This is a genomic window from Streptomyces sp. NPDC026246, assembly GCF_055567995.1.
On sequence record NZ_JBVHPJ010000002.1, the window covers coordinates 1 to 113241 of the forward strand.

Consider the following 113241-nt stretch of genomic DNA (forward strand, 5'->3'; position numbering starts at 1 on the left):
CCTGGTTGAACTGCTCGTTCGACATGATCTGCAGACCAGGCCGGGCGAGCTCGGCGCGCATGAACAGCGCCATCACGCCACCGATGACGAAGAACACGAAGGACGTGGCCAGGTACAGCGTGCCGATCGTCTTGTGGTCCGTCGTCGTCAGCCACTTGACCACGACACTGCCGCGGTTCTGGCGCCGGACCGGCTGCTCGTCCTCGTAGTGGGACCCAGCTGCCGCGGCACCCTTGGGGTCATTCAGGATGCTCACAGTACGTTCGACTCCCGGTTCTTCTCGTGGCCCGCCTGCTCGATGCCGGACGGGACGTAACCGGTCTGCCCCTTCTTCACGAGGTCCTTGAGGTGCTGCTCGTAGCGCTCGGGGGAGACGACCTTCACGTTGAACAGCATCCGCGAGTGGTCGACGCCGCAGAGCTCGGCGCACTTGCCCAGGAAGGTGCCCTCCTTGTTGGGGGTCACCTCGAAGGCGTTGGTGTGGCCCGGGATGACGTCCTGCTTCATGAGGAACGGCACCACCCAGAAGGAGTGGATGACGTCACGGGAAGTCAGGATGAAGCGGACCCTCTTGCCCTCGGGGAGCCAGAGCGTCGGACCCGGGTTGTTCGTCTGCGGGTTCCGGGTGCCCGGGGTGCCGCAGTCGTAGGTGCCGCCGGCGTTGGCCGGGAAGTCCTTCTTGAACCGGTCCGGGATCGCGTCCAGGTCCGCGGAGGTCTTCGCGTCACCGGACGTACCGGCGACGGGCTCGATGTAGTTGAAGCACCAGCTCCACTGGAAGCCGACCACGTTGACCGTGACGTCCGGCTTCTTCTTGAGGCTGAGGAGCTCGGACTCGTCGCGGGCGGTGAAGTAGAACAGCACCGAGACGATGATGAGCGGGACCACGGTGTACAGCGCCTCGATGGGCATGTTGTACCGGGTCTGCGGAGGTACCTCGACCTTGGTGCGGCTGCGCCGGTGGAAGAAAGCACTCCACAGGATCAGACCCCACACCAGCACGCCGACGGCGAGCGCAGCCGCCCAGGACCCCTGCCACAGGGAGAGGATCCGCGGAGCCTCTTCCGTGGTCGGGGTGGGCATACCAAGGCGGGGGAAGTCTTCCCAGTTGTACGAGCAACCGGTGGCTGTCGCCAAGACCAGGCCCGCGGTCAGTGCCTGCAGCAGCTTCCGCCGCATCGGGCGCCGCGGCGAGCGGTCGGAGCCGTTGGGACTCACGTAGCGCCTTCCCGAGAGTCTCGCCCGCGCGGTTCGGCTGCGGCCTGGCCTTCTCGCTGGTCGGTCGCCGCCCTGCGTCGGGCAGGGGTTTGGATGTTTATGCGGACCAAACCCTAGCCGACGCCCTCCGGGGGTTCTCGGGGAGGGGTGCCTACTCACTCGGGTGGTTCGCTGATTTGGCGGCTGCGGGTCGTTTGTGGCTGTTCGCGCAGTTCCCCGCGCCCCCCGGGGGACGTCCGCGTGCCGGGCGTTCTAGCGTTGGCGTGTGGGTTACTTCGACGCTGCCTCCGCCGCTCCGCTTCATCCCGTCGCCCGTCAGGCCCTGCTGGCCTCCCTCGACGAAGGATGGGCGGATCCCGCGCGGTTGTACAAGGAGGGGCGGCGGGCGCGGCTGCTGCTCGACGCGGCGCGGGAGGCCGCCGCCGAGGCGGTGGGGTGCCGCCCGGACGAGCTGGTGTTCACCTCGTCCGGAACGCGTGCCGTGCACACGGGGATCGCGGGCGCCTCGGCCGGACGGCGACGGGTCGGACGCCACCTGATCGTGTCAGCGGTCGAACACTCCTCGGTACTCCATTCGGCCGAGCGGCACGAGGCGGAGGGCGGTTCGGTCAGCCGGGTGACGGTGGACCGGCACGGGGCGGTGGACCCCGAGGCCTACGCCGAGGCGCTGCGCCCCGACACGGCCCTGGCGTGCCTGCAGTCGGCCAACCACGAGGTGGGCACCGAACAGCCGGTCGCCGAGGTGGCCCGCCTGTGCCGGGAGGCCGGGGTGCCGTTGCTGGTGGACGCGGCCCAGTCGCTCGGCTGGGGGCCGGTGGACGGGGACTGGTCGCTGCTGACGGGCAGCGCGCACAAGTGGGGCGGGCCGTCCGGGGTCGGGCTGCTGGTGGTGCGCAAGGGGGTGCGCTTCGCGGCGCAAGGGCCGTCGGACGAGCGGGAGTCGGGGCGCGCGCCCGGTTTCGAGAACGTCCCGGCGATCGTGGCGGCGGCCGCGTCGCTGCGCGCCGTGCGGGCCGAGGCCGTCGAGGAGGCGCGGCGGCTGCGGGAGCTGACGGACCGGATCCGGGCCCGGGTGCCGCGGCTGGTGCCCGATGTCGAGGTGGTCGGCGACCCGGTGCGCCGCCTGCCCGGGGTCGTCACCTTCTCCTGCCTCTACGTCGACGGGGAGGCCCTGCTGCACGAACTGGACCGCGCCGATTTCTCCGTCTCGTCCGGATCGTCCTGCACGAGCAGCACGCTGACGCCCAGCCACGTCCTGCGCGCCATGGGTGTGCTGAGTGAGGGGAACGTGCGGGTCTCGCTGCCGATGGGGACGGCCGAGGAGGATGTGGAGAGGTTCCTGGAGGTGCTTCCCCGGGCGGTGGCGGCGGTCCGCGAGAAGCTGGGCGCGCCGGCCGCCACGGCGGTGGCCCGCGAGGAGGACGTCCTCGTCGTGGACTCCCTGGGCAAGCGGTGCCCGATTCCCGTCATCGAGCTGGCCAGGGTCATCGGGGACGTGCCGGTGGGCGGCCTGGTCCGGGTCCTGTCGGACGACGAGGCGGCCCGGCTGGACATCCCGGCGTGGTGCGAGATGCGGAACCAGGAGTACGTGGGCGAGGAGCCGGCGGACCAAGGAACGGCCTACTTGATCCGCCGGGCGAGCTGAGAGGCCCAGGGGTGCGGGGAACTGCGCGAAGCACGCGCCCGCACCCGTAGCCGCAGCCGCAGCCGCAGCCGACGATCAGCCCAGGTGCCCCCGGACCTCTTCGGCGGCCTCGTCCCCGTACGCCTTGGTGAACCGCTCCATGAAGTGCCCGCGCCGCAGCTGGTACTCCTGCGTCCCGACCGTCTCGATGACGAGGGTCGCCAGCATGCAGCCGACCTGCGCGGCCCGCTCCAGGGAGACGTCCCAGGCCAGGCCGGAGAGGAACCCGGCACGGAAGGCGTCGCCGACGCCGGTCGGATCGGCCTTGCGCTCCTCGTCCGGGGTGCCGACCTCGATGGGGTCCTCGCCGGCCCGCTCGATGCGCACGCCCCGCGCGCCGAGGGTGGTCACCCGGTGGCCGACCCGGGACAGGATCTCGGCGTCGGTCCAGCCGGTCTTGGTCTCGATGAGGCCCTTCTCGTACTCGTTGGAGAAGAGGTAGGTCGCCCCGTCCAGCAGGATGCGGATCTCCTCGCCGTCCATGCGGGCGATCTGCTGGGAGAAGTCCGCGGCGAACGGGATGTCCCGCGAGCGGCACTCCTCGGTGTGGCGGAGCATCGCCTCCGGGTCGTCGGCGCCGATGGAGACCAGGTCGAGACCGCCGACCCGGTCGGCGACCGTCTTGAGCTCGATGAGGCGGGCCTCGCTCATGGCGCCGGTGTAGAAGGAGCCGATCTGGTTGTGGTCGGCGTCGGTGGTGCACACGAAGCGGGCGGTGTGCAGCGTGTCGGAGATGCGGACGGAGTCGGTGTCGACGCCGTGCCGCTCCAGCCAGGCCCGGTACTCGTCGAAGTCCGCGCCCGCGGCGCCGACCAGGATCGGCCGGGTGCCGAGCTGTCCCATGCCGAAGGCGATGTTCGCGGCGACGCCGCCGCGGCGGACGTCCAGCTTGTCGACCAGGAACGACAGCGAGACCGTGTGCAGCTGGTCCGCTACGAGCTGGTCGGCGAAGCGGCCGGGGAAGGTCATGAGGTGGTCGGTGGCGATGGAGCCGGTGACTGCGATGCGCACGGCGTGGATTCTCCTGGGGGAGGCGGACCTTGACGTCTCACGCTATCGGGTGGGAGTGGCCGCTCTGAAGGCAACGAAACTACCCGATAGTAGATCTTTCTCCGTGCACCGGGGCGTGCATACGGTGCCGTTATGACGAACCTCAAGTTCCACACCACCGCTCCGGTCGACATGGAAGGCGATCTGGCCTCGCTGCCGGGTGAGGGGGCGCGGATGGCGCCGCACTGGGCGGCTCCCGAGCGGGTCGCCTCCCGGCCGGTCTCCCCGGCCCTGATCCACGGGGTGAAGGTGCCCGTCGCGTCGGCGCGGCTGCTCGACGCGATGTCGGACTACGGCGACTGAACGGCGCACGCACGGGAACCGCGAGCTCCCCCGCTGCGTCCCATCGCTGTCCCCCGTGAAGGGGAGACGGGATACGACCCACCAGCGGCCCTGATCCGGCCGGGCAGGGTCCCCTGGGACAGCTGTGCAGCCGAAGGAGCGATGCGGTGAACACCGAGCGACCCGACAACGACGACGCCGCGAGGGACCTGGGCGCCACCGCGGACGCCCACACGGCCGGCGAGCCGGGTCCCGAAGCCGACCCTTCGGCGGCGGCCGGGGCACCGGAAGGGGCGTCGGACGGTGCCGGGGGTTCTTCCGGGGATGCCGAGCAGGCCGAGACGGCCGCGGGAAGCGACACCGGGGACGCCGAGCCGCACCCGGAGCAGGCCCGGGACGCAGGGCCCGCCGAGGACACTGAGCCGCACGAGCAGGCCCGGGACACAGGGCCCGCCGAGGACGCCGAGCCGCACCCGGAGCAGGTCCGGGACGCAGGGCCCGCCGGGGACGCCGGAGTGAGCACCGGCCCCGCCGCCCGGGAGGCCCAAGCGGCCGAGGACCGGGAGCTTCACCCGCTGCCCGATCACGAGGATCGGGTCCCGCACGGCGGTGGCCGGCCCCGTACGCCCGTGCTCGTCGCGTCCGTCGCCGCGGCCGTCCTGCTGATCGGCGGGGGCGGCGCCTGGCTCGCCTCGAACGCGTCCGGCGGTACGGACGGCAAGGCCGCTCCCGGCGCGCCCGGCGGCGACGGCACTCCCCCGCCGCTGGCCCTCGACGGGTACTCGGAGTCCGCGCCGGGCGACGGCAACGGCATCGCGCCCGGCGAGCCCAACCCCTACGGCGCGACGTACCGCGTCGACGGCACGCTCCCGGCCGGCCCCCGCGAGGCCCCGGTGTACCGGGCCCGCGGTGAGGTCTCGAAGGACGACGTGGCCCGGCTGGCGAAGGCGCTCGGGGTCGAGGGCACGCCGGTCGCGCAGGGCGAGGCCTGGAAGGTCGGGGGCCAGGACGGTTCGGGACCGGCGCTTCAGGTGAACCGGCAGGCCCCGGGGGCCTGGACGTTCAGCCGCTACGCACCGGGCACCGACAACTGCAAGGGCGTCGACACCTGCAAGGGCTCGCAGGCGGCCGGCGGCGATCCCGTCGGCGAGGCGGAGGCGCGGCAGGCCGCCGCGCCGGTGCTGAAGGCGGTGGGTCAGGACCGCGCGAAACTCGACGCGAGCCAGGTCATGGGCGCCCAGCGGGTCGTGAACGCCGAGCCCCGGGTCGGCGGTCTGCCCACCCACGGCTGGACGACCGGGATCACCGTGGGCCCGGACGGCGAGGTCGTCGGCGGCAGCGGTCGGCTGCGGGCGCCGGTGAAGGGCGACACGTACCCCGTGGTCGGCGCCGAGAGGGCGCTGGAGCTGATGGAGGGGCAGCCGAAGGACGACCACCGGAAGGGCGTCGGCGGCTGCACCGGCCCCGTTCCACTGGAGGACCGCCCGGAGGAGCCCTGCGGCACACCGGCGAGCGGTGGGCCCGCGAAGGACACCGTGACGGTCGAGGACGCGGTGTTCGGGCTGGCCGCGCACCACGTGGACGGGCGTGAGGCGCTGGTGCCGTCCTGGCTGTTCGAGGTACGGGCACCGGGCGCGCAGGACCCGTTCACGGTGACGTACCCGGCGGTCGACCCGAAGTACCTGGCCTCTCCCTCGCCGGGCGAGCCGCAGGAGCGGCCGACCTCCGCGCCGGGGCCGCGCGAGGTGAAGGTGGACGGCTACCGGGCCGAGGGCGCGGAGCTGACGGTGTCGTTCACGGGCGGCGTGTGCGCCGACTACGACGTGACGGCGGCCGAGAAGGGCGACGAGGTGACGGTCACGGTGACCTCGACCCCGTGGCCGGACAAGGTGTGCGTCATGATCGCCAAGCAGTTCCAGAAGACTGTGCAGCTGGACGAGCCGCTCGGCGACCGCGGGGTCGTGGACGCGGACGGCAAGGCGGTCCCGCTGGCCAAGGAGGGTGCGCGGCTGCCCGCTCCGCCCACGCGGTAGTCCCGGGAAGCACGAAGGCGGCGACCCCGTCGGAGGGGGTCGCCGCCTTCGTCGCGTCCACGTGCCGCCGGAGCGGCCGGCCGGCTCAGCTGAAGGAGTCGCCGCAGGCGCAGGAACCCGTCGCGTTCGGGTTGTCGATCGTGAAGCCCTGCTTTTCGATGGTGTCCACGAAGTCGATCGTGGCACCACCCAGGTACGGGGCGCTCATGCGGTCGGTGACGACCTTCACACCGCCGAAGTCCTTCTCCACGTCGCCGTCCAGGGAACGCTCGTCGAAGAAGAGCTGGTAGCGCAGGCCGGAGCAGCCGCCGGGCTGGACGGCGACGCGCAGGGCGAGGTCGTCGCGGCCTTCCTGGTCGAGCAGCGCCTTGACCTTGGACGCGGCGGCGTCGGTCAGGATGATGCCGTCGGTGACGGTGCTGGTCTCGTCCGATACGGACATCTACATCTCTCCCGGGTTGTTCGGAGACTGCTTGCCGACGGTTGCAACCGGCGGGGCCTCGGATTCATTCCGGACCGGACGCTCGATCTCGGCTGCTTGCCATGCTCGCACACCCGCCCGGGAGCGGAAAACGGCTCTTTCCGGGCCTTGCGGGGAACAGACGGCCGCGGGCCGGGATTCACGTCACACAGACGCTATGGCCATCGTCAAAGTGACGTGAAGCGGTTATGATAGATAGCGTCAAATCGACGAAAAGTCGCAGAAACAGAAAGGGTGCGTGCCGTGACCACCGCCCAGACCCAGGACCTCGACGTACAGCCGACGCCCCTCGCCCTGCTGCTCCTCGGCCGCGAGGCCGATCCGCGGAGCGAGCGCGGCGTGGAGTGTCCCGGTGACCTGCCCTCGCCGTCCGACCCGGACCTGGTGGAGCGCGCCCGCAAGGCGAAGGAGAAGCTCGGGGACAAGGTCTTCGTGCTCGGCCACCACTACCAGCGCGACGAGGTCATCCAGTTCGCCGACGTGACGGGTGACTCCTTCAAGCTGGCCCGGGACGCGGCCGCCCGTCCGGAGGCCGAGTACATCGTCTTCTGCGGTGTGCACTTCATGGCGGAGTCCGCGGACATCCTCACCTTGGACGACCAGAAGGTCGTGCTGCCCGACCTCGCCGCCGGCTGCTCCATGGCCGACATGGCGACGGCCGAGCAGGTCGCCGAGTGCTGGGACGTGCTGACCGAGGCCGGCATAGCCGAGCAGGTCGTGCCCGTCTCGTACATGAACTCCTCCGCCGACATCAAGGCCTTCACCGGCAAGCACGGCGGCACGATCTGCACCTCGTCCAACGCCAAGCGGGCCCTGGACTGGGCCTTCGAGCAGGGGGAGAAGGTCCTCTTCCTGCCGGACCAGCACCTCGGCCGCAACACCGCCGTGCGGGACATGGGCATGTCCCTGGAGGACTGCGTCGTCTACAACCCGCACAAGCCGAACGGCGGCCTGACCGCCGACGAGCTGCGCGGCGCGAAGATGATCCTGTGGCGCGGCCACTGCTCGGTGCACGGCCGCTTCAGCCTGGACTCGGTGAACGACGTGCGCGAGCGCATCCCGGGCGTGAACGTCCTGGTGCACCCCGAGTGCAGGCACGAGGTCGTGGCCGCGGCCGACTACGTCGGTTCGACCGAGTACATCATCAAGGCCCTGGAGGCCGCGCCGGCCGGCTCCAAGTGGGCCATCGGCACGGAGCTGAACCTGGTCCGCCGCCTGGCGAACCGTTTCGCTCCGGAGGGCAAGGAGATCGTCTTCCTCGACAAGACGGTCTGCTTCTGCTCGACCATGAACCGCATCGACCTCCCCCACCTGGTCTGGGCCCTGGAGTCCCTGGCCGAGGGCAACCTCGTCAACCGCATCGAGGTGGACAAGGAGACGGAGGCGTTCGCGAAGCTGGCCCTGGAGCGGATGCTGGCGCTGCCGTAGCGAGCCCCGAGCGACGCGAAGGCCCACCCGGGTCGGTCCCCGGGTGGGCCTTCGTCGTGCCGCGGGCGGTCAGACCTGGGCCGGCTCCGGCTCAGGGGCGCTCTCCCCGGGCCCCGTGAGGCCCTTCTTCGCCGCGCGCTTCTTCGCCCGGCGCTCCTTGCGCAGCTCGACCATCGCGTACAGCGTCGGCACCAGCAGCAGCGTGAGCAGGGTCGACGTCACCAGGCCGCCGATCACCACCACGGCCAGCGGCTGGGCGATGAACCCGCCCTCGCCCGTGATGCCGAGAGCCATGGGCAGCAGCGCGAAGATCGTCGCCAGTGCCGTCATGAGGATCGGGCGCAGCCGGTGCCGGCCGCCCTCGATCACGGCCTCGACGACGCCGTGGCCCTGCTTGCGGTACTGGTTGATCAGGTCGATCAGGACGATCGCGTTGGTGACCACGATGCCGATCAGCATCAGCATGCCGATCATCGCCGGGACGCCCATCGGGGTGCCGGTGGCGATCAGCAGGCCGATCGCGCCGGTGGCGGCGAACGGGATGGAGACCAGCAGGATCAGCGGCTGGATCAGCGACCGGAAGGTGCCGACCAGCAGCATGAAGACGATCGCGATGGCCGCGAGCATCGCCAGGCCCAGGTTGGCGAACGCCTCGTCCTGGTCCTCGGAGACACCGCCGATGGAGGCGGTGGCGCCGTCCGGGAGCTTCAGCCCGCCGATCTTCGACTGGAGTGCGGCGCTGACCGCGCCGGTGTTGTCGCCGGTGGGCTTGGCGGTGATGGTGGCGGCGCGCTGGCCGTCGATGCGGGTCATCGAGACCGGCCCGTCGACCACCTTCACCGTCGCGATGTCACCGAGCTTCACCGAGGCCCCCAAACGCAGGTCCTCGAGCTGCTCCAGGGTCCGCGCGGGCTTCGCCGAGCGGATGACGACGTCGCGCTCGGTGTCGTCCAGCACGGCCTTGGCGGTGGGGGTACCGCGCACCGCCTGGGCGACCACGGCCCCGAGGCTCTGGTCGTCGAAACCGGCCGCGGCCGCCTTGGCGTTGGCCTTCACGGAGATGCGCGGGACGCTCTGCGACAGGTCGCTGGTGACGTCCCTGACGTCCTCGAGCGAGGCGACCGCCTTGCGGACCTCCTCGGACGCCGTGCGCAGGACCCCGGCGTCGGCGGCCTTCACGACCACGCTGAGGTCCTGGGCGCCGAAGCCGTCCCCGGCGGAGACGGTGGTGGTGCCGATGCCCTTCAGCCCGGCCAGGCCCTTCTCGATGTCCTGCTGGACGTCCTCGGCGGACGCGGAGTCCTCCAGGCTCACCTGGTAGGACGCCTGGTTGGAGTCCGTGCCGCCGCCGAAGGCGGCCATGAAGCCGGACGAGCCGATCGTGACCTGGTAGTCCTTCACGCCGTCGGTGTCCGCGAGCAGCCGCTCGACCTTCCTGGCCTGGGCGTCGGTGGCGGTCAGGCTGGCGCCGGGCTTCAGCTCCTGCTTGACGGTGAGGACCTCGACCTCGCCCTGGTCGAAGAAGTTGGTCTTCAGCAGCGGCGCCATGCCGAAGGTGCCGACCAGGACGACGACCGCGATGGCCACGCTGGTGAGGCGGCGGCGGGTGGCGAAGCGCAGGACCGGCACGTAGAAGCGCTGCAGGCGGCTCCGGGCCTCCTTCTCCTCGGCCAGCCGGCGCGCCTCGGCGGCGTCCTCGGGCGTGCCCTTGGGCGGACGCAGGAACCAGTACGACAGGACCGGCACGACCGTCAGCGAGACGAGGAGGGACGCCAGGAGGGCGGCCGTCACGGTGAGGCTGAACGAGCCGAACAGCTCGCCCACCATGCCGCCGACCAGGCCGATCGGCAGGAACACCGCGACCGTGGTGAGCGTCGAGGACGTCACCGCGCCGGCGACCTCGCGGACGGCGTTGAGGATGGCCGAATGGCGCTCCTCGCCGTAGCCGAGGTGCCGCTTGATGTTCTCCAGGACCACGATCGAGTCGTCGACGACCCGGCCGATGGCGATGGTCAGCGCGCCCAGGGTGAGGACGTTGAGCGACAGGTCCCGCGTCCACAGCACGATCAGCGCGAGGACCACGGACAGCGGGATGGACACCGCCGTCACGAGGGTGGAGCGGACCGAGGCGAGGAAGACGAGGATCACCAGGACCGCGAAGAGCAGACCGAGCGCGCCCTCGGTGGTCAGGCCCTCGATGGACTTCGACACGGCCGGGCCCTGGTCGCTGACGACCGTGAGGGTCGCGCCGGAGCCGAGGTCCTCGCGCAGGCCGGGCAGCTTGTCCTGGACGGCGTCGGAGATGGCGACCGCGCTGCCGTCGCGGTCCATGGTCACGGCGACGGCGAGGCTGGGCTTGCCGTCGGTGCGCGTGAGGGAGTCGGCCGGGGCCTCCTGCTGCTTCACCGTGGCCACGTCGCCGAGGCGCACCGGCTTGCCCTTGCCGGGCTCGCCCTTGACCATCAGGTCGCTGATCTGCCCGACGGAGGTGAAGCCGCCGCCGACCTGGACGGTGCGGTTGGCGCCGCCCTCGTCGAAGGAGCCGGCCGGGACGGTCGCGCCGCCCGCCCGGAGGGCCTCGCCGAGGGACTGCGCGGTCAGGCCGGCCTTCGCCAGCTTCGCGTCGTCGGGCGTGACGGTGACCTGGACGTCCCGCACGCCGTCGACGGTGACCTGACCGACGCCGTCGATGCTCTTCAGGTCCGGCACGACCGTCCTGTCGAGCTGGTCGGCCAGGGCCTGCTGGTCGCGGCCGGAGGTGACGGCCAGGACGACGGTCGGGATGTCGTCCGTGGAGCCGGCGACGACCTGCGGGTCGACGTCGTCCGGGAGCTGGACGCGGGCCCGGTTGACGGCCTGCTGGACGTCGGCGACCAGTTGCTCGGTGTCGTTGCCGTAGTCGAAGGACGCCATGATCACGGCGTTGCCCTCGCTGGCGGTGGAGGTGACGCCGCTGATGCCGTCGACGGCTTCGAGGTTGTCCTCGATGGGTTCGACGACCTGCTTCTCGACCACGTCCGGGGACGCGCCCTGGTAGGGCGCCAGGACGGACACCATGGGCAGTTCGATGGTGGGCAGCAGCTGCTGCTTGAGCTGGGGTATCGCGATCGCCCCGAAGACGAGCGCGATGATCGACATCAGCCCGATCAAGGCCCGTTGCGCGAGGCTGAACCTGGACAGCCAGGACATGGGTGAGGGTCTCTCTTCTGTTAACGGCAGAAGCGGCAGCGGACGCGCAGAGGAGCGCCCGTCCCTACACCCTGAGCCATGGGACAACGCTGTCCCGTAGGCCCCAGGTCCATTTCCTTATGCGGCGCATACTCCGCCCGCAGTACGCCCGGGTGGTGCTCACTCCACCCTCGGACGGACCAGACCGGACTCGTAGGCGATGACCACGAGCTGGGCCCGGTCGCGGGCGCCGAGCTTGGCCATGGCCCGGTTGACGTGCGTCTTCACCGTCAGCGGACTCACCTCCAGCCGCTCGGCGATCTCGTCGTTGGAGTGGCCGCCGGCCACCTGCACCAGCACCTCGCGCTCACGGACGGTGAGGGAGTCCAGGCGCTCGCCGCGGGCCGGGTCGCGATCGCCGTCGGCCGGGTCCTCCTGGGCGAGGAAGCGGGAGATCAGCCCGGTGGTGGCCGCCGGGGAGAGCAGGGCCTGGCCGCCGGCGGCGATCCGGATGGCGTTCAGCAGTTCCTCGGGCTCGGCGCCCTTGCCGAGGAAACCGGACGCCCCGGCGCGCAGCGACTGCACCACGTAGTCGTCGACCTCGAACGTCGTCAGGATGACCACCCGGACGTCCGCGAGCTCGGGGTCGGCGCTGATCATGCGCGTCGCCGCGAGACCGTCGGTGCCCGGCATCCGGATGTCCATGAGGACGACGTCGGCGTGGTGCTCCCTGGCCAGCCGCACCGCCTCCGCACCGTCGGACGCCTCCCCGACGACCTCCATGTCGGGCTCGGAGTCGACGAGCACGCGGAAGGCGCTGCGCAGCAGCGCCTGGTCGTCGGCGAGCAGGACACGGATGGTCATGCGGGGTCCTCCCCGTCGGATGTGCGGTTCTTGACGGGCAGGATCGCATGCACGCGGAAACCGCCTCCGTAGCGGGGACCGGTCGTGAGGGTGCCGCGCAGGGCGGTGACGCGCTCGCGCATGCCGAGCAGCCCGTGGCCGCCTCCGCTGCCGGGGGTCTCGTTGTCGCCGCTGCCGTCGTCGAGGACGGTGATCTCGACGTTCGGTCCGACGCGGACCACGCTGACCTCGGCCTTGGCCTGCGCCCCGGCGTGCTTCTGCACGTTGGTCAGGGCCTCCTGGATGATCCGGTAGGCGGCGAGGTCGACGGCCGCGGGCAGGGCGGTGCCCTGGTCGGCGCGGGCGACCTCGATGTGCAGGCCCGCGTTGCGGAAGGTGCCGGCGAGTTCGTCGAGGCGGTCGAGGCCCGGGGCGGGCTCGGTGGGGGCCTCCGGATCGCCGGACTGGCGGAGCAGGCCGACGGTGGCGCGCAGCTCGTTGAGCGCGGAGCGGCTGGCCTCACGGACGTGGGAGAGGGCCTCCTTGGCCTGGTCGGGGCGCTTGTCCATGACGTGGGCGGCGACCCCGGCCTGGACGTTGACCAGCGCGATGTGGTGGGCGACGACGTCGTGCAGGTCGCGGGCGATGCGCAGGCGCTCCTCGGCGACCCGGCGGCGGGCCTCCTCCTCCCGGGTGCGTTCGGCACGCTCGGCGCGTTCCCGGATGGCCTGGACGAAGGCGCGGCGGCTGCGGACGGCGTCGCCCGCGGTGGCGCCGATACCGGTCCAGGCGAAGATCGCCAGGTTCTCCTGGGCGTACCAAGGCAGGCTGCCGGCCGCCATGGCGGTGCCGGTGAGCACGGTCATGGTGAGCAGGCCGACGCGCCAGGTGGTGGGCCGGTCCGTGGTGGAGGCGACGGTGTACAGGGCGATGACGGCGGACATCGCCACCGGTGCGCGAGGGTCGGCCGTGACGGACTCGACGACGGACGCCGCGCCGGTGACGGCGAGGACCCGCAGCGGGGCGCGGCGGCGGAAGACCAGGGCCGCGGCGGCCAGGGCCATCAGCACCAGGCTGAGGGTGTCCGGGGTGCGCAGGACGCCCCAGCTGACGTTGTCCCGGTGCCGGGGCTCCACGAAGGATCCGGCGACCATGCAGACCAGGACGGCGGCGGCCAGGGCCGCGTCCACGGCCAGGGGGTGTGCCTTGGCCCGGCATCTGGCCCGCGCGAGTGTGCTCACGAGCGTTCACGGTATCCGGCTCGGGGTCCGTGCCCCCAGCCCTCCGCCGGCCGGAGCCGCCCGGAGCCCGGCCGCCGGGCGGACGGGCGGCCGGCGTCGGATGCAGCGCTCAGCCCGGGATCAGGCCGTCGTCGCTGAGGAGCTCCCGGACGTCCTCCAGCGTCGCGTCCGGGGAGGGCAGGATCAGCTCGGACGGCTCCAGGGAGTCGTCCGGCAGCGGTTCGCCGAGCTCGCGGACCCTGGCGAGCAGGGCCTGGAGGGTACGGCGGAAGCCCGGGCCGTCGCCCTTCTCCATCTCCGCGAGCAGTTCGTCGTCCAGCTTGTTCAGCTCGGCGAGGTGGCCGTCGGCCAGACTCACCTGGCCCTCCCCCATGATCCGTACGATCATGTCGCCTCCTAGGCGTGGACCCCTGCCCCTTGTCTGCTTGCCTACTGCTTGTCGAAGCGCGGGGTGTCCTGCGGCTGCTGCTGGGACTGCTGCCCGCTCGTGCCGCCCTCGATGGCCTGCTGCCCGGCGCTCGGGCCTCCGGCCAGCTCGGCCTTCATGCGCTGCAGTTCCAGCTCCACATCCGTACCACCGGAGAGCCGGTCCAGCTCGGCCTGGATGTCGTCCTTGTGCATGCCGGAGGGGTCGTCGAGGGCACCGGAGGCGAGCAGTTCGTCGATCGCGCCGGCACGGGCCTGGAGCTGGGCCGTCTTGTCCTCGGCGCGCTGGATGGCCAGGCCCACGTCGCCCATCTCCTCGGAGATGCCGGAGAACGCCTCGCCGATGCGGGTCTGCGCCTGGGCCGCCGTGTACGTGGCCTTGATCGTCTCCTTCTTCGTGCGGAAGGCGTCGACCTTGGCCTGGAGCCGCTGGGCCGCGAGGGTGAGCTTCTCCTCCTCGCCCTGGAGCGTGGCGTGCTGGGTCTCCAGATCGGTCACCTGCTGCTGGAGCGCGGCACGGCGGGAGAGCGCCTCGCGGGCGAGGTCCTCGCGGCCCAGCGCCAGGGCCTTGCGCCCCTGGTCCTCCAGCTTCCCCGACTGCGACTGCAGCTGGTTCAGTTGCAGTTCCAGGCGCTTGCGGCTGGTCGCCACGTCGGCGACACCGCGCCGCACCTTCTGGAGCAGCTCCAGCTGCTTCTGGTACGAGTAATCGAGGGTCTCGCGCGGGTCCTCGGCCCGGTCAAGGGCCTTGTTCGCCTTCGCGCGGAAGATCATCCCCATACGCTTCATGACACCGCTCATGGGCTTCGCGCGCCCCCTTCTGACCGACTCCGGCTGAGCTCCTGCGACAGAACCCACAGTACGGGCCCTGCATCCATTACCGCACTGTTCGGGGACGGATGCGCTCATCCCCAAGGACGACTGCGCGCGCTCCCGGTCCGGCGTAGGGAGTAGGTGGTACCCGGGGTCACCGGAGGGGGACCTCCGGGGGAACGACCGGGTGCGTGCGCAACGTCCCGTCTGTCCCCTTACAGACGACTGGTGTTGCCGGATCGTTCCCCGCCGGACTGGGGTCCATGCCCGTCAAGCCCTTACCCTTGGGTTTTGTGTTCCGTAGCCGTGCCAAGGAAGAGAAGGCCCAGGCCGCCGACAAGGCGCCGGTGAACTTCTCCAAGCAGCCCCGCGACCCGCAGGCCCCCAAGGGCCGCCCCACGCCGAAGCGCAGCCAGGCCCAGAGCCAGCGCCGCAGCGTGGCCAACACGTCGATGACGCGCAAGGACGCCGCCAAGCGCCAGCGCGAGGAGCGCCGCTCCGCCCTCGAGCGCCAGCGCCAGGCACTGGCGAGCGGCGACGAGCGGTACCTGCCCGCGCGTGACAAGGGACCGGTCCGCCGGTTCGCGCGCGACTTCATCGACTCGCGGTTCAACATCGCGGAGTTCTTCCTGCCGATGGCGGTGGTCATCCTCGTGCTGAGCATGGTGCGGGTGGCGTCGCTGCAGAACGTCGCGCTGCTGCTGTGGCTCGTGGTGATCGTGCTGATCGTGCTCGACTCGTTCGTCTCGGCCTTCCGCCTGAAGAAGCAGCTGAACGAGCGCTTCGCGGGTGAGAACAAGCGCGGCGCTGTCGCCTACGCCCTGATGCGCTCCCTCCAGATGCGTCGGCTCCGGCTGCCGAAGCCGCAGGTCAAGCGCGGAGAGCGGCCCTGACCACGACGCCGTTCTCCGGGGGTGCGGCGGACGCCTGGCTGGACAGGCTGGGCGGGCTGCGCGATGTCGTCCGGCAGGAGCTGGTGGCCCGCCAGCTGGACGAGCAGATAGTGGCCCGGTTCCCGGTCGGGCAGCGCCTGCGGGTGCTGGACGTCGGGATGGGCCAGGGCACGCAGGCGCTGCGGCTGGCACGGGCCGGGCACGAGGTGACGGGCCTGGAGCAGGACACGACGATGATCGCCGTGGCGCGGGAGTCCCTCGCCGGGGAACCGGAGGGCATCCGGGAGCGGATGCGGATCATCGAGGGCGACGGCCGGGACACCGGCGTGCACTTCCTGCCGGGCAGCTTCGACGTGGTGCTCTGCCACGGCGTCCTGATGTACGTGGAGGAGCCCGACCCGCTGCTGGCGGGGCTGGCCCGGGTGCTCGCGCCCGGCGGGCTGCTGTCCCTGCTGGTGCGCAACGGCGACGCCCTGGCCCTGCGTCCGGGACTGTCCGGTGACTGGGCGGGCGCGCTGGCCGCGTTCGACACGGTGGCCTACCGCAACCGCCTGGGGCTGGACGTGCGGGCGGACCGCCTGAAGGACCTGACGGCGACGCTCGCCGGGATCGGGGCGCCGCTGCACGCCTGGTATGGCGTGCGCGTGTTCACGGACACGGCCGCGGACGGCGCCGAGGTCCCCGCCGACGCGGAGACGCTGCTCGCGGTGGAGGAGAAGGCCGGGCGGACGGATCCGTACCGCGGGGTGGCGGCGCTGCTGCACCTGTGCGGCGTGCGGGGCTGATCCCGCCGTCCGGCACACGAGCGGAGGGGCGGGGACCGCGGGCCCCCGCCCCCGGGCTCACGCCTCGGCCGCGTGCAGGCTCATCGGCCCGTAGATCTCCGTGGCGTCCTCGAACAGCCGCACCTGGTCGGCGCCGCCCTCCTGGAGTTCCTTCCAGTGCTCCCCGATCCAGGACTCGGCGTCCCCCTGGGTGGTGAAGTCCTCCGGCGCCACCGCGGGCTGGACCTCCGTCCCGTCGGTCTTCTCGAACCGCCACGTCCATGCCGCCATGTACGCCTCCCATGCGTGTGAGCACATTGCACAGCGAGAAGCCGGAACAGGGTCCGGCTCCTGACCAGAGCCTAAGCGCTTCGCCGGGCGGGGCGGCACAGGCGGCCGGGTGCGCGCGTGACCCCTCGAGGGTGTCTCCGTCACGCGAGTCCCGCACGCGCGGGTGAGAATCGGGGCGTGGAACTGACTCTCCTCGGCACCGGCGCCCCCGCGGGACTCCCCCGCCCCGACTGTCCCTGCGCGGCCTGTGCGGTCGCCCTCGGTCCCGACGCGCGGGCGGCGACCGCGCTGCTGGTGGACGGGGTGCTGCTGCTCGACCTGACGCCCGGGGCGGCCTTCGCGGCGGCCCGGGCGGGTCGTTCCCTGGCCGGGGTCCGGCAGGCGCTGCTGTCCCATCCGCACGACGGGCCCGCGGTGGAGGTGCCGGCGGGGCTGCCGCAGCCCGGGCGGGTGCCGGACGGGCAGGAGTTGACGCTGCTGACGGGGCATCGGGTGCGGGCGACGGCACTCGACGCGCCCGGCACGGGCTACGCGGTGACGGGGCCGGAGGGGCAGCGGCTGCTGTACCTGCCGCCGGGCGGGGCGCCGGCCGGGATCGAGGGCCCGGCCGAGCCGTACGACATGGTCCTGGCGGACGTGGTGGGGCGGCCCGACGCGCTGGCGAAGCTGCGGGCGGTGGGCGCGGTGGGGCCGACGACCGACGTGGTCGCCGTCCACCTGGACCACGACGTGCCGCCCGGACCGGAGCTGGGGCGGCGGCTCGCCGCGGCCGGGGCCCGGGCCGTGCCGGACGGGACGACGCTGACGGTGGGCGTGTACGAGGACGTGCCGGACGTGCCGCGGCGGACGCTGGTGCTGGGCGGGGCGCGCTCGGGCAAGTCGGTGGAGGCCGAACGGCGCCTCGAGGCCTTCCCCGACGTGCTGTACGTGGCGACGGGCGGGTCGCGCAACGGGGACACCGAGTGGTCCTCGCGGGTGGCCGCGCACCGGGACCGGCGGCCCGGGTCGTGGCAGACGGTGGAGACCTGCGACCTGGTGCCGCTGCTGGCCGGGGAGGGGCCGCCGCTGCTGATCGACTGTCTGTCGCTGTGGCTGACCGACGCGATGGACTCCGTCGGGGCGTGGGACGACGCGGTGTGGGCGGAGCAGGGCGAGAAGGCGCTGCGGGAGCGGGTGCGGGAGCTGACGGAGGCGGTGCGGGCCACGCGGCGGACCGTGGTGGCCGTGTCGAACGAGGTGGGCTCGGGAATCGTGCCGGCGACCGCGTCGGGGCGCCGGTACCGGGACGAACTCGGGCGCCTGAACGCGCAGTTCGCCGACGAGTGCGAGCACGTGCTGCTGGTGGTGGCGGGGCAGGCGGTGGCCCTGCGGGGCTGACGCCGCGCGGGCCGGGGCCAGTCCTTCGGGCCGGGGCCGGTCGCGCTGGCCGGGGCCTGTCGCGCGGGTCCGGCCGGCCGGCCGTGCGGCGGCTCGGTTCCCGTCGCCCGGCCCGGGCGGGACCCGGTGCGTCCGGCTGCCGAGGCGGAGGAGCGCGCCGACCCGGAGTCTCGGCACGCTGCGACCGCGCCGCGCAGGGGCGTGCGGGGCTCCGCGACGCCGTACGGATCCGGACGACGGGTTTCAGGGGGTCTTGCGGGCGATCACCCGGTAGGTGTTGGCGAAGCGGGTGCGCCGGGCCACCGGGGCGATCAGATGGTCCGCGGCCGCCGCCAGCGCCACCAGGGGGACGCCCGCCCGCAGCAGGGCCGTGCGGGTGTGCCGGTGGAGCGGGGGCGGGGGGACGGCCCGCCAGGGGGTGTCCGGGGCCGGGAGGCCGTGGGAGATGGCCAGGGCCAGGGCGCCGGAGAGGTCGTGCGGGATGTGGACCGGGCGGTGGTCGAGCGTCAGGACCTCGCAGCCGGCCGACTCGAGTTCGGCGCGGAGGTTGCGCGGGGGCAGCAGGTGCAGGTGGCGGGGCTGGTCGTAGGGGAGCCACCAGCGGCCCAGGAGGGCGGCGAAGACGCTGCGGGGGCTGAGGGTCTCGACGATCAGGTGCCCGCCCGGGCGCAGCACGGTGAGCGCGGCCCGCAGTTCCGCCCGGGGGTCGGGCGTGCCCTCCAGGTGGTGGAGCATGCTGACCACGTCGTAGCGGCCGCGCAGCTCGCCGGCGATGCGGGGGTCCGTCAGCCGGCCGACGTGGGCCTCCTCGACGCGGTCGGCGGAGCGGGCGCGCACCACCCGGGGCGTGGGGTCCAGGCCGTCGAAGGCGGTGTAGGGGAAGTACCGCCGGGCCGTCGCCGGGAAGCGGGCGTGGCCGGTGCCGACGTCCAGCCAGCTCTCCGGCTCCCCGGTGCGCAGCATCGCCCGGGCGGCCGAGCGGTGCCGGCGGGGGCTGGCCCGCAGGGCGAGGAGGCCGTCGCTCGCCGGGTCCCGGGGCGCCCCGCGCACACTGCGGTGGTACAGGGCCAGGCCCTCGGCCGTGAGGCGGGGGTTCTGGAAGGTGTGGCCGCACTCGCGGCACTCGTCGACGGTGAAGACGCCCGGCTTGTACTCCCGTACGTCACCGGTCCGCAGCCGGTTGCGCAGTCGCGCGGAGCCGCACCAGGGGCAGTCCTCCCGGCGCGGTTCGTGGACCGGGGCGCTGGTGCGGGGGGCGGGGGGCGCGGAGGGGGCGGGACGGGCGGGCATGGGCGGCTCCCGGGCACGACGGCGTACGGCAGGACGGCGGGGATGCCCCGGGGATGAACATGTAGGACAATCCGCGCGAAAGGGAACGTATGGGATGCCGGTGCCGGGTGCAACGATGACGTCCCGGCGGAGTCGTGACGTGGCGCCCTGCCGTTCGACCACGGCCGGTACTGTTCGGCGAATGAGCTCGCTTAATCTCGACGACTTCTCCGATCTGATCGAGCGTCCGGACGGCGGGATCCGCCGTGACGCCGAGGCGCGCCGGGAGCGACAGGTCGTGCCGCCCGGGTCGCTGGGCCGGCTGGACGACCTGGGTGAGTGGCTGGCCGCGGCGCAGTCGGCGGTGCCGGTGCGGCCGGTGGAACGGCCGCGGGTGGTGCTCTTCGCCGGCGATCACGGCGTCGCCGCCCTGGGCGTCTCGGCCCGCCCGGCGGGCGGCGCGGCGGAGTCGGTGCGCGAGGTGCTGGAGGGCGGGCGGCCGGTGTCGGTCCTCGCCCGCCGCCTGGGCGTGCCCGTACGGATCGTCGACATGGCCCTGGACTGCGACCCGGAGACCCTGCCCGAGGACGTCGTACGCCATCGGGTGCGGCGCGGCAGCGGGCGGATCGACATCGAGGACGCGCTGAGCCTCGACGAGGCCGAGGCAGCCTTCCGGGCCGGGATGGCGGTGGCCGACGAGGAGGCCGACTCGGGCACGGACCTGGTGGTGCTCGGCGACGTGAGCGTCGGCGGGACCACGGCGGCGGGCGTGCTGGTCGCCGCGCTGTGCGGGGTCGACGCGTCGGTGGTCACCGGGCGCGGCGGGCAGGCCGTCGACGACCTGGCGTGGATGCGCAAGTGCGCGGCCATCCGGGACGCGCTGCGCCGGGCCCGGCCGGTGCTCGGGGACCAGATGCAGCTGCTGGCGACGGTGGGCGGCGCCGACCTCGCGGCCATGACGGGCTTCCTGTTGCAGTGCGCGGTGCGCAAGCTGCCCGTGGTGCTCGACGGCGTGGTGACGGCCGCGTGCGCGCTGGTCGGGCAGCGGATCGCGTTCCGGGCGCCGGACTGGTGGCTGGCCGCGCACGACAGCGGTGAGCCCGGGCAGGCCAAGGCGCTGGACCGGATGGCGCTGGAGCCGCTGCTCGGCCACGGCGTGACCGTCGGGGAGGGCACCGGCGGGCTGCTGGCCCTGCCGCTGGTGCAGGCGGCGGCCGCGCTGGCCGCGGAACTGCCCGAGCGGCCGAAGGAGTCCGAGGCGGCCGACGCGTCGCCCGCCCCGGAGGTTCCCGCCGAGTCGTAGGCACGCCGGAGATCCAGGTCACGCACGCCCGGCTCAACGTCGTCCCGTTCCGGTCGGTCTTGGAACACGGTGTCGGTTTGACTGATTCACGGACAACCGCACCCGCACCCGGACCACCGCACCGACGAGGACGGCCCGATGAGCACGCTCGCCCGCTGGGCCCGCGCCGAATGGGGGCCGTTGGCCGCCGCGGTGCGCGGGCCGCTGGCGCGGCGGCGGTGGCGGGCCGTGCCGCTGGCGGTCACGTCCGTGTGCCTCACGGCGGCGCTGCACTTCGCGGACGGCCGGGAGTGGGGCCACCGGTTCGTGCAGAACGCCGGGGGCGTGCGGGCCGAGGACCCGTTGTGGCTGGCGCTGCTGCGCACGCCGCTGTCCCTGTTCGTGCCCGCGCTGGACCTGCCGGTCTGGGGTGCGCTCGTGCAGCTGCTGCTGGTGTTCGGGATCGCGGAGCTGTGCCTGGGCCGCCGGCGGACCCTGGCGATCGCCTACGTCGCCACGCTCGCCGGCACCCTCTACGCCCGGCTGGGCATCTGGCTGGGACCGGACTCGCCGCTCGGCCTGCCCGCCTCGGACGCGCGGGTGGTGGACACCGGGCCGTCGGCGGCCGTGGTGGGCCTGGCCGTCTTCGTCGGCTGGCGCCTGCGCGCCTTCGTCACCGCCGGGCTGGTGATCGCGGCGATGGTGGCCGAGGTCGCGCTGAAGGCGAACCTAGCGGGCAAGGAGCACCTCGCCGCGATCGCGGCCGTACTGGTGCTGTGCGCGGCCGGCGAGGTGCGTCAGCGGCGTTCGAGGGCGCGGGCGGGCTCGGGGTCCGGGGCGCCGCCGATCCAGTCCTGAAAGGCGCGCCGGGGGCCCACCCAGCGACGGTCGTGGTGATAGGCGCGCAGGCCGGACTTGGCCCGGGCACGGGGGCGGTTGCGGTAGAACCGCTTGGCCCACGGGGAGGCCGGGCGGGCCAGCCGTACGGCGCCGACCAGCGCCACGAGCGGGACGATCACGCCCAGGACGGCCATGCGGACCTTGCCCTTGAACAGGGCGATGAGGGCGAAGCCGAAGTTCACCAGGACGTTGGCGAGGACGGCGGCGCGGTTCTGCTGCTGGTCCTCGGTGAGGTCGTCCACCCCGAGGGGCGAGAAGCCGATCAGGAGCAGCCCGACGAGGGCGGCGGTGAGCACCACCATCTCCACGCTCTTGCGTCCGTCCGGGGTCCAGTAGACGTCGGCCAGGTGCAGCACGAGGGCGAACTCGTCCAGCACGAGGCCCGCGCCGATGCCGAACAGCACCGCCGCCAGGCACGAGCCGAAGCCGTGCTGCCCGCCCGCGACCGCGCCGAAGCCGCCGACGAGCGTCAGGATGACCCCGGGGACCACGTGGTGGACGTGGACGCCTCCGCTGCTGATGTTGCCGAAGGGGCCCTTGCCGGCCCGGATCAGTCGGGTGATGCCCCGGGTGATCACGAAGGTCAGTACGAAGGCGACGAGGGCGAGGAGCAGCGGAAGCTTGCCGGGTTCGATGATGTTCCGCGACAGCCATCCCATATGTGAACTTTATCCTCGCCTGCCGTCACCGCTCTCCTGACCGGCCGGTAGCCTGCGCCGGTGCCCAGAACCTCGCCCCTCGACGGCCTCCGTTTCGCCTTCGGCACCCTGACGGTGTTCCCGGTCCGGGTGACCCGGTGGGATCGCGAGGCGGCCCGCGGCGGCATGCTGTGCGCCCCGCTCGCCGGCCTGGCCGTGGGCGCGGCCGCGGCCGGCCTCGGACTGCTGCTGCTGGTCCTGGGCGCGGGCACGCCGCTCGCCGCGGTGGCGACGGTCGCCGTGCCGGCGGCCCTCACCCGGGGCCTGCACCTCGACGGGCTCGCGGACACCGCGGACGGGCTGGGCAGCGGCAAGCCCGCGGAGGGCGCCCTGCGGATCATGAAGCAGTCGGACATCGGGCCGTTCGGCGTGATCACCCTGGTCCTGGTCCTGCTCGGCCAGGCCGCCGCGCTCGCCCAGTCCTACGAGGACTCCTGGACCCGGGGCGCCTGCGCCGCGGTCCTGTCGGCGACGGTGGCCCGGCTTGCGCTGACGCTGGCGGCCCGGTCCGGTGTCCCCGCGGCCCGGCCGGAGGGGCTCGGGGCGGCGGTGGCGGGCGTGGTGCCGGTGCGGGCGGCCGCGGCCGCCGGACTCCTGGTGGCGCTGGCGGCGGCAGCGGCGGGCGGCGCCTGCGGACCGTACGGGGCGCTGCGGGCCGTCCTCGCGGTGGTCCTGGCCCTGGTCGCCGCCGAGGCACTCCTGCGGCACTGCATCCGCCGTCTCGGCGGGATCACCGGGGACGTCTTCGGCGGGCTGGCGGAGACGGCCGCGACCACGGCGCTGGTCGTTGTCTCACTGGGCTGAAACGATCTCCCCGCCGTCCTCCTGCCGTCACCACGGTCGTGGACCTCTCCGTGTCGCTCCCCCGGGCGCCGGTCGCTCGCGGACCGGCTCGCGGGCACCTCGGTGACCGGCACCGGCTTCAGCACGCCCGGCGCCACACCCCCAGTTCGTACTTCTTGAGCAGCGAACTCAGCCGCATGCGGCGGGAGTCGGGGCAGAAGCGGCCGGTGGGCAGCTCGTACTCGACGTGGAAGACGGCCTTGTCCGCGTCGACGAACGGCTTCAGCGCCGCGCACTCCCCGTACTGGGCGCACTGCTCGTTGACCGCGAAGTCGAAGTCCCCGACGAGCTCCGGGATCTGGTCCAGGTCGTTCTTCAGCCCGACGGCCAGACCGCGCTCGTGGGCCAGGCGGGCGATCAGGCGGTTGTAGCGGAGCTGGTCCGCGGCGGTGAGGGGGAAGCCGGTGTCGTTCCGGTAGCCGTCCATGTTGTCCGGTTCCACCGCGTCGAAGCCCTTGTCCCGGCACATGTCGATCCGGGCGGCCATCAGCGGCCGCAGGACGTCGGTGCGGCGGATGTCGAGCCAGCGCTCGCCCTTCCAGCCGTTGCCGCGGCCCAGCACGGACGCCGGGAACTTCTTCGCGTCCGGCCGGAACTCCTCCCAGGCGCCGGTGGAGAGGTAGCAGATGACCTTGCGGCCGTCGTCGTGCAGCCGGGCGACCGTGTCCGCGGAGTGGTCGTAGCCGTCGATGTCGTAGACCGGCACGTCGACGGAGGTGTCCAGGCGTCCGCTGAGCTGCCACTGCCAGTCGGTGCCGGGGCGGGGCTGCCAGCGCGGGCCGGACCCGTCGTCCGGGGGCCCCGAACAGCCCGCGAGCAGCAGGGCGAGCAGGACCAGGAGCAGGGACGGGCGTCTCACGAGGCGTTCTCCGCAGGGGGGTTCGGGGCGGGGCGGGGGTGTCCCCGACGATCATCCCCCGCCCCGCCGGGCCCGGTTCACCGGTGCGGGGAACCGGGCATGGCCGCCGGGCCACGGGCAGGTGAACGCACGCGGGGCATGAGCCGGGCGGGCCACGCGCGTAGTCTCGTCGTCGAGTGTTCGCCGTACCGGGGAAGGCCCCGTGACCACCGGCCCCAGGGGCCGGACTAGGGTCGGCTCGGGCCCGGTCGACCCACACCGTTCGACCACCGCAACTTCACATCGGAAGCGAGATTTCACCACCGTGACTGCTCTCACTCTCAGCACCGCCGCGGCGCCCGGTCTGCGGGCCGACGCCATCGTGATCGGTGTGGCCAAGGGTGCCAAGGGACCGGTCGTCGCGCCGGGCGCCGAGGCCGTGGACAAGGCGTACGACGGCAGGCTCGCCGGCGTCCTGGAGACTCTCGGCGCCTCCGGTGCCGAGGGCGAGTCGACGAAGCTGCCGGCGCCGTCCGGCTTCAAGGCCCCGCTCGTGCTGGCGGTGGGCCTGGGCGCGGTGCCCGAGAAGGACGCCGACTACGCCGCCGAGGCCCTGCGCAAGGCCGCCGGCGTCGCCGCCCGCGCCCTGGCCGGTCTCAAGAAGGCCGCCTTCGCCCTGCCCCTGACCGACGCCGCCGACGTGGCCGCGATCGGCGAGGGCGCGCTGCTCGGCGCGTACTCCTTCGACGCGTACAAGGAGAACGGCAAGGACGCCCGGTCCGGGAACGGCAAGGCGCCCCTCGCCGAGGCCACGCTGCTCGGCGGCAAGCCCCGCGACAAGGCCCACAAGGCGGCCGTCGAGCGGGCCGTCGCCGTGGCCGAGGAGCTGAACCGCGCCCGCGACCTCATCAACACCCCGCCGAACGACCTCAACCCCGAGGCGTTCGCCGCGATCGCCCAGGCCGCGGCCAAGGAACACGGCATCAAGGTGCAGGTGCTCGACGAGAAGGCCCTCGTCAAGGGCGGCTACGGCGGCATCCTCGGCGTCGGGGCGGGCTCCGCGTCCGGTCCGCGCCTGGTGAAGCTGTCCTACACCTCCTCCAAGGCCAAGAAGCACCTCGCTCTCGTCGGCAAGGGGATCACCTACGACTCGGGCGGCATCTCGCTGAAGCCGGCCGGCCACAACGAGACGATGAAGTGCGACATGAGCGGCGCCGCCGCGGTGTTCGCCGCGGTCGTCGCCGCCGCGCGCCTCGGCCTGGAGGTCAACGTCACCGGCTGGCTGGCGCTCGCCGAGAACATGCCCTCCGGGTCCGCGACCCGTCCGGGTGACGTGCTGCGCATGTACAGCGGCAAGACCGTCGAGGTCCTCAACACGGACGCGGAGGGCCGCCTGGTGCTGGCCGACGCGCTGTGGGCCGCGTCGCAGGAGAAGCCGGACGCGATCATCGACGTGGCGACCCTGACCGGGGCGATGGTGCTGGCGCTGGGCAACCGGACGTTCGGGATCATGGGCAACGACGACGCCTTCCGCACGGCGGTGCTGGAGGCCGCCGAGGAGGTCGGGGAGCCGGCGTGGCCGATGCCGCTGCCGGAGCACCTGCGCAAGGGCATGGACTCGCCGACGGCCGACATCGCGAACATGGGTGAGCGGATGGGCGGCGGCCTGGTCGCCGGTCTGTTCCTGCGCGAGTTCGTGGGCGAGGGCATCACCTGGGCGCACCTGGACATCGCCGGGCCGGCCTTCAACGAGGGCGGGCCGTTCGGTTACACGCCGAAGGGTGGCACGGGGACGGCCGTGCGGACGCTGGTGCGGCTGGCGGAGCTGACGGCTGCCGGCGACCTTGGCTGAGTTCGCCTCTTAGCTCGGTCTCGCCCGTCGTGCGGCGAGTGCGGGGGCGTGGGGGCTGTTCGCGCAGTTCCCCGCGCCCCTTGGGCGCTGCCCTCCGGCATCTCGTGGGGTGGCTCAATTGAACGTGGGGTGTCTCACACCGCAGCCCGGCGTCTCCTTGTGTGCCGACAAGTGCGAAGATGGGGCTCGGCAGGACAGGGCCCCACCGAAGGGCCGAAGAACGAGCGGCCGGACACCAGCCGCCTGCCGGTCACTGACGACCGGCTCACGGCGCACATGCATGGAGGACGTGACGTGGCGAACGACGCCAGCACCGTTTTCGACCTAGTGATCCTCGGCGGTGGCAGCGGTGGTTACGCCGCGGCCCTGCGCGGGGCGCAGCTGGGCCTGGACGTCGCCCTGATCGAGAAGGACAAGGTCGGCGGCACCTGCCTGCACCGGGGATGCATCCCCACCAAGGCCCTGCTGCACGCGGGCGAGATCGCCGACCAGGCCCGCGAGAGCGAGCAGTTCGGTGTCAAGGCCACCCTCGAGGGCATCGACATCGCCGGTGTCCACAAGTACAAGGACGGCGTGGTCGCGGGCCTGTACAAGGGCCTGCAGGGTCTGGTCGCCTCCCGCAAGGTGACCTACATCGAGGGTGAGGGCCGGCTGTCCTCCCCCACCTCCGTCGACGTCGACGGCCGCCGCGTGGAGGGCCGCCACGTCCTGCTCGCGACCGGCTCCGTGCCGAAGTCGCTGCCGGGCCTGGAGATCGACGGCAACCGGATCATCTCCTCCGACCACGCCCTCGTCCTGGACCGCGTGCCGAAGTCCGCGATCATCCTGGGCGGCGGCGTCATCGGCGTCGAGTTTGCCTCCGCGTGGAAGTCCTTCGGCACCGAGGTCACGATCGTCGAGGGCCTGAAGCACCTCGTCCCGGTCGAGGACGAGAACTCCTCCAAGCTGCTGGAGCGCGCCTTCCGCAAGCGCGGCATCAAGTTCAACCTGGGCACGTTCTTCCAGAGCGCCGAGTACACCCAGGACGGTGTCAAGGTCACCCTGGCCGACGGCAAGCAGTTCGAGGCCGAGATCCTGCTGGTGGCCATCGGCCGCGGCCCGGTCTCCCAGGGCCTGGGCTACGAGGAGCAGGGCGTCGCGATGGACCGCGGCTACGTCCTGGTCGACGAGTACATGCGCACGAACGTGCCGACCATCTCCGCCGTCGGTGACCTGGTCCCGACCCTCCAGCTCGCGCACGTCGGCTTCGCGGAGGGCATCCTGGTGGCGGAGCGTCTGGCCGGTCTGAAGACCGTCCCGATCGACTACGACGGTGTCCCGCGGGTGACGTACTGCCACCCCGAGGTCGCCTCCGTCGGCATCACCGAGGCCAAGGCCAAGGAGATCTACGGTGCGGACAAGGTCGTCGCTCTGAAGTACAACCTCGCGGGCAACGGCAGGAGCAAGATCCTGAACACCGCGGGCGAGATCAAGCTCGTCCAGGTCAAGGACGGTGCCGTCGTCGGCGTCCACATGGTCGGCGACCGCATGGGCGAGCAGGTCGGCGAAGCCCAGCTGATCTACAACTGGGAGGCGCTGCCCGCCGAGGTCGCGCAGCTCATCCACGCCCACCCGACGCAGAACGAGGCGCTCGGCGAGGCCCACCTGGCCCTGGCCGGCAAGCCCCTCCACGCGCACGACTGACCCTCGGTCGACGAACGCGACGACACAGACTTCCGCACTTTCCGTAAGGAGCAACCGAAACCATGGCGGTTTCCGTAACCCTTCCGGCGCTCGGCGAGAGCGTCACCGAGGGCACCGTCACCCGCTGGCTGAAGGCCGAGGGTGAGCGCGTCGAGGCCGACGAGCCCCTGCTCGAGGTCTCCACCGACAAGGTCGACACCGAGATCCCCTCCCCCGCCTCCGGCGTGCTGTCCTCCATCAAGGTCGCCGAGGACGAGACCGTCGAGGTCGGCGCCGAGCTGGCGCTCATCGACGACGGTTCCGGCGCCCCCGCCGCCCAGGAGGCCCCGGCCGCCGAGCAGGCCCCGCAGGCCGAGCAGGTCGCCGAGCCCGCCCCGGAGCCGGCCGCGGCCGCCCCCTCCACCGAGCAGTCCGCCCCGGCGCCCGCCCCGACCGCCGACGCCGCCGCCGGCGGCGGCGGCTCCGCCGAGGGCACGGACGTCGTCCTGCCCGCGCTCGGCGAGTCCGTCACCGAGGGCACCGTCACCCGCTGGCTGAAGTCGGTCGGCGACACGGTCGAGGCCGACGAGCCGCTGCTGGAGGTGTCGACGGACAAGGTCGACACCGAGATCCCCGCCCCGACCTCCGGCACGCTGCTGGAGATCGTGGTGGGCGAGGACGAGACCGCCGAGGTGGGCGCCAAGCTCGCCGTCATCGGCGAGGCGGGTGCCGCTCCGGCCGCCGCCCCCGCGCAGGAGGCCCCGGCCGCCCCGGCGCAGCCCGAGCCCGCCCCGGCGCAGCCCGCTCCGGCCCAGCCCGAGCCCGCCCAGGCCCCGGCTCCGCAGCAGGCCGCCCCGGCCCAGCAGGCCCCGGCTCCGCAGGCCCCCTCGGCCCCGGCCCCGCAGCAGCAGACCACCCCGGCCCCTGACCCGGTCCCGTCCGCTCCGGCGCCGGCTCCGGCCCAGGCCCCGGCTCCGGCCGCCGCCAAGCCGGCCGACGACGGCGCCTACGTCACCCCGCTGGTGCGCAAGCTCGCCGCCGAGCAGGGCGTCGACCTGTCCACCGTCAAGGGCACCGGCGTCGGCGGGCGTATCCGCAAGCAGGACGTCGTCGCCGCCGCCGAGGCCGCCAAGAGCGCCGCCGCCACCCCGGCCCCCGCCGCTGCCGCCCCGTCGGCCGCGAAGAAGGCCCCGGTGCTGGAGGCCTCCCCGCTGCGCGGCCAGACCGTCAAGATGCCGCGCATCCGCAAGGTCATCGGCGACAACATGGTCAAGGCCCTGCACGAGCAGGCGCAGCTGTCCTCGGTCGTCGAGGTCGACGTCACCCGCCTGATGAAGCTGCGCGCCCGTGCCAAGGACGCGTTCGCGGCCCGTGAGGGCGTCAAGCTCTCCCCGATGCCGTTCTTCGTCAAGGCCGCCGCCCAGGCGCTGAAGGCGCACGCGCCGGTCAACGCCCGGATCAACGAGGCCGAGGGGACCATCACCTACTTCGACACCGAGCACATCGGTATCGCGGTGGACTCCGAGAAGGGCCTGATGACCCCGGTCATCAAGAACGCCGGCGACCTCAACCTCGCCGGTATCGCCAAGGCCACGGCCGACCTGGCGGGCAAGGTCCGCGCCAGCAAGATCACCCCGGACGAGCTGTCCGGTGCGACCTTCACCATCTCCAACACCGGGTCGCGCGGCGCGCTCTTCGACACGATCATCGTGCCGCCGGGCCAGGTCGCGATCCTCGGCATCGGCGCCACGGTCAAGCGCCCCGCCGTGATCGACACCGAGGACGGCCCCGTCATCGGCGTCCGGGACATGACGTACCTGACCCTGTCCTACGACCACCGTCTGGTGGACGGCGCCGACGCCGCCCGCTACCTGACGGCGGTCAAGGCCATCCTGGAGGCCGGCGAGTTCGAGGTCGAGCTCGGTCTCTGACCTTCGGTTCCACGGTTGCGCGGTGCCCCGCTCGGATCTCCCGGGCGGGGCATCGTCGTACCCGAGGGGCGCGGGGCCGTGACATGTGCGGCTCCGCCGCGTGGGCGCGGCGAGCCACCGGCGACCGGCAGCCGCCCACGCGCGCAGCAGCCGGGATCCCGGGCGCCGCACGCACCGTGTGCAACATGTCTCACCTGCGTGCAAGCACGCTCGTCGGCCCCACCCGCGGAGCGAACCGGCCGTATTGTCTAAGCGTCGATCCCGACCGAGGAGCCCTCATGACCGCGCCCGTCATCCACTCGCTGCGCGAACAGATCCGCGAGCACATCCTGGAAGGGATCATCAGCGGACGCTGGCAGCCGGGCGAGCGGATCGTCGAGCGCCGGATCGCCACCGAGCTGGAGGTCAGCCAGACCCCGGTCCGCGAGGCCCTGCGCGAGCTGGAGTCGCTGCGCCTGATCGAGTCGGCTCCCAACAAGGGCGTCCGGGTGCGGAACCTGACCGCCGCCGACCTGGAGGAGAGCTATCCGGTCCGGGCCGGTCTGGAGGCCATCGCGGCGGAGCTGGCCGCCGAGGGCCTCGCGGAGGACTGCTCGGCGCTGGAGCCCCACGTCAGCGCCCTGCACGAGGCCGACCGCGTCTCCGACGGCACCGCCCAGGTCCGCCACACCGTCGCCTTCCACCGCGAACTGGTCCGCGCCGCCGGGAACTCGGTCCTGCTGCACACCTGGGAGGGCCTGGGCATCGAGGTGTTCACGGCCCTGTCGATCCGCTGGCTGGGCACGCGGCAGCAGTCGTACGCCGAGGAGCACGAGGAGCTGGTCGCCGCATTCAAGCGCCGCGACCCCCGGATCGCCGAGCTGGTGAAGGCCCACGTCCTGGGCTGCGCGCCCCGGGCGTGACACCCGAGCGCGGGTCCGCTCAATCGCCTCCGACCTGCGAAAACCGTGCGAAAGGCAGTCACCGCGTGCCACCGCCGGAGGCACCGCGTGCCTACTTTCTCGTGATCAAGAGGTTTTGCCCCTCAACCCTTTGATCGATCATCGATCAGGGAGTTACAGTCGCCGACGGGCTTCCACCGAAGCCTCCGCCCTGTCCTGCCAAAGACCAAGGGCACCCCCGATCCCCTTACGTGAGGGAACCCCCTTCGACTGAGGAAGGCGGCGACATGACCGACCCCAACGCCATCCAGCCGAGCGAGCTCGACCAGCTCCCCGACCGGGACCCGGAGGAGACCGCCGAGTGGCAGGCCTCCCTGGACGCGGTCACCCAGGCTGCCGGGCCGCACCGTGCCGCATACCTGATGCGCCGCACGCTGGAGCGCGCCGAGGGCGCCGGCATCGCGCTGCCGAAGCTCCTCGAGACCGACTACGTCAACTCCATCCCCACCTCCGCCGAGCCGGCCGTGCCCGGTGACGAGGCGATGGAGCAGCGGATCACCGCGTGGAACCGCTGGAACGCGGCCGCGATGGTCACCCGCGGCAGCAAGTACGGCGTCGGCGGCCACATCGCCACCTTCGCCTCCGCCGCCTGGCTCTACGAGACCGGCTTCAACCACTTCTTCAAGGGCAAGGAGGCCGACGGCTCCGGCGACCAGCTCTACATCCAGGGCCACGCCTCCCCCGGCATCTACGCCCGCGCGTTCCTCGACGGCCGGCTGAACGAGGAGCAGCTCGACAACTTCCGCCGGGAGGCGGGCGGCAACGGCCTGCCCTCCTACCCGCACCCGCGCCGTCTGCCGTGGCTGTGGGAGTTCCCGACGGTCTCCATGGGCCTCGGCCCGCTGTCGGCGATCTACCAGGCGCGCTTCAACCGCTACCTGGCCAACCGCGGCATCAAGGACACCTCCGCCTCGCACGTCTGGGCGTTCCTCGGCGACGGCGAGATGGACGAGCCCGAGTCGACGGCGGCCCTCGCGCTGGCGGCCCGTGAGGAGCTCGACAACCTCACGTTCGTCATCAACTGCAACCTGCAGCGCCTGGACGGCCCGGTCCGCGCCAACTTCAAGATCGTGCAGGAGCTGGAGGCCCAGTTCCGCGGCGCCGGCTGGAACGTCGTCAAGACGCTGTGGGGCACCGCCTGGGACGAGCTGTTCCAGCTCGACACCACCGGCGCGCTGGTACGCCGCCTGCGCCAGGTACCGGACGCGCAGATCCAGACGTACCAGACGCGCGACGCGGCCTACATCCGCCAAAACTTCTTCGGCGCCGACCCGGCGCTCGTGGAGATGGCGAAGCTGCTGAGCGACGACAAGATCCTCGAGTGCTTCCACCTCTCGCGCGGCGGTCACGAGTCCCGCAAGGTGTTCGCCGCGTACAAGGCGGCCGTCGAGCACAAGGGCGCGCCGACCGTGATCCTGGCCCAGACGGTCAAGGGCCACACCCTGGGCGAGGGCTTCGCGTCGAAGAACGCCAACCACCAGATGAAGAAGCTCTCGGTGGACGAGTTCAAGAACATGCGCGACCTGCTGGAGCTGCCGATCTCCGACAGCGCGTTCGTCGACGGCGTGGTCCCCTACGGCCACCCCGGCGCCGACTCTCCCGAGGTGCGCTACCTCCAGGAGCGGCGTGCCGCCCTGGGCGGTCCGGCCCCGGCCCGGCGCGTCCACCCGGTCGCCCCGCTGCCCGCCCCCGCGGAGAAGGCGTTCGCGTCCTTCGACAAGGGCTCCGGCTCGCAGAACGTGGCCACCACCATGGCGTTCGTCCGTCTCGTCAAGGACCTGGTCCGTGACAAGGAGACCGGCAAGCGCTGGGTGCCGATCGTCCCGGACGAGGCGCGCACCTTCGGTATGGAGAGCCTCTTCCCGTCCCTCGGCATCTACTCGCCCAAGGGCCAGACGTACGAGCCGGTCGACCGCGACCAGCTGATGTACTACAAGGAGGCCAAGAACGGCCAGATCCTCAACGAGGGGATCACCGAGGCCGGTTCGATGGCCGACTTCATCGCCGCTTCGACGTCGTACGCGACGCACGGCGAGACGATGATCCCGTTCTACATCTTCTACTCGATGTTCGGCTGGCAGCGCACGGCCGACCAGATGTGGCAGCTCGGCGACCAGCTCGGCCGCGGCTTCCTGGTCGGCGCCACGGCCGGCCGCACCACGCTCACCGGCGAGGGCCTGCAGCACGCCGACGGCCACTCCCCCGTCATCGCCGCGACCAACCCGGCGGCGCTGACGTACGACCCGGCGTTCGCCTACGAGGTCGCGGCCATCGTCAAGGAGGGTCTGCGCCGGATGTACGGCGAGGCCGCGCCGGGCGAGGACCAGGACGTCTTCTACTACCTGACCGTCTACAACGAGCCGCTGCCGCAGCCGGCGAAGCCGTCCGTCGCCGGGATCGACGAGGGCATCGTCAAGGGCCTGTACCGCTTCAACACGGCGGAGTCGGCGGGCGTGACCGTCCCGGCGAACGCCCCTCGGATCCAGCTGCTCGGCTCCGGTACGGCGATCCACTGGGCGCTCAAGGCGCAGCAGCTGCTGGCCGAGGAGTGGGGCGTGGCGGCCGACGTGTGGTCGGCGACGTCGTGGAGCGAGCTGCGCCGGGACGCCCTGGAGGCGGACGAGGCGCTGCTGCGCGGCGAGGAGCGGGTGCCGTTCGTGCGGCGGGCGCTCCAGGGCGCCGAGGGCCCGGTGCTGGCGGTCTCCGACTACATGCGCCAGGTCCCGGACCAGATCGCGCAGTGGGTCGAGCAGGACTGGTCCTCGCTGGGCGCCGACGGCTTCGGCCTGTCGGACACCCGTGACGCGGCCCGCCGCCACTTCGGTGTCGACGCCGAGTCGATCGTGGTCGCGGCCCTGGCCCAGCTCGCCCGGCGCGGCGAGGTCAAGGCGGCGTCCGTGAAGGAAGCGCGCGAGAAGTACGGTCTGTAGGTTCTGCGGCCCTCATCGGTCCCGGTCGTTCGTCGGCCGCGGGCCGGTGGGGGCCTGTCGCGCTGTTCCCCCACGCCCCGGGGAAGGGGCGTGCCGGAGCGGGCCCCCACGCACACCCGCACCCGAACACGCACCATGATGGCCCTATGCGTGCTGCCCGGCTGATCAAGATGGTGCTGCTGCTCCAGTCCCGGCCCTCCATGACGGCCGCCGAGCTCGCCCGGGAGCTGGAGGTGTCGGAGCGGACGGTGACCCGCGACGCGCAGGCGCTGTCGGAGGCGGGCGTGCCGGTCTACGCGGACCGGGGCCGGGCCGGTGGCTACCGGCTGGTCGGCGGGTACCGGACGCGGCTGACCGGGCTGCACCGCGGCGAGGCGGAGGCGCTGTTCCTGTCCGGGGTGCCCGGGGCCCTGCGGGAGATGGGTCTGGAGGACGCGGCCTCGGCGGCCCGGCTGAAGGTGTCGGCGGCGCTGCTGCCGTCCCTCCGGGACGCCTCCCGGACGGCCGCGCAGCGCTTCCACCTGGACGCGCCGAACTGGTTCCGGGAGCCCGAGACGCCCGCGCTGCTGCCGGCGGTCGCGGACGCGGTGTGGGACGACCGGCGGATCGGCGCCCGCTACCGGCGCGGCGAGGACGAGGTCGTCCGGGAGCTGGAGCCCTACGGGCTCGTGCTGAAGGCGGGCGTCTGGTACCTGTGCGCCCGGGTGGCCGGGGGCGCGTCCTTCCGGGTGTACCGGATCGACCGGTTCACGGCGGTGGAACCGGGCGAGGAGCGCTTCGAGCGGGTGCCGGAGTTCGACCTGCCCGCGTTCTGGGAGGAGCGGGCCGAGCAGTTCGCGCGGTCCATCCTGCGGGCGCGGGTGGTGGTGCGGCTGTCGCCGGCCGGCGTCCGCGCCCTGCCGTACGCCCTCGACCCGTTCACCGCCCGGGAGGCTCTGGCCGGGGCGGGCGCCCCGGACGGCGAGGGCTGGGTGCGGGTGGACCTCCCGGTGGAGTCCGAGGAGGTGGCGCACAGCCAGCTCGCGGCGCTGGGCCCCGAGGTGGAGGTGCTGGAACCGGCGGGCCTGCGCGAGCGGTTCGCCGCGGACGCCGCACGGCTGGCGCGCCTGTACCGACGGACGGACGGCGCATAACGATCCCGTCCACTCCGGGTGCGCCCCTGTGCCCCAGGGCCGATGCTTGACCCGTGATGGACGAGACGGAGTTCTGGGAGCTGGTGGACGACGCCCGTGAGGCCGCCGAGGGCGACCCGGAGGAGCAGGCGGATCTGCTCGTGGAACGGCTCGCCCGGCTGGACCCGGACTCGGTGCTGGACTTCGCCCGTCACTTCGAGTCCCGTTACAACCGCGCCTACCGCTGGGACCTGTGGGGCGCGGCCTGGGTGCTGCTGGACGGCGCCAGCGACGACGCCTTCGACTTCTTCCGCTGCTGGCTGATCGGCCAGGGCCGGGAGGTCTTCGAGGGGGCGCTGCACGACCCGGACGCGCTCGCCGGGCTGCTGGACGACTTCGACGAGGAGATCGACGGCGACGGCGAGGATCTCGGCTACGCGGCGGACGAGGCGTACGAGCAGCTCACCGGGGTGGTCGCCCCCGATCTGGAGATCGCGCCGCCGCCCCCGGAGCCGCAGGGCACGCCGCTGGACTTCGAGAACGAGCGGCTGCTGGCCGAGCGCTACCCCCGGCTGTGGGAGCGGTTCAGGGACTGACCGGAGCCCGCTCCGTGTGCGGCGGGCCGGGGGCTCAGGACGCCGCGCGGCGGCTGTGGCCCTCCCCCGTGGCGGCCGGTCTGCCCTGCATCCGGGCCGCCATGTCGCGGATCTGCGGCAACCGGGCGTGCAGGGCGGCGCCGGGGCAGCTGGTCATGTAGCCGTCGTTGTGGCCGGCCAGGGCGGGCAGGGTGGCGGTGGTGCCGGCCGCGTACCGGCTCAGGCCGTTGCTGGAGACCAGGCGGACGTGCGCGCGCGGGTCGGTGCCGCTCAGGCCGAGTTTCCAGGCGGCCAGCGCGGCGATGGACCGGATCATCGGCTGCGGGACGGGCATGCCCTCGGTGAAGGTGCCGAGGGCGGCGACGCCGGAGGTGCGGTGGTTGAAGCCCTGGGTGTGGGCGCCGGTGACGGCGCGTTCGACACCCCCGGCCCGGCCCTCGTAGATGGTGCCGCAGCGGTCGACGACGAAGTTGTAGCCGATGTCGTCCCAGTCGCGGGTGCCCCGCTGGCCGGAGTACACGTCGCGGATGATGCGGGGCGCGTCGGCGCAGTCGTAGCCGTTGGGCGAGTCGGTGTGGTGCACGAAGACGGCCGCGACCCGGTCGTCGTAGCGGGGGCGGGGCTGGGCGCGGGCGGCCCCGCCCAGCCACTGCGAGCGCGGCACGATGGGCGGGCGGGGAGCGGCGTAAGGGGTGGTGGCGGGCCGGTGCGCGGCCGCGCCGCCGGCCTCGGCGGCCGTCTCGACGCCGTGCGCGCACAGCACCAGGGCCACGACGGCGGCGGTGCCCGGCAGGCAGCCGAGCAGCACCCGGGCCGCGCGCGGCAGGCCCGCCCGGCCGGGCGTCCCGGCGGCGCGGTGCCTGCGCGTCCCTGGCCGACCTCCGAAGGCACGCATGGTCCCACTGTCGGCCTGTTCCGCTCCGTCCGCGATGTGTGATGTGCCACCCGGTGGAACCATCGTCACGGTCCGCGCCGTTTTTCCGGGTGCACGCGTGCGGGGCGGGTCTCCTCCGCCGCGCGGGGTGCGACTGATCAACGGGGCGTTCCCGCACGTACTAGGGGTTCCCAGAGAGAGGCGGCGTTGCGTGGACCTGCTCGACATCCTGCTGTTGCTGGTCGTCCTGGCCTACGCGGCGTCCGGGTACCGCCGTGGCCTGGTGGCCGGCTGCGTGTCCCTGGCGGGTTTCGTCGGCGGCGCGGTCGTCGGCGTGTGGATCCTGCCGTGGGTGATGGACCTGGTCGAGCCGGGGACGACCCGGGCGACGCTCACCGCGGTGCTCACGGTGCTGCTGCCGGCGGTCCTGGTGCACGAGCTGGCGGGCCGGCTGGCGCTGCGGCTGCGGCGGGAGCTGGACCGCGGGCCGCTCAGGGTGGCGGACGGGGTGGGCGGGGCCGTGGCCAACGCGGTCGCGGTGCTGATCGTGGCGTGGGTGGCCGCGAGCGTCCTGGGTGCCTCGTCCTCGCCCACGGTCACCTCGGCGATCCGCGACTCGCGGCTGCTGGGTGCCGTGCAGCGGACGATGCCGGACACGACCCCGGCCTGGTTCTCGGAGGCCACGTCCGCGCTGACCCAGGCAGGCTTCCCGCAGGTCTTCAACCCGTTCGAGAGCGAGTCGGCGGCGGAGGTCGCCGAGCCCACCGGCGACAACGTGACGCGGGCCGCCACGCGCGCAGCCCAGCGCAGCACGGTGAAGGTGGAGGGCGTCGCGGGCACCCAGGGGCGCGAGGGCAGCGGGTTCGTGTACGCACCGCGGCACGTGATGACCAACGCCCATGTGGTGGCGGGCATCGACGAGCCGACCGTGCAGATCGGCGGCGTCGGGCGGACGTACGGGGCGCGGGTGGTGCTGTTCGACCCGGAGAAGGACGTGGCCGTGCTGTACGTGCCGGAGCTGCGGGCGCCGGTCCTGCGTTTCGACGACGACGCCGGGCGCGGGGACGCGGCGGTGGTGGCGGGCTATCCGCAGGACGGCGACCTGGACCTGCAGGCGGCCACGGTCGCGAACCGGGTCCGGGCGACCGGCCAGGACATCTACAACGAAGGGACGGCCGTCCGCGAGATCTACTCGATCCGCTCCACGGTCCGCCCGGGCAACTCCGGCGGCCCGCTGCTCACCACGGACGGCCGGGTGTTCGGCGTGGTCTTCGCCCGCTCCACCTCGGACGCCGAGACGGGGTACGTGCTGACGGCCGACGAGGTCGCCCCGGAGGCCGGGCGCGCGGCGCGGGCGACGGCGCCGGTGGACACCGGCGAGCCCACCGGGTCGTGAGCGCGCCGGGTGCGGCTCAGAGGAAGCGCCCCATGAGGACGTCGTCGACGTACCGCCCGTCGAGGAGGAACTCCTCGGGCAGGACGCCCTCCATCACGAACCCCTCGGACTCGTAGAGCCTGCGCGCGGGGGTGTTGTGGCCGAGGACGCGCAGGGTCAGGCGCCGGGCGCCGCGCCGGCGGGCCTCCGCGACGGCGGCCCGGACCAGGGCCCGGCCGGCCCCCCGGCCGCGTGCCTCCTGGGCGACGGCGAGGCCCTGGATCTGGAGCACGTGCCGGTTCGCGGCGACGGGGGTCGGGAGACCGAGGTGCACGTAACCGGCCGGGCGGCCGTCGTCCTCGGCGACGAGACAGTCCCGCGGCGGGTGCCGGTCGCTGAAGAACGGCGGGTAAGGCGGGCGCGGCTCGGGCGTCACGGCGTGCAGGGGCGACCAGGCGCGCCGGTCCAGCAGGGCCAGTTCCGCCTCGTCCTCGGGCACGGCGACGCGGACGCGCACGTCGGGATGGTCGGGCATGGGCGTCACCCTAGGCCGCGGGGCCCGTGGTCCGACAGTGGATATCCGGGGTCCGGGGGCAGGATGGGGGGATGGAACGCTCACGTATCGCAGTGGCCGGCGCGTCCGGTCTCATCGGCGGCGCCCTGGTGCGGTCACTGGCCTCGGACGGGCACGAGGTGGTGCGCCTGGTGCGCCGGGAGCCCCGGGGCACGGACGAGGTCCGCTGGGACCCGGAGGGCGGGCACGTGGAGGCGGCTGGGCTGGCCGGGTGCGCCGCGGTGGTCAATCTGGCGGGTGCCGGGGTCGGCGACCGGCGCTGGACGGACGCCTACAAGCAGCGGATCCGCGACAGCCGGGTGAACGGCACGGCCGCGCTGGCGCGGGCGGTGGCCTCGCTGGACGACGCGGAACGGCCGCGGGTCTTCGTGAACGGCAGCGCCATCGGCTACTACGGCGAGACCGGGGACCGTGCCGTCGACGAGAGCGCCCCGGCGGGCTCCGGCTTCCTGCCCGAGGTGTGCGTGGAGTGGGAGGAGGCCGCGGCGCCCGCCCGCCAGGCAGGTGTCCGCACCGCGTTCACCCGGACCGGGCTGGTCGTCTCCCGTGAGGGCGGGGCGTGGGGGCGGCTCTTCCCGCTGTTCCGGGCCGGGCTGGGCGGGCGCATGGGCGACGGCCGGCAGTACTGGTCGTTCGTCGCGCTGCACGACGAGGTCGCCGCGATCCGCCACCTCCTCGACACCGACGGCCTGTCGGGTCCGTTCAACATCACCGCCCCGAACCCCCTGACGAACAGTGAGATCACCGCGGCGATGGGGCGGGTGCTGCGCCGGCCCACGGTGTTCGCCGTGCCCGCGCCCGTTCTGCGGTCCGTGCTGGGCGAGATGGCTGGCGACGTCCTCGGCAGCGCCCGCGTCCTGCCGACGCGGCTGCTGGAGTCGGGCTTCCGGTTCGCCTTCCCGGACATCGAGGGAGCGATCCGCGCGGCACTGTAGGCCCCGGGAGTGCCGGCCCGTGTCCACATGGCATCGCTATGCGACCGCCGTGCGACCGTGCCCTGTCCATGCGCGACTCCCCCTGACCGATCGCAGTCCTACGCTCGACCGGAACTCGCGTATCCCTGGGGCCTGTTGAGGGCATGACGTCTCCAGCGCCCGCGCAACCTCGAGGAGGGGCACGTGCTTGAGCCCGCGTACCAGGCGGACGTGGTCGTCGTGGGGGCCGGGGTCGCCGGCCTCTCGGCCGCGCATCGGCTGACCAGCGCAGGAGTGACGACCATGGTCCTGGAGGCCGCCCATCACGTCGGCGGCCGGATGGCGACGGAGAAGGTCGACGGCTTCCGGCTCGACCGGGTCGGCCAGTTGCTGTCCACGGCGTATCCCGAACTACACCGGACCCCGGGGCTGGGCGGGCTGGTGCTGCGCCCCTTCGCACCGGGCGTCCTGCTGCACGGCGACGGACGCCACCACCGCGCGGGCGTCCAGCCCGGCGTGCGGGGCGCACGGGGCGCACTGCACGCGGTCCGTGCGCTGGCGAGTGCGCCCCGGCCGCCGGCCGCTCCCCGCGTACCGCGCAGGCCGGTGGCCGTGCCCGGCCGGCAGGTCTCCGTGCCCCGCAGCCGGTCCGGCGCCCCGCTCGGCACGGCCGTCGACCAGGCCCGGCTGGGCGCGGCCCTGACCCGGCTGGCCGGCACCCCCGCCGAACGGCTGCTGGCCCGACCGGAGTTGCCCGCGGGCCAGGCCCTCGCCGCACGGGGGCTGCCCGCGCGGACCATCGACGGCTTCCTGCGGCCGCTGCTCGCGGCCCTGCTGTGCGACCCGGACCTGACGACGTCGAGCCGGTGCGCCGACCTCGCGCTGCGGGCCTTCGCGAGCGGCCGGCTGTGCGTGCCGGAGGGCGGGTCGGAGGCCCTGCCGGAGCTGCTGGCGCGGACCCTGCCGGAGGGGTCGGTGCACACCGGCGTGCGCGTCACCTCCGTCTCCACCACCTCGGTGACCACCGCGGAGCACGGGGTGATCCGCTGCCGTGCCGTGCTGGTGGCGACGGACGCCCGGGCGGCGGCCGTGCTCCTGCCCGGGCTGCGGGTACCGGACTTCCACCCGGTGACGGTGGTGCACCACACCACCGACGAGCCGCCGGGGACGGGCGCGTCCCTGCTGCTGGACGCCGACCTCGGCGGTCCGGTGGCCCACACGGCGGTACTCAGCCACGTCGATCCGTCCCGGGCCCCCGTCGGCCGGGCCCTGGTGTCGTCGACGGTGCTGGGCCGGCCGCCGGGCGACGTCGACACGGCCGTGCGGAGGCACCTGGCACGGCTGTACGGGACGTCGACGGCGCGGTGGGAGACGCTGGCGGTGCACCACACGACCGAGGCGGTGCCCGCCATGCGGCCGCCGCACGATCTGCGGCGGCCGGTGCGCTTGCTCGCGGGCCTGTACGTGTGCGGGGACCACCGGGACACCAGCACCGTCCAGGGTGCTCTGCACTCCGGGCACCGGGCGTCGGCGGCGATCCTGGCGGACCTGGGGGCGGGGCGGTCGATGCATGCCGCCGATCCGCTGCCGACCGTGCCGCGCGCCGCCTGAGTGATGCCTCGGGTGCGGGTGCGTGGGGGCCGATCGCGCAGTCCCCACGCACCCCTGAGGCAGCTCAGCCGAGGGCCGCCACCTTGTCGCGGTAGGTCCGCACCGGCGCCGCGTCCTTGTACGGCTCCAGCCGCCGCTCGAAGTCCCGCACGTACTCCACCGCCCGCACCGAGCGCATCTCGGCGGCCTGGCCCGCGGCCTCCGCGGCCAGCTGGCAGGCCTGGTCGAGCTCGCCCAGCCCCAGGCGGGCGGTGGCGAGGACGACACGGCAGAACAGCCGGCTGCGGGCGTAGGACGGGGCCCGCAACTGCAGCGAGCGTTCCGCGTGCTGGGCGGCGGCGCGGAACTGCTGCAGGTCGCGGTGGCAGTGGCCGAACTCGTCGGCCAGCTGGGCCTCGTCGAAGAACCTCGCCCACTGCGGCACGTCGTCTCCGGGGCGGGCCGTCTCCAGGGCCCGCTCGGCGCGGACCAGGGCCGCGGTGCAGGCCCGGACCTCACCGAGCACCCCGTGCCCGCGCGCCTCGGACGCGTGCAGCAGGGCCTGCAGGACGGGCGGCCCGGAGGTGCCCACGCCCTGCTGGGCCACCCGGGCGAGCTGCACGGCCTCCCGCCCGTGCCCCAGGTAGACGGCCTGGCGGCTCATGGTGACCAGCACATAGGCCCCGAACGCCCGGTCCCCGGCGGCCTGCGCCAGCCGGAGTGCCTGCACGAAGTAGCGCTGGGCCAGTCCGTGCGCGGCGATGTCGTACGAGGTCCAGCCGGCGAGCCGGGTCAGGTCGGCGGCGGCGGCGAACAGCCGGCGTCCGGTCTGCTCGCCGTAGGTGCCGCGCAGCATGGGCTCGCACTCGTGCTCCAGGTAGCGCACGAGGGCCTGGCGGGCGTGGCCGCCGCCGTAGGCGTCGTCGAGGGTGCGGAACAGCTCGCCGACCGAGCGCAGGGCGGCGATGTCCCCGGCGGTGACCTTCTGGCCGGGGCCGCGCTCGGCCCCGCCGCGCTGGCGGGGCAGGGACGGCACGCCCTGCTCGGCCGGGAGCCTCAGGGCGGGGCGGCCCTGTGCGGGGATGCGGGCGGGGTGGGGCTCGCCCCGGGCGACCTTCTCGTCGGCGCGGCCGATCAGCCAGTCCCGGCTGGGCACGACGAGCCCGGCCGGGGTGAAGGCGATCTTGCGCAGCTCGGCGTGGCTGCCGGAGTCCTTGCGCCACAGCCCGCTGACGATGTCGACGGCCTCCTCCGGGGTGGCGGCGAACTCCAGCCCCGCGTAGACCGGCGCGCAGGCGTCCAGCCCCAGGTCCTGGGCGGTGAGGCGGCGGCCCAGGCGCCGGGTGAACACCTCGGCGATCAGGGCGGGCGTGGTCCCCCGGGGCTGCTGGCCGCGCAGCCACCGGGTGACGGAGGTCTTGTCGTATCTCAGGTCGAGACCGTGTTCCAGCCCGAGCTGGTCCACGCGACGGGCGAGTCCCGCGTTGGAGAACCCCGCTTCTGCGATGAGCGCGGCGAGCTGTCGGTTGGGGGTGCGCTGCGCGGGTCGTTCCGTCATCTGCGGTGCGGTCTCCTGCCTTCCGGCCTTCGTGATGTGCGCGGATTGCCTGTGAGCTGGCCTTACGCCTTGCTGGACGGCGCGAATGTAGCGGAGAGTAAGCACCCCATCACACATTTTCCCGGACATTCATCCGATCGTGTGAGGATTGACCCCGGGACTGACGTGTCCGGGCCGGACGTACAGTGGCTTGGGCGCGTTACGTGCCTGACACACCCGTCCGAGGGAGGCGCTTGCCGTGAGTGAGTTGCGGTTCGTCCGCATGGGGTTCGGTGACGAGGCCGTCGAGTACCAGGAGGCCTGGGACGAACAGCGCCGGGTGCACGCGGCGCGCTTCACCGACGAGGTCCCCGACACCGTACTGCTCCTGGAGCACCCGCCGGTCTACACGGCCGGGCGGCGCACGGCGGACAACGAGCGCCCCCTCGACGGCACGCCGGTCATCGACGTGGACCGCGGCGGCAAGATCACCTGGCACGGCCCCGGACAGCTGGTCGGCTACCCGATCCAGAAGCTCCCGCGCCCGGTGGACGTGGTGGCCCACGTCCGGCGCCTGGAGGAGGCCCTGATCCGCACCTGCGCCGACTTCGGGCTGGAGACGACCCGGGTCGAGGGCCGCAGCGGCGTGTGGGTCCTGGGCGACCCGGTCGAGCAGCGGCCCGCGCTCGGAGGCCTGTCGCTGGACTTCGACCCGCGGCTGCAGGACGAGGAGTTCGACCCGCGGCTGAACGGACCGGAGTACGCCCCCTCCAACGCGGGCCAGCGCCGCGAGGACCGCAAGATCGCCGCGATCGGCATCCGCGTCGCCAAGGGCGTCACGATGCACGGCTTCGCACTGAACGTGAACCCCGACAACAAGTGGTTCGACCGGATCATCCCCTGCGGCATCCGCGACGCGGGCGTGGCCTCCCTAGCCGCCGAGCTGGGCCGCGACGTGACGATCGAGGAGGTCCTGCCCGTGGTGGAGCGCCACCTGAGGGACGTCCTGGAGAACGCCGACCTCAAGCCCCGGGAGATCGAGCGGACACCGGCGGCATAAACGCCCGCGGGGAGGGGCTGACACCACACACAGGCATTCAAATCCACGGGCGTACCCTTGAGGACGCCGAAGAATCAACGCTAGGGAGCCGGTCGTGTCCGCAGTCGCACCCGACGGACGCAAGATGCTGCGCCTGGAGGTCCGCAACAGCCAGACCCCCATCGAGCGCAAGCCCGAGTGGATCAAGACCCGGGCGAAAATGGGCCCCGAGTACACCAAGATGCAGAACCTCGTGAAGAGCGAGGGCCTGCACACGGTCTGCCAGGAAGCCGGCTGCCCGAACATCTACGAGTGCTGGGAGGACCGCGAGGCGACCTTCCTCATCGGCGGCGACCAGTGCACCCGGCGCTGCGACTTCTGCCAGATCGACACCGGCAAGCCTGAGGCGCTGGACCGCGACGAGCCCCGCCGCGTGGGTGAGTCCGTGGTCACGATGGACCTGAACTACGCCACGATCACCGGCGTCGCCCGCGACGACCTGGAGGACGGCGGCGCCTGGCTGTACGCCGAGACGGTCCGCCAGATCCACCGGCAGACGGCCGGCCGCGAAGGCGGCCACACCAAGGTCGAGCTGCTGGCCCCCGACTTCAACGCGATCCCCGAGCAGCTCGAGGAGGTCTTCTCCTCCCGCCCCGAGGTCTTCGCGCACAACGTCGAGACCGTCCCGCGGATCTTCAAGCGCATCCGCCCCGGCTTCCGCTACGAGCGCTCGCTGAAGGTGATCACCGAGGCCCGCGACTACGGCCTGGTCACCAAGTCGAACCTGATCCTCGGCATGGGCGAGACCCGCGAGGAGGTCAGCGACGCGCTGAAGCAGCTGCACGAGGCGGGCTGCGAGCTGGTCACCATCACGCAGTACCTGCGCCCCTCCGTGCGCCATCACCCCGTGGAGCGCTGGGTCAAGCCGCACGAGTTCGTGGAGCTGCAGCAGGAGGCCGAGCAGATCGGCTTCTCCGGCGTGATGTCCGGTCCGCTGGTGCGCTCCTCGTACCGCGCCGGGCGGCTGTACCGGATGGCGATGGAGCAGCGGGACGCGCGCGTCGCGGCCCAGGCCGTCTGACGGAGCGTCACCACCTCTTCCCGGTACGGGACGAGACAATCGTGTGAATTCGCGCACGTGATACTACCGACCGGTAGTGACCGGTTCGACGCGGTCCTGACCGTCCTCGCAGATGAGGGCGTACGTCAGGACCGCGTCGGCGTTCCACTGCTCCCCTGCCGGGCTTCACGGGTGTTTGACCGGCCGGTCACGCCCTGGTAACACCAATCAGTGACGCTGAACTCACAGCACGTACACCCGTTTCGAGGGGGGACCTCACCCATGCAGGCCGCGCCCGTCCGCGCCACCGCGATCCCGTCGTTCACGACCGCCCTGCGCGCGGTCGAGGCGCTGCTGATGAGCAGCGGCCAGCGCACCGCCCGGCGCAACGCCTGGACCTCCGTGCTGGAGGACCGCCGTCGCGCCAAGGACCGGGTCGAGGCGCAGCGCGTGCTGGAGCAGTCCCTCTCGCGCTCCCTGTCCGCCCGCCCCTGAGGCCCGGACCGCGCTGCGCGGGCCCCGGGCGGCACTGCCGTCGTCGGCGCTCGTGCGGACACGTAGACTTCGGGGCATGGCGAGGAAGGAACCTGCAGCGGACGCTGCGAATCCCGGGCGACTGAAGCAGATCGCCCTGACCTACAAGATGACCCGCAAGGCCGACAAGAAGATCGGTCTTGTACTCGCGGCTGTCGGAATCGTCACCTTCGGTGTCTTCCTCGCGATCGGTTTCTTGATCGGTCACCCCATCTATCTCGGCATCCTGGGCCTCCTGCTCGCCTTCCTCGCGACGGCGATCGTGTTCGGGCGCCGGGCCGAGCGGGCCGCCTTCGGGCAGATGGAGGGCCAGCCCGGCGCCGCGGCGGCGGTGCTCGACAACATCGGCCGGGGGTGGACGACGACCCCCGCGGTGGCGATGAACCGCAACCAGGACGTGGTGCACCGCGCGGTCGGCAAGGCCGGCATCGTGCTGGTGGCCGAGGGCAACCCGAACCGGGTGAAGACCCTGCTCGCCGCCGAGAAGCGCAAGATGAACCGCATCGTCGCGGACGTTCCGGTGCACGACCTGGTGGTGGGCACCGGCGAGGGCCAGGTCGAGCTGAAGAAGCTGCGCACGACCATGCTCAAGCTCCCGCGCGTGCTGACCGGCCCGCAGGTCACGGCCACCAACGACCGGCTGCGCGCCCTGGGTGACCTGATGAGCAACATGCCGCTGCCGAAGGGCCCGATGCCCAAGGGCATGCGCCTGCCGAAGGGCGGGCCGAAGGCCCGCTGACCCGCACCCGTACGACGAAGGGGCGCCCGGACCACTCCGGGCGCCCCTTCGTCGTACGGATCCGTCGCACGCGGCGGGCGATCGAGCGGCGGATGCTCGATGTGCGTCAGATGCGGACCTCCACCGTGCCGGCCAGCCGGTCGTGCAGGCCGCGGCCGTCGCGGTCCCAGATCAGGGCGGGGATCGCCAGGAACAGCAGGACCGTGCGCACGACGGCCCGCCAGGGGCTGACCCGGCCGGTGTCCAGGGCGAGCACCCGGATGCCGAAGAGGCGCTTGCCCGGCGTGAAGCCGACCGTGCCGACCGTCAGCACCATCAGCGCGAACATGATCAGCGGCGCCCAGACCTGGGCCGCCTCGTTGTAGCTGTCGGCGATCAGGCCGTACGCGATCAGCAGGCTCAGCCCCCAGTCGACGGCCAGGGCGCCGATCCGCCGGCCCGGGCGGGCGATCGAGCCGGAGCCCTCCTCGGGCAGACCGAGCTGCTCGCCCCGGTATCCGAAGTCGACACCGGCCTCTTCCGCGGCCGCGCGGGGCCCGGAGAGCCACGATCCGATTGCTTGCCTGTTGTCCACCCGTCCACGGTACTGCGCCCCCATATGACCGGGGCACGGCGGGGTGCGTCGGGGCTACGGTGGAGGGTGAGCCGGTTAACTTGTGCGAAACAAACGGGTCACGCCCGAGAAATCACCCGTCCCTAGGGTCGAGGACAGCGTGTGCCACCCGCACTGGCCGCACGAACGAACTACCACCCCGGCGGGACGGTCGGGAGTAGGAGGAGCTGGATGTTCCAGAACGCCGACGAGGCCAAGAAGTTCATCGCGGACGAGGACGTCAAGTTCGTCGACGTCCGCTTCTGCGACCTCCCGGGCGTGATGCAGCACTTCACGGTGCCTGCGGAGGCGTTCGACGCCGACGAGGAGCTGGCCTTCGACGGCTCCTCGATCCGGGGTTTCCAGGCCATTCACGAGTCCGACATGGCCCTGCGCGCGGACCTGTCGACCGCCCGGGTCGACCCGTTCCGCCGTGACAAGACGCTGAACATCAACTTCTTCATCCACGACCCGATCACGGGCGAGCAGTACTCCCGCGACCCGCGCAACGTGGCCAAGAAGGCCGAGGCCTACCTCGCCTCCACCGGCATCGCCGACACGGCGTACTTCGGTCCCGAGGCGGAGTTCTACGTCTTCGACTCCGTCCGCTTCGCCACCAGCGCGAACGAGTCCTTCTACCACATCGACTCCGAGGCCGGCGCCTGGAACACCGGTGCGCTGGAGGACAACCGCGGTTACAAGGTCCGCTACAAGGGCGGCTACTTCCCGGTCCCGCCGGTCGACCACTTCGCCGACCTGCGCGCCGAGATCTCCCTGGAGCTGGAGCGGTCCGGCCTGAAGGTCGAGCGCCAGCACCACGAGGTGGGCACCGCCGGCCAGGCCGAGATCAACTACAAGTTCAACACGCTGCTCGCCGCCGCCGACGACCTCCAGCTCTTCAAGTACATCGTGAAGAACGTGGCGTGGAAGAACGGCAAGACGGCCACCTTCATGCCGAAGCCGATCTTCGGTGACAACGGCTCGGGCATGCACGTCCACCAGTCGCTGTGGACCGGCGGCCAGCCGCTGTTCTACGACGAGGCCGGTTACGCGGGCCTGTCGGACACCGCCCGCTACTACATCGGCGGCATCCTCAAGCACGCCCCGTCGCTGCTGGCCTTCACCAACCCGACGGTGAACTCCTACCACCGCCTGGTGCCGGGCTTCGAGGCGCCGGTGAACCTGGTGTACTCGCAGCGCAACCGCTCCGCGGCCATGCGCATCCCGATCACCGGCTCCAACCCGAAGGCCAAGCGCGTGGAGTTCCGCGCCCCGGACGCCTCCGGCAACCCGTACCTGGCCTTCTCGGCGCTGCTGCTCGCGGGCCTGGACGGCATCAAGAACAAGATCGAGCCGGCCGAGCCGATCGACAAGGACCTGTACGAGCTGGCTCCCGAGGAGCACGCGAACGTCGCCCAGGTCCCGACCTCCCTCGGCGCGGTCCTGGACCGCCTGGAGGCCGACCACGAGTTCCTGCTCCAGGGTGACGTGTTCACCCCGGACCTGATCGAGACGTGGATCGACTTCAAGCGCGCCAACGAGATCGCGCCGCTGCAGCTGCGTCCGCACCCGCACGAGTTCGAGCTGTACTTCGACGTGTGATCGACGCTCCCGTCGCCCGTACGGTGCCCCCGTCTCCCGCAGTGGAGGCGGGGGCACCGTCGTCCGCGCCCGGTCCGCGCTTCCCAGGCGGGCGCGCGAGAGGGACCATTCGATGAGGACGGTTGTTCGAGAAGGGATGCGGGGATGCCGGGACGGGACGACGAGGAGCGCGAGTTCGACATCGGGTGGGCCGACGGCGCCGAGCACAAGGAGCCGTCCGCGCGGGCCCGCATGCTCGCCGCCCGCTGGAAGCACGACCCGCCCGGGCCGGTGCCGTTCCGTCCCGAACCCCGGCACGTGGGCCGCGCGCGCCGCCGGTCCCCGTGGGTGTCGACGGCCGTGGTGCTCGGCTGCCTGGCCGCGGTGATCGTCCTGCTCGGGTACCTGGACTTCCGTCCCCCGTTCTAGCCGGCCGTCCTGTTAACGTCCGGCCGTGAACGACAGCGTGTACACGGGCAACGCCGGCGAGGACGCCGCGCTGGACCGGGGATGGATCCTCGGGCACTTCAAGGCCGCCGGGGACCCTCGGCACAGCGAGGACGTCGAGATCAAGTGGGGGGTCCACCCCCCGGGCGACGAGCGGGCCGAGTGGGTGCGCGGCGAGCAGCGCACGGCACTGCTGGTCCTGATCAGCGGGCGTTTCCGCGTCGAACTGCCGGGGCGCAGCGTGCTGCTGCGGCGGCAGGGTGACTACGTGGTGTGGGGGCGGGGCGTCGACCATTCCTGGCGCGCGGAGGAGGAGTCGGTGGTGCTGACCGTGCGGTGGCCGTCGGTCCCCGGGTACGCGGTGGGGTCCGCCGGCTGACGGCCGTCCCCGGGCCGTGCCGACGGCCATGCGCGAGGGCGGTGGCGGGGCCATGCCCGGGGCCGGCGGTGGGGCGTGCGGCTTCGGTGGGTGGTGCCTTTGCCCGGAGTGGGGGTGCTCGCGACCCGCTCATGGGGAAGTGCGGCGCACACTGGCTGTGGAACGAGTGCCTGACTGCGCGAGGTGAGGCGGATGCACAGCCGTGTGCGGGCCGACCGGCGGCTGACCACCCGGATGGGGGTCACGCTGTTCCTGCTGGGACTGCTGTACGTGGGGTTCGTCGCCGCGCTGGTCGTGCTGCTGAAGTCGTGGGTGCTGGTCGTCGTGGTCGCGGCGGCGCTGCTCGGCGCGCAGTACTGGTTCTCGGACCGGATCGCGCTGTACGCCATGCGGGGCCGGGTCGTGGAGCGTGCGGAGTACCCGGAGCTGCACGCGGTGGTGGACCGGCTGTGCGCCCTGGCCGACCTGCCGAAGCCCGTGGTCGCCGTGTCCGGGATGGACATGCCCAACGCCTTCGCGACCGGGCGGAGCCCCGATCACGCCGTGGTGTGTGTGACGACCGGGCTGCTGCGGCGGCTTGAGCCGGCCGAGCTGGAGGGCGTGCTCGCGCACGAGCTGTCGCACGTGGCGCACAAGGACGTCGCGGTGATCACCGTCGCCTCGTTCCTGGGGGTGCTCGCGGGACTGATCGTGCGGTTCGCCTTCTACTCGCAACTGTTCGGCGGGGCCCGGCGGGACCAGAACACGGCGGCGGTGTTCGCCGCGGTGATGGGCGTGGCCGCGGCCGTGTACGCGATCAGCTTCCTGCTGATCCGGGCGCTGTCCCGCTACCGCGAGCTGGCCGCGGACCGGGCGGCCGCGCAGCTCACCGGGCGGCCCTCGGCGCTGGCCTCCGCGCTCACCAAGGTCTCCGGCGAGCTGGCCCGCATCCCGGCGAAGGACCTGCGCACGGCCCAGGCGTTCAACGCCTTCTGGTTCTCGCCCGCGCCGGGCCGCGAGCCGCGGATCGCCCGGCTGTTCTCGACCCACCCGAGCCTGGAGCAGCGCATCGACCAGCTGGGCCGGATCTCCGCCGAGCTGGGTGAGGCGACCGCGCCCGGGGGAGTGTGAGCGGCACATGGGCCTGCTGGACATCCTGCTCGGCCGGACCAGGCCGGTCGTCCCGGATCTCGACCGGCTCTTCGCACTGCCGTCCGCGGCCGTGGCCCTGGAAGCGGCCGTCGGCTTCACGCCCACGGGACAGGGCGCGGTCTGCTTCTCCACGGTGGAGGGCGCCGTCTTCGAACAGACCCACCGGGAGGTGCAGGCGCTGCTGGACGCCGACATCGACCGTGACGGCCCGCCGGTGGAGCTGCGCCGGGACGGCTACGGCTACTCCTGGCTGGTGTCCCGCCGCTCCCCCGGTCAGTTGCCGGCTCTGGTGAACGACCTGCACGCCGTCAGCAGCCAGATGGAGGTCAACGGGTTCGGCCCGCAACTGCTGTGCGCGCTGGCCGGCTTCGAGGACCGCTCCGGACGGCGTCTTGCCCTGGTGTACCTCTACAAACGGGGCACGTTCTACCCGTTCGCGCCCCTGCCGGGCGGGGTGGAGCGGCGGGACAACGCCCTGGAACTCCAGGTGCGTTCCGCACTCCGCGACGAACTGCCCGTCGAGCAGGACCTGGGCCGCTGGTTCCCCGTGTGGGGGGCGCCGGGTCTGTGAACCGCCCCGCGAGCAGCGGTCCGCGTGAGTGAATGACCGCATGAGTGAGCCGACCCCCTTCACGCACACGGCCGACGGCGAGCGGCTCGCCGGGCTGAGCCGCGGTGCGGACCGGCCCGGTGGGGCGACCGTCGTGCTGCTGCACGGCGCGGGAAACGGCAGCGCGGACCGGCTCGTGCCGCTGCTGGAGGAGTTCGCCGCGCACGGCTGCCGCGCTCTCGCCTTCGACTTCTCCGGCCACGGCCGCAGCACCGGCCTGCTGCGGGAGCTGAGCCTGCGCCGGCGTTTCGAGCAGGCCGTGTCCGTGATCGACGCGCACGCGCGCGTGGACGGGCCGCTGGTGCTCGTCGGGTTCAGCATGAGCGGGCAGACGGTGGCGGATCTCGCCGGGCACTACGGGGACCGGGTGGCGGCCCTGGGACTGTGCGCGCCGGCGGTGTACGCGGCCGAGGCCTGGGACGTGCCCTTCGGCTCGGGTGACGGGCGGTTCAGCGAGATCATCCGCGCGGAGGGGAGCTGGCGCGAGGCGCCCGCGCTGGAGGTGCTGCGGGCGTACGAGGGGCGGGCCGTGCTCGCGGTGCCGGGCCGGGACGAGGTCATCCCGGCGGCCGTGACGCAGGCCGTCTCGGAGGCGCTGGCCCGGCGGGCGCAGTTCACCCACCGGGAGATCCCCGGGGCACGGCACCGGCTGGGGCTGTGGTTCCGCGACCACGCCGCCGACCGGCGGGAGTTCGTCACCGCCGTGCTGGCCGGGCTCGGCGAGAGGGGCTGGACGGCCACGCGCGCGTGGGTGGCCAAGCAGCTGCCCGAGGGCCGCACGGTGACCGGCTCGGCCTTCCTGAGCGGTGGCTGGAGCGCCCAGATGCGGCGGCTCACGCTGGACGACGGCCGCGCACTCGCCCTGCGGTCGTTCGTGAAGCCGTTCTTCCGCCGGCACGCGGGCGGGCTCCTGGGCCGCGAGGCGGAGATCCTGACCCTGCTGGCAGGTGAGGAGGGCGTGCCGGCCCCCGCCCTGGTCGGTGTGGACGCGACGGGCGAGCACTGCGATCACCCGTCCCTGCTAATGACGCTTGTGCCGGGCCGGGTCCGGGTCGACGAGGACGACGTCGGCCCGAGGGTGGACCTGCTCGCGGCCCAGCTGGCCCGGATCCACCGGGTCGTCCCCGCCGAGCGGCCCCGCACGTACCAGGCGTGGACGTCCCCGGAGCGGGTGGAGGCGCCGGCGGGCGCGGTGTGGGAGCGGGCCGTGGAGGTGATCCGCCGGGAGCCGCCGCCGTACGAGGGCTGTTTCCTGCACCGGGACTTCCACCCCGGGAACGTGCTGTTCACGGGCTCCGGGGCCGGCCTGCGGATCAGTGGCGTCGTCGACTGGGTGGAGACCTCGTGGGGGCCCGCCGACCTGGACGTGGCCCACTGTGCGACGGCGCTGGCGCTGCTGTACGGGCCCGAGCACGGTCTCGCGTTCCGGGGTGCCTACGAGGAGCGGGGCGGCCGGTGTGCGGCGGACGGGTCCGCCCATCTGTACTGGCGGCTGCTCGACGCGCTGGCCTACGTCCCGGACGCGGCGAAACTGGCCGGGCCGTGGCGCGAGCTGGGCCGGACGGACCTGACGCCGCGGGTGCTGGGCGAGCGGCTGGAGGCGTATGTGGCGGGGCTGCTGGAGCGGTACGGCTGAGCGGCGGCGGGCGGTCGCGGGCGCGCTGTCAGTGGGGGGCGCGATGATGCTGCCGGGCGGCGGTGCGCCGTCCGGGGTGAGCGAATGCCGCCGGGCAGGCGGTGCGGAGCCGGGGAGGCCGGTATGGAGGCGCGGCGGTACATCGGCGGGGCGGAGCGGCGGGCCCGGCTCGCGTCGCGGCAGCGGCTGGCCGGGCAGGCCCGGGCGGCCACGCCCGAGCAGGTCGCCGATTCCCTGGTAGCGCTGCACGGCACGGACCCGGCGACGGTGTACCTGGCCGTGGGCGCGCGGCTGGCGGACCCGGCGAAGACGGTGCCGCAGACCGAGCGCGCGCTGTACGAGGACCGGACCCTGGTGCGGATGCACGGCATGCGGCACACGGTCTTCGTGTTCCCCACGGCCCTGACGGCGGTCGTGCACGCCTCGACGGGCCTGGCGGTCGCCGCGCGTGAGCGGGCCGCGCTGCTCGCGCACATGGCGGTGGCGGGGGCGCCGGACGCGGCCTGGCTGCGCGAGGTCGAGGAGTCGACGCTGGCGGCCCTCGCCCGGCGCGGCCAGGCGACGGCAGCCGAACTGGCCCGGGACGAGCCGCGCTTGCGCGAGCAGTTCGTATACGGGGCCGGGAAGAGCTACGAGGGGGTGCACCGCGTCTCGACCCGGCTGCTGAAGGTGCTGGGCGTGGAGGGCAAGGTGGTGCGGGGCCGGCCGCTCGGCTCCTGGACGTCCAGTCAGTTCCGCTGGGCCCTCGCACCCGAGCACGAGGAGCTGGACACGGCCGCGGCGCAGGCCGAACTGCTCGGGCGGTGGCTCACGGCGTGCGGTCCCGCCACCGAGGCGGACCTGAAGTGGTGGACGGGCTGGCGGGTGACGGAGGTCCGCCGCGCGCTGACGGCGATCGGGGCGGAGCCGGTGGAGCTGGACGAGGGCACGGGCTTCGTGGCGCGGGGTGACGCGGAACCGGCGCCCGGGCCCGAGGGCCCCTGGGCCGCGCTGCTGCCCGCTCTCGACCCGACCGCCATGGGATGGCAGCAGCGCGACTGGTACCTCGCGCCCGGGGTGCGGCCCCCGTTGTTCGACCGCAGCGGCAACGTCGGCCCGACGGTGTGGTGGGACGGCCGGGTGATCGGCGGCTGGGCCCAGCGCCCGGACGGCGAGATCGTGTGGCGGATCCTCGACGAGGTGGGAGTGGGCCGGGAGGCCCGCGCGGCCGTCGAGCAGGAGGCGGAGCGGCTGCACGGCTGGCTCGGGACGACCAGGGTCACCCCGCGTTTCCGCACACCTCTGGAGAAGGAGCTGGTGGGGTAGTCGGCGCCGGCGGGGCCGCGTCGCTCAGGGGCGTACGAACACCCCGGCCCGGGCCGCCGTGGCCGCCGCCTCGGCCGCCCGGACGGCCGTCGCCTCGTCCAGCCGGCCTCCGCTGATCAGCAGGTGGTAGTAGAGCGGGGCGGACACCGCGCGGATCACCTCGTGCGGGTCGGTGCCCTCGGGCACCTCGCCCCGGTCTGCGGCCTGCCGGACGCAGGGGGCCCACTCCCGGACGCGGACGTCGTAGAAACGGTGCAGTGCGGCGGCCGTCTTCGTGTCACCGGTCGCCGCGGCGATCAGCGCCTTGAACAGGGGCCCTTGCCGGGGGTCCGTCAGGGTGCGCTGCACCAGCCGGGCGTTGGCGGTGAGGTCGCCGAGCAGGGTCCCGGTCTCGGTGCGCGGGGCCGACTGCTCGGCCATGTCCGCCAGGAGGTCCGCCACCAGCCCGGTCACCGTGCCCCACCGGCGGTACACGGTCGTCTTGCCCACTCCGGCGCGGCGGGCGATGTCGGCCAGGTCCAGCCCGGTGAAGCCCTGCTCGGTGAGGGCGTCCTCCGCGGCCCGCAGCACCGATTCCCGGACCCGCGCGGTGCGTCCGCCGGGCCGCACGGTCCCCGGTTCACCCCCGTCAGCCATAACGGTACTCCTGTTCCATTAGTCGACTCCCCCTGTTACCTTAGTGACTACTAATGGAACCGCAGAACCGTTAGCACGGATCTGCAGCGAGAGGGGCCGACATGGAACACAGGAGACTGGGCGCGTCCGGGCTCATGGTCCCGGCGCTGAGCTTCGGGGCGGGCACCTTCGGCGGGAGCGGCCCGCTGTTCGGCGCGTGGGGCACGACCGACGCGCGGGAGGCGCGCCGGATGGTGGACATCTGCCTGGAGGCGGGCATCACGATGTTCGACACGGCCGACGTCTACTCCGCCGGCGCCTCCGAGGAGGTGCTCGGGGCGGCGCTCGAGGGCCGCCGGGACGAGGTGATCATCTCCACGAAGACGAGTCTGCCGATGGGTGACGGGCCCACCGACGCGGGCTCCTCGCGCTCCCGGCTGATCCGCGCCTGCGAGGACGCCCTGCGCAGGCTGCGCACCGACCGCATCGACCTGTTCCAGCTGCACGCCTTCGACGCCGGGACGCCGGTGGAGGAGGTGATGGACGCGCTCGCCTCGCTGGTGCGGGCGGGCAAGGTGCGCTACACCGGCGTCTCCAACTTCTCCGGCTGGCAGGTGATGAAGTCCCTGGCCGTCGCGGAACGGCACGGACACCCGCGCCACGTGGCCCACCAGGTGTACTACTCGCTGATCGGCCGCGACTACGAGTGGGAGCTGATGCCGCTCGCGCTCGACCAGGGTCTGGGCGCGATCGTCTGGAGCCCGCTGGGCTGGGGCCGCCTCACCGGCCGCATCCGCCGCGGCAGCCCGCTGCCGCCCGGCAGCCGGCTGCACCGCACCGCCGACTTCGGCCCGCCGGTCAGCGCGGAGCACCTCTACGACGTGGTCGACGTCCTGGACGAGATCGCCGAGGAGACGGGGAAGGCGGTCCCGCAGATCGCCCTCAACTGGCTGCTCGGCCGGCCGACGGTGTCCTCCGTCATCATCGGCGCCCGTGACGAGCGGCAGTTGCGGCAGAACCTCGGAGCCGTCGGCTGGAGCCTGACGCCCGAGCAGGTGGCACGGCTCGACGCGGTGAGCCACCGGCCGGCGCCCTACCCGTACTTCCCCTACGAGCGCCAGGAGGGTTTCGCCCGGCTGAACCCGCCGGTGATCGCGGCGCCGGACCGGGCCGCGTGAGCGCGCACCCGGACCCGTGGTCCGGGGTGTGCGGGCGTACGAGCGGTCGCCGGCCCCCTCGGCTCCAGGGGCGGGAGCGGGCGTCGGCCCTGCCGGTTCCACGTGCAGGAGCGGGCGCCGGACACCCCCGGCTCGGGGTTCCCGGCGCCCGGATCGCGGCGGTTCAGCGGGCGTAGCGCATGAGCGCGCGCACCATGTGGCACGTCGTGTCCGACGGCGGGTGCACGCCGATCAGTTCCGCCGTGTCGCGGATCGTCTCGTTGCGCGCCTGGCCCGGCATGTGGACGCCGGAGTCGAGCAGGGCGATGGCCAGCCGCATCGCCTTCAGGCGGCGGTTGTGCGCCACGTACCACTCCCGCGGCCGGCCGGGCGGCAACGGCCGCTTCTCCACGGGCGCGTACGGCAGGTCGAGCAGGACGGGACGCTTCGCGGTGGACTGGGTGGGCAGCGGCTTCGGCTTCAGAGCGGCAGCGGGCACAGGCATCCTCCTGTCGCGGTCGGGCGACCCGGGGCATTTCCACACCCCGGCGCCACCCTCGAACACTGCTTCCAGTGTACCGCCGGGCACTGACAACGGGGAGTGCGCACAGCCCGTCAAATACGCAGGTGAAAGCGGGAATTGGGGCCGTGGAACGGCAGATCCGGGAGGGGCCGCTGAGGCGTCAGAAATTCGAACAGAAGCCGGTCCGCGTACTGTGCTCCCCATGGAGATCTGGATCAACCCGGCCTGCTCGAAGTGCCGCAGTGCCGTGCAGCTGCTCGACGCCGAGGGCGCCGACTACACCGTCCGCCGCTACCTGGAGGACGTGCCGAGCGAGGACGAGATCCGCGAGGTGCTGACGCGCCTCGGACTCGAACCGTGGGACATCACCCGCACCCAGGAGGCTGCCGCCAAGGAGCTCGGCCTCAAGGACTGGCCCCGCGAGGCCGGTGCACGGGACCGGTGGATCGCGGCGCTCGCCGAGCACCCCAAGCTGATCCAGCGTCCGATCATCACCGCGGACGACGGCACGGCGGTGGTGGGCCGGACCGACGAGGCCGTGCGGGAGGCCCTGGCGCGCTGACCCCGCCCATCGGGTGTGGTGCAGGTCACTCAGCCGACTCCTGCGACCGCTGAGTAACCCCGTTCGGTATCTCGTACATAGCGGCGTACGCTCCCCTACCTCTTCAGGAGGCGCGCATGTCGCGCAGGAGAACTCTCGGCACGAAGAAGACGATCGCGCTGCTGGTCGGCGCGGCGACGGTGGCGGGAGGCGGGGCCTTCGTCATGGCGAGCACGTCGAACGCCGCGCCGACCCCCAAGTCCGCGTCGGAGTCGACGGTCTGCCTGGGCCTGGCCACCGCCCTGGGCAACAACCAGAAGTTCATCGCGGACCAGCGGGCCAACCCGGACGCCCAGTCCGAGGCGCGGATCGCCAACCGCGAGGCGGTCGTCGCGGAGATCAAGCGGAAGCAGGAGGCGTCGGGGTGCGCGGTCGGGGAGTCGGCTCAGGACTCCCAAGCCGCGCAGCCCTCGCAGCCCGCTCAGGGCGGTCAGCAGGCCGGCGGCGGTCAGCAGGCCGGGGGCGCTCAGCCCTCGCAGCCGGCCGCCTCCGCACCCGCGGCGAACCCCGGCGGCGGCGCCGCGGCCGGCCGGCAGGTGTGCAACGGCTCCACGGTCACGCTCTCCGGCGAGGGTGGTGCGCCCGCCGCGTCCAGCAACCAGTTCCCGGCCGGCACGAAGCTGAAGGTCACCAACCTGGACAACAACAAGTCCACGACGGTGGAGGTCACTTCGGTCTCCGGCAGCTGCGTCCTGCTGAACAACGCGGCCTTCGAACAGGTCCGTGAGTCCGGCAAGTTCCTGATCCGCCGGGCCGTGATCGAGAAGGTGGGGTGAGGCCGGACGACCGGATGAGTCCCTGAGGCGGCGGCCCACCCCTCGGCCGCCCCTCGTACGTGTCACCGGTCCTGCCACCCCCGGCCAGGGGTGGCAGGACCGGCGCGCGTGCGGACCCTGCGGCCCGCGCGGCCCGTGCACCGGCTCGACGGAGGGGAGCCGGTGCACGGCACCTCCGGGTCGACCGGGCCGACCCGGTAACACGGGGTTCACACCCGGGCAACGGCCGGGTAATCGCCGGTTGCCAGGCTGCCGGGCAGCACCTCGCGGCGCCTCAGTGCGGCAGCGCCGCAGCACCCGCGATACGCGCCCGGACACACCCCGAAGGAAGTGGCCCGTGACCTTCAAGGCCGAGTACATCTGGATCGACGGCACCGAACCGACGGCCAAGCTGCGTTCCAAGACCAGGATCATCCCGGGGTCGCCCGCCGGTCTGGACGCGCTGCCGGTCTGGGGCTTCGACGGGTCCTCCACCAACCAGGCCGAGGGCCACTCCTCGGACTGCGTCCTGCAGCCGGTCTTCACGTGTCCCGACCCGATCCGCGGCGGCGACGACGTGCTGGTCCTGTGCGAGGTGCTGAACATCGACCTCACCCCGCACCCCACCAACACCCGGGCGGCGCTGGCCGAGGTGGCCGAGAGGTTCGCGGCGCAGGAACCGATCTTCGGCATCGAGCAGGAGTACACGTTCTTCAAGGACGGCTACCCGCTCGGCTTCCCCAAGGGCGGCTTCCCGGCCCCGCAGGGCGGCTACTACTGCGGGGTCGGCGCCGACGAGATCTTCGGCCGCGACGTCGTCGAGGCCCACCTCGACCACTGCCTCAAGGCCGGCCTCGGCCTGTCCGGCATCAACGCCGAGGTCATGCCCGGCCAGTGGGAGTTCCAGGTCGGCCCGCTGGCGCCGCTGGAGGTCTCCGACCAGCTGTGGGTGGCCCGCTGGCTGCTCTACCGCACGGCCGAGGACTTCGACGTCGCCGCCACCCTGGACCCCAAGCCGGTCAAGGGCGACTGGAACGGCGCCGGCGCGCACACCAACTTCTCCACCAGGGCGATGCGCGAGTCCTACGACGCGATCATCACCGCCTGCGAGTCGCTCGGCGAGGGCTCCAAGCCGCTCGACCACGTCAAGAACTACGGCGCCGGCATCGACGACCGCCTGACCGGTCTGCACGAGACCGCCCCCTGGGACAAGTTCTCCTACGGTGTCTCGGACCGCGGCGCCTCGGTGCGCATCCCCTGGCAGGTCGAGAAGGACGGCAAGGGCTACATCGAGGATCGCCGCCCCAACGCCAACGTCGACCCGTACGTGGTGACGCGTCTGCTGGTGGACACGTGCTGTGCGGCGCTGGAGAAGGCCGGCCAGGTCTGACCCCGCCCGTCATCCGGCTCCCCCGGGGGCGCCCACCCGCGCGGTGGGCGCCCCCTCGGCCGTCCGGCGGGTGTCCGAGTGGTGAGAGAAGGTCCCTGCATCCCGGGGACGTCTGCTTCAATGGGCCCATGGCCAGCTACCGGAAGAACGCCGCGACGGGTCGCCACGACCTCGAGCCCTTCTGGCCGTCCCGCCAGGACCACGACTTCGACCGGGTGTGTTGCCGCGCGACGACCGCGCAGGCCTTCTGAAGCCGTCCACATCCGGCCTTCGGCCAGCGCGAACCGCGTACGTCCCTCGGCGAGCCCGACCACGAACTCGCGGCCGCCGTCTCCCCGGCGAACTCCTCGCGCGAAAGAGCTGACCTCTCATGGCGACCACTCGTTCCCTGTCCCCCGCCGCCCCCTTCACCGCCCCCGCGGGCCACGGCCCCCGGCACCGGCTGCGCGCCGTCGACCGCGACGAGGTACTGACCGTGGCGGACCTGCTGCCCCCGGGAGCCACCTGGCTGCCGGCACCGCAGCACACCCTGCCCTCCCTGCCGGGACAGCCGCCGATGGTCGGCTACCTGGTGCTCGTCCCGGCCGACCAGCAGCCGCCGTTCCCGGTGGCCGTGCCGGACCGGCCCGTCGCGGCGGAGCCCGGTCCGGCCCCGGGGCCGGACCGTGACGCGCTGATCCGCGTCGACACCGTGCAGCGCACCGCGCAGGTGGCCGGACGTCCGCTGGACCTCACCTACCTGGAGTTCGAGCTGCTGGCCCATCTCGTCGCCCACCCGGGCCGGGTGCACACCCGTGACCAGCTGGTCGGCACGGTGTGGGGCTACGGGCACGTGGGCGACGGCCGCACGGTCGACGTCCATGTCGCGCGGCTGCGCCGCAAGCTGGGCGCGGAGCACCGCGACACGATCCGCACCGTGCGGCGCGTGGGCTACAAGTACGTGCCCCCGACCGGCCGTTGACGGCCCCTCCCGCGCCGCGCCCGGCCGGGCGACCGGTCGTTCCCGCCTCTGCCGAGAGCAGATGACCGTTCCCTGCGGCCGTCCCCGCGGGCACAGTGCACGGCATGAGACTGCTGATGCTGGGTGGGACGGAGTTCGTGGGGCGGGCCGTCGTGGAGAGGGCCCTGGAGCGGGGCTGGGACGTGACCGTGTTCCACCGGGGACGGCACGACGCCCCGCCGGGGGCACGGACGCTGCTCGGCGACCGGACCGCGCCCGGAGGCCTGGCCGCCCTGGCCGGGGACCCCGGCGAGTGGGACGCCGTCGTCGACACCTGGTCGGCGGCGCCCCGCGCGGTGGCGGACGCGGCGCGGCTGCTGCGGGGCCGCGCCGGCCGGTACGTGTACGTGTCGAGCTGCTCGGTGTACGCCTGGTCCCCGCCCGCCGGGTACGGCGAGGACGCTCCCCTGGTGCCGGGCGCCTCGGCCGAGGCGGAGCAGACGGACTACGCGCGGGACAAGCGCGGCGGTGAACTGGCCGTGCTGGACGCGTTCGGCGAGGACCGGTCGGTGCTCGTGCGGTCGGGCCTGATCCTCGGCCCGTACGAGAACATCGGCCGGCTCCCCTGGTGGCTGGACAGGACCGCGCGCGGCGGCCCCGTCCTGGCCCCGGGTCCGCGGGAGCTGCCGCTGCAGTACGTGGACGTCCGCGACCTGGCCGCGTGGATCCTGCACGCGGCGCAGCGGCGGCTGAGCGGGCCGTACAACCTGGTGTCCCCGCAGGGTCACACCACCATGGGCCGCCTGCTGGAGGCCTGCGCGCGCGTCACCGGCGGGCGGGCCGAGCTGCGCTGGACCGAGCCCGGGGTGATCCTCGACGCCGGCGTCGAGCCGTGGACGCAGCTGCCGGTGTGGGTGCCGCCGGGCAGCGACCTGCACGACGCGCTGCACTGCGCGGACGTCTCCCGGGCGGTCGGGGCGGGGCTGGTGTGCCGGCCCGTGGAGGAGACGGTGGCGGACACCTGGCGGTGGCTCCGGGAGCGCGGGGGCACGGCACCTCAGCGCCCCGACCGTCCCCGCCCGGGTCTCGACCCCGAGGTGGAGGCGAAGGTGCTCGGGAGCAGGTGAGCCGACCCGCCGCCACCGGCCCGGGGGTGTAGGTAGCACCACCCCCGAGCCGGTGGCCCGGCCCCGTGACCGGGCCGCCGGGCTCGGCCAGACTGACGCCATGACCACCGACACGAAGAACGGCAACGGGCGGATCGACGGGCGGCGCATCGGGCTCGCCGCGGTGCGCGGGCTGGTGCTGGCCCTCGTCGGCCTGCCGGGGGCGGTGCTGTGCTTCACCCTGTCCCTGCTCTCGATCGCGCTCATCCCGATCGGCGTCGGGATCGTCACGACGCCCTACGTGCTGACGGGCGTCCGCACGTTCGCGAACTGGCGGCGGGTGCTCGCGGCCGAGTGGGGCGGGGTGCGGATCCCGCCGGCGTACCGGCCGCTGCCGAAGGACGCCAACCCGTGGGCGCGCACCTTCGGGATGCTGCGCGACCCGGCGACCTGGCGGGACCTGTGGTGGCTGCCGGTGGACATGACGGCGGGGTTCGTCACCGCGTTGCTCCCGGCGGTGCTGCTGCTGTACCCCCTGGAGGGGTTCGCGCTCGCCGTCGGCCTGTGGCGGGTCTTCCCCGACGGGTACTGGTACGGGTTCGTGCCGGTGACGGGGCAGGCGTCGGCCTTCGGTGCGGCGGCCCTGGCCCTGGTCCTGCTGTTCCTCGCGCACTTGTGCACACCGCGCCTGCTGGACGTGCACTTCCGGCTGACCCGGGCCGTGCTCGGCGGCAACCAGGAGGAACTGGCCGAGCGGGTGCGGGTGCTGACCGAGTCCCGGCGCGACGCGGTCGACGCCTCCGCCGCCGAGCTGCGGCGCATCGAGCGGGACCTGCACGACGGGGCCCAGGCGCGTCTGGTCGCCGTCGGCATGGACCTGGGCACCATCGAGGCCCTGCTGGACAAGGACCCGGCCCAGGCCCGGCTGCTCGTCGCGCAGGCCCGCGCCTCCTCCGTCGAGGCCCTGGCCGAACTGCGCGAGCTGGTGCGCGGCATCCACCCGCCGGTCCTCGCCGAACGCGGGCTGGGCGACGCGGTGCGGGCGCTGGCGCTGCGGCTGCCGGTGGCCACCGAGGTGAGCGTGGACCTGCCGGTGCGGGCGGAGGCACCCGTGGAGTCGGCCGCGTACTTCGCGGTGAGCGAGGTCCTCGCCAACGCGGTGAAGCACTCGGGCGCCGACCGGATCTGGATCGACCTGCACCGGGCCGACGGCATGCTGCGGGCGACCGTCACGGACAACGGCAGGGGCGGGGCGGTGGTCGGGGCCGGTTCGGGGCTGGCCGGGGTGGAACGGCGACTGGGTACATTCGACGGCGTCCTGGCCGTCAGCAGTCCCGTGGGCGGCCCCACCATGGTCACCATGGAGATGCCTTGCGCGTAGTCCTGGCCGAAGACCTGTTCCTGCTGCGCGACGGCCTGGTGCGGTTGCTGCAGGCGCACGGCTTCGAGATCGCGGCGGCCGTCGAGTCGGGGCCCGAACTGGCCGCCGCGCTGGCGGGACTCGACCCGGACGTCGCCGTGGTGGACGTACGTCTGCCGCCGACGCACACCGACGAGGGCCTGCAGTGCGCACTCGACGCCCGCCGCAGGCGACCCGGGCTGCCGGTGCTGGTGCTCTCCCAGCACGTGGAGCAGCTGTACGCCCGCGAACTGCTCGCCGACGGCGGGGGCGGGGTCGGCTATCTGCTGAAGGACCGGGTCTTCGACGCGGAGCAGTTCGTGGACGCGGTGCGGCGCGTGGCCGCCGGGGGGACGGCGATGGATCCGCAGGTCATCCAGCAGCTGCTGGCGCGGCAGTCGGGCGAGGACCGGCCGCTGGCGCGGCTGACGCCGCGGGAGCGGGAGGTGCTGGAGCTGATGGCGCAGGGCCGGTCCAACGCGGCGATCGCCGGCAGGCTGGTCGTGACCGAGCGGGCCATCGCCAAGCACACCGCGAACATCTTCGCCAAGCTGGGCCTGGAGGTCTCGGACGACGACAACCGGCGCGTGCTGGCGGTCCTCGCGTATCTCGACCACGGCCGGTGACGCCGGACCAGTCCGCTCACCCTCGGTGCGGGATCAGCAACTCCCGGTTTTACAAGGGTTGTTGAGGGCACACAGTCCTCACGAATCTCGCATCAATTCTCAGGACCCCTGAACACCTCGGGGGCGGCCTCCGTATGGAAGGGGGCCGCTTCACTCCTGTCGGGCGCCTCGATGCCCCCGAAAAAGGAAGTCAGAGGAGTTCCATGGGACGCAACACAAGAAAACGCCGTACGCCGCTGGCCACCAAGGCCATTGCCGCATCGGCGGCCCTAGCGCTCGGTGGGGGCGGGCTGATCTGGGCGAACTTCTACGCATCGGCGCACGAGTCGAACTCGGCGAACCGGACGAAGTCCGCGGGCTGGCAGATCGCCACGATCCAGTGCCCGGACGTCGGCCAGAAACTGACGTCGGTGCCCAACCGCGCCCGCCGGGGGGTGGACAAGGAGCTGGCGAACCTCGACAAGCAGATCAGCGAGGCGTACTCCCGGCTCGCCTCCACGCGCCGGGCGCAGGCCGGTGACCCGGGCTTCGTCGACAACGCCATCCTGGGCCCGCTCAGGTCGAAGCGGACCGCGGCCCTGGACCGTATCGGCATCAACATCCGGCGGGTGGGCGGCAAGGCCCCGCGCAACCTCGGCCAGCTGGCCAAGTGCCGCGGCATGGCCGCCGACGTCAACACCAACGACGGCGGGCAGAACGGCGGCGGGCAGAACAACGACGGCGCCCAGGACCAGGGCCAGAACAACGGCGGCCAGAACGACGGCGGTCAGAACAACGGCGGCCAGAACGGCGGCCAGAACAACAACGGCGGCCAGGGCGGCAACGGTCCCGCGGCCGACGACTTCATCAAGATCGAGGACGTCCAGCCGAACAGCCGCAACCTGCCCAACGGCCTGCCCGCGAACGGCGACAGCGGCTCCACCGGCACCTTCACCACGTCCTGCGGCACCAACCAGAACGAGAACCGCAACTCGGACAACGTGATCGTGGCGCCCGGTGTCTCCAACGGCGCCAAGCACCAGCACGACTACGTCGGCAACCAGAGCAACAACGCCTTCGCGAGCGACGAGGACCTGGCCAACGCCCAGACCACCTGCCAGAACCAGGGCGACAAGTCCTCGTACTTCTGGCCGGTGCTGCGCATCCAGGACGGGTCGCAGGACATCGACCAGGGTCAGCCCGGCGGTGGCCAGGACGGCAACGTCGGCAAGATCGTCGAGCCGGCCGAGGCCCAGCTGAAGTTCGTCGGCAACCGCACGAGCGACGTCGTCGCCATGCCGAAGGCGCTGCGGATCATCACCGGTGACGCCAAGTCCCTCACCAACGGCCTGGCCAACGCCAACACGGCCTGGAGCTGCACCGGCTTCGAGGACCGGCAGGTGACGGACAAGTACCCGATCTGCCCCGACGGCAGCTCCGTGGTGCGCACGTCCAACTTCCAGAGCTGCTGGGACGGCCAGAACATCGACAGCGCCAACCACCGCACCCACGTCGACTTCGTGGAAGCGGACGGCAGCTGCTCGAACGGCTTCCAGGCCATCCCCCAGCTCCAGGTCCGCCTGGTCTACGACGTCCAGGCACCGCAGATCGACAACGGCCAGGTGCAGAACGCCTTCGCGGTGGACTCCTTCCCGGAGCAGCTGCACAAGCCGATCACCGACCACAACGACTTCATCAACTTCTTCGACGAGGACCTGATGAACGAGATGGTCGAGTGCATCAACAGCGGTGAGGACTGCCAGTAGTCCCCGGCCACGCGGAAAGCCGGCGGTGGGAATTCCCACCGCCGGCTTTCGCTCGTTCCGGCCGCGTCCCGCGTCGTCAGCCGTGGTGGCCACCGCTGTTGTGGCTGCCGCCGGGGTTCATGTGCGCCGAGCCCTCCTCCATCGTGCCGCCGAGGGTGCCCTGCAGCGCCATGACCGTCTTCTCCTGGCCCACGGCGACCCACTTGCGGCCGACGAGGTAGTAGCCGCCGTAGTCCTTGGCGCTGTTCAGCCACTCGCGCTGGCCCCGGTCGGTGGCGAAGGTGGCGAGGACGTACTTCTCCTTGCCCTTCCTGCACAGGGCCTGGCGGATGGTGTCCGCGTCGGTCTGCATGTTCGGCCTGCACTTGGCCTCGGCCGCGATGTGCTCCAGGCTGCCGGTCACCGCCTCCGGGACGGCCGCCTCGTCCTCGCCGCCGGTTCCGCAGCCGGCCAGCGCCAGTATCGCCACCGCGCCGCTCAGCGCGAGCATCGGTCGGGTCACCCTCATCTGTTCCTCCGGTCCTTGTGACGGCACGGTCCTGGTCACGGCACGGTCCGGACACATGCCGCACGGAGCCCCGGCACGAGGCTCTCGCCTTCGATACGGCCGCGGAGCCCGAAGCACTCAAATCCGCCTGCCCGCGGGGGTACTCCTGTGCGAGGGTGGCCCGGTGGACCAGGACTGGGAAGATCGCGTGAGCGCCCTGTGGGACCGTTTCGACGACTACGCCGAGACGGAGGAGGACGAGGCCCGCTTCCGCGCCGACGTGGACGCCCTCGTCGCCGAACTGCCCGCGGACAGCCCGCTCGGGCCGTTCGAGCAGGCCTGCGCGTGGGACTCCACCGGCCGCTCGGACCTGGCGGTGCCGCTGTACCGGGAGGCGCTGCGGCGCGGCCTGTCCGGCGTCAGCCGCTACAAGACCCGGCGGACGAAGATCCAATTGGCCAGCTCCCTGCGCAACACCGGGCACGCCGAGGAGGGCGTCGCGCTGCTGACGCCGGAACTGGACGCGCCCCGCGACGAACTGGACGATGCGGTGCGGGCCACGCTCGCCCTGTGCCTGTCGAGTCTGGGCCGTGACCGCGAGGCGCTGTCGCTGGTGCTGGGCGCGCTCGCCCCGCACCTGCCGCGCTACCAGCGGTCGATGGCGAACTACGCCCGGCTGCTCGTGGAGCCCGCGGAGCCCCCCGGGGTGTGACGCTCCGCAGTCAGGTGACCAACCGCCGATTCGCTCGTTCTGCTGAACGTGCAGTCACAGGATGTCGCCCAGCGCCCCGCACCCTCCTCCCCCGCCGGCCCGGTCGTCGACGTCGAGCAGGCCGAGGCCGCCCTCGTCGAGCACTACCCGCGACTGGTCCGCCTGGCCTATCTGGTGCTGCCTCCGCGCCTGGGCCGCAGCAGGCGCGTCCTGACCGCGCACGCCCTCACCCAGCGTGCGCTGCCCCGCAACCGCACGGCCTCGCCGGTGATCCCGGCCCAGTCCGCGGGCGCCGCGGCCGTGAGCGGAGCCGAACGCCGGGCGGGCGGCCGGGACGGCGACCCGGGCTACGCCCTCGTCCGGCTCCAGGTGCTGCGCACGGCGCTGGAGGCAGGGCTGCCGCTGCGGTTCGGGGCGTGGCCCAAGCGTGCGCAGCTGCCCGCGCTGCTGCCGCAGGTGTGGGGCCTGAAGCTGTTCCCGCGCTCCGGCGGGGCCGACGAACTCGCCCTGGACCAGCGGCTGTCCAGCCTGTCCGGACCGGCCCGGGCGGTGTACGCGCTGCGCGGTCTGGAGCGGCTGACCGACGACGGCGTGTGCGAGGTCCTCGCGGCGGCCGGCGCCGCCGACCCCGAGGGCGCCCTGCGCGAGGCGGACGCGGTACCGGCACAGTACGGCCTGCTCGAGTCGCCCGAGTTCGACCCCTGCTCGTTGCAGGCCCGCCCCACCGATCTGATGCGCCGCCGCCAGCATCTGAAGGCCGCGCTGGCCGCCGGTGCGGCCCTGCTGGTCTGCGGGGCGCTGCTCGGGCTGCCCGGTGAGGGCTGGGGCCCCGACGGCGCCGCGGCGCCGCCGTACGCGCGCAACCCGGCCGCCCAGGCCGCCCTCGACCCGGCGAAGCTGACCCGGGTCTCCCCCGACGCGTGGCGCAGTTCGGCGCGCACCGACTTCTCCGTGTGGCCCGCGCGCGGCGACCTCACCGGCGACGAGGCCCTGCTGCGCCGCGCCCTGGCCGTGTGGGCCCGCCCGGGCGGGACGGTGCAGGTCTCGGCGACACCGGGCACCCCGTCCGGCGGCCCGGCCGGTCCCCCTCAGTTGCTGTTCGCGGGGACGGTCGACGCGGCCCGCGTGGTGATCCTCCACGACGGGCTGCGCATCGCCCGGTACGCCGAGCCGAAGGACGGCACCCAGGGCGCGGCCCTCGACTTCGCCCGGGTCGACGGCGCGGGCCGGGCCGAGTCGGGCGCGGTGGTCCTGGGCCGGGCCGACGGCAACGTCCGCTATCTGACGGCCCCCTGGGTGAAGAAGGCCGGCGAGCGGGATCTGATGAAGCCCGCCTCCGGGGCCATGGACCTGCCCCTGACCGACGGGGTGACCGCGCCGCTGGCCAGCCCGGCGCTGCGGTCGGGCCCGTGCACGTCGTGGAACGTGCTGCAGCTGGCCGACGGCACCGGCACCCGGCTGCTGACCGACCTCGGCGAGCTGGTCCCGGCGCGGCTCACCGCCGGGCGGCCGGGCTCCCCGGGTGAGGCGTCCCGGCCCGCCGCCCTGCACGGCTGGGCGCCCTTCGCCTGCTCGCTGGGCACGCTGCGGTCCGCCGGTGTGCGCGGCGTCAACGCCTGGGCGTTCAACGAGCAGCGGCTGCCCGACGGGAGCGGCTCGGCGGTGTGGGTGTGCACCCGGGCCGAGACCTGGCGCGGGGGCGGCGCCCGGGTGCTGGCCCAGTTCCACACGCCCGGCGGGGCGTACGGGGCGGTCACGGCCAAGGCCGAGAACGTCCCGGCCTGCGGGGCGCGCGACCCGCACGTGCTGGCCGGGGTGCTGTGGAAGTCCGAGGCGGGTGACTGGTACCTGCTGGCCGCCGGCAGCCGGGACACGGCGTCGATCCGGGCCGCGGGCGGGGTCGAGGGCGCGGCGCGCGGCAGTTCGCTGACCGTGCCCGCCGAACAGGGGGCGCAGGCCGAGCTCAAGGGGACGCTGAAGGACGGTCGTTCCGTCGGCGGACTGCGCTGACGAGCGGCTTCTCGCGGGCGTAGGCGGCACGTCGGCGGACATCCGCGCTCGGTCCGGCCCGTTCGAGGCCGGATTCGATCGGTAAGGTGTTCGTATGACTACCGGGGTTCGCCGCAGGATGGGAGTCGAGGAGCGGCGGCAGCAGTTGATCGGCGTCGCCCTCGAACTGTTCAGCCGCCGCTCGCCCGACGATGTCTCCATCGACGAGATAGCGTCGGCCGCGGGCATCTCGCGGCCGCTGGTCTACCACTACTTCCCCGGCAAACTCAGCCTGTACGAGGCCGCGTTGAAGCGGGCGTCGGACGATCTCGCGGGCCGGTTCGTGGAGCCGCACGAGGGTCCGCTCGGGGCCCGGCTGCTGCGCGTGATGCGCCGCTACTTCGACTTCGTGGACGAGCACGGGCCCGGTTTCTCGGCCCTGATGCGCGGTGGCCCGGCTGTCGGCTCGTCGACGACCAACGCGCTCGTCGACTCCGTGCGGCAGGCCGCGTATGTCCAGATCCTTTCGCACCTGGGCGTGACGGATCCGCCCGCACGGCTGGAACTGGTGGTGCGGTCGTGGATCTCGCTGGCCGAGTCGACGGCCCTGATCTGGCTGGACGGGCGGCGCATCCCGCGCGAGGAGCTGGAGCCGCAGCTGGTCAACGACTTCGCCGCGCTCGCCGCCGTCAGCGCCGCCTACGACGAGGAGATGACGCAGCTGCTGCGCACCGCCCTCAAGGACGAGCCGGCCGACGGCCCGTTCGCGCACCTGGTCGGCCGGCTCATCGCCCTGGCGGGCTGAGCGGGCTCAGCTCTCGTACTTGGCGTAGGACGGGTCGAGGTCGCGGACCTCGGCGGAAGCGTGCAGGGCGAGGCCCTCGGGCTGCTTCAGATGTGTCCGCAGCGCCTCCAGCGCGGCCTCGGTGAGCCGCGCCTTGGTCTCGTCGGTGCGGCCGGCGAGCAGCGCGATGTGCACGTGGACGTGGGCGTGGCCCTCGCTCTCGGGGCCGACCACGATGTCCTCGGTGCGGCGGAAGCGGGTCTTGCACGCGGGCGGTCGCGCGGCCGCGATCTCGACCGTCGCCTCGTGCAGCGCCCTGGCGAACCCGGGCCGGTCGAAAGCGTCCGCGAGGTCGGCGGAATAGTCGACGGTGATCTGCGGCATCAGCACTCCTGTTCCCGGTGGGTGTCCTCACCCTAACGGCGGGCGGGGCGGGCCGCCGGTCGCGGCCCGCCCCGCCCCCGGGGTGCGCTATCCCGCCGCCTTGGTGAAGACCGCGACCGTGCGCGCCGGCACGGTGAAGGTGCCGGACGCCCGCGCGTAGGCGGCCGACTTCACGGTGGCGTCGGCGCCCGCCGCCTGCACCGGGTGCAGTCGGTAGCCGCTCCCGGCGAGCGCGGCCACGCGCTGCTCCTGCTGTTCGGGCGTGGCGTTGAAGACGACGACGAGGTCACCGAGGCGCATGGTGATCACGCCGGGCGTCTCGTCCTTGCCGGAGAGCGGGAAGGACAGCCGGGACTGCACCCGCGCGGCCGTGGCGAGGGAGAAGTCCTTCTCGGTGCTGCGGATCCGCAGCAGGTCGCGGTAGGCGGCGGAGGCGCCCCGGATCTGCTCGCAGCCCACCCCGACCTGGGTCAGCAGCGGCTTGGCGTAGGGCCACTTGTCGGTGTTGTCGGCGGCCATGGGCAGTCCGCGGCCGAAGCCGTTGCCGTCGGCGCAGTTCCAGTGGATGGCGTTGAACCAGTCACCGCTGTCGTAGGAGTTGCGGTCCAGGGACTTGGAGCGCAGCAGGTCGGTGCCCGCCTGGGAGAGGGCCGGGCCCTGCGAGAGGGTGGCCGTCGCCATGGCGAGGACCTGCATCCTGGCCCGGTCGGACGCCGTGGTGCCCGCCGGGAGTTTGAAGGCGAGCGCGTCGAACAGGGACTCGTTGTCGTGCGCGTCGGCGTAGGCGAGGGCGTCGCCCGGGGCGTCGGCGTATCCGGCGGGGGCGCCGTTGTAGTCGACCTGGGAGCCCTTGACCTCCTTGCCGCTGGTGTCGGTGAACGTGTAGGCGCTCAGGTTTCCGGACAGACCGACCTTGACGAGGTCCTGGTAGTGCAGCAGGCGGGCCTTCTGCTCGGCCTGGGTGCCGTTGTTCTTCGAGGAGTTGGGGTCCGTGTACAGGCCGGACGCGAAGCCCTGGACGCCGGGGTCCTCGTCGAAGGGGCCGCCGCCGCGCACGGCGTCACGCGCCCGGTCGGAGAAGGTGGCGATGCCGGTGCCGGCCATGTTCTTCTGCGTGGCCTGGACGAAGCGGGCGTCGTCGGCGACCTCGCCGAAGTTCCAGCCCTCGCCGTACAGGATGATCTTCTTGCCGTCGACGCCGTCCTTCGCGAGGGTCAGCTCGTCCAGGGCCTCGCGCACGGCCAGGATGTTGGCCTTCGGGTGGTGGCCCATGAGGTCGAAGCGGAAGCCGTCGACCTTGTACTCCTTGGCCCAGGTGACGATCGAGTCGACGACCAGCTTGCCCATCATGGCGTTCTCGGTGGCCGTGTTGGCGCAGCAGGTGCTGTCGGCGACCGAGCCGTCGGCGAGGAGCCGCTGGTAGTAGCCGGGCACGATCCGGTCCAGGACGGAGGTGCCGGCCTGGCCGCTGGCGGCGGTGTGGTTGTAGACGACGTCCATGACGACCCGCAGTCCGTCGTCGTTGAGGGCCTTGACCATTCTGCGGAACTCGACCGTGCGGGCGGTGCCGTCCGGGTCGGTGGCGTAGGAGCCCTCGGGGACCGTGTAGTGGTACGGGTCGTAGCCCCAGTTGTAGGCGTCCTTCGCGGCGATCCTGCCGACGCACTCCTGCTGCTTGTCGGAGTCGGCCGGGAAGGACGCCAGGTCGCAGTCGGTCCTCGCCTGGTCGGCCTTGCGCTCGGGGATGGTGGCGATGTCGAACGCGGGCAGCAGGTGGACGTAGGAGGTGCCGGCCTTCGCCAGCTCGCGCAGGTGCTTGCTGCCGTCGCTCGCCTTGTCGGTGAAGGCGAGGTAGGTGCCGGGGTGCTTCGCCGTGCGGTCCTCGACGGAGAAGTCCCGGACGTGCAGCTCCTGGATCTGGGCGTCCCGCAGCGGCACGGCCCTGGGCTTGGTGTACGAGGACCAGCCGGCGGGCTTCAGCGCCTTGTCGTCCAGGTCGACGACCAGGCTGCGCCTGGAGTCGGTGGTGAGGGCGACGGCGTAGGGGTCGGTGACCTTGTTGGTGACGACCTTGCGGACGCTGGGCGCCCACACCTTCACGGCGTAGCGGTAGGGCTTGCCCTTCCAGGAGGCCGGGCCGGTGACGGACCAGACGCCGGTCGTGCTGTCGCGACGCATGGGGACGGCCTTGCCGTCGAGTTCCAGGGCGACGGACTGCGCGGTCGGCGCCCACACGGACAGGGTGGGGCGGCCCTTGGAGAAGGTGGGACCGAGGTCGGCCTTCGTGGCGCCCGGGTACAGGTCGTCGAGGACTCCGGCGATCTGGACGCCGGTCGCGGCGAGTACCGCGCCGTTGGCCGCGCGCTGGGTGGCGACGACCTGGCCGCGCAGGGCCTCGCGGACCCGGTCCCGGTCACGGGGGTCGACGGTCCAGGCGTCGTACTCCTTCAGGTGCGGGAACTTCGCCTTCTGGGCGTCGGTCAGCTCGCCCTTCGCCAGGCGCAGCCACGTGGCGTCGCCGGTGAGGGTGCCGTTCTCGGCCTTGACGGAGCCGTCGCGGGAGTACAGCAGCTGGGTGGAGGCGGCGGCGTCGGAGCCGTTCCAGGCGAGGGTGTTCCGGTCGATCCAGACCGCCTTGGAGGTGGTCAGGTCGAGGGCGGCGGCACTGCCCGCGGGCTGCGGGAGCAGGTACTTCTCCTGGCCGCTCACCAGCCACACCTCGGGGCCGTTCGCCTTGAGGTCGAGCGACTGGTCGGTGGGCAGGTCCTTCTCGTCGCCCTTGTGGAGGATGTAGCTGAGGCTGGTGGCACCCTCGGTGAGCGGCACCTCGAAGACTGCGCCATAGGAGTCAGTCTTCACCGGCTTCAGCGGGTTCGACCAGTCGGTGGGGTTCGCGGCGCCGGTCCAGACGTGCAGGCCCCAGCCGTCGTGGTTCCCGTCGGCCCGGTGGTAGTGCAGGACGGCCTTGTCCTTGTCGGGGGCCGGGTAGTCGGGCCGCTCGGTGGTGACGGTGTCCTTGCCCTGCTCGATCCAGATCTCACCGGTCTTGGTGACGTCGATCGTGCGGTCGGTGGAGACGTCCTTGGTGCCGTCCTTGTCGATGACGAGGAAGCCGACGTTCGAGGCACCGGGCTTGAGCTTGACCCAGGCGAAGGCGCCGTAGGCGTCCCGGCCGGTGAAGGGGTGGCTCTTCGGCCATTCGGTGGCCTCGCCCTCGGCGAGGTCGCCCCAGGCGTACAGGCCCCAGTCGGCGTAGTCGCCGTCCGCGCGCTTGTAGTGCACGATCGCGTAGTCGCGGGAGGAGGCGGTGGGCGGCTCGGGGGCGGGCGGGGTGCCGGTGGTGGAGGCGGCCCGGGCGCTCGCGGTGCGGCCGGCCGAGTCGACGACGACGGCCTTGTAGCGCAGGGCCGTGCCGGGTGCCACGTCCTTGCCGATGGTGTGGGTGACCTTGTACGGGGCGTGGTCGGCGGAGCCGAGGACCCGCCACTTGCCGTTGCCGGTCTGCGCGGCGAAGACGACCCGGTTCAGCTGCCCGCCGTCGACGTCGGCGGTGACCTCGACGGTGCCGGTGGCGCCCGCCGCGGGGGCCTTCAGGGCGAGCGTGGGCGCGGTGACGGGCTTGGCGAGCCTGGCGGCGGCCTTCAGGACGATCGCCGAGCCGGCCGGGACGGTGACGGTGAGCTTGCGGTCGCCGTCGCTCTTCGGGCGCGCGTCGGTGCCGTGGATGCCCCGGAAGGTCATGCCGGCCGAGCCCGTCGGGAAGGTCGCGGTCTTCTTCTCGCCGGCGTTGTTGAAGGCGACGACGTACTCGGTGCCGGTCTTCGCGTCCGTGCGGGAGAAGGCGTAGACGCCCGGGCCGTCGGCCGCGTACCGCTCCTGCTGGACGCCGTCGGTCAGCGCCGGGTTCGCCTTGCGAAGCTTGGCGAGGGCGCTGATCTGCCGGTAGAGGGGCGCCTTGGTGTCGTAGGCGTCCTCGGCGTGCGTGGCGTCGGTGCCGATGCGGTCGTCGTCGAGGTAGTCGGCGGTGCGCGAGGCGAACAGGGGCTGCCGGGCGTCCTTGTCGCCGCCCGGGCCGGTGAAGCCCTGCTCGTCGCCGTAGTAGACGACCGGGTTGCCGCGGCTGAGGAACATCAGCTCGTTGGCGAGCTTGTCCTTGGCGAGGATCTCGGCGTCGGTGGCCTTGGGGTTGTCCTGCTTCAGGAACGACCCGATGCGGCCCATGTCGTGGTTGCCGAGGAAGGTGACCTGCTCGTACGCGTTGGCCTTGCCGGTCGTGTACTTGTAGTCGTCACCGAAGACGCCGGCGAGCTTGCGGGCGCTGCCGCCCTGGGAGGCGTACTGGCGGGCCGCCTCCTGGAAGGGGAAGTCGAGGGTGGCGTCGAGCCGGCCCTGGGTGACGTACGGGGCGGTGACGTTCGTGTCGGCCGAGTAGACCTCGCCGAACATGAAGAAGTCGTCGCGGCCGCGTTTCGCGGCGTAGGCGTCGAGGGCGGTGGCCCACTGGGTCCAGAACTCCATGTTGACGTGCTTCACGGTGTCGATCCGGAAGCCGTCGATGTCGAAGTCGCGCACCCAGCGCTGGTAGATCTTCTCCATGCCGTCGACGACTTCGGGGCGCTCGGTCCACAGGTCGTCGAGGCCGGAGAAGTCGCCGTGCGTGGAGCTCTCACCGGCGAAGGTGGAGTCGCCCCGGTTGTGGTACATCGTCGGGTCGTTGAGCCACGACGGCACCTTGTTCTTCCTGGTGACCACGGGGGTGCGCGGGAAGGAGTCCCGGTCGACGGCGGGGAAGCGGCGCCGCCCGTCGGCGTAGTCGGCGTCGTCGAAGGGCACGCCGTCCTCGGTCAGGTACGGGAACGCGCCCTTGGAGAGGTAGTCGTAGGACTTCTCCTCGTAGTCGACGACGTCCGCGGTGTGGTTGGTGATGACGTCGAAGAAGACCTTCATGCCCTTGTCGTGGGCCTTGTCGATGAGCTTCTCGAGGTCCTCGTTGGTGCCGAAGTGCGGGTCGACCTGGGTGAAGTCGGTGATCCAGTAGCCGTGGTAGCCGGCGGAGGCGTTCTCCCCCGTGCCCTGCACGGGCTGGTTCTTGAAGATGGGGGCCATCCACAGGGCGGTGGTGCCCAGGCCCTTGATGTAGTCGAGCCTCTTGGTCAGGCCCTTGAGGTCGCCGCCCTGGTAGAAGCCCTTGTCGGTCGGGTCGTAGCCGGTCGACAGGCGTGAACCGGTCAGGCCGCCCTTGTCGTTGCGCGGGTCGCCGTTGGCGAAGCGGTCGGGCAGGACGAAGTAGAACTGCTCACGGGTGGCGTCGTGCCGGGCCGGCTGGGCGGCCAGCGCGGCATCGGACGGCGGCGCCGGCGGGGTGGCCGCCCCGGCGGCGAGCGGCTGGACGAGTGTGGCGGCCAGCGCCGCTGCGGTGACCGCGGCGACCCGTCCGGCACGGGCGGTTCGGCGCCTGGACGGCACCGGCCATCTCGGTATCACAGATGGGCTCCTAGCGATTGCGGCTCTCTCGGGTCCGACCCCGCGCGACCGTATCGCCGCCGAAACCCTTACAGCAAGAGTCCTGAAAGCATTGGAAAGAACTTTCAACCACCGGGCGTGGCCCGGCACAGCGGTCCCGGCCGACCCGAGGGGGCGGCCGGGACCGGGCGCACCGCACACGGACGTGCGCGTCTAGCAGGAGGACTTGCCGGCGTGGATCGCCAGAGCCGTGTTCGAGCCGAGGGTGGCCGTGAACTGCCCGGCCGAGTTGACCGTCACCGGCGTGCTGTTCTGCACGTTGCAGTACGTTCCCGCGGGCAGCGAGGTCTGGTAGGTCCGGGTCAGGGAGCCGGACTCGTGGTTGATGGCCACGAAACCCTTGCTGCCGCGGCCGAAGGCGATGGCGTCACCGCCGTTGTCCCACCAGTTGGTGACGGCCTGGCCGCGCGTGGCGTTGCGGAAGCCGACCATGGACTTGATCTCCGGCCAGTTGTGCTGGCACTTCCAGCCGTCCTGCCAGCAGGCGTTCACCTGACCGCCGTTGGGCGGCCCGGCGTCGGGGTCGGTGAACTCGTAACCGGAGTTGACGTCGGGGGCGCCGTAGGGCCAGGCCAGCATGAAGACGTTGGCCAGGGTGTAGTCGGCGCCGGACTTGTAGGTGAGCGTGGAGCCGTTGCGCTCGGTGTCGTGGTTGTCGACGAAGACGCCGGAGACGCCGCTGTTCACATAACCCCAGCCCTCGCCGTAGTTCTTCAGGTAGGCGAGGTTCTCGTTGGTGAAGACCCGCTTGAGGTCGTAGGCGTAGCGGAACTCCTGGACGTCGCCGTTGCCCGTGTACTCGGTGGGCTGCACGGCCTCGCCGGCGCCGTAGATGGCCTCCTGCTTCCAGTACACCGACGGGTTGCTCAGCCGGGACTTGATGTTCGCGAGGTCGGCGGCCGGCATGTGCTTGGCCGCGTCCACGCGGAAGCCGTCCACGCCGAGGGAGAGCAGGTCGTTCATGTACCCGGCGATGGTCCGGCGGACGTAGTCCTCGCCGGTGTCGAGGTCGGCGAGACCGACCAGTTCGCAGTTCTGGACGTTACCGCGGTCCTGGTAGTTGGTGATCTGCGAGGTGCAGTTGTCGAAGTCGTAGGAGGAGTACAGGCCGGGGTAGTTGTACTTCGTGTACGACGAGCCGCCGGTGCCGGTGCCGCTGCCCGCCGACATGTGGTTGATGACGGTGTCGACGACGACCTTCACCCCCGCCGCGTGGCAGGTGTTCACCATGTTCTGGAAGGCGGCCCGGTCGCCCAGCCGTCCGGCGATCCTGTAGCTGACCGGCTGGTACGAGGTCCACCACTGCGGGCCCTGTATGTGCTCGGCAGGCGGGGAGACCTGCACGTACCCGTACCCCGCGGGGCCGAGGGTGGTGGTGCACTCGCGGGCGACGGAGGCGAACTTCCACTCGAAGAGGACGGCGGTGACGTCCTTGGTGCCCGGCGGGGAGGCCTGGGCGAGAGTCGGGTTCATGACAACCGCAGCCGCGGCGAGGGCGACGGCGGCGGAGAGGTGTCTGCGTGCCATGTGGGGTTTCCTTCTCCGTTGAAGGCTCTTGCTGCAAGGTTCAGAAACCTTGCGGTGACGCAGATGGTAAAGGCCCGCCGCCCGAAAGGGCAGCGGGCCGTACGAAATTGACGGGAGAAACTAGTCGGCCTGCGCGGTGGTCCACCACACCGTGGTGTCGGCGGGCACCTTCGCCTCGTCGTCCGCGAGCACGACCTCCCCGCTCGCCACCAGCACCCGGCCGTAGGCCGGCAGCGCCACGGACTCGCCCGTGGTGTTGGCGACGCAGACGAACTCCCCGCGCCGGAAGGCGAGTACGCCCGCGGGCGCCCGCAGCCACTCCACGGCCGTGCCCGCACCCAGGTCGGGGTGCTCGCGCCGGACGGCGAGCGCGGCGCGGTACAGCTCCAGCGTCGAACCGGGCACCCCGGTCTGCGCCTCGACGCTCAACTCACCCCAGCTGTCCGGCTGCGGCAGCCAGCTGCCCCCGTCACCGAAGCCGTACGACGTCCCGGTCCGGGTCCACGGGATCGGCACCCGGCACCCGTCACGGAAGCCGTCCTGGCCGGCCCCCCGGAAGTACGCCGGGTCCTGGCGCACCTCGTCGGGCAGGTCGACGACGTCGGGCAGGCCGAGTTCCTCACCCTGGTAGACGTAGGCCGAGCCGGGCAGGGCCAGCATCAGCAGGCTCGCGGCACGGGCACGGCGCAGGCCCAGCTCCCGGTCACCGGCCAGGCGGATCTGGGTGCCGAGGCCGGGCGGGTTGGCGAAGCGGGTGGCGTGCCGGGTCACGTCGTGGTTGGACAGCACCCAGGTGGCGGGGGCGCCGACCGGGCGCATGGCCTCCAGCGTCCGGTCGATGACCTCGCGCATCTCGGCGGCGTCCCAGTGGGTGCTCAGGTACTGGAAGTTGAAGGCCTGGTGCAGCTCGTCGGGACGGACGTAGTGCGCCGTGCGCTCGATGGTCGGCGTCCACGCCTCGGCCACGAAGATGCGCTCGCCCGCGTACTCGTCGAGGACCAACCGCCACTGCCGGTAGATCTCGTGCACGCCCTCCTGGTCGAAGAACGGCATGACATCGTTGCCCAGCAGCTTCACCTGGTCGTGGGATCCCAGGTCGGGCAGCCCTTCCGCCTTCACCAGGCCATGGGCGACGTCGATACGGAAGCCGTCGACGCCCATGTCCAGCCAGAAGCGCAGGATCGAGCGGAACTCGTCGCCGACCGCCGGGTGGTCCCAGTTGAAGTCGGGCTGCTCCGGGGCGAAGAGGTGCAGGTACCACTCGCCGGGGGTGCCGTCCGGTTCGGTGATCCGGGTCCAGGCCGGGCCGCCGAAGATGGACTCCCAGTCGTTGGGCGGCAGTTCGCCGTCGGCGCCCTTGCCCGGGCGGAAGTGGTAACGCTCACGCAGCGGGGAGCCCGGCCCCTCGGCGACGGCACGCTTGAACCACTCGTGCTGGTCGGAGGAGTGGTTGGGCACGAGGTCCACGATGACGCGCAGGCCCAGGTGGTGGGCGTCACGGATCAGGGCGTCGGCGTCCAGCAGGTTGCCGAACATCGGGTCCACGGCCCGGTAGTCGGCGACGTCGTAGCCGGCGTCGGCCTGCGGCGAGGCGTAGAAGGGGCTGAGCCACACGGCGTCCACGCCGAGGTCGCGCAGGTAGGGAAGACGGGTGCGGACACCCTCCAGGTCGCCCATGCCGTCGCCGTTGCTGTCGGCGAAGCTGCGCGGGTACACCTGGTAGATCACCGCGTCCCGCCACCAGTCGCGGCGCTTGGCGACGGCCAGGGCGGACGTGGGGCTGGGGGCAGGTGCAGCTGAGTGCTGGCTCATGTCGTCCTTGAGGCGTAACGAGGGTGTGGTCATGGGACGTGAGGTGGTGCGAGGCGGCCGCGGCGCAGCGGGGTCGGATGGGCGCCGCGGCCGCCTCGGGCTGGTGGGGGCCGCCCGGTGACGGCCCGCGAAGGGGGCGTCAGCCCTTGGTGCCGCCGGCGGTGAGCCCGGTCACCAGGTTCTTCTGCACGAGGTAGAAGAACCCGGAGACGGGTATCGCGATGAGCACCGCGGTGGCGGCCATCAGGTTGCGCTGGGCGTCGTGCTCGCTGATGAAGCTCTGCAGGCCGACGGCGAAGGTGTACTTCTCGTCGTCCAGCATGAACACGGTGGCGAAGGCGACCTCGCCGAAGGCGGTGATGAAGCTGTAGAAGGCGGCCACCGCCAGGCCCGGCCGGGCGAGCGGCAGGATCAGCCGGAAGAAGGTGCCGAAGGGGGTGAGCCCGTCGACGCGGCCGGCCTCGTCGATCTCGAACGGGATGGTGTCGAAGTAGCCCTTCAGCAGCCAGGCGCAGTAGGGCACCGCGGTCGAGCAGTAGACCAGGATCAGGCCGAAGTAGGTGTCGACGAGCTGCAGGCTCGACAGGATCTGGTACATCGGCACGATCAGCACGGCGATGGGGAACATCTGCGTGCACAGCAGGACCCACATGAACTTCTTGTAGCCCGGGAAGCGCATGCGGGACACCGCGTAACCGGTCGTGGCGGCGATGACCACTCCGATGACCGTGGTTCCCAGCGACACGATCAGCGTGCTCTGGAGCCAGTGGAAGAACGCGGTCTCCTGGAGCACGAAGCTGTAGTTGTCCAGGGTCATCTTCGACCAGATGCCCCCGGGGTGCAGGTAGTCGTCCTTGTCCGGGCCGAGGGACAGGAAGACCAGCCAGGCGATCGGGAAGATCGCGATCAGGCTCGCGATGATCAGCAGGCCGTGGGAGAGGAGGCTCCCGGCCGTGCCGCGCCGGCCGCGCGGGCGCGCGGGGGCGGCGGCGGGGGCGACGGCGGGGACCGGAGCCCCGCCCGCGGACTGCTGGACGGTCGTGGTGCTCATGGGGACTCCTGCCTCAGATCGCGAGCTGCTGCTCATCGCGGTTCAGCCAGCGGCGGTAGAAGGAGGTGAAGACGATCAGGATGGCCAGCAGCAGGATGCCGTAGGCGGCCGACTGCGCGAAGTCACGTGGCTGCTGTCCGAAGCCGAGCTGGTAGGCCCAGGTGACGAGGATCTGCGCGTCCGGGGCGGTGTTGCCGAACAGCAGGAAGATGATGGCGAACTGGTTGAACGTCCAGATCACGCCGAGCAGCACCACGGTGGAGCTGACCGACCTCAGGCCCGGCAGGGTGACGTAGCGGAACTGCTGCCAGCGGCTGGCGCCGTCCATCTCGGCGGCCTCGTAGAGGGAGGAGTCGATGGACTGCAGGCCGCCGAGCAGGGAGACCATCATGAACGGCACGCCGCACCAGGTGTTGACCATGATCGCGGCGAAGCGCTGCCAGAAGGTGTCCTCCAGCCACGACGGGCCGGGCAGGTGCAGCATCTCCAGGCCGGAGTTGATGATGCCGGAGTCGGCGAGCATGAAGCGCCAGCCGAAGACGGTGACGAAGGTCGGCACGGCCCACGGCAGGATGAGGATCAGCCGGTAGAAGGTACGCCCGCGCAGCTTCTGGTTGAGCAGCAGCGCCAGGCCCAGGCCGATGGAGTAGTGCAGGGCGACGCACAGGGCCGTCCACACGATCGTCCAGATGAAGTGGGACCAGAAGCGGTCGTAGGCCGTCTCCCCCCACAGGATGTCGGCGTAGTTGTCGAAGCCGATGAACTTGTAGGTGGCCTCGATCTCGTTGACGCCGATCGTCCGGGCCGTGTTGAGGCTGGTCGCGTCGGTCAGCGTCAGATAGAAGCCGTAGGCCAGGGGGTACAGCACGAGGACGCCGAGCACGACGGCCACGGGCGCGATCATCGCGTAGGCGTACCAGTGCTTCTGGTAGCTGTGCTTGAGGCGCCGGCCCAGCCCGGACCGGGGACCGCGGTCACCGCTCCGCTTGCCGGTCGCTCGGTCGATGGCGACTGTCATGTTCGACAACCTTCTTCGCGAACTGGAGATCAGCTGGAGATCAGGGGATACGGCACACAGGCCGATGGCCGCCGGATCCTTCCCCCTCTGTCTGGAGGATCCGGCGGCCGAAGGGGCCTACTTGCTGTAGTCCGGCAGCAGCTTGGCGATGGAGGTCTCGGCGCTCTTCAGCCCCGCGTCCAGGGACTTCTTGCCACCCGCGATCGCGAGCAGCTCGTCGTCCAGCGGCGTCCACAGCGAGCTGTACTCGGGCAGCTCCGGGCGCGGCTGGGCGGCGGCGAGCACGCCCTGGTAGCCGGCGATGCCCGGGTCGGCCTTGACGTCGGCGGTGTAGGCGTCGTCGCGCGTCGGCAGCGTGTTGTTCTTGAGCGCGATGGTCTCCTGGGCCTTGGCCGAGGTCATGAACTTCACGAACTTCAGCGAGGCCTCCTGGTGGGCCTTGTCCGAGCCCGCGTACACCGAGAGGTTGTGGCCGCCGGTCGGGGCGCCGGCCTTGCCGGAGGAGCCGGCCGGGACGGTGGCGATGCCCAGGTTGGCCTTGTCCTTGAACGCCGAGCCCTTGTAGAAGTTGGTGATCTCCCACGGGCCCTGGATGATCGAGGCGACCTTGCCGCTGACGAACGCCTCCTGGATGTGGGCGTAGGCGTCGGCGGTGGTGTCGGCCTTGTGCAGGCCCTTGCCCTTGAACAGGCTCAGCCAGGTGCCGTAGGCCTTCTCGGCCGCGGGCGAGGTGACGGTGATCTTCTTGGCGTCGACGTCGACGGTGTCGGCGCCCTCGCCGTAGAGGAAGGAGTGGGCGTAGTAGGACTGGGTCGAGCCCCAGTAGCCGTCGACGCCGGTCTTGTCCTTGATCGTGGCCGCGGCCTTCTTCAGGTCGTCCCAGGTCTTGGGGGCCTCGACGCCGGCCTTCTCGAACAGGGCCTTGTTGTAGACGAGGGCGAGGGTGTCCGTGGTGAACGGGACGCCGTAGGTCTTGCCCTCGTACTGAGCCTGCTTGATCAGGTTGGACTTGAACTTGTCCTGCTCGGCGAGGGCGTCCGTGCCGTCCAGCGGCAGGAAGAAGCCCTTCTTGGCGAAGGCCGGGGTCCAGCCGACCTCGGAGCGCAGCACGTCGGGGGCACCCTTGGAACCGGCGGCGGTGTCGAACTTGTTCTGCGCCTGGTCGAAGGGGACGTTGACGTACTTGACCTTGACGTCCTTGTTGGCGGCCTCGAACTCCTTGACGAGGGCCTTGTAGGTCGGCGCCTCGTTGGTGGCGTTGGAGGTGTCCCACCAGGTGAGGGTGACGGGACCGTCGGCCTTGTCGCCGCTGTCGCTTCCGCCGCACGCCGTCGCTGCCAGGGCGAGGGACGCCACCAGCGCGGTGGCCGCTATGCCACGCCGCATGAGTTCTCCTTGAGGGTGAAGCCCGTTTCGTGCTGCCGACTGCGCCGTTGGCCGCCGGGCGTCGGTGACATTAGCCCCGCTGCAAGGCGTTGCGAAAGACCTTGCAGCAAAAAGTTGCAAGAGGTGGGGATGGTTATCCCGCCGTGACCTCTCCTCGACCGCTTCGAGGCCCCGATTTCCGGCTGTTCGGCGGGGACTCGGACAGTTGTGCAAGACTCTGCAAGCACTTGCCATCCGTTTCCGTCGGGGGAATCATCCGTTGCGGAGCGGACGCCGACCACGAGTTGAGGGACCGCGATGACCAAGCCACCCGCAGTGGGCCGCGCGACCGCGCGCACCAGGCGTCCCGTCGGTGTGCAAGCGGAGATCCGGCCGCTACAGTCCGGTGCTGTGACCACACGGCTTGCGGACATCGCGTTGCAAGCGGGGGTGAGCGAGGCGACCGTCAGCCGGGTCCTCAACGGGAAGCCGGGCGTCGCCGCCACCACCCGCCAGTCCGTGCTGGCCGCCCTCGACGTCCTCGGCTACGAGCGTCCGGTGCGGCTGCGCCAGCGCAGCGAGGGACTGGTCGGCCTGATCACCCCGGAGCTGGAGAACCCGATCTTCCCGGCCCTGGCCCAGGTCATCGGCCAGGCGCTGACACGGCAGGGCTATACGCCGGTGCTGGCCACCCAGACCCCGGGCGGCTCGACCGAGGACGAGCTGACCGAGATGCTCGTGGACCGGGGCGTCGCCGGCATCATCTACGTCTCCGGACTGCACGCCGACACCACCGCCGACATGCAGCGCTACGACCGGCTGCGCGCACAGGGCGTGCCCTACGTGCTCGTCGACGGTTTCTCGCCGAAGGTGCAGGCGCCGTTCATCTCCCCCGACGACCGCGCGGCGATGAGCCTGGCGGTGACGCACCTGGCGTCCCTGGGGCACACCCGGATCGGCCTGGCGCTCGGGCCGAAGCGGTTCGTGCCGGTGCAGCGCAAGATCGAGGGGTTCGTGCGGGCGGTGCAGGACCAGCTGGGGCTGGCCGCCGAGGTCGTCGAGAACGAACTGGTCCAGCACTCGCTGTACACGCTGGAAGGCGGACAGGCCGCCGCCGTCGCCCTGATGGAGCGGGACTGCACGGCCGTGGTGTGCGCCAGCGACATGATGGCCCTGGGGGCGATCCGGGCGGCCCGGCAACGCGGTCTGGACGTGCCGAAGGACATCTCCGTGGTCGGCTTCGACGACTCCCCGCTGATCGCCTTCACCGACCCGCCGCTGACCACGATCCGCAAGCCGGTCCCGGCGATGGGCCAGGCCGCCGTGCGCACGCTGCTGGAGGAGATCGGCGGAACGCCCGCCCCGCACAGCGAGTTCGTGTTCATGCCGGAACTGGTGGTGCGCGGCTCGACCGCGTCGGCTCCCGGGGACCGCGCCCGCTCCTGAGGCGTACGGCCCGATTTCGCCGTAGAACATGCGGCTCGGACCGGGCCGCGGGATCATCGGTGGGGAAGTCCTTTTCTGGCAGACTTTGTGCCTATGGGTGACACGACCGTGACGCAGCCGGAGGGCAGGGAAGCGGCCCTCCCGAACCCCGTTGCGGCCAAAACCCGGCCGGGCCCGCTGCACCGGCTGCGCGCCCCGCGCAGACCCCGGTTCTGGTTCGAGATCCTGCTGATCGCGGTGAGTTACTGGGTGTACTCACTCGTCCGCAACGCGGTTCCCGAACAGAAGACGCAGGCGCTGCGCAACGCCGACTGGATCTGGCAGGTGGAGCACCAGCTGGGCATCGCCGTCGAGGAGTCGGTCAACCACGCGGTCGACTCGGTAACTTGGCTCATCATCGGGATGAACTACTACTACGCCACGCTGCACTTCGTGGTCACGCTGGGTGTGCTCGTCTGGCTCTTCCGCCGCCACCCCGGCCGCTACGCGGCGACCCGCCTGGTGCTGTTCGCGACCACCGCCGTCGCCCTGGTCGGCTACTACCTGTACCCGCTGGCGCCCCCTCGGCTGATGAACGGCGGGGACTTCATCGACACGGTCATGGTCCACCAGACCTGGGGCTCCATGGCGTCCGGCGACCTGAAGGACATGTCCAACCAGTACGCGGCGATGCCGTCGATGCACATCGGCTGGTCCCTGTGGTGCGGGCTGACGATCTTCGCCCTGGCGAGTGTGCCGTGGGTGCGGGTGCTGGGCCTGCTGTACCCGGCGCTGACGCTGGTGGTCATCGTAGCCACGGCCAACCACTTCTGGCTGGACGCGGTGGGCGGCCTGCTGTGCCTGGCGTTCGGCTTCGCGGTGGCCCGCCTGTGGTACGGCAGGCAGCCGTACGCGCTGCCGCGGACGGTGGGACGCGCACGACGACCCGAACCGACGGCCCCGCCCCGCGCGCAAGCCGCCCACCGGGCCGCCGCACGGGCGGGCGCCGCACGGACGGGCGCCGCACGGGCGGGCGGCTCACCCCGGGCGGGCGGCTCACTGGCGGGCGGCTCTTGGGCGGATGTCCCGCGGGCGGACGCCTCGCAGGGGGTTGCTCCGCGGCCGGACGTCTCGCAGGGGGTTGCTCCGCGCCCGGACGTCTCGCAGGCGGACGTTCCGCGGCCGGGCGGTTCACGGGCCGGCGCGGCACGGCCGGGTGACACGCGAGCGGGCGCCGCGCGGGAGCGCGAGTCGCGGGCGGGCGCCGCGCGGGCGGATGCCCCGCCCGGAAAAGGCTGAGCGTTTCCAGACACGGCGGGTGACGTCCGGTCGCGCCAGGTCGCCGGACGGACGGCTCACGAGCCGGCGCGGCACGGCCAGGCGCCACGCGGGCGGATGCCCGCCGCCGGACGTCTCACCGGCGGACCTCCCCCGTCCGGGCCGCTCACGGACCGGCGCCGCACGGCCGGGCCACAGCGGGCGGACGCCGCTCGGGCCGATGATGCCCACGGCCGGACGACTCACAGGCGGACCTCCCCCGTCCGGGTCGCTCACCGGCCGGCGCCGCACCGTCGGGCCACACGCGGGCGGACGCCGCTCGGGCCGATGATGCCCACGGTCGGACGACTCGCGGGCCGGCGTCGCGCAGGCGGGCGGCACGCGGGCGGCGGGTCCGCGCGGGAGGGGCTGGGCGTCGGGCCGGGCCGGCGGGGTGTCTACCGCTCTCCCGCCCCGTAGAACAGCTCCTCCACGACCCCGCGCGCCCTGCGTGCCGTGCGCCGGTAGGCGTCGAGCATGTCCCCGACGTGACCGGGCCCGTACCCCAAGTAGCGGCCCACCGCTGCCAGTTCCCTCGGGTCCGAGGGGAAGGTGTCGCCGGCCCGGCCGCGGACCAGCATCACCGCGTTGCGCACGCGGGTGGCGAGCACCCAGGCCTCGTCCAGGATCTCCGCCTCCTCCTCGCCGATCAGACCGGCCGTGCGGGCGGCGGCCAGGGCCTGCCGTGTCCGGGTCGTGCGCAGCCCGGCCTCCTCGGCGCCGTGCCGCAGCTGCGCCAGCTGCACGGTCCACTCGACGTCGGACAGGCCGCCCGGGCCGAGCTTGGCGTGCAGCTTGGGGTCGGCGCCGCGCGGCAGCCGCTCGGACTCCATCCGGGCCTTCAGCCGCCGGATCTCGCGGACGGCCTCCTCGCTCAGCCCGTCGGCCGGATAGCGCAGCGGGTCGATCAGCTCGATGAAGCGGCGGCCCAGGTCCTCGTCCCCGGCGACCGGTTCGGCCCGCAGCAGCGCGTGCGACTCCCAGGTCAGCGACCACCGGCGGTAGTACGCCCCGTAGGACTTCAGGGTCCGCACGAGAGGGCCGGACTTGCCCTCCGGGCGCAGGTCGGCGTCGATGAGCAGGGGCGGGTCGGCGCTGGGGATCTGCAGCAGGCGGCGCATCTCCGAGACGACCTTGCCGGCCGCTTTGGAGGCCTCCGCCTCGTCGGCGCCCTCGCGGGGTTCGTGCACGAACAGCACGTCCGCGTCGGAGCCGTAGCCCAGTTCGTGACCGCCGAAGCGGCCCATGCCGATGATCGCGAACCGGGTGGGCAGATCGTCGCCCCAGCCCTCACGGACGACGGCCCGCAGGGTGCCCGCGAGGGTGGCGGCGGTCAGGTCGGACACCGCTGCCCCGACGAGGTCCACCAGGGCGCCCTGGTCGGCCTCGGCGGGCTGCTCCTCGGTGCCGTAGGAGCCGACGATGTCGGCGGCGGCCGTGCGGAACAGTTCCCGGCGGCGCACCCCGCGGGCGGCCGTGACCGCCTGGGCGGCGCCGTCCGCCCGCCGCACCGCGGCGAGTATCTCCTGCTCCAGGTGCGCCCGGGGGCGCGGCTCCAGTCCGCCGCCGTCCCCGTCGCCGAGCAGCGCCACCGCCTCCGGGGCGCGCATCAGCAGGTCGGGCGCGAGCCGGCCGGCGGACAGCACGCGGGCCAGGTTCTGCGCGGCGGCGCCCTCGTCCCGCAGCAGCCTCAGGTACCAGGGGGTCTTGCCCAGGGCGTCGGAGACCTTGCGGAAGTTCAGCAGGCCCGCGTCCGGTTCGGCGGAGTCGGCGAACCAGCCGAGCAGCACGGGCAGCAGGGTGCGCTGGATGGCGGCCTTGCGGGTGACGCCCGAGGCGAGCGCCTCCAGGTGGCGCAGCGCGGCGGCGGGATCGGCGTAACCGAGGGCGACCATGCGCTCGCGCGCCGCCTCGGTGCTCAGCCGGGCCTCGCCGGGGGCGAGCTGGGCCACGGCGTCCAGCAGCGGCCGGTAGAACAGCTTCTCGTGCAGCCGGCGTACGACCGTGGCGTGCCGGCGCCACTCGCGGTGCAGGCCGGCGACCGGGTCGGTGCGCAGGCCGAGGGAGCGGCCGATGCGGCGCAGCTCGGCCTCGTCCTCGGGCACCAGATGGGTGCGCCGCAGCCGGAACAGCTGGATGCGGTGCTCCATGAGGCGCAGGAAGCGGTAGGCCTCGTCCAGCTGGGCGGCGTCGGCCCGGCCCACGTAGCCGCCGGCGGCGAGGGCCTGGAGGGCGTCGAGGGTGGTGCCGCTGCGCAGGGAGGTGTCGGCCCTGCCGTGCACCAGCTGGAGCAGTTGCACGGCGAACTCGACGTCCCGCAGGCCGCCCGGGCCCAGTTTCAGCTGGCGGTCGACCTCGGCGGCGGGGATGTTCTCCACGACCCGGCGGCGCATCTTCTGCACGTCGGCGACGAAGTTCTCCCGCTCGGCCGCCTTCCACACCAGCGGCTGAACGGCGGCCACGTACTCCGCGCCGAGGTCGAGGTCGCCGGCCACCGGACGGGCCTTGAGCAGGGCCTGGAACTCCCAGGTCTTGGCCCAGCGCTGGTAGTAGGCGAGGTGGCTGGCCAGGGTCCGCACGAGCGGGCCGTTGCGGCCCTCGGGGCGCAGGTTGGCGTCGACCGGCCAGATGGAGCCCTCGACCGTGGTCTCCGAGCAGATCCGCATCAGGTGGGAGGCGAGCCGGGTCGCGGCCCGCACGGCCTCGGTCTCGTCGGCGCCCTCGACGGCCTCCCCCACGAAGATGACGTCCACGTCGGAGACGTAGTTCAGCTCGTGTCCGCCGCACTTGCCCATCGCGATCACGGCGAGCCGGCACTGGGCGTCGTCCTCGGGTGCGGCGGCCCGCGCGAGGCCGAGTGCGGCCCGCAGGGTGGCGGTGGCGAGGTCGGCCAGCTCGGCGGCGGACTCCGCGATGCCGGTCGTGCCGCACACGTCCCGGGCGGCGATGGACAGCAGGCAGCGCCGGTAGGCCACGCGCAGGGAGACGGGGTCGTCCGCCTCGGCGAGGCCCGCCTCGAACTCCTCCACGCCGGGGTGCAGGTCCCGCGACTCGTACGTCACCAGGGCCTGCCAGTCACCCGGGTGGCGGACGAGGTGGTCGGCCAGGGCGGTGGAGGCGCCGAGCACACCGAGGAGCCGGTCGCGCAGCGGTTTGGCCGCGATCAGCGTGTCGAGCAGTTCCTGCCGGGCGCCGGGGTCCGGCTGGGCCTCCAGCAGGCGGACCAGACCCAGCAGGGCGAGGTCGGGGTCGGCGGTGCCGCCCAGCGCGGCCAGCAGCACGGGGTCGTCGCGCAGGGGGGCGAGCTCGGGGCTGTCCAGCAGGCGCTCGGCAGCGGAGGCGTCGGTGAAACCGTGCCGCAGCAGGCGTGTGAAGGTACTGCTCCTGCGCCCCGGCACCGCCGTCATCCGGGCCTCCCTCGCACTGTTCCTCGGACATCCATCGGATCAAGGTCGTACGGCTTTGAGCCTAACCGCACGGGCCCGGTCGGGCGCCGCCGAGTTCGGCAGGCGGACGGCCCGGTCGGCCGGCCCCGGATGGGCGGGGACGTCCTGGTGGGGGCCGGGTGACCCGGAGGGCGGTGCTCCGTTCGTCCGTGGGTGGGGCGGGCCGGTTCGATTCGGTGGCGCCGCGCCCGGATTTCCGCTTCGGTGAGGAGGAGCCGCTCCGCCGGACGGGGCGGCGGTTCGTCGGACGCCGAACGCCGGACGAAGGAGTCTCGCCGTGGACATCACCCTCGAAGTCATCCCGCTGCCCGTGACCGACGTCGACCGCGCCCGGGACTTCTACCGGGACAAGGTCGGCTTTCACGTGGACATCGACCAGGAGGTCATGCCCGGGATGCGCATCGTCCAGCTGACCCCGCCCGGGTCGGGTTGCTCGATCGCCCTGGGCGAGTCCATCTGGCAGATGACCCCGGGCCCCACCCCCGCCCCGGGCAGCTACCAGGGCCTGCAGCTGTGCGTGGCCGACATCAAGGCGGCGCACGCGGAGCTGGTCGCGCGCGGCCTGGAGGTGTCCGAGCCGGTGCAGTACGCCCCGGACGACGGCGCCACGTTCATGCACTTCCAGGACCCGGACGGCAACGGGTGGGCGGTGCAGGAGTACCGCCGGAGGGCCACGGAGCCGCTGCACCAGCTGCTGGCGAAGGCGAAGCGGCAGCAGCTGGGCTGAGACCCCAGCACACCGGCCCGGTCCAGCTCGGGCCCGGTCCAGGCCGGGCCGGGCCGGGCCCGGGCGATCCGGTCAGGAATCGAGAAGCCCGCGCGCGACGCCGCGATTAGCGTCGTCCCCATGACCTCTCTCGCACACGTCACCCTCGAAGTGACCGACGTCGACGCCGCCGAGCGCTTCTACCGCACCGCCTTCGGCCTGGACGGACGGCTGCGCCTGGCGGCGGTCTCCGACGCGCCGTCCGCCGGCTTCCGCGGCTTCACGCTGTCGCTGGTGGTGGCGCAGCCGGCCGACGTCGACGCCCTCGCGGAGGCCGCCGTCGCCGCCGGTGCCGACACGCTGAAGCCCCCGGCGAAGTCCCTGTGGGGCTACGGCGGCGTCGTGCAGGCCCCGGACGGGACCGTCTGGCAGCTCGCCTCGTCGGCGAAGAAGAACACCGGCCCGGCGTCCCGGAACGTGGAGGAGTTCGTGCTCCTGCTGGGCGTGGAGGACGTGAAGGCCGCCAAGCAGTTCTACACCGGGCGCGGGCTCGCGGTCGCCAAGAGCTTCGGCTCCAAGTACGTCGAGTTCGCCACCGGGACGGGTCCGGTCAAGCTCGCCCTGTACAAGCGGCGGGGTCTGGCCAAGGTCGCCGGCGTCTCCCCCGAGGGGAGCGGCTCGCACCGGCTCCTGATCGGCAGCGACGCCGGACCGTTCACCGACCCCGACGGGTTCGCCTGGACGGCCGCCGCGGAGGCCGCGTCGCGGTGACCGGCGCGGGGGCACCGCACCGGCCCCCGCGCCACGGCCGTCAGAGCGACTCGCGCCACCCGTTGGTGATGGGCAGCCGCCGGTCCTTGCCGAAGCCCTTCGGGGAGATCTTCGTGCCCGGCGGGTACTGCCGGCGCTTGTACTCGGCCGTGTCGACCATGCGCAGCGTCTTCGCGACGAGCCCGGCGTCGAAGCCGGCCTCGACGATCTCGTCGGCGCCCCGGTCGCGGTCGACGTACAGCTCCAGGATCGCGTCCAGCACCGGGTAGTCCGGCAGGGAGTCGGTGTCGACCTGGCCCGGGCGCAGCTCGGCGCTCGGGGGCTTGCTGATCGAGTTCTCCGGGATCGGCGGGGTCTGGCCGCGTTCCCGTGCGGCGCGGTTGCGCCACTCGGCCAGCCGGAACACCGACGTCTTGTAGACGTCCTTGATGGGGCCGTACGCGCCGACGGAGTCGCCGTAGAGCGTGGAGTAGCCGACCGCCAGCTCCGACTTGTTGCCGGGGGCCAGGACGATGTGGCCCTCCTGGTTGGACAGGGCCATGAGCAGCGTGCCGCGCAGCCGGGACTGGAGGTTCTCCTCCGCCAGGCCGGTGAGGTTCACGGAACCCATGTACGCGTCGAACATCGGCTCGATGGCGACCGTGCGGTAGTTCAGGCCCGTGCGGCGGGCGAGTTCGGCCGCGTCGTCCTTGGAGTGGTCCGAGGAGTACTTCGACGGCATGGACACGCCGTACACGTTCTGCGCGCCCAGCGCGTCGCAGGCGATCGCCGCGACCAGCGCGGAGTCGATGCCGCCGGACAGGCCGATGAGGACCGACTCGAAGCCGTTCTTCGCGACGTACGCGCGCAGGCCCACGACGAGGGCCGAGTAGACCTCCTCGTCGTCGTCGAGGCGGTCCGCGTAGCCGCCGGTGTGCTCCGGCTCGTACCGGGGCAGCGGGTCCTCGGAGAGGACGACCCGGTCGATGCGCAGACCGTCGTCGACCACGCCCGTGGGGGCGTCGGGGGACGCGGCCGGCAGGTCCAGGTCGACGACCACGCAGCACTCGGAGAACTGCGGCGCCCGCGCGACGACGGTGCCGTCCTTGTCGACGACGATCGAGTCGCCGTCGAAGACCAGGTCGTCCTGGCCGCCCATCATGGCGAGGTACGCGGTCGTGCAGCCGGCTTCCTGGGCGCGCTTGCGGACCAGCTCCAGGCGGGTGTCGTCCTTGTTGCGCTCGTACGGGGAGGCGTTGACGGACAGCAGCAGCCCCGCCTGCGCGGAGCGGGCGGCGGGGACGCGTCCGCCGTCCTGCCAGAGGTCCTCGCAGATGGCCAGGGCCACGTCCACGCCGTGGACGCGCAGGACGGGCATGCTGTCGCCGGGCACGAAGTAGCGGAACTCGTCGAAGACGCCGTAGTTCGGCAGGTGGTGCTTGGCGTAGTGGAGGACCACCTCGCCGCCGTACAGCACCGCTCCGGCGTTCTGGGGCGCGCCGGCCGGCTGGCCGTACTTCGGCTGGGCGGTCTCGCTGCGGTCGAGATAGCCGACGACCACCGGCAGCTCCCCGAAGCCCTCGTCGGCCAGCCGGGCGGCGAGGGCGCGCAGGGCCGACCGGGAGGCCTCCACGAAGGACGACCTCAGGGCGAGGTCCTCGACGGGATACCCGGTCAGCACCATCTCCGGGAACGCCACGAGGTGCGCTCCCTGCTCGGCGGAGTGCCGGGTCCAGCGGACGATCGACTCGGTGTTGCCGGCGAGGTCGCCGACGCGGGCGTCGATCTGGTTCAGGGCGAGACGTAGTTGAGGCACGGGACCAGTGTAATCGTCAGAGCGACGCAATAGGGTGGCGGGGCACTCCGTACCCGCGGCGCGGGCCCTACGGACGGGGTGCCGCTCCGCGCTCCCTGAGCAGGTCCGCCATCAGCCCGATCTCGGACCGCTGGGCGTCCACCATGCCCTGGGCGAGCCGCTTCTCCACGCCGACCGTGCAGGCGCGCACGCACGCCTCGGCCATGTGGACGCCACCGCGGTGGTGGTCCGTCATCAGTTGCAGGTAGTAGATCTCGGCCTGCTCGCCGTCGAGTTTCCCGAGCCGTGCCATCTCGGCGTTCGTCGCCATGCCGGGCATCAGCGCGCCGTCCTCGCCCGAGGCCATGCCGCCCATGTCCATCCAGGTCATGGGCGGTTCGGAGGTGAACTTCGGCAGGCCCCACAGGTCGAGCCAGCCGAGCATCATGCCGCGCTGGTTGGCCTGCGTCTGCGCGATGTCGTAGGCCAGGCGCCGCACCTCCTCGTCCTTCGTGCGGTCGCGCACGATGTACGACATCTCCACGGCCTGCTGGTGGTGCACCGCCATGTCCCGGGCGAACCCGGCGTCCGCGGACTCCACCGACGGGACGGTGGTGCCGCCGTCGTCACCGGCGACGGCGTAGGTGATCGCTCCGGCCGCGACGAGCGCCGTCGCCGCGGCCGCGGCCACCAAGGGCACGTGCCTCACTGCGCCAGCCCGTTGGTGCAGGCGGCACCCGGCTCGGGGGTCTGCTCACCCTGGACGAACTTCTCGAAGAACGTGTCGACGTCCGGGTCGTCGGCGCCCGTCACCGTGCGCTGGTGCCCCCATGCCGAGAGCATGATCGGGTCCTTCTGGTCGTCCATCGGGCTCATCAGCGTGTACGGGGTCTTCTTCACCTTCGCCGCGAGCGCGTCGACGTCGGCCTTCTTCGCGTCGGCGTTGTACGTCACCCACACCGCGCCGTGCTCCAGGGAGTGCACGGCGTTGGTGTTGTTCAGTTCCTTGGTGTAGACGTCGCCGTTGCAGTTCATCCAGACCTGGTTGTGGTCACCGCCGACGGGCGGCTCGGAGGCGTACTCGACGGCCTTCGTGACGTGGTTGCGCGACAGCTTGCCCTGCCACGTCCTCACCCCGTCCTTGCCGCTGACGAACTTGCCCTTGCCGGAGGAGTCGCTCGCCGCGGTGCTGCTTCCGCCGTCGTCCTGGGAGCGCACGAGCACCACGCCGCCCGCGACCAGTCCGCCGACGACCACCACACCGGCCACGGCGGCGAGGATCCGGTTGCGGCGCTCGCGTGCCCGCTCCGCGCGCCGCATCTCCTCTATGCGCGCCTGGCGTCCGGTGCTGCTCTTCTTGGCGGAGCCCATGGGGTGTCCTTCGGAAAAAGTGACGGTCGGGTGGGCTGATCGTAAGGGGGAGGAAGGGGCGTGCCGTAGGGCGGTGGCGGGAATGGGCCGAATCGATACGGCACCGACAGCGGACCGACAGCCCGGCACGTAGGCGACGGCGGCGAACGGGTACTCGTGGGTGATCACGTACCGCTCGGGGTGACGCCCGCGCGGCACCGGAAGCGGACCGGCCGTTACGGGCGCCGGTGCGAGCAGGCACTATGGGCTTCGGAGCAGTCCACCCGGCGTACGCGGGTCGTCCGGTCACCGCCGGTCGGGCGATCATGGTCCGCAACGCGTACGAAATGGTCGTGTGGTGGGATGCTCAGGTGCCCGACCGCCTCCCGTGGTACGGAAGAGAAGGCGGCCTGACCAGCAAGGATGGGGAAGCGGAAGATGGACAAGCAGCAGGAGTTCGTGCTCCGGACTCTGGAGGAGCGCGACATCCGGTTCGTACGCCTGTGGTTCACGGACGTGCTGGGCTTCCTCAAGTCCGTCGCCGTGGCCCCGGCCGAGCTGGAGCAGGCCTTCGACGAGGGCATCGGCTTCGACGGCTCCGCGATCGAGGGCTTCGCCCGGGTCTACGAGTCCGACATGATCGCCAAGCCGGATCCGTCGACGTTCCAGATCCTGCCCTGGCGTGCGGAGGCCCCCGGCACGGCCCGCATGTTCTGCGACATCCTCATGCCGGACGGCTCCCCCTCCTTCGCCGACCCCCGCTACGTGCTCAAGCGTGCCCTGGCCCGCGCCTCCGACCTGGGGTTCACCTTCTACACCCACCCGGAGATCGAGTTCTTCCTGCTGAAGGACCGCCCGCTGGACGGCTCCCGCCCCACCCCGGCCGACAACTCCGGCTACTTCGACCACACCCCGACCAACGTCGGCATGGACTTCCGCCGCCAGGCGATCACCATGCTGGAGTCGATGGGCATCTCGGTCGAGTTCTCCCACCACGAGGGCGCGCCCGGCCAGCAGGAGATCGACCTGCGGTACGCCGACGCGCTGTCCACGGCCGACAACGTCATGACGTTCCGTCTGGTCATGAAGCAGGTGGCGCTGGAGCAGGGCGTGCAGGCCACGTTCATGCCGAAGCCGTTCTCGGAGCACCCCGGCTCCGGCATGCACACCCACCTCTCCCTCTTCGAGGGCGACCGCAACGCCTTCTACGAGTCGGGCTCGGAGTACCAGCTGTCCAAGGTGGGCCGCTCCTTCATCGCGGGCCTGCTGCGGCACGCGGCGGAGATCTCCGCGGTCACCAACCAGTGGGTCAACTCCTACAAGCGCATCTGGGGCGGCGCGGAGCGCACGGCGGGCGCGGGCGGCGAGGCGCCGTCGTACATCTGCTGGGGCCACAACAACCGCTCGGCCCTGGTCCGGGTCCCGATGTACAAGCCCGGCAAGACGGGTTCGGCCCGCGTCGAGGTCCGCTCCCTCGACTCCGGCGCGAACCCGTACCTGGCGTACGCGGTCCTGCTGGCCGCCGGCCTGAAGGGCATCGAGGAGGGCTACGAACTCCCGCCGGGCGCCGAGGACGACGTCTGGGCGCTGTCCGACGCGGAGCGCCGCGCGATGGGCATCGAGCCGCTCCCCCAGAACCTGGGCGAGGCCCTGACCCTGATGGAACGCAGCGACCTCGTCGCCGAGACCCTCGGCGAGCACGTCTTCGACTTCTTCCTGCGCAACAAGAAGTCGGAATGGGAGGAGTACCGCAGCGAGGTCACGGCGTTCGAGCTCCGCAAGAGCCTGCCGGTGCTGTGAGGAGGGGCCGGGGTTTTCGCCCCGGCCCCGTCGGCGGGCCGACGGCCATCTGGCCCGTCGGCCCGCCCCCTTTTCCGCCGTTTCCGGAAGGTCCCCCGCATGCCACCCGGCGACAAGGAGCGCGCCGTGCGCCGTTCCGGCTCGTGCGTGGACACCTCGGCATGGCGGCGAGGATTCCTTTCCGGGCCCTCGTCGAGTACGCGGACGACCTGTGCCGCCCCGGCAGTACTCCCGAGGCTGTACTCCCGGCCGGGATGCGACGCGCGCGCATCCCGCCCGGCTGCAGGGGGCAGGCCGTCGCGCACGTGAGGCCGGGGTTCCCGACGGCCCGCGACGGACATGCAGAACGGCAGCCCCCGGGAGTGGTCCCGGGGGCTGCCGTACCGCCATCCAGCCGGAGGCGTCAGTGGTGGAGGGCCTCCGCCTCCTGCGGGACGTGGCTCGCCACGACCCGTTCGCGGCCGGGCGCCGGCGCCCGGCGGCGGTCCACCGCCGCGGCCAGCGCGGCCACCCCCAGGCCGAGGACGGCCAGGGCCGCTCCCGTCAGGGCCGGGGACGTGACGCCGAAGCCCGCGGCCAGGGCGAGGCCGCCGATCCAGGCGCCGCCCGCGTTGGCCAGGTTGAAGGCGGCCTGGTTGGCCGAGGAGGCCAGGGACGGGGCCGAGGAGGCCTTCTCCATGACCATCAGCTGCAGCGGCGATCCGGTGGCGAAGGCCGCCATGCCCAGCAGCGTCACCGCCACGGCGGCCGTCACCTCCGAGCGCATCAGCAGCGGGAACAGCGCCAGGACCACCACCAGTGAGGCCAGACCGCCGAACAGCGTGCCGCGCAGCGAGTGGTCGGCCAGGCGGCCGCCGAGCAGGTTGCCGGCGGTGGCGCCGACGCCGAACAGCGCGAGCAGCAGGGTGACGCTGGCACCGGCGTACCCGGCGGCGTCCGTGAGCATCGGGGTGATGTAGCTGTAGGCCGCGAACAGGGCGCCGAAGCCCGCGACGGTCGTACCGAGCGACAGCCAGACCGGCAGGGAGCGCAGGGCGGCGAGTTCGCCGCGCAGGCCCCGGGCGGTGGCGTGCTCGTGGTCGTGCGGGATGAGCGCCGCGAGCGCGGCGATCGCGACGAGACCGATGGCGCTGACGCCGAGGAAGGTCGCGCGCCAGCCGAGGTGCTGGCCCATGAGGGTCGCGACCGGCACCCCGGCGACGTTCGCGACCGTCAGGCCGAGGAACATCAGGGACACCGAGCGCGCCTTGCGTTCGGGGGCGACCATGTTCGTGGCCACGACGGCCCCTACCCCGAAGAAGGCGCCGTGGGGCAGCCCGCTCAGGAAGCGGGCGGCCAGCAGCCAGCCGTTGCCGGGCGCGAGCGCCGACAGGGCGTTGCCCGCGACGAAGAGTCCCATCAGGCCGATCAGGACCGTGCGGCGGGACATCTTCGCGGTGACGGCAGCCAGCAGCGGGGCGCCGATGACCACGCCCAGCGCGTACGCCGACACCAGGTGGCCGGCGCTGGGGATGGAGATGTTCAGGTCGTCCGCGACATCGGGCAGCAGCCCCATCATCACGAACTCGGTCGTGCCGATGCCGAAGGCACCCACGGCGAGGGCGAGCAGGGCCAGGGGCATGAAGAACCTTTCGAGACGTGCTTGGGATCCGTACGCTTATGTTCAAGTACGGAACAAAGTCTCGCAGGCGCAGCATTCCAGCGGCTGAAGCCCAGGTGTCGCTCTTCCGTCGAGACGCCCCTGACCTGCGGGTTCAGGATCCGCCTGTGGTGACCTTCACACGGGCGGCGACCGGCAGATGGTCGCTTCCGGTCTCCGGCAGGGTCCAGGAACTCTGCGGCGTCAGACCGCGGACCATGATCTGGTCGATGCGCGCCATCGGGAACGACGCGGGCCAGCTGAACCCGAAGCCGCTGCCGGCCGCGCCCTGCGTGGAGCGCATCTGGGAGGTCACCGCGTTGAGCGCGCGGTCGTTCATGGTGCCGTTCAGGTCGCCGAGCAGGACGACGTCGGGCAGCGGCTCGTGCGCGATGGCCTCGCCGAGGTAGTCGGCGCTGCGGTCGCGCTGACGGGCCGTGAAGCCGGCCTCCATCTTCACGCGCACGGACGGCAGATGGGCGACGTAGACGGCGAGCCGCCCGGTCGGCGCGGTCACCGTGGCGCGCATCGCCCGCGTCCAGCCCATGTCGAGGTCGACGGCCCGCACCCCGCTCAGCGGGTACTTGCTCCACACGCCCACCGTGCCCTGCACGGAGTGGTAGCGGTACGTCGACGCCAGCGCCTTCTCGTACACCGGGACCGCGGCCGGGGTCAGTTCCTCCAGGGCGAGGACGTCCGCGCCGGAGGCGGCCACGCCACGGGCGGTGCCCTGCGGGTCGGGGTTCTCGGCGTTGACGTTGTGCGTGACCACGGTCAGGTCGCCGCCGCCGGCCGTCTTGTCGCTGAGCTGGCCGCCGAAGAGGTTCAGCCAGATCACCGAGGGCAGCACCACGGCGATCAGCGCGCTCGCGGACCTGCGCCACACCGCCAGCAGGAGCAGCACCGGGATGCACAGCCCCAGCCAGGGCAGGAAGGTCTCGGTGAGGCTGCCCAGGTTGCCGATGCTGTTGGGGATCTGCGCGTGCAGCGCCATGACCACACCGAGGAGCACCGCGCACCCGGCGACGACGAGCCCGCGCCGCCAGACGCGGGGATCTCCCCGCCAGCCCCGCGCCAGCCGTCCGAACAGGCGCCGAAGCCGGGTTCCCCGGTGCTCGGGTCCCGAGCCGCCGTTGTCCGTCTCCGTCATGTACGCCTGCTGCGCCATACCGTCGCCTCACTGCCTGCCGTGCACACCATCGCCCCCGTGCCTCACGACCCTAGGGGATGATCCGTTCCGTTCCCGCCGTCCGTCGACGGCCGTACGGGAGCGAGGACGTTCGAGTTCCTCCGGGGAGTTCCGAGCACACCCGCCGATCGTGTGGTCTGTGACGAAACGCGCACATTACGGCCGGTCGGAACCGGCCACGGCCTCGCCGGGAGGCGGACCGGGCGGGCGCAAGCCCTGCAGCAGGGTGTCGACGATCCGTTCGGCGAGGTCCTCGGGGAGGTCGGCGTCCGGGCTCAGGACGGAACGGACCAGGACCGGGCCGACGAACAGGTCGTTGAGCAGCTCCAGGTCGACGTCGGTGCGCAGTTCGCCGCTGTCCTGCCCGCGGCGCAGCACCTCCAGGCCGAGCCGGCGGCGCGGGGCGACGACGGTGGCGTGGTAGGCCGCCCAGAGCTTGGGGCTGCTCTTCATCTGGGCCTGCACGCTGTGCAGGATCGCCGAGGAGCGCTGGGCCAGGCCGCGCCGGCGCACCTGCTCCAGCAGCACCACGAGGTCGTCGCGCAGGGAGGTGCCGGGCAGCTCCGGGTCGGGGAGTTCGGCGCCGCGCACGATGTCGACGAACAGCTCCTCCTTGCCGCTCCAGCGCCGGTAGATCGTGGCCTTGCCGACCCCGGCGGTGCGGGCGATGCGCTCGATGGACAGCTCCGCGAGGGGCACGCCCTCCTCCAGCAGCCTCATCACGCCCTCGATGATGGCGCGTTCGGCGGCCTCGCTCCGGGGGCGGCCCCGAGCGGGTCCGTCGTGCGGGGTCTGCCGTTCGGCGAGGCTCACGTCGCTGCGTCCTTTCCTGGCACCGGGTGCTCTGGGGCACCGGGTGCGTTGCTGACACCGGGTGGGGACGGCTCCTCGCCGCGGGCTGCATTGTCCCGCAGGGTCAGGACCCGGTGTGCGACAACTCCTGCTCCCGGCCGGGCCGCTGGGGGGCCTGCGGCCTGCCGGGCAGGAACAGCGCCACGACGACCGCGCCGAGCACGGCGATGCCCGCGCCCCACAGGGCCGTGACGTGCATGGCGTGCAGGAAGGCGTCGTAGGCCGGGGTGACCAGGGCCCTGCCCTCGGGGCCCAGCTTCGCGGCGACACCGAGGGTGGCCTCGATGGACTCTCCCGCGGTGTGGCGCAGGCCGGGCGGCAGCTGCCCCAGGTCGCCCTCGATGCTGTTGCGGTACGCGGTGGACAGCACCGAGCCGAGGACGGCGATGCCGAGGGCGCCGCCGACCTGACGGAAGGTGTTGCTGAGGGCGGAGGCCGAGCCGGCCTTCTCGCGGGGCAGGGCCTGCATGATGACGACGCTGACCGGCGTCATGATGTGCGCCATGCCGGCGCCCATGAGGAAGAAGATCACTTCCAGGAGCCAGATGGGCGTGTCCGCGTCCAGGGCGGCGAAGGCAGCCAGCATCGCGGCGAGGACGAGCATGCCGGCCGTGGTGGTGGCCCGGTTGCCGAAGCGGTCGACCACCAGCCGGGCGCGCGGCGCGAAGAACAGCTGGGCGGCGGCCAGCGGCAGCATCAGCAGACCGGTCTGCAGCGGGGAGTACCCGCGCACGCTCTGCGTGTAGAAGACGGCGAAGAAGGTCACGCCCATCAGGGCGAAGAACACCAGCGCTATGGCGGCGATGGCGGCCGAGAAGACCTTGTTCTTGAAGTACGTGACGTCGATCGACGGGTGGTCGCTGCGCTTCTCGAACACCACGAAGGCCACCAGCACGGCGAGACCGGCGCCGATCGTCGACAGCACGGTGGCGTCGGTGAAGTCGGCGAGCTGACCGCCCTTGATGATGCCGTAGACGAGCAGTACCAGGCCGACGACGGACAGCACGACGCCGACGGGGTCGACGCGGCCCGGGTTCGGGTCGCGGGAGTCGGGCACGAGCCACAGCATCAGGGCGAGGGCGAGCAGCACGATCGGCACGTTGACGAGGAAGACCGAGCCCCACCAGAAGTGGTCGAGCAGCAGCCCGCCGGTGATCGGGCCGATCGCGATGGCGATCCCGACGCCGCCCGCCCAGATGCCGATGGCCTTCGGCTGCTCGTCGCGCTCGAAGACGTTCATGAGGACGGCGAGGGTGGCGGGCATGACGAACGCGGCGCCCAGGCCCATCACGGCGCGGAAGGTGATCAGCTGACCGGGTGAGCCGGAGAACGCGGCGAGCGCCGACCCGATGCCGAACACGGCGAGACCGCCGAGCAGGACCTTCTTGCGGCCCAGCCGGTCGCCGAGCAGCCCGGCGGTGAACAGCAGGCCGGCGAAGACGAGGGTGTAGGCGTTGATCGCCCACTCCAGCTCGCTCTGGGTGGCGCCCAGGCCGGTGGGGGCCGGGGTGGAGATCGTCTTGATGGCGACGTTGAGGATGGAGTTGTCGAGAACGACGATCAGCAGGCTCAGCATCAGCACGCCGAGGATCGCCCAGCGGCGCCGGTGCACCGCTTCCGGTACGCGGGGGCCGGTGGGGGCGGCCTGGTCGGCAGGTGAGGTCATGTGTCCAGCGTAGGGCATATTCGATACGAGACCGTCTCGTATCGGAATACTCTTACCGCGCTCTTACCGCCGATTCCGCTTGTGGGCCGGGGCGCACCTCACAGGGGCTCCTCTAGCCCAACCCGGCACGAAGTGCCACCATGGACGTGGTCCGGGGACGCCGTCAGGGCGCCTCGAGATGACGTGTTAGGAGCCGTGCCATGACGCAGCTTCCGGCTGCCCAGACTGCACCCGCCGCCGACGGCGGGAAGACGCTGTACGGGGGCAAGGGGAATCGGCGCATCACCGTCCGCGACATCGCCGCAGCGAAGGAGCGCGGCGAGAAGTGGCCGATGCTGACCGCGTACGACGCGATGACCGCATCCGTGTTCGACGAGGCCGGGATCCCGGTGATGCTCGTCGGCGACTCGGCGGGCAACTGCCACCTCGGCTACGAGACGACCGTACCCGTCACCCTCGACGAGATGACCATGCTGTCGGCCGCGGTCGTACGGGGCACCTCGCGCGCCCTGATCGTCGGCGACCTGCCCTTCGGCTCCTACCAGGAAGGCCCGGTGCAGGCGCTGCGCTCGGCCACCCGGCTGGTGAAGGAGGCCGGCGTGCAGGCCGTGAAGCTGGAGGGCGGCGAGCGCTCGCACGAGCAGATCCGGCTGCTCGTCGAGTCCGGCATCCCGGTGATGGCCCACATCGGCCTGACCCCGCAGTCGGTCAACTCGATGGGCTACCGGGTGCAGGGGCGCGGCGAGGAGGCGGCCCAGCAGCTGCTGCGCGACGCCAAGGCCGTGCAGGACGCCGGGGCCTTCGCGGTGGTCCTGGAGCTGGTCCCGGCCGAGCTCGCCGCTGAGGTGACGCGCGTGCTGCACATCCCGACGGTGGGTATCGGGGCGGGCCCGGAGACGGACGCCCAGGTCCTGGTGTGGACCGACATGCTGGGGCTGACCGGCGGGCGCGTGCCGAAGTTCGTGAAGAGCTACGCGAACCTGCGTGAGGTCATGGGGAACGCGGTGAAGGCGTTCGCCGAGGACGTCGTCGGCGGCACCTTCCCGCAGGAGGAGCACTCCGTCCACTAGCCACTGCCGCACCACCCCCGGACAGCCCGTCGATCTTCCCCCGTCGACGGGCTGTCCCCTTCTTCCCCGCGGATCGGTGCCTGTCGGGGCGGTGTCGGCGGCTTGTCGGTGATGTGTCGGTGGGGCCTGGCACCGTCTGTGCCATGACGCGCATCGACGAACGAACCAGCGGCGCCGCTGTCACCGTGCGGGGGCTGGTCAAGCACTACGGGGAGACGAAGGCCCTGGACGGGGTCGACCTGGACGTGCGGGAGGGCACCGTGATGGGGGTGCTCGGACCGAACGGGGCCGGGAAGACGACCCTGGTACGCATCCTGTCCACCCTGCTCGCGCCCGACGCGGGACGGGCCATCGTGGCCGGCTACGACGCCGTACGGCAGCCCCGGCAGCTGCGCCGGGTGATCGGCCTGACCGGGCAGTACGCCTCCGTGGACGAGAAGCTCTCCGGCTGGGAGAACCTGTACATGATCGGGCGGCTGCTCGACCTGTCCCGCAAGGACTCGCGCGCCCGGGCCGACGAGCTGCTGGAGCGCTTCTCGCTCACCGAGGCGGCCAAGCGGCACGCCGGCACGTACTCCGGCGGCATGCGGCGGCGGCTGGACCTGGCCGCGTCGATGATCGGCCGGCCGGCCGTGCTCTTCCTGGACGAGCCCACCACCGGGCTCGACCCGCGCACCCGCAACGAGGTGTGGGACGAGGTCAAGCGCATGGTCGGCGACGGGGTGACCGTGCTGCTCACCACGCAGTACATGGAGGAGGCCGAGCAGCTCGCCTCGGAGCTGACCGTCGTGGACCGCGGCCAGGTCATCGCGGGCGGGGCCATCGAGGAGCTGAAGGCGAAGGTCGGCGGCCGTGCGCTGCGGATCCGCCCGGCCGATCCGGCGCACCTGCGGCCGCTCGCCGCCGCGCTCGACGACCTCGGCATCACCGGCCTCGCCACCACGACCGTGGACAGCGACCGCGGTGACGTGCTGGTGCCGATCCTCAGCGACGAGCAGCTGACCGCGGTGGTCGGCGCGGTCAGTGCGCGCGGCATCACCCTCGCCTCCCTCACCACCGAACTGCCCAGCCTGGACGAGGTGTTCCTGTCCCTCACCGGCCACCGCGCCAGTGCACCGCAGGACGCCGTGCCCGCCGAAGACCTTCAGGAGGCCGCCGTATGAGCGCCGTCACCCTCGACGACACCGTGACTGACGCCCGTATCCCGCTGCGCGGCCATCTGCGCCACACCGGCGCCCTGATCCGGCGCAACCTGCTGTGGATCCGCAAGGACCCGGAGTCGATGGCCGACGCGCTGCTGATGCCGGTCATCTTCACCCTGCTGTTCGTGTTCGTCTTCGGCGGCTCGATCGGGCAGGCCCTGGGCGGCGGGCAGGAGCGGTACGTGCAGTACGTGATCCCGGGCATGATCGCGATGATGAGCATGACGCTGTCCCAGGGCGTCGGCACGGGCTTCAGCCAGGACTTCAACTCCGGTGTCATGGACCGTTTCCGGTCCATGCCTATCGGGCGGGGCTCGGTGCTGTTCGCCAAGATCTCGGTGGAGCTGCTGCGGATGCTGTTCGCGACCGCCGTGCTGATGGTCGTCGCCGTCGTCGTCGGCTTCGAGATCACCAACTGGCCGGGGCTGCTCGCGACCGTGGCGCTGTCCACCGCGTTCGCCTCGTCGATCATGTGGGTGTTCCTCACCCTGGGCGTGATCCTGAAGAACGCGCAGTCCGTGCAGGCGATGGGCTTCCTGGTGCTGTTCCCGCTGCAGTTCGGCTCGTCGATCTTCGCACCGACCACGTCGATGCCGGGCTGGCTCCAGGCGTTCACCGACTACAACCCGCTGTCGACGCTTGCGGACGCCGCACGCGGCCTGATGATCGGGGGGCCGGTCGCCCACGACCTGTGGGTGACGCTCGGCTGGTCGGCGGCGATCACGGCCGTGATGGCGCCCGTCGCCATCCACAAGTTCCGCACCAAGAACTGACCGGGCGCGGCCGGGCGCCGTCAGAGCAGGGCGGCGGCCTCCTCGACCGTGAGGCCGTCGCCCCGCGCGTACGCGGCCTCGTACGCTGTGTCGCCGAGCACCGCCCGGGCCTGCCGTTCCGCCGCCTCGCGGGTCTCGCGCTCCTGCCGCTGGGCGAGGTGGCCGGGTGGCAGCAGGGCGTCGGCGGCGCCGAGGCAGCGGGCCGCGTCCGCGGCGCGCCGTCCCCCGTCCAGAGCGGACAGGGCCCTGGCGCCGGTGATCAGGTACACCGCCCGCATGTGCGGCGCGATGGCCTCGGAGACGGGGTCGCCCGCCCGCTCCAGTGCCCTGCGGGTCCGGTCCAGACAGTCCTCGTGGCGGCCCTCCATGGCGTCCAGCCAGGCCTCCGCGCCGAGGATGAACGCGTCGAAGACGATGAAGTGGGAGATCCGGAAGTCCTCGCGCAGCCGCCGCAGTTGCTCGCGCGCCTCGGGAAAACGGCCGGTCAGTCCGAGCCGCCCCGCGAGGAACAGCCGCGCGGCGGGCATGGCCTCGCTGTGCGAGTCCTCGTGCTGGGCGATCACCTCGCGCAGCAGCCGCTCGCCGCGTTCGTCCTCGCCGGACTCCAGCAGCGCGCTGCCGAGCCGGGCGGTGAGGACGGCCGCCTGGGCCCGGGCGCCGAGCCGTTCGGCGTGGGCGATGGCGGCCTCGTAGTCGGCGGCGGCCAGGGCGTGGTGGCCCTTGCGTTCATGGGCCTCGGCTCGGGCGGACAGGGCTTCGGCGGTGCCCCAGGAGTCGCCGAGGCGGCGGTAGATCTCCAGCGACTCGTCGGCGTCGCGCCCGGCGTCACCGGCCCAGTCGGTGCGGTTGGCGAGGAAGTTGGCCCGCATCTGCAGACCGGAGGCCAGCTCCCAGTCGAAGCCGGGGGTGGCGCGGCAGGTGCGGATGGAGGCGTCCATGATGGTCCGCAGCCGGTCCATGTCGCCGGTCAGCATCACGGCGAAGAACCACAGCAGGCCGGGCAGGCGGCAGTTCTGCGGCAGGCCCGGCTCGTAGGTGGCGGCGATGGTCCGCAGCTTCTGCTGGGCGCGCGGGTTCTCCCAGGCGTCCAGTTCGGTGTCCATGCACGCCAGGTGCGCCAGGTGGATGCCGCGCCGGGCCTCCCACAGGACCTCGCCGGTCATCGGCGGCGGGGCGTCGGTGCAGCGCTGCCAGACGGGGGCGGCGGGGCGGACCGGCTCGGCGAACGGGTCCGGCCCGAGGGCCATGACCTCGCGGCACCAGTTGCGGGCCTCGATGCGCAGATCGCGCATCTGCCAGTACCAGACCAGCGACAGGGCCAGGCACAGCGCCTCCTGTTCGTCGCGCAGGGCGACGGCGTGCCGCAGGGCGGTGCGCAGGTTCTCGTACTCGCGCTCCAGCCGCCGGATGGCCCCGCTCTGCTCCGGGCCGCGCAGCAACGGGTCCGTGCGGCGCGCGAGTTCACGGAACCAGGTCAGGTGGGCCCGCTCGGCTGCGGCGCGCTGACCGGACTCGTCCAGCCGCTCGGCCGCGTACTCGGCCACGGTCTCCAGCAGCCGGTAGCGCATCTCACCGTCGGCCGGTGCGGCCACGACCAGGGAGCGGTCGACGAGTGAGCCGAGCGCTTCCAGGGCGGCCGGTCCGCACACGGCCTCGGCGGCGGGCAGGTCGCAGCCGCCCGCGAACACCGACAGCCGCCGCAGGACGTCGCGTTCGTCCTCGTCGAGGAGTTCCCAGGACCAGTCGACGACGGCCCGCAGGGTCTGCTGGCGGGGCAGGACCGTGCGGCTGCCGGAGGTGAGCAGGCGGAAGCGGTCGTCGAGCCGGTCGGCGATCTGGCGGGGGGTGAGCATCCGCAGCCGGGCGGCGGCGAGTTCGATGGCGAGCGGCAGTCCGTCCAGCCGCCGGCAGATCTCGGCGCACGCCTCGGGGTCGTCCTCGACGCGGAATCCGGGCCGGGCGGCCGCGCCCCGCTCGGCGAACAGGCGCAGGGCGACCGGCTCGGGCAGCGGCTCCACCGGGCGCAGCAACTCGCCCGCGACGCCCAGGGGTTCGCGGCTGGTGGCCAGGACGGTGAGACCGGGGCAGCGCTGGAGCAGTTCCTCGGCGAGCCGGGCGGCCGCGGCGGCGACGTGCTCGCAGTTGTCCAGGATGAGCAGCATGCCGGGGCGCGAGCAGTGCTCCGCGAGACGTTCGACGGGGTCGTCGAGCCGTTCGGCCACGGCGGCGCGGATGCCCTCGGCGCCGGCGCCGTACAGCACGGTCTCGCGGGCGCCGACGGCGGTGAGCACGGCCTCCGGCACGGCGGCCGGGTCGTCGACCGGGGCGAGTTCCGCCAGCCACACCCCGCCGGGCATGCTGCCCCGCACGGTCTCGGCGGCCTCCTGCGACAGGCGGGTCTTCCCGGCGCCGCCGGGGCCGAGCAGCGTCACCAGGCGGGCCGCCTTGAGGTCCCTGCGGAGGGTGTCGATGTCGGCCTCGCGGCCGATGAAGGAGGTCAGACGGGCCCGGAGGTTCCCGGCCGGCCTGCCCGGCCGTACGGCGGCGGGTACGGGCCCGGGATCGTCACCGGCTCGCAGCAACTCCGCGTGCAGGGACCGCAGTTCGAGGCCCGGGTCCGTGCCCAGACGGTCGGCGAGCAGCCGCCGCACCTCGTCGTAGGCGTCCAGCGCCTCCGCGGTGCGGCCCGCCTCACGCAGGGCGCGCAGCCGGAGCGCCTGGAGCGGCTCGTCCAGGGGGTGGCCGTCGCACAGGGCGGTCAGCTCCGGCAGGGCCTGCTCGGCCCGGCCCAGCGCGAGGGCGGCGGTGTGGCGGGCCCGCAGCACGTCCAGGCGGCGGGCCTCGACGCGGGCCGCCTCGGCGGTGCGCTCGGGCAGGTCGGCGAGGGCGGGGTCGCGCCACAGGGCGAGGGCGTCGTCGAGGACGGCGGCGGCCTTGGCGGGGTCGTCGTCGGCCAGGGCGCGCAGCCCCTCGCCGGCCAGCCGTTCGAAGCGGTGCAGGTCGATGTCGTCGGGCGCGGCTGTGAGGCGGTAGCCGCCCTCGGCGGAGGCCACGGCGTCGGCGCCCAGGGCCCGCCGCAGCCGGCCGACGAGCGCCTGCAGGGCGCCCGGGGCGTCGGCGGGGGGCTCGGCGCCCCACACCTCGTCGACGAGCAGGCCCACGGACACGGTCCGCCCGGCCCGGAGGGCCAGCACGGTGAGCAGCGCACGCAACCGCGCCCCGCCCACCGGGACGGCCGAGCCGTCGGTGCGGAGCGCCTGGGTGGTGCCGAGGATGCGGTAGCGCACGGGGTCCATTGTCTCCGGTGGTACGGGGGCGGGGCACGGCGGTGCCCGGCGCGGCGGCGGTTCCGCGGCCGGATGCGGGATGCCGGTCGGGTTCTTGCGTCCCGGCCCGCTCACCGGGCGCCGGACCGCACCACCCTTGCGGAACCGGCCGCCCCGCGCGAGGCGTTTTCCGTGTGCGCCCGGTAGCGTCGGGCCGTCCTACCGGGTGTTCGAGAGCAGGGAGTCCGATGACCACCGCCACCAGCCGCCACAGCGAGCGGCGGATCAGTCCCGTCTTCGTCGGGATCCTGGCCGTGACGGCGGTCACGGGATGGGCGACCTGGACCGGGTTCGCGGAGCAGCCCGGGGTCGCCGTGTTCCTGTTCGTGACGGCGGCGTGGATCGTCTCGCTGTGCCTGCACGAGTACGCGCACGCCCGCACCGCCCTGCACAGCGGCGACATCTCGATCGGCGCGAAGGGCTATCTGACCCTGAATCCGCTGAAGTACACGCACGCGCTGCTCAGCATCGTCCTGCCGGTGATCTTCGTGATCATGGGCGGGATCGGTCTGCCCGGCGGTGCCGTGTTCATCGAGCGGGGGCGGATCCACGGGCGCTGGAAGCACAGTCTGATCTCCGCGGCGGGCCCGCTGACGAACGTGCTGTTCGCCGTCGTGTGCACCGCCCCCTTCTGGCTGGGCGCGCTGGACGGCGTGCCGGTCGACTTCCGGTTCGCGCTGGCGTTCCTGGCGCTGCTCCAGGTGACGGCCGCGCTGCTGAACTTCCTGCCGGTGCCGGGCCTGGACGGCTACGGAGTGATCGAACCGTGGCTGTCGTACGGCGTCCGGCGGCAGGTGGAGCCGTTCGCGCCGTTCGGCCTGCTGTTCGTGTTCGCGCTGCTGTGGCTGCCCGCGGTGAACGGCGTCTTCTTCGACGTGGTCGACGCGATCCTGAAGTCCCTCGGGATCAGCGACTTCGAGACGTACTGCGGGCAGGAGCTGTACCGCTTCTGGCAGGGCTCGAACGAGTACTGCTCGGTGGCGCCCTGACGGGTTGCGGTGTCAGCCGGTGACGGACTTCTGCTGCCGGGAGCGCTTGACGTAGTACCAGCACATGTTGGACGACAGGCCCGCCAGCAGCACCCACACGATGCCCAGCCAGCTGCCCTCCACGAAGGAGACGACGGCCGCGGTCACGGACAGAAGGCAGACGATGAGGGCGTAGAGGGCGAGGCGGGGCATGTCGGGTGGCTCCTGTCGGGGGACACTGCGGGCACTGCGGGCGCCTTCCAGTGTCCCCCATGCGGTCATACGTCCGTGACGCGGAGCCCGGCGTGGGCCTTGTAGCGGCGGTTGACCGAGATCAGGTTCGCGACCAGGGACTCCACCTGGTGGGCGTTGCGCAGCCGCCCGGCGAAGACGCCGCGCATGCCGGGGATGCGGCCGGCCAGGGCCTGCACGATCTCCACGTCCGCCCGCTCCTCCCCGAGCACCATGACGTCCGTGTCGATCCGGTCGATCTCCGGGTCCTGCAGCAGGACGGCCGACAGGTGGTGGAAGGCGGCCGTGACACGGGAGTCCGGCAGCAGGGCGGCGGCCTGCTCGGCGGCGCTGCCCTCCTCCGGCTTGAGGGCGTAGGCGCCCTTCTTGTCGAAGCCGAGCGGGTTGACGCAGTCGACGACGAGCTTGCCGGCGAGTTCCGCGCGCAGGGACTCCAGGGTCGCGCCGTGGCCGTCCCACGGCACGGCGACGATCACGATGTCGCTGCGGCGCGCGGTCTCGGCGTTGTCCGCGCCCTCGACGCCGTGGCCGATCTCTTCGGCGGCGGCCTGCGCGCGGTCGGCGGCCCGGGAGCCGATGATCACCTTCTGCCCGGCCTGGGCGAGCCGGTTCGCGAGGCCCTTGCCCTGGGGGCCGGTCCCGCCGAGCACGCCGACGACGAGTCCGGAGACGTCGGGCAGGTCCCAGGGGTCCTTGGCGGGCGCCTTCTGCGCGGTTCCGGTGGCGGCACTGTCGGTAGAGGTCATGGCCCCGACTCTACGGCCGCGCCGCGGACACGACCGTTCCAGGTGCGGGTGCCCGGCGTCCGGCCGGCCGGGCAGGGGGACGACGTACCTCCCGACCACTCCCCCACTCGTTCGACGGCGGAACGGGCGTCCGGGGCGCGTGCCCGGGCCGGGCGAATCCGCAGGGAAGCGCGTCCACGCCGCGAAGCACCGGGGCAGGATCGCGGACATGGATGCCGTACGGGTCGCGCTGCTGCGGGAAGTGCTCGCCGGGACGGAGTGGCTGGGGGCCACCCGGCGGTTCGCCGGGGCCCTGCGGGGGTCGGTGGTGTCGCACGGCGGCGGACTGCTGCTGGTCGGCACGCCGGAGTACGAGCCCTGGCACCTGGCGGCGCACCTGGTGGACGAGGCCGCCTGGTCGGGCACGCCGGAGCTGGCCCCGACGCTGGTGCGGCACGACGCCCGCCCCTCGGACCCGGCGCACCTCGCGGTCGGTCTCGGCCGGCTGGAGGCGGCCCGGCGCGGCGAGACCCTGCTGGTGGTGACCCCGGGAGCCCCGGCCGCCGCGCTGCTGGAGCGCGTCTTCGACGCCCGCCGCGCCGGGGCGACGATCCTGGCCCTCGGTCAGGGCGGGGACGAACTGCCGTCGATGTCGCACGAGGTCCTGGCGGTCCCCGACGGGGCGGAGCTGGACCTCGACACCGTGCAGCACCTGGTCAGCGCCGCGGCGGGCGAGAACGCGCTGCCGGCTCCGCGCGGCCGGCGCCGGCTGCGGGACCGGGTGTCGAGGCTGGCGGAACACCTGACGGCACCGCCCCCGGCACGCTGGTGACGTGAAGGACGCACCGCGCGACCCGACACCACGCCCCGGCCGACACCCCCCGACGGACCGGCGCCCCCGGGAACACGACGGACGCCCGGGGCGGCGTGGGCCGCGGTCCCGGGCGTCGTGTCGTGACGGGTCAGCCGTCCTCCCGGCCGCCCGCCGGGGCGTCGTGCCACTTCGGGTCGTTCTCCCACTGGAGGTTGCGCTCGCGGGCGGTCGCCATCGCGTGTTCGGCCTCCGTACGACTCGTGTACGGGCCGAAGCGGTCCTTGTTGGGGCACTCGGGCCCCTCCTCGACCTTCTTGTGCTCCAGGCAGTAGTACCACTCGCCCGGCTTGCCGACCGTCCGCTTCTTGAACAGGGCCATGACCAGCTCCTCTCGCCACCGACATGTTCCCCCGTCGCCGCTGGTTAGACTCGCTGGCATGTCTGGCCAGTCGCTGCTCGTCCCCGGGGAGCTGTCCCCCACCCGTTCCGTGCCCGGAAACATCCGCCGCCCCGAGTACGTGGGCAAGCCCGCGCCGAAGCCGTACACCGGACCGGAGGTGCAGACGCCCGAGACGATCGAGGCGATGCGCGTCGCCGGCCGGATCGCGGCCCGGGCGATGGCGGAGGCCGCGAAGCTCATCGCCCCCGGCGTGACGACCGACGAGCTCGACAAGGTGGCGCACGCGTACATGTGCGACCACGGCGCCTATCCCTCGACGCTCGGCTACCGCGGCTTCCCCAAGTCGCTGTGCACGAGCGTGAACGAGGTCATCTGCCACGGCATCCCGGACTCGACCGTGCTGCGCGACGGCGACATCGTCAACCTGGACGTCACGGCGTACATCGGCGGGGTGCACGGCGACAACAACGCCACGTACCTGGTGGGTGACGTCGACGAGGAGTCGCGGCTGCTGGTCGAGCGGACCCGGGAGTCCCTGGAGCGGGCGATCAAGGCGGTCAGGCCCGGCCGGCAGATCAACATCATCGGCCGCGTCATCGAGTCGTACGCCAAGCGCTTCGGGTACGGGGTGGTGCGGGACTTCACCGGCCACGGCATCAACTCGTCGTTCCACTCGGGCCTGATCGTCCCGCACTACGACAGCCCGCACGCGACCACGGTCATCCAGCCCGGGATGACGTTCACGATCGAGCCGATGCTGACCCTCGGGACGCACGAGTACGACATGTGGGACGACGGCTGGACCGTCGTGACCAAGGACCGCAAGCGCACGGCGCAGTTCGAGCACACGCTGGTCGTCACGGACACCGGCGCGGAGATCCTCACGCTGCCGTAGCGCGCTCACGGACCAGGCCGCGGCCCGCTCTCCCCGGAGGGCGGGCCGTCGGCATGTGCGCAGCGGTTTTTTCCGACGCCGCGTCGGGAAGTTTACCGACAACCCGTCGGCAACCCATTGACTTAGGGTGCCCTAACCACAGAGAGTGGGCCCATGGAATCCTTCTCGACCGTGATCCGGAGCGCCTCCCGCGAGCAGCACGAGGAGGTCAGGGGGTCGGCCTTCCTCGGCGACCTGCTGGGAGGCAGGCTGGGGGTCGAGGCGTTCGCCCGCTACACCGAGCAGCTGTGGTTCGTGTACGACGCCCTGGAGTCCGCCGCCGGGCGGCTGGCCGGGGACCCGGTGGCCGGCCCCTTCGTCCGCCCGGAGCTGTTCCGCAGGGGGGCGCTGGAGCGGGACCTGGAGCACCTGCGCGGCCCCGGCTGGCGCGCGGCGGCCGAAGCACTGCCGGCGACGCGCGCGTACGCCGGGCGGATCGCCGAGTGCGCGCACACCTGGCCGGCCGGCTACGTCGCCCACCACTACATCCGCTACCTCGGCGACCTCTCGGGCGGCCAGATCATCCGCGCCGCGGCCGAGAAGACGTGGGGCTTCGCGAGCAGGGGGGACGGGGTCCGCTTCTACGTGTTCGAACAGGTCCCCAACCCGGCCGCCTTCAAGCGGGACTACTGGGAGCTGCTGGACGCGGTGCCCGCGGACGAGCTGGAGCGCCAGCGCGTCGTGGCCGAGTGCAAGCGGGCGTACGAGCTGAACAACGCGGTTTTCCGCGCCCTGGGCGAGGAGTTCCCGCTGTCGGCGTGACACGTGCGTGAACGGACCGGGGCCCCTCGCGCACGGCGAGGGGCCCCGGTCCGTTCGGAGCTCGGCCGACTCAGATGTCGAACGGGCCGTTGTGGCAGACGGCGCCGCCCCACTCGATCTCGGCGGTCTCGGCCTCGAGCTCACCGAAGTACGGGCTGCACGCCACGTGGTCGCGGTAGTCCGGGCCCTCGTCGTTGGCCGCGGCGGTCGCCGCACCCGTGGCGGTCACGGCGGCGGTCAGGGCGATGACGGCCAGAGCGGAACGAATGCGCATGGGAATCCTCTCGCGGTGGTGCTCGGTCACGCCCAGTGGTCCCCGCTCACCGCCGCCCACACACGCTGTTCCACCCGTACGGGCGCGCGCCACCCGGGTCAGCGTTCCAGAAGCACCCGGCCGCCGACCTCGGTCCAGCCGCCCGGCTGGGGGGCGGCGAGGATCTGGGACCCGGCCCCCTGGGTGATGTTGAGGGCCCGGCCCAGCCGGTCCGTGAGCAGCAGGGCCGCCGCTCCGGTCGCCTCGTCCTCGTCGATGCCGTCGCCCCGGCCGGGGAAGGCCCGGGCCCGGATCCGCCCGGCAGGCTCGTCCTCCCAGGCCCAGGCATACACCCACTCCCCGACGGGTGGCACGTCCAGATCCTCGACCTCCGCGGCGCTGCCGTACTGGCGCAGGGTGCGCGGCGGGACCCAGTCCGCCCGTGCCTCGATCCAGCAGAACTCCCCGTCCTGCCGCGCCCCGGCGACCCCGGCCGGGGTGACCAGTTCCGGCACGTCGAGCAGCCAGGCCGCGCCGACGCAGGGGTGCCCGGCGAAGGGCAGCCGTACGGTGGGCGTGTAGATGTCGATCACCCCGCGCTCGGGGTCGTCGACGAACACCGTCTCGCTGAACCCGACCTTCGCGGCGAACGCCTGCCGGTCCTCCCGCTCCGGCAGCACGGAGCCCTCGCGCACGACCGCGAGCTCGTTGCCGTATCCGCCGTTCGGCCCGCAGAAGACGCGGAGCACGTCGTAGTCAGTCACGGGGGCATTCAAGCACCGGGCGATCACCCCGGCGGTCCGGGGCGGGGACGGGGAGAACGAGCGGTTGCGCAACCCGGCGCCGCAGTCTTGACCGCTCCTTGACCGATTCGTGAGGTGGATTTGAAGACGCTTACGCGATTCTTATGCGTTAGGTGAGCCTCACCTTCCCAGACTGAGGCTCACCGCACTCATGTTTCGGCCACGCACTGGAGCCCTCATGCGATCCGCGAGACCTTCCCTCGCCCTCACCGCCGTCGCGGTGGCGGCTCTGACCGCCGTCACCGGCTGCACCGAGAAGAGCGACGCCAAGGGCGGCGACCGCGTGATCAACGTGACCGCGACCGACGACTCGTGCGAGGTGTCGAAGAAGGAGTTCCCGGCCGGGCACATCGAGCTGGCCGTCGAGAACAAGGGCTCCAAGGTCACCGAGGTCTACGTCCTCTTCCCCGACGACCGCGTGGTCACCGAACGGGAGAACATAGGCCCCGGCACCAAGCAGCGCGTCACCGCCGAGGTGAAGGCCGGCGACTACCAGATCGCCTGCAAGCCCGGCATGAAGGGCGACGGCATCCGCCAGTCCGTGAAGGCCACCGGCGGCAAGGCCGTCAAGCGCGACCCGCGCCTGGACCAGGCCGTGGCCGCGTACCGGTCCTACGTGCAGCAGCAGGCCGACGAGACCCTGCCGAAGGTGGAAGCCTTCGCCGAGGCCGTCCAGGACGGTGACCTCGACGCCGCGAGGAAGGCCTACGCCCCCTCCCGCATCGGCTGGGAGCGCACCGAGCCCGTCGCGGAGTCCTTCGGCGACATCGACCCCAAGGTCGACGTCCGCGAGGACGGGCTGGAGGACGGCCAGGACCCGGCCACCGACTGGACCGGCTGGCACCGCCTGGAGAAGGCGCTGTGGCAGGAGAAGAAGATCGGCGACCGCGAGAAGGACCTCGCCGGGCTGCTGATCAAGGACCTGAAGGACTGGCAGAACCGGGTCGGCAAGGCCGAGATCACCCCCACCTCCATGGCCAACGGCGCCAAGGAGCTCCTCGACGAGGTCGCCACCGGCAAGGTCACCGGCGAGGAGGAGCGCTACTCGCACACCGACCTGGTCGACTTCAAGGCCAACGTCGAGGGCGCGCAGAAGTCCTACGACCTGCTCAAGCCGGTCGCCAAGGAGAACGACCCGGCACTGGCCACCGAGCTGGACAAGCAGTTCGCGGCCCTGAACGCCCTGCTCGACAAGTACCGCCCCGACAGCGGCTCCTACGCGTTCACCTCCTACGACAAGGTCGGCAAGGCCGACCGCAAGGAGCTGTCGGACGCGGTCAACGCCCTGGCGGAGCCGCTGTCGAAGCTCGCCGCCGCGGTCGTGAAGTAACGGGACCCGCCATGACGGACAGCAACGCGCCCTCCCCCAGCCGCCGTTCCCTGCTCGGCTGGGGCGGCGCGGGCCTGGCGCTCGGCGCCGCCGCGGCGGGCGGCGCCGTGGCGATGGCCCGCACGGACGAGGAACCGGCGCCGCAGGCCGGCACGGCGGTCGCCTTCCACGGCCCCCACCAGGCGGGCATCGCCACCCCGGTCCAGGACCGCCTGCACTTCGCCGCGTTCGACGTGACGACGGACGACCGGGCGTCCTTCGTCCAGCTCCTCAAGGACTGGACGGAGGCGGCCCGCCGCATGACCGCCGGGCACCCGGTCGGCGAGGGCGCCTACGGCGGCCTGCCCGAGGCACCCCCGGACGACACGGGCGAGGCCCTCGGCCTGCACGCGTCCCGTCTCACCCTGACGATCGGCTTCGGTCCCTCCCTGTTCGACCGGTTCGACCTGGCGGACCGGCGGCCCGAGGCCCTGGTCGACCTGCCCAAGTTCGCGGGCGACAACCTCGACCGGGCCCGCAGCGGCGGCGACCTGTGCATCCAGGCCTGCTCCGACGACCCCCAGGTGGCGGTCCACGCGATCCGCAACCTGGCCCGCATCGGCTTCGGCAAGGTCGTCATCCGCTGGTCGCAGCTCGGCTTCGGCAAGACGTCCTCGACGACGCCCGAGGGGCACACCCCGCGCAACCTCTTCGGCTTCAAGGACGGCACGCGCAACATCGCGGGCACCGAGACGGACCGCCTGCGCGAGCACGTCTGGGTCGGCGAGAAGGACGGCCCGGCCTGGATGGCGGGCGGCAGCTACCTCGTCGCCCGCCGCATCCGCATGCACATCGAGACCTGGGACCGCACCTCCCTGCAGGAGCAGGAGGACATCTTCGGCCGCGACAAGGGCGAGGGGGCGCCGGTCGGCAAGGCCAAGGAGCGCGACGAGCCGTTCCTGAAGGCGATGAAGCCCGACGCGCACGTGCGGCTCGCGCACCCCGACGCCAACCACGGGGCGACGATCCTGCGCCGCGGCTACTCCTTCACCGACGGCACCGACGGACTGGGCCGCCTGGACGCGGGCCTGTTCTTCCTGGCCTACCAGCGCGACGTGCGCAAGGGCTTCATCCCGATCCAGCGCAACCTGGCCACGGACGCGCTCAACGAATACATCCAGCACGTGGGTTCGGCGCTGTTCGCCGTCCCGCCGGGCGTCCGCGACCGGGACGACTGGTGGGGCCGGGCGCTGTTCTCCGAGGAGGCGTAGGGCATGTTCTCCAACTACCTGATAGGCCTGCGCGAGGGTCTGGAGGCGAGCCTCGTCGTCTGCATCCTCATCGCCTACCTGGTCAAGACCGGCCGCAGGGACGCCCTGAAGCCGATCTGGGCGGGCATCGGCGTCGCCGTGGCGCTCGCGCTCGGCTTCGGCTGCGCCCTCG

The 113241-nt window shown here is 72.5% G+C and carries 98 protein-coding genes and 2 pseudogenes (1 of these 100 only partly in view); 59 read left to right on the forward strand and 41 right to left on the reverse strand.

The features are described from left to right. Both ACZ4M5_RS04090 and ctaC read right to left on the reverse strand, forming a co-directional pair. A pseudogene (locus tag ACZ4M5_RS04090) lies at window positions 1-256 on the reverse strand (aa3-type cytochrome oxidase subunit I); the annotation flags it as partial. Then, window positions 253-1218 (reverse strand): aa3-type cytochrome oxidase subunit II, encoded by a 966-nt coding sequence (gene ctaC / locus ACZ4M5_RS04095; RefSeq protein ID WP_369196144.1) that lies wholly within the window; start codon window positions 1216-1218, stop codon window positions 253-255. The gene ctaC and the pseudogene ACZ4M5_RS04090, both read right to left, overlap by 4 nt. 265 nt (window positions 1219-1483) lie before the next feature. Between ctaC and ACZ4M5_RS04100 the strand changes: the two genes are divergently transcribed. After that, window positions 1484-2863, forward strand: coding sequence for an aminotransferase class V-fold PLP-dependent enzyme (locus ACZ4M5_RS04100; protein WP_467732884.1), 1380 nt, complete (start codon window positions 1484-1486; stop codon window positions 2861-2863). A 75-nt stretch (window positions 2864-2938) separates the two neighbouring features. Here the strand turns inward: ACZ4M5_RS04100 and ACZ4M5_RS04105 are convergent, their stop codons facing one another. Then, window positions 2939-3913 carry a carbohydrate kinase family protein gene (locus tag ACZ4M5_RS04105; RefSeq protein ID WP_398111199.1) on the reverse strand — a complete coding sequence of 325 codons (975 nt, stop codon included), beginning with the start codon at window positions 3911-3913 and terminating at the stop codon, window positions 2939-2941. Between the two features lie 132 nt (window positions 3914-4045). Here ACZ4M5_RS04105 and ACZ4M5_RS04110 point away from each other — a divergent pair, with 132 nt between their 5' ends. Then, entirely contained in the window at window positions 4046-4255 is a 210-nt protein-coding gene (locus ACZ4M5_RS04110; RefSeq protein ID WP_467732886.1) for a hypothetical protein, read from the forward strand. A 146-nt stretch (window positions 4256-4401) separates the two neighbouring features. Then, window positions 4402-6267 carry a hypothetical protein gene (locus ACZ4M5_RS04115; protein WP_467732888.1) on the forward strand — a complete coding sequence of 622 codons (1866 nt, stop codon included), beginning with the start codon at window positions 4402-4404 and terminating at the stop codon, window positions 6265-6267. Window positions 6268-6352: 85 nt separating this feature from the next. Here the strand turns inward: ACZ4M5_RS04115 and ACZ4M5_RS04120 are convergent, their stop codons facing one another. Continuing rightward, window positions 6353-6709: a HesB/IscA family protein gene (locus ACZ4M5_RS04120; protein WP_010037217.1), complete on the reverse strand. Its 357-nt coding sequence runs from the start codon at window positions 6707-6709 to the stop codon at window positions 6353-6355. A 282-nt stretch (window positions 6710-6991) separates the two neighbouring features. On the opposite strand from ACZ4M5_RS04120, the gene nadA reads away from it, so the two are divergent. Then, on the forward strand, window positions 6992-8176 hold the full coding sequence (gene nadA / locus ACZ4M5_RS04125; RefSeq protein WP_467732890.1) for a quinolinate synthase NadA: 1185 nt from the start codon (window positions 6992-6994) through the stop codon (window positions 8174-8176). Window positions 8177-8245: 69 nt separating this feature from the next. Here the strand turns inward: nadA and ACZ4M5_RS04130 are convergent, their stop codons facing one another. The 5 genes from ACZ4M5_RS04130 to ACZ4M5_RS04150 form a co-directional block, all read right to left on the reverse strand. Next, window positions 8246-11365: an efflux RND transporter permease subunit gene (locus ACZ4M5_RS04130; RefSeq protein WP_467732892.1), complete on the reverse strand. Its 3120-nt coding sequence runs from the start codon at window positions 11363-11365 to the stop codon at window positions 8246-8248. A 159-nt stretch (window positions 11366-11524) separates the two neighbouring features. Beyond that, window positions 11525-12208: a response regulator gene (locus ACZ4M5_RS04135; RefSeq protein ID WP_467732894.1), complete on the reverse strand. Its 684-nt coding sequence runs from the start codon at window positions 12206-12208 to the stop codon at window positions 11525-11527. Then, window positions 12205-13428, reverse strand: a complete 1224-nt coding sequence (locus tag ACZ4M5_RS04140; protein ID WP_467732896.1) for a sensor histidine kinase — start codon at window positions 13426-13428, stop codon at window positions 12205-12207. Before ACZ4M5_RS04140 ends, ACZ4M5_RS04135 begins: the two co-directional genes overlap by 4 nt. Before the next feature lie 109 nt (window positions 13429-13537). Further along, entirely contained in the window at window positions 13538-13816 is a 279-nt protein-coding gene (gene pspAA / locus ACZ4M5_RS04145) for a PspA-associated protein PspAA (protein WP_467732898.1), read from the reverse strand. Between the two features lie 41 nt (window positions 13817-13857). After that, complete coding sequence (locus tag ACZ4M5_RS04150) at window positions 13858-14628, reverse strand: PspA/IM30 family protein (protein ID WP_467734227.1); 771 nt, start codon at window positions 14626-14628, stop codon at window positions 13858-13860. Between the two features lie 332 nt (window positions 14629-14960). Between ACZ4M5_RS04150 and ACZ4M5_RS04155 the strand changes: the two genes are divergently transcribed. Both ACZ4M5_RS04155 and ACZ4M5_RS04160 read left to right on the forward strand, forming a co-directional pair. Then, a complete protein-coding gene (locus ACZ4M5_RS04155) occupies window positions 14961-15560 on the forward strand; it encodes a DUF3043 domain-containing protein (RefSeq protein WP_467732900.1) in 600 nt (199 codons plus the stop codon). Window positions 15561-15643: 83 nt separating this feature from the next. Then, window positions 15644-16345, forward strand: a complete 702-nt coding sequence (locus ACZ4M5_RS04160; RefSeq protein WP_467732902.1) for a class I SAM-dependent methyltransferase — start codon at window positions 15644-15646, stop codon at window positions 16343-16345. Window positions 16346-16402: 57 nt separating this feature from the next. On the opposite strand, the gene ACZ4M5_RS04165 is transcribed toward ACZ4M5_RS04160, so the two are convergent. Beyond that, entirely contained in the window at window positions 16403-16615 is a 213-nt protein-coding gene (locus ACZ4M5_RS04165) for a hypothetical protein (protein ID WP_376323609.1), read from the reverse strand. Between the two features lie 177 nt (window positions 16616-16792). Here ACZ4M5_RS04165 and ACZ4M5_RS04170 point away from each other — a divergent pair, with 177 nt between their 5' ends. After that, a complete protein-coding gene (locus tag ACZ4M5_RS04170) occupies window positions 16793-17992 on the forward strand; it encodes a bifunctional adenosylcobinamide kinase/adenosylcobinamide-phosphate guanylyltransferase (RefSeq protein ID WP_467732904.1) in 1200 nt (399 codons plus the stop codon). Window positions 17993-18235: 243 nt separating this feature from the next. Here ACZ4M5_RS04170 and ACZ4M5_RS04175 read toward each other — a convergent pair whose 3' ends face one another. Next, on the reverse strand, window positions 18236-19282 hold the full coding sequence (locus ACZ4M5_RS04175) for a class I SAM-dependent methyltransferase (RefSeq protein ID WP_467732906.1): 1047 nt from the start codon (window positions 19280-19282) through the stop codon (window positions 18236-18238). Window positions 19283-19463: 181 nt separating this feature from the next. Here ACZ4M5_RS04175 and cobT point away from each other — a divergent pair, with 181 nt between their 5' ends. Beyond that, window positions 19464-20564 (forward strand): nicotinate-nucleotide--dimethylbenzimidazole phosphoribosyltransferase, encoded by a 1101-nt coding sequence (cobT, locus tag ACZ4M5_RS04180; protein ID WP_467732908.1) that lies wholly within the window; start codon window positions 19464-19466, stop codon window positions 20562-20564. 138 nt (window positions 20565-20702) lie between these two features. Then, entirely contained in the window at window positions 20703-21401 is a 699-nt protein-coding gene (locus ACZ4M5_RS04185; RefSeq protein WP_467732910.1) for a hypothetical protein, read from the forward strand. Here the strand turns inward: ACZ4M5_RS04185 and ACZ4M5_RS04190 are convergent. Further along, window positions 21341-22102, reverse strand: a complete 762-nt coding sequence (locus ACZ4M5_RS04190) for a hypothetical protein (RefSeq protein ID WP_467732912.1) — start codon at window positions 22100-22102, stop codon at window positions 21341-21343. The two genes, ACZ4M5_RS04185 and ACZ4M5_RS04190, sit on opposite strands and share 61 nt — an antisense overlap. 60 nt (window positions 22103-22162) lie before the next feature. Here ACZ4M5_RS04190 and ACZ4M5_RS04195 point away from each other — a divergent pair, with 60 nt between their 5' ends. Next, entirely contained in the window at window positions 22163-22945 is a 783-nt protein-coding gene (locus tag ACZ4M5_RS04195) for an adenosylcobinamide-GDP ribazoletransferase (protein ID WP_467732914.1), read from the forward strand. 118 nt (window positions 22946-23063) lie between these two features. On the opposite strand, the gene ACZ4M5_RS04200 is transcribed toward ACZ4M5_RS04195, so the two are convergent. After that, window positions 23064-23843 (reverse strand): endo alpha-1,4 polygalactosaminidase, encoded by a 780-nt coding sequence (locus ACZ4M5_RS04200; protein ID WP_467732916.1) that lies wholly within the window; start codon window positions 23841-23843, stop codon window positions 23064-23066. A gap of 304 nt (window positions 23844-24147) precedes the next feature. Between ACZ4M5_RS04200 and ACZ4M5_RS04205 the strand changes: the two genes are divergently transcribed. The 7 genes from ACZ4M5_RS04205 (at window position 24148) to ACZ4M5_RS04235 (ending at window position 34846) form a co-directional block, all read left to right on the forward strand. Next, window positions 24148-25674, forward strand: coding sequence for a leucyl aminopeptidase (locus tag ACZ4M5_RS04205; protein ID WP_467732918.1), 1527 nt, complete (start codon window positions 24148-24150; stop codon window positions 25672-25674). Window positions 25675-25968: 294 nt separating this feature from the next. Further along, a complete protein-coding gene (lpdA, locus tag ACZ4M5_RS04210; protein WP_467732919.1) occupies window positions 25969-27357 on the forward strand; it encodes a dihydrolipoyl dehydrogenase in 1389 nt (462 codons plus the stop codon). A gap of 62 nt (window positions 27358-27419) precedes the next feature. Beyond that, window positions 27420-29267, forward strand: a complete 1848-nt coding sequence (sucB, locus tag ACZ4M5_RS04215; RefSeq protein WP_467732921.1) for a 2-oxoglutarate dehydrogenase, E2 component, dihydrolipoamide succinyltransferase — start codon at window positions 27420-27422, stop codon at window positions 29265-29267. A gap of 278 nt (window positions 29268-29545) precedes the next feature. After that, window positions 29546-30169, forward strand: coding sequence for a GntR family transcriptional regulator (locus ACZ4M5_RS04220; protein WP_398111218.1), 624 nt, complete (start codon window positions 29546-29548; stop codon window positions 30167-30169). Between the two features lie 266 nt (window positions 30170-30435). Continuing rightward, window positions 30436-33138 (forward strand): pyruvate dehydrogenase (acetyl-transferring), homodimeric type, encoded by a 2703-nt coding sequence (aceE, locus tag ACZ4M5_RS04225; protein WP_467732923.1) that lies wholly within the window; start codon window positions 30436-30438, stop codon window positions 33136-33138. 146 nt (window positions 33139-33284) lie between these two features. After that, window positions 33285-34271 (forward strand): helix-turn-helix transcriptional regulator, encoded by a 987-nt coding sequence (locus tag ACZ4M5_RS04230; protein ID WP_467732925.1) that lies wholly within the window; start codon window positions 33285-33287, stop codon window positions 34269-34271. 56 nt (window positions 34272-34327) lie between these two features. Then, window positions 34328-34846 (forward strand): DUF4240 domain-containing protein, encoded by a 519-nt coding sequence (locus tag ACZ4M5_RS04235; RefSeq protein WP_467734229.1) that lies wholly within the window; start codon window positions 34328-34330, stop codon window positions 34844-34846. A gap of 34 nt (window positions 34847-34880) precedes the next feature. On the opposite strand, the gene ACZ4M5_RS04240 is transcribed toward ACZ4M5_RS04235, so the two are convergent. Next, window positions 34881-35741, reverse strand: a complete 861-nt coding sequence (locus ACZ4M5_RS04240) for a peptidoglycan recognition protein family protein (protein ID WP_467732927.1) — start codon at window positions 35739-35741, stop codon at window positions 34881-34883. 190 nt (window positions 35742-35931) lie between these two features. Here ACZ4M5_RS04240 and ACZ4M5_RS04245 point away from each other — a divergent pair, with 190 nt between their 5' ends. After that, the gene (locus ACZ4M5_RS04245) at window positions 35932-37116 is read left to right on the forward strand and encodes a MarP family serine protease (RefSeq protein WP_467732929.1); all 1185 of its coding nucleotides are present in this window, start codon (window positions 35932-35934) and stop codon (window positions 37114-37116) included. A gap of 16 nt (window positions 37117-37132) precedes the next feature. Here ACZ4M5_RS04245 and ACZ4M5_RS04250 read toward each other — a convergent pair whose 3' ends face one another. Next, complete coding sequence (locus ACZ4M5_RS04250) at window positions 37133-37630, reverse strand: GNAT family N-acetyltransferase (RefSeq protein ID WP_467732931.1); 498 nt, start codon at window positions 37628-37630, stop codon at window positions 37133-37135. Window positions 37631-37701: 71 nt separating this feature from the next. Here ACZ4M5_RS04250 and ACZ4M5_RS04255 point away from each other — a divergent pair, with 71 nt between their 5' ends. After that, complete coding sequence (locus tag ACZ4M5_RS04255) at window positions 37702-38604, forward strand: TIGR01777 family oxidoreductase (RefSeq protein WP_467732933.1); 903 nt, start codon at window positions 37702-37704, stop codon at window positions 38602-38604. Window positions 38605-38787: 183 nt separating this feature from the next. After that, window positions 38788-40194, forward strand: a complete 1407-nt coding sequence (locus ACZ4M5_RS04260; protein ID WP_467732935.1) for an NAD(P)/FAD-dependent oxidoreductase — start codon at window positions 38788-38790, stop codon at window positions 40192-40194. 64 nt (window positions 40195-40258) lie between these two features. Here ACZ4M5_RS04260 and ACZ4M5_RS04265 read toward each other — a convergent pair whose 3' ends face one another. Beyond that, window positions 40259-41731, reverse strand: a complete 1473-nt coding sequence (locus ACZ4M5_RS04265) for a regulator (protein WP_467732937.1) — start codon at window positions 41729-41731, stop codon at window positions 40259-40261. 238 nt (window positions 41732-41969) lie between these two features. On the opposite strand from ACZ4M5_RS04265, the gene lipB reads away from it, so the two are divergent. From lipB to ACZ4M5_RS04285, 4 genes are all read left to right on the forward strand, one after another. Continuing rightward, window positions 41970-42770: a lipoyl(octanoyl) transferase LipB gene (gene lipB / locus ACZ4M5_RS04270; RefSeq protein WP_467732939.1), complete on the forward strand. Its 801-nt coding sequence runs from the start codon at window positions 41970-41972 to the stop codon at window positions 42768-42770. A gap of 94 nt (window positions 42771-42864) precedes the next feature. Next, window positions 42865-43830, forward strand: a complete 966-nt coding sequence (lipA, locus tag ACZ4M5_RS04275) for a lipoyl synthase (RefSeq protein WP_398111228.1) — start codon at window positions 42865-42867, stop codon at window positions 43828-43830. A 261-nt stretch (window positions 43831-44091) separates the two neighbouring features. Continuing rightward, window positions 44092-44304: an SCO2195 family GlnR-regulated protein gene (locus ACZ4M5_RS04280; protein ID WP_467732941.1), complete on the forward strand. Its 213-nt coding sequence runs from the start codon at window positions 44092-44094 to the stop codon at window positions 44302-44304. A 76-nt stretch (window positions 44305-44380) separates the two neighbouring features. Beyond that, window positions 44381-45082 (forward strand): DUF4191 domain-containing protein, encoded by a 702-nt coding sequence (locus ACZ4M5_RS04285; protein WP_467732943.1) that lies wholly within the window; start codon window positions 44381-44383, stop codon window positions 45080-45082. A 106-nt stretch (window positions 45083-45188) separates the two neighbouring features. Here ACZ4M5_RS04285 and ACZ4M5_RS04290 read toward each other — a convergent pair whose 3' ends face one another. Next, complete coding sequence (locus tag ACZ4M5_RS04290; RefSeq protein WP_451879219.1) at window positions 45189-45656, reverse strand: RDD family protein; 468 nt, start codon at window positions 45654-45656, stop codon at window positions 45189-45191. Window positions 45657-45866: 210 nt separating this feature from the next. Between ACZ4M5_RS04290 and glnA (ACZ4M5_RS04295) the strand changes: the two genes are divergently transcribed. The 7 genes from glnA (ACZ4M5_RS04295) to ACZ4M5_RS04325 all read left to right on the forward strand — a co-directional run bounded on the left by glnA (ACZ4M5_RS04295) (window position 45867) and on the right by ACZ4M5_RS04325 (window position 52763). Beyond that, entirely contained in the window at window positions 45867-47276 is a 1410-nt protein-coding gene (glnA, locus tag ACZ4M5_RS04295) for a type I glutamate--ammonia ligase (protein ID WP_467732946.1), read from the forward strand. Between the two features lie 144 nt (window positions 47277-47420). After that, on the forward strand, window positions 47421-47684 hold the full coding sequence (locus ACZ4M5_RS04300) for an SCO2583/SCO2584 N-terminal domain-containing protein (RefSeq protein WP_467732948.1): 264 nt from the start codon (window positions 47421-47423) through the stop codon (window positions 47682-47684). Between the two features lie 25 nt (window positions 47685-47709). Next, window positions 47710-48081: a cupin domain-containing protein gene (locus ACZ4M5_RS04305; RefSeq protein WP_467732950.1), complete on the forward strand. Its 372-nt coding sequence runs from the start codon at window positions 47710-47712 to the stop codon at window positions 48079-48081. 192 nt (window positions 48082-48273) lie between these two features. Then, window positions 48274-49191, forward strand: a complete 918-nt coding sequence (gene htpX, locus ACZ4M5_RS04310) for a zinc metalloprotease HtpX (protein ID WP_467732952.1) — start codon at window positions 48274-48276, stop codon at window positions 49189-49191. 7 nt (window positions 49192-49198) lie between these two features. Continuing rightward, window positions 49199-49783, forward strand: coding sequence for a PspA-associated protein PspAB (pspAB, locus tag ACZ4M5_RS04315; protein WP_467732954.1), 585 nt, complete (start codon window positions 49199-49201; stop codon window positions 49781-49783). Between the two features lie 40 nt (window positions 49784-49823). Continuing rightward, window positions 49824-51458, forward strand: coding sequence for an alpha/beta fold hydrolase (locus ACZ4M5_RS04320; protein ID WP_467732956.1), 1635 nt, complete (start codon window positions 49824-49826; stop codon window positions 51456-51458). 123 nt (window positions 51459-51581) lie between these two features. Further along, window positions 51582-52763 (forward strand): winged helix DNA-binding domain-containing protein, encoded by a 1182-nt coding sequence (locus ACZ4M5_RS04325; RefSeq protein WP_467732958.1) that lies wholly within the window; start codon window positions 51582-51584, stop codon window positions 52761-52763. 24 nt (window positions 52764-52787) lie between these two features. On the opposite strand, the gene ACZ4M5_RS04330 is transcribed toward ACZ4M5_RS04325, so the two are convergent. Then, a complete protein-coding gene (locus tag ACZ4M5_RS04330) occupies window positions 52788-53399 on the reverse strand; it encodes a TetR/AcrR family transcriptional regulator (RefSeq protein WP_467732960.1) in 612 nt (203 codons plus the stop codon). Window positions 53400-53500: 101 nt separating this feature from the next. Between ACZ4M5_RS04330 and ACZ4M5_RS04335 the strand changes: the two genes are divergently transcribed. Continuing rightward, window positions 53501-54556, forward strand: a complete 1056-nt coding sequence (locus ACZ4M5_RS04335) for an aldo/keto reductase (protein WP_467732962.1) — start codon at window positions 53501-53503, stop codon at window positions 54554-54556. 163 nt (window positions 54557-54719) lie between these two features. Here the strand turns inward: ACZ4M5_RS04335 and ACZ4M5_RS04340 are convergent, their stop codons facing one another. After that, window positions 54720-55034: a hypothetical protein gene (locus ACZ4M5_RS04340; RefSeq protein ID WP_369196101.1), complete on the reverse strand. Its 315-nt coding sequence runs from the start codon at window positions 55032-55034 to the stop codon at window positions 54720-54722. A gap of 226 nt (window positions 55035-55260) precedes the next feature. Between ACZ4M5_RS04340 and ACZ4M5_RS04345 the strand changes: the two genes are divergently transcribed. The 9 genes from ACZ4M5_RS04345 to ACZ4M5_RS04385 all read left to right on the forward strand — a co-directional run bounded on the left by ACZ4M5_RS04345 (window position 55261) and on the right by ACZ4M5_RS04385 (window position 63620). Continuing rightward, entirely contained in the window at window positions 55261-55620 is a 360-nt protein-coding gene (locus ACZ4M5_RS04345) for an arsenate reductase family protein (protein WP_467732965.1), read from the forward strand. 116 nt (window positions 55621-55736) lie between these two features. Beyond that, window positions 55737-56435, forward strand: a complete 699-nt coding sequence (locus ACZ4M5_RS04350) for an RlpA-like double-psi beta-barrel domain-containing protein (protein ID WP_467732967.1) — start codon at window positions 55737-55739, stop codon at window positions 56433-56435. A gap of 337 nt (window positions 56436-56772) precedes the next feature. Beyond that, the gene (gene glnII / locus ACZ4M5_RS04355; RefSeq protein WP_467732969.1) at window positions 56773-57804 is read left to right on the forward strand and encodes a glutamine synthetase; all 1032 of its coding nucleotides are present in this window, start codon (window positions 56773-56775) and stop codon (window positions 57802-57804) included. A gap of 128 nt (window positions 57805-57932) precedes the next feature. Continuing rightward, window positions 57933-58055: a hypothetical protein gene (locus ACZ4M5_RS04360; protein ID WP_467732971.1), complete on the forward strand. Its 123-nt coding sequence runs from the start codon at window positions 57933-57935 to the stop codon at window positions 58053-58055. A 119-nt stretch (window positions 58056-58174) separates the two neighbouring features. Continuing rightward, entirely contained in the window at window positions 58175-58765 is a 591-nt protein-coding gene (locus ACZ4M5_RS04365) for a winged helix-turn-helix domain-containing protein (RefSeq protein WP_467732974.1), read from the forward strand. Window positions 58766-58869: 104 nt separating this feature from the next. Continuing rightward, window positions 58870-59871 carry an NAD-dependent epimerase/dehydratase family protein gene (locus tag ACZ4M5_RS04370; protein WP_467732976.1) on the forward strand — a complete coding sequence of 334 codons (1002 nt, stop codon included), beginning with the start codon at window positions 58870-58872 and terminating at the stop codon, window positions 59869-59871. Window positions 59872-59971: 100 nt separating this feature from the next. Continuing rightward, window positions 59972-61231 carry a sensor histidine kinase gene (locus tag ACZ4M5_RS04375; protein ID WP_467732978.1) on the forward strand — a complete coding sequence of 420 codons (1260 nt, stop codon included), beginning with the start codon at window positions 59972-59974 and terminating at the stop codon, window positions 61229-61231. Next, window positions 61222-61875: a LuxR C-terminal-related transcriptional regulator gene (locus ACZ4M5_RS04380; RefSeq protein WP_467732980.1), complete on the forward strand. Its 654-nt coding sequence runs from the start codon at window positions 61222-61224 to the stop codon at window positions 61873-61875. Before ACZ4M5_RS04375 ends, ACZ4M5_RS04380 begins: the two co-directional genes overlap by 10 nt. 203 nt (window positions 61876-62078) lie before the next feature. Then, window positions 62079-63620 (forward strand): DUF1996 domain-containing protein, encoded by a 1542-nt coding sequence (locus tag ACZ4M5_RS04385; RefSeq protein WP_467732982.1) that lies wholly within the window; start codon window positions 62079-62081, stop codon window positions 63618-63620. A gap of 76 nt (window positions 63621-63696) precedes the next feature. Here ACZ4M5_RS04385 and ACZ4M5_RS04390 read toward each other — a convergent pair whose 3' ends face one another. Beyond that, window positions 63697-64128, reverse strand: a complete 432-nt coding sequence (locus ACZ4M5_RS04390; RefSeq protein ID WP_467732983.1) for a hypothetical protein — start codon at window positions 64126-64128, stop codon at window positions 63697-63699. 163 nt (window positions 64129-64291) lie between these two features. Here ACZ4M5_RS04390 and ACZ4M5_RS04395 point away from each other — a divergent pair, with 163 nt between their 5' ends. From ACZ4M5_RS04395 to ACZ4M5_RS04405, 3 genes are all read left to right on the forward strand, one after another. Beyond that, window positions 64292-64819: a tetratricopeptide repeat protein gene (locus ACZ4M5_RS04395; protein ID WP_467732985.1), complete on the forward strand. Its 528-nt coding sequence runs from the start codon at window positions 64292-64294 to the stop codon at window positions 64817-64819. 48 nt (window positions 64820-64867) lie between these two features. Continuing rightward, a complete protein-coding gene (locus tag ACZ4M5_RS04400) occupies window positions 64868-66829 on the forward strand; it encodes a hypothetical protein (protein ID WP_467732987.1) in 1962 nt (653 codons plus the stop codon). Window positions 66830-66923: 94 nt separating this feature from the next. Beyond that, window positions 66924-67613 carry a TetR/AcrR family transcriptional regulator gene (locus ACZ4M5_RS04405; protein WP_467732989.1) on the forward strand — a complete coding sequence of 230 codons (690 nt, stop codon included), beginning with the start codon at window positions 66924-66926 and terminating at the stop codon, window positions 67611-67613. Between the two features lie 6 nt (window positions 67614-67619). Here ACZ4M5_RS04405 and ACZ4M5_RS04410 read toward each other — a convergent pair whose 3' ends face one another. The 7 genes from ACZ4M5_RS04410 to ACZ4M5_RS04440 all read right to left on the reverse strand — a co-directional run bounded on the left by ACZ4M5_RS04410 (window position 67620) and on the right by ACZ4M5_RS04440 (window position 80293). After that, window positions 67620-67976, reverse strand: a complete 357-nt coding sequence (locus tag ACZ4M5_RS04410) for a 5-carboxymethyl-2-hydroxymuconate Delta-isomerase (RefSeq protein WP_467732991.1) — start codon at window positions 67974-67976, stop codon at window positions 67620-67622. 87 nt (window positions 67977-68063) lie between these two features. Then, window positions 68064-73460 (reverse strand): pullulanase-type alpha-1,6-glucosidase, encoded by a 5397-nt coding sequence (gene pulA / locus ACZ4M5_RS04415; protein ID WP_467732993.1) that lies wholly within the window; start codon window positions 73458-73460, stop codon window positions 68064-68066. A gap of 192 nt (window positions 73461-73652) precedes the next feature. Next, complete coding sequence (locus ACZ4M5_RS04420) at window positions 73653-75026, reverse strand: alpha-amylase (protein WP_467732995.1); 1374 nt, start codon at window positions 75024-75026, stop codon at window positions 73653-73655. Window positions 75027-75146: 120 nt separating this feature from the next. After that, a complete protein-coding gene (locus ACZ4M5_RS04425; RefSeq protein WP_467732997.1) occupies window positions 75147-76838 on the reverse strand; it encodes a glycoside hydrolase family 13 protein in 1692 nt (563 codons plus the stop codon). A gap of 139 nt (window positions 76839-76977) precedes the next feature. Then, window positions 76978-77889 (reverse strand): sugar ABC transporter permease, encoded by a 912-nt coding sequence (locus ACZ4M5_RS04430; protein WP_467732999.1) that lies wholly within the window; start codon window positions 77887-77889, stop codon window positions 76978-76980. A gap of 13 nt (window positions 77890-77902) precedes the next feature. Next, window positions 77903-78907, reverse strand: a complete 1005-nt coding sequence (locus tag ACZ4M5_RS04435) for a carbohydrate ABC transporter permease (protein ID WP_467733001.1) — start codon at window positions 78905-78907, stop codon at window positions 77903-77905. Between the two features lie 117 nt (window positions 78908-79024). Continuing rightward, window positions 79025-80293, reverse strand: coding sequence for an extracellular solute-binding protein (locus ACZ4M5_RS04440; RefSeq protein ID WP_467733003.1), 1269 nt, complete (start codon window positions 80291-80293; stop codon window positions 79025-79027). Between the two features lie 390 nt (window positions 80294-80683). Here ACZ4M5_RS04440 and ACZ4M5_RS04445 point away from each other — a divergent pair, with 390 nt between their 5' ends. Both ACZ4M5_RS04445 and ACZ4M5_RS04450 read left to right on the forward strand, forming a co-directional pair. Further along, complete coding sequence (locus ACZ4M5_RS04445) at window positions 80684-81718, forward strand: LacI family DNA-binding transcriptional regulator (protein WP_467733005.1); 1035 nt, start codon at window positions 80684-80686, stop codon at window positions 81716-81718. A 93-nt stretch (window positions 81719-81811) separates the two neighbouring features. Beyond that, window positions 81812-82669 (forward strand): annotated as a pseudogene (locus ACZ4M5_RS04450) (phosphatase PAP2 family protein); the annotation flags it as partial. 743 nt (window positions 82670-83412) lie between these two features. Here ACZ4M5_RS04450 and ACZ4M5_RS04455 read toward each other — a convergent pair. Beyond that, on the reverse strand, window positions 83413-86421 hold the full coding sequence (locus ACZ4M5_RS04455) for a bifunctional [glutamine synthetase] adenylyltransferase/[glutamine synthetase]-adenylyl-L-tyrosine phosphorylase (protein ID WP_467733007.1): 3009 nt from the start codon (window positions 86419-86421) through the stop codon (window positions 83413-83415). Window positions 86422-86737: 316 nt separating this feature from the next. On the opposite strand from ACZ4M5_RS04455, the gene ACZ4M5_RS04460 reads away from it, so the two are divergent. Together ACZ4M5_RS04460 and ACZ4M5_RS04465 are read left to right on the forward strand one after the other, a co-directional pair. Continuing rightward, complete coding sequence (locus ACZ4M5_RS04460) at window positions 86738-87187, forward strand: VOC family protein (protein WP_467733009.1); 450 nt, start codon at window positions 86738-86740, stop codon at window positions 87185-87187. A 120-nt stretch (window positions 87188-87307) separates the two neighbouring features. Then, complete coding sequence (locus ACZ4M5_RS04465; protein WP_467733011.1) at window positions 87308-87937, forward strand: VOC family protein; 630 nt, start codon at window positions 87308-87310, stop codon at window positions 87935-87937. 40 nt (window positions 87938-87977) lie between these two features. Here the strand turns inward: ACZ4M5_RS04465 and ACZ4M5_RS04470 are convergent, their stop codons facing one another. The 3 genes from ACZ4M5_RS04470 to ACZ4M5_RS04480 all read right to left on the reverse strand — a co-directional run bounded on the left by ACZ4M5_RS04470 (window position 87978) and on the right by ACZ4M5_RS04480 (window position 91082). Beyond that, window positions 87978-89732, reverse strand: a complete 1755-nt coding sequence (locus ACZ4M5_RS04470) for an NAD+ synthase (protein WP_467733013.1) — start codon at window positions 89730-89732, stop codon at window positions 87978-87980. Window positions 89733-89799: 67 nt separating this feature from the next. After that, complete coding sequence (locus ACZ4M5_RS04475; RefSeq protein ID WP_467733015.1) at window positions 89800-90420, reverse strand: DUF305 domain-containing protein; 621 nt, start codon at window positions 90418-90420, stop codon at window positions 89800-89802. Next, complete coding sequence (locus ACZ4M5_RS04480; protein ID WP_467733017.1) at window positions 90417-91082, reverse strand: DUF3105 domain-containing protein; 666 nt, start codon at window positions 91080-91082, stop codon at window positions 90417-90419. The genes ACZ4M5_RS04475 and ACZ4M5_RS04480 overlap by 4 nt, the downstream gene beginning before the upstream one ends. Before the next feature lie 417 nt (window positions 91083-91499). Between ACZ4M5_RS04480 and glnA (ACZ4M5_RS04485) the strand changes: the two genes are divergently transcribed. After that, entirely contained in the window at window positions 91500-92861 is a 1362-nt protein-coding gene (gene glnA, locus ACZ4M5_RS04485; RefSeq protein WP_333931007.1) for a type I glutamate--ammonia ligase, read from the forward strand. Between the two features lie 403 nt (window positions 92862-93264). On the opposite strand, the gene ACZ4M5_RS04490 is transcribed toward glnA (ACZ4M5_RS04485), so the two are convergent. The 4 genes from ACZ4M5_RS04490 to ACZ4M5_RS04505 all read right to left on the reverse strand — a co-directional run bounded on the left by ACZ4M5_RS04490 (window position 93265) and on the right by ACZ4M5_RS04505 (window position 98207). Then, the gene (locus ACZ4M5_RS04490; protein WP_467733019.1) at window positions 93265-94482 is read right to left on the reverse strand and encodes an MFS transporter; all 1218 of its coding nucleotides are present in this window, start codon (window positions 94480-94482) and stop codon (window positions 93265-93267) included. Window positions 94483-94615: 133 nt separating this feature from the next. Beyond that, window positions 94616-95668: an endonuclease/exonuclease/phosphatase family protein gene (locus ACZ4M5_RS04495; protein WP_467733021.1), complete on the reverse strand. Its 1053-nt coding sequence runs from the start codon at window positions 95666-95668 to the stop codon at window positions 94616-94618. Window positions 95669-95845: 177 nt separating this feature from the next. Continuing rightward, the gene (locus ACZ4M5_RS04500) at window positions 95846-96502 is read right to left on the reverse strand and encodes a TetR/AcrR family transcriptional regulator (protein WP_467733023.1); all 657 of its coding nucleotides are present in this window, start codon (window positions 96500-96502) and stop codon (window positions 95846-95848) included. A 103-nt stretch (window positions 96503-96605) separates the two neighbouring features. Beyond that, window positions 96606-98207, reverse strand: coding sequence for an MFS transporter (locus ACZ4M5_RS04505; protein WP_467733025.1), 1602 nt, complete (start codon window positions 98205-98207; stop codon window positions 96606-96608). A gap of 200 nt (window positions 98208-98407) precedes the next feature. Between ACZ4M5_RS04505 and panB the strand changes: the two genes are divergently transcribed. The 3 genes from panB to ACZ4M5_RS04520 all read left to right on the forward strand — a co-directional run bounded on the left by panB (window position 98408) and on the right by ACZ4M5_RS04520 (window position 101252). Beyond that, complete coding sequence (panB, locus tag ACZ4M5_RS04510) at window positions 98408-99277, forward strand: 3-methyl-2-oxobutanoate hydroxymethyltransferase (RefSeq protein ID WP_467733027.1); 870 nt, start codon at window positions 98408-98410, stop codon at window positions 99275-99277. Between the two features lie 143 nt (window positions 99278-99420). Next, entirely contained in the window at window positions 99421-100440 is a 1020-nt protein-coding gene (locus ACZ4M5_RS04515) for an ATP-binding cassette domain-containing protein (RefSeq protein ID WP_467733029.1), read from the forward strand. After that, entirely contained in the window at window positions 100437-101252 is an 816-nt protein-coding gene (locus ACZ4M5_RS04520; protein WP_467733031.1) for an ABC transporter permease, read from the forward strand. Before ACZ4M5_RS04515 ends, ACZ4M5_RS04520 begins: the two co-directional genes overlap by 4 nt. 20 nt (window positions 101253-101272) lie before the next feature. On the opposite strand, the gene ACZ4M5_RS04525 is transcribed toward ACZ4M5_RS04520, so the two are convergent. After that, entirely contained in the window at window positions 101273-104548 is a 3276-nt protein-coding gene (locus ACZ4M5_RS04525; protein WP_467733033.1) for an AfsR/SARP family transcriptional regulator, read from the reverse strand. A gap of 218 nt (window positions 104549-104766) precedes the next feature. Between ACZ4M5_RS04525 and ACZ4M5_RS04530 the strand changes: the two genes are divergently transcribed. Next, the gene (locus ACZ4M5_RS04530) at window positions 104767-105567 is read left to right on the forward strand and encodes a site-2 protease family protein (RefSeq protein ID WP_467733035.1); all 801 of its coding nucleotides are present in this window, start codon (window positions 104767-104769) and stop codon (window positions 105565-105567) included. Window positions 105568-105579: 12 nt separating this feature from the next. On the opposite strand, the gene ACZ4M5_RS04535 is transcribed toward ACZ4M5_RS04530, so the two are convergent. Further along, the gene (locus ACZ4M5_RS04535) at window positions 105580-105759 is read right to left on the reverse strand and encodes a hypothetical protein (RefSeq protein WP_467733037.1); all 180 of its coding nucleotides are present in this window, start codon (window positions 105757-105759) and stop codon (window positions 105580-105582) included. Window positions 105760-105824: 65 nt separating this feature from the next. Continuing rightward, window positions 105825-106544, reverse strand: coding sequence for an NADPH-dependent F420 reductase (gene npdG, locus ACZ4M5_RS04540; protein ID WP_467733039.1), 720 nt, complete (start codon window positions 106542-106544; stop codon window positions 105825-105827). Between the two features lie 208 nt (window positions 106545-106752). Here npdG and ACZ4M5_RS04545 point away from each other — a divergent pair, with 208 nt between their 5' ends. After that, window positions 106753-107355 carry a hypothetical protein gene (locus tag ACZ4M5_RS04545; protein WP_369197327.1) on the forward strand — a complete coding sequence of 201 codons (603 nt, stop codon included), beginning with the start codon at window positions 106753-106755 and terminating at the stop codon, window positions 107353-107355. Window positions 107356-107485: 130 nt separating this feature from the next. Here ACZ4M5_RS04545 and ACZ4M5_RS04550 read toward each other — a convergent pair whose 3' ends face one another. After that, on the reverse strand, window positions 107486-107716 hold the full coding sequence (locus ACZ4M5_RS04550; protein WP_398111289.1) for a hypothetical protein: 231 nt from the start codon (window positions 107714-107716) through the stop codon (window positions 107486-107488). A gap of 58 nt (window positions 107717-107774) precedes the next feature. Here ACZ4M5_RS04550 and map point away from each other — a divergent pair, with 58 nt between their 5' ends. Together map and ACZ4M5_RS04560 are read left to right on the forward strand one after the other, a co-directional pair. Continuing rightward, on the forward strand, window positions 107775-108632 hold the full coding sequence (gene map / locus ACZ4M5_RS04555) for a type I methionyl aminopeptidase (protein WP_467733042.1): 858 nt from the start codon (window positions 107775-107777) through the stop codon (window positions 108630-108632). 153 nt (window positions 108633-108785) lie between these two features. Then, window positions 108786-109433, forward strand: a complete 648-nt coding sequence (locus ACZ4M5_RS04560) for a biliverdin-producing heme oxygenase (RefSeq protein ID WP_467733044.1) — start codon at window positions 108786-108788, stop codon at window positions 109431-109433. Between the two features lie 70 nt (window positions 109434-109503). Here ACZ4M5_RS04560 and ACZ4M5_RS04565 read toward each other — a convergent pair whose 3' ends face one another. Continuing rightward, window positions 109504-109707, reverse strand: coding sequence for a hypothetical protein (locus ACZ4M5_RS04565; RefSeq protein ID WP_467733046.1), 204 nt, complete (start codon window positions 109705-109707; stop codon window positions 109504-109506). Window positions 109708-109805: 98 nt separating this feature from the next. Next, window positions 109806-110450, reverse strand: coding sequence for a PhzF family phenazine biosynthesis protein (locus ACZ4M5_RS04570; RefSeq protein WP_467733048.1), 645 nt, complete (start codon window positions 110448-110450; stop codon window positions 109806-109808). 217 nt (window positions 110451-110667) lie between these two features. On the opposite strand from ACZ4M5_RS04570, the gene efeO reads away from it, so the two are divergent. The 3 genes in view from efeO to efeU are tightly spaced (at most 11 nt apart) and all read left to right on the forward strand, a layout consistent with a single transcriptional unit that may run on beyond the window. Next, window positions 110668-111819, forward strand: coding sequence for an iron uptake system protein EfeO (gene efeO / locus ACZ4M5_RS04575; RefSeq protein WP_467733050.1), 1152 nt, complete (start codon window positions 110668-110670; stop codon window positions 111817-111819). Window positions 111820-111830: 11 nt separating this feature from the next. Then, window positions 111831-113069 (forward strand): iron uptake transporter deferrochelatase/peroxidase subunit, encoded by a 1239-nt coding sequence (gene efeB, locus ACZ4M5_RS04580; RefSeq protein WP_467733052.1) that lies wholly within the window; start codon window positions 111831-111833, stop codon window positions 113067-113069. 3 nt (window positions 113070-113072) lie between these two features. Further along, window positions 113073-113241, forward strand: partial view of an iron uptake transporter permease EfeU gene (efeU, locus tag ACZ4M5_RS04585; protein ID WP_467733054.1) — the 5' portion only. 665 nt of this gene lie beyond the right edge of the window; 169 of the gene's 834 nt are visible here — the first part of the coding sequence; the start codon lies at window positions 113073-113075; its stop codon lies off the right edge, out of view.

Coding starts and splice junctions, on each gene's coding strand:
- ACZ4M5_RS04530 (WP_467733035.1), top strand. CDS start 104,767: ATGACCACCGCCACCAGCCGCCACAGCGAGCGGCGGATCAGTCCCGTC.
- ACZ4M5_RS04190 (WP_467732912.1), bottom strand. CDS start 22,102: ATGGGATGGCTGTCGCGGAACATCATCGAACCCGGCAAGCTTCCGCTG.
- ACZ4M5_RS04425 (WP_467732997.1), bottom strand. CDS start 76,838: ATGAGCCAGCACTCAGCTGCACCTGCCCCCAGCCCCACGTCCGCCCTG.
- ACZ4M5_RS04150 (WP_467734227.1), bottom strand. CDS start 14,628: ATGATCTTCCGCGCGAAGGCGAACAAGGCCCTTGACCGGGCCGAGGAC.
- ACZ4M5_RS04185 (WP_467732910.1), top strand. CDS start 20,703: ATGAGCACGCTCGCCCGCTGGGCCCGCGCCGAATGGGGGCCGTTGGCC.
- cobT (WP_467732908.1), top strand. CDS start 19,464: ATGAGCTCGCTTAATCTCGACGACTTCTCCGATCTGATCGAGCGTCCG.
- glnA (WP_467732946.1), top strand. CDS start 45,867: ATGTTCCAGAACGCCGACGAGGCCAAGAAGTTCATCGCGGACGAGGAC.
- efeB (WP_467733052.1), top strand. CDS start 111,831: ATGACGGACAGCAACGCGCCCTCCCCCAGCCGCCGTTCCCTGCTCGGC.
- pspAA (WP_467732898.1), bottom strand. CDS start 13,816: ATGATCGTACGGATCATGGGGGAGGGCCAGGTGAGTCTGGCCGACGGC.
- ACZ4M5_RS04110 (WP_467732886.1), top strand. CDS start 4,046: ATGACGAACCTCAAGTTCCACACCACCGCTCCGGTCGACATGGAAGGC.
- sucB (WP_467732921.1), top strand. CDS start 27,420: ATGGCGGTTTCCGTAACCCTTCCGGCGCTCGGCGAGAGCGTCACCGAG.
- ACZ4M5_RS04285 (WP_467732943.1), top strand. CDS start 44,381: ATGGCGAGGAAGGAACCTGCAGCGGACGCTGCGAATCCCGGGCGACTG.
- ACZ4M5_RS04335 (WP_467732962.1), top strand. CDS start 53,501: ATGGAACACAGGAGACTGGGCGCGTCCGGGCTCATGGTCCCGGCGCTG.
- ACZ4M5_RS04520 (WP_467733031.1), top strand. CDS start 100,437: ATGAGCGCCGTCACCCTCGACGACACCGTGACTGACGCCCGTATCCCG.
- ACZ4M5_RS04230 (WP_467732925.1), top strand. CDS start 33,285: ATGCGTGCTGCCCGGCTGATCAAGATGGTGCTGCTGCTCCAGTCCCGG.
- ACZ4M5_RS04175 (WP_467732906.1), bottom strand. CDS start 19,282: ATGCCCGCCCGTCCCGCCCCCTCCGCGCCCCCCGCCCCCCGCACCAGC.
- ACZ4M5_RS04545 (WP_369197327.1), top strand. CDS start 106,753: ATGGATGCCGTACGGGTCGCGCTGCTGCGGGAAGTGCTCGCCGGGACG.
- ACZ4M5_RS04265 (WP_467732937.1), bottom strand. CDS start 41,731: ATGACGGAACGACCCGCGCAGCGCACCCCCAACCGACAGCTCGCCGCG.
- ACZ4M5_RS04350 (WP_467732967.1), top strand. CDS start 55,737: ATGTCGCGCAGGAGAACTCTCGGCACGAAGAAGACGATCGCGCTGCTG.
- ACZ4M5_RS04365 (WP_467732974.1), top strand. CDS start 58,175: ATGGCGACCACTCGTTCCCTGTCCCCCGCCGCCCCCTTCACCGCCCCC.
- ACZ4M5_RS04360 (WP_467732971.1), top strand. CDS start 57,933: ATGGCCAGCTACCGGAAGAACGCCGCGACGGGTCGCCACGACCTCGAG.
- ACZ4M5_RS04280 (WP_467732941.1), top strand. CDS start 44,092: ATGCAGGCCGCGCCCGTCCGCGCCACCGCGATCCCGTCGTTCACGACC.
- ACZ4M5_RS04435 (WP_467733001.1), bottom strand. CDS start 78,907: ATGACAGTCGCCATCGACCGAGCGACCGGCAAGCGGAGCGGTGACCGC.
- ACZ4M5_RS04550 (WP_398111289.1), bottom strand. CDS start 107,716: ATGGCCCTGTTCAAGAAGCGGACGGTCGGCAAGCCGGGCGAGTGGTAC.
- ACZ4M5_RS04535 (WP_467733037.1), bottom strand. CDS start 105,759: ATGCCCCGCCTCGCCCTCTACGCCCTCATCGTCTGCCTTCTGTCCGTG.
- panB (WP_467733027.1), top strand. CDS start 98,408: ATGACGCAGCTTCCGGCTGCCCAGACTGCACCCGCCGCCGACGGCGGG.
- ACZ4M5_RS04320 (WP_467732956.1), top strand. CDS start 49,824: ATGAGTGAGCCGACCCCCTTCACGCACACGGCCGACGGCGAGCGGCTC.
- ACZ4M5_RS04300 (WP_467732948.1), top strand. CDS start 47,421: ATGCCGGGACGGGACGACGAGGAGCGCGAGTTCGACATCGGGTGGGCC.
- ACZ4M5_RS04480 (WP_467733017.1), bottom strand. CDS start 91,082: ATGGGCTCCGCCAAGAAGAGCAGCACCGGACGCCAGGCGCGCATAGAG.
- glnA (WP_333931007.1), top strand. CDS start 91,500: ATGGACAAGCAGCAGGAGTTCGTGCTCCGGACTCTGGAGGAGCGCGAC.
- ACZ4M5_RS04130 (WP_467732892.1), bottom strand. CDS start 11,365: ATGTCCTGGCTGTCCAGGTTCAGCCTCGCGCAACGGGCCTTGATCGGG.
- ACZ4M5_RS04410 (WP_467732991.1), bottom strand. CDS start 67,976: ATGCCGCAGATCACCGTCGACTATTCCGCCGACCTCGCGGACGCTTTC.
- ACZ4M5_RS04505 (WP_467733025.1), bottom strand. CDS start 98,207: ATGACCTCACCTGCCGACCAGGCCGCCCCCACCGGCCCCCGCGTACCG.
- ACZ4M5_RS04390 (WP_467732983.1), bottom strand. CDS start 64,128: ATGAGGGTGACCCGACCGATGCTCGCGCTGAGCGGCGCGGTGGCGATA.
- ACZ4M5_RS04240 (WP_467732927.1), bottom strand. CDS start 35,741: ATGCGTGCCTTCGGAGGTCGGCCAGGGACGCGCAGGCACCGCGCCGCC.
- aceE (WP_467732923.1), top strand. CDS start 30,436: ATGACCGACCCCAACGCCATCCAGCCGAGCGAGCTCGACCAGCTCCCC.
- ACZ4M5_RS04420 (WP_467732995.1), bottom strand. CDS start 75,026: ATGGCACGCAGACACCTCTCCGCCGCCGTCGCCCTCGCCGCGGCTGCG.
- ACZ4M5_RS04220 (WP_398111218.1), top strand. CDS start 29,546: ATGACCGCGCCCGTCATCCACTCGCTGCGCGAACAGATCCGCGAGCAC.
- npdG (WP_467733039.1), bottom strand. CDS start 106,544: ATGACCTCTACCGACAGTGCCGCCACCGGAACCGCGCAGAAGGCGCCC.
- ACZ4M5_RS04525 (WP_467733033.1), bottom strand. CDS start 104,548: ATGGACCCCGTGCGCTACCGCATCCTCGGCACCACCCAGGCGCTCCGC.
- ACZ4M5_RS04135 (WP_467732894.1), bottom strand. CDS start 12,208: ATGACCATCCGTGTCCTGCTCGCCGACGACCAGGCGCTGCTGCGCAGC.
- ACZ4M5_RS04440 (WP_467733003.1), bottom strand. CDS start 80,293: ATGCGGCGTGGCATAGCGGCCACCGCGCTGGTGGCGTCCCTCGCCCTG.
- ACZ4M5_RS04565 (WP_467733046.1), bottom strand. CDS start 109,707: ATGCGCATTCGTTCCGCTCTGGCCGTCATCGCCCTGACCGCCGCCGTG.
- ACZ4M5_RS04430 (WP_467732999.1), bottom strand. CDS start 77,889: ATGAGCACCACGACCGTCCAGCAGTCCGCGGGCGGGGCTCCGGTCCCC.
- map (WP_467733042.1), top strand. CDS start 107,775: ATGTCTGGCCAGTCGCTGCTCGTCCCCGGGGAGCTGTCCCCCACCCGT.
- ACZ4M5_RS04560 (WP_467733044.1), top strand. CDS start 108,786: ATGGAATCCTTCTCGACCGTGATCCGGAGCGCCTCCCGCGAGCAGCAC.
- ACZ4M5_RS04465 (WP_467733011.1), top strand. CDS start 87,308: ATGACCTCTCTCGCACACGTCACCCTCGAAGTGACCGACGTCGACGCC.
- pspAB (WP_467732954.1), top strand. CDS start 49,199: ATGGGCCTGCTGGACATCCTGCTCGGCCGGACCAGGCCGGTCGTCCCG.
- ACZ4M5_RS04375 (WP_467732978.1), top strand. CDS start 59,972: ATGACCACCGACACGAAGAACGGCAACGGGCGGATCGACGGGCGGCGC.
- ACZ4M5_RS04385 (WP_467732982.1), top strand. CDS start 62,079: ATGGGACGCAACACAAGAAAACGCCGTACGCCGCTGGCCACCAAGGCC.
- efeO (WP_467733050.1), top strand. CDS start 110,668: ATGCGATCCGCGAGACCTTCCCTCGCCCTCACCGCCGTCGCGGTGGCG.
- ACZ4M5_RS04325 (WP_467732958.1), top strand. CDS start 51,582: ATGGAGGCGCGGCGGTACATCGGCGGGGCGGAGCGGCGGGCCCGGCTC.
- ACZ4M5_RS04255 (WP_467732933.1), top strand. CDS start 37,702: ATGGAACGCTCACGTATCGCAGTGGCCGGCGCGTCCGGTCTCATCGGC.
- ACZ4M5_RS04250 (WP_467732931.1), bottom strand. CDS start 37,630: ATGCCCGACCATCCCGACGTGCGCGTCCGCGTCGCCGTGCCCGAGGAC.
- ACZ4M5_RS04345 (WP_467732965.1), top strand. CDS start 55,261: ATGGAGATCTGGATCAACCCGGCCTGCTCGAAGTGCCGCAGTGCCGTG.
- ACZ4M5_RS04455 (WP_467733007.1), bottom strand. CDS start 86,421: ATGACGGCGGTGCCGGGGCGCAGGAGCAGTACCTTCACACGCCTGCTG.
- ACZ4M5_RS04120 (WP_010037217.1), bottom strand. CDS start 6,709: ATGTCCGTATCGGACGAGACCAGCACCGTCACCGACGGCATCATCCTG.
- ACZ4M5_RS04495 (WP_467733021.1), bottom strand. CDS start 95,668: ATGGCGCAGCAGGCGTACATGACGGAGACGGACAACGGCGGCTCGGGA.
- ACZ4M5_RS04515 (WP_467733029.1), top strand. CDS start 99,421: ATGACGCGCATCGACGAACGAACCAGCGGCGCCGCTGTCACCGTGCGG.
- ACZ4M5_RS04165 (WP_376323609.1), bottom strand. CDS start 16,615: ATGGCGGCATGGACGTGGCGGTTCGAGAAGACCGACGGGACGGAGGTC.
- ACZ4M5_RS04235 (WP_467734229.1), top strand. CDS start 34,328: ATGGACGAGACGGAGTTCTGGGAGCTGGTGGACGACGCCCGTGAGGCC.
- ACZ4M5_RS04330 (WP_467732960.1), bottom strand. CDS start 53,399: ATGGCTGACGGGGGTGAACCGGGGACCGTGCGGCCCGGCGGACGCACC.
- ACZ4M5_RS04370 (WP_467732976.1), top strand. CDS start 58,870: ATGAGACTGCTGATGCTGGGTGGGACGGAGTTCGTGGGGCGGGCCGTC.
- ACZ4M5_RS04490 (WP_467733019.1), bottom strand. CDS start 94,482: ATGCCCCTGGCCCTGCTCGCCCTCGCCGTGGGTGCCTTCGGCATCGGC.
- ACZ4M5_RS04405 (WP_467732989.1), top strand. CDS start 66,924: ATGACTACCGGGGTTCGCCGCAGGATGGGAGTCGAGGAGCGGCGGCAG.
- htpX (WP_467732952.1), top strand. CDS start 48,274: ATGCACAGCCGTGTGCGGGCCGACCGGCGGCTGACCACCCGGATGGGG.